The organism is Granulicatella sp., from assembly GCF_057274575.1.
Genome location: NZ_DBHISP010000005.1, coordinates 1 through 115,343, shown reverse-complemented (window position 1 = coordinate 115,343; position 115,343 = coordinate 1). Strand labels below are relative to the sequence as shown.

The window sequence follows — 115,343 nt, the reverse complement described above, 5'->3', positions numbered from 1 at the left end:
ATAGATATCAGCTTATTTTACCACTAAATGATGTTTTAGGGCAAATGTCAACACATTGGGCGCCGTTCTTTGAAACTTTCTGAGAACAGGCGTACAATAAAAGTAGAAATTCAGAAAGAAGGAATGAACATGAAATTAGTATTTGTTCGACATGGAGAAAGTGAATGGAACGCCCTCAATTTATTTACCGGTTGGAGCGATGTGGAGTTAACTCCTAAAGGGGTAGAAGAAGCTCATCACGCAGGAGAAATGCTGCGTTCATTAGGCATCCAATTCGATCATGTCTATTTATCAGTATTAAAAAGAGCTATCCACACAGGACACATCGTCTTGTCTGAATTAAATCAAGACTATTTACCAGAAACAAAGAGCTGGCGATTAAACGAACGCCACTATGGAGCCTTACAAGGACTCAATAAACAAGAAACACGCGAAAAATATGGTGACGAACAAGTGTTGCTTTGGAGACGTTCATACGATGTGATGCCTCCGCTACTTAGCGAGGAAGAAGCAGCCAAACAAGCCAAAGACCCGCGCTACAAACATCTACAAGTGAAGGATCTTCCTCAAGGGGAAACATTGAAAACAACCTTGGACCGCGTGCTTCCAATTTGGCAAGATGAAATTGCGGTGGATTTACTCGACGGTAAGAACGTGCTCGTTGTAGCGCACGGAAACTCTCTTCGTAGTCTAGTGAAATACTTGCTCAACTTAAGCGAAGAAGAAATCTTGAAATTTGAAATCCCAACTGCAACACCGCTTGTATTTGACCTCGACGAAAAACTACAAGTGAAAGACTATCATTTTATTAAATAAGGAGAATGCCAATGAAGTGGGAGAAGAAACACACTTTAGAAGAAACCGTTGAATGGAGGGGCCTAGCGGAGAGCGACATGCAGCCGTTCAAAGCGTATGTAAATGAAAAAACACCAGGAATTTGCGGAACCTACGCGGCAGCTTCGTTGACAGTTCTCATGGCCAAACGCGAAGGTGTCGTGACACAATCGATGGACGAGCTATTAGAGAGCATGGAGGCGTCGATTGAATACGCACTTCCATATCGCGGAACTTTCTACTGGGACGTGCAACGCGGACTCAATCAGGAGTGGAAGAAATACGGATATAAAACACACTTTAATTTATTTAGTGAAAAGGTCACACCAGGCCTTCTTGAAGACGGAGTGCCTGTTGTCGTAGGAACCACTACAGCTCTTGGTAGTCCGTATAAAAACCACTGGCTTGTCGTGTACCAATACGCCTTCGATTCAACGGGCAAACTTTGGTACAAGGCATACGATAACCACGGCTCAATCACTACGATTATCCCAGCCGTCCAAACTCTATGCGCCCTCTGGCTTGAAAAGCTCTAGTCACAGCACCTTAAGAATCAACTAGAAAGCATCCAGCTTACAAACTGAAAAACAGAATTAAACTACTAGCACAGTAACAAGGAGCGAAGAGTCCGTTATTTGTCACATGATTCTATCAGAGCATTTTTAAACTCTGACTCAAAAATTGATCAGCACTAAAAAATGATTACGAAGAAGCCTGCGGATTTAGATAGAGCTTTTAATTAAGCAAAGTTAATATGAAATAGACCCAGTAGCTGATTGAATTAAGCTTCATCACTCGTGATTTGCTTAATTCTAATCAGCCTTGCGAGGGTAAGACTACGAAGCAAAAAGGACTCACACTGTGAGTCCTTTTTTAGCTTCTGTCTTACTCCCAAGGCTTTGCAGTAATCATTTTTTTCTGTGCCTAAACTAATTCTATGAGCAGGGTTTAAGACAAAAGCAAAAGCGCTCTGATAGAATGAGTGTGACAAAATAACGGAGGATGAGCGTATGAAGGAATTTGATTTAATCTCTATCGGTGGCGGTAGTGGCGGTATTGCCACAGCAAACCGTGCAGCAATGCATGGTGCCCGTGTAGCCGTAGTAGAAGGAAACTTACTTGGAGGAACCTGTGTAAATATCGGCTGTGTTCCTAAGAAAATTATGTGGTATGGAGCGCAAATTGCAGAAGCGATTCACGCATATGGTCCAGACTATGGATTTACTGCAGAAAATGTCACTTTTGAATTTGCGACATTAAAGAAAAACCGTGAAGCGTATATTGACCGTTCACGAAATTCTTTTAATGGGACTTTTGAACGCAACAACGTAACGGTAATTAAAGGGTACGCGCGCTTTGTCGATGCCCACACGATTGAAGTGAATGGGGAAGAGTACCGTGCCAACCATATCGTAATTGCGACAGGGGCAAAACCTGCCATTCCAAACGTGGAAGGAAAAGAACTTGGGGGCACTTCTGACGATGTATTTGCTTGGGACGTGTTGCCACAATCCGTAGCCATCTTAGGCGCTGGATATATTGCCGTAGAACTTGCTGGTGTTTTACATGCTCTAGGCGTGAAGGCAGACCTATTTGTTCGCCGCGATCGTCCTTTACGTAACTTCGACCATTCGATTATTGAAGTACTCGTTGCGGAAATGGAAAAATCAGGACCAACCTTGCACACAAACAAAGTGCCACAAAAATTGGTTCAACTTGAAGATGGTAGTGTGGAAATTCATTTCGAAGATGGAACAACTTTCGCTGCTGAAAAAGTGATTTGGGCAACAGGACGTTTTCCTCATACAGAAGGATTAAACCTTGAAGCTGCAGGAGTGGAATTAACAGAACGTGGATTTATCAAAGTGAATGAATTCCAAGAAACAACAGCCCAAGGTGTGTACGCACTGGGAGACGTTTCTGGTGAAAAAGAATTGACGCCAGTAGCGATTAAAGCAGGACGCACACTAGCAGAACGTTTATTTAACGGACAAACAAACGCGAAAATGGATTACTCAACAATTCCAACAGTCGTATTCTCACATCCAGCCATTGGAACAGTGGGGCTTACAGAAGAGGAAGCCATGAAAGAGTACGGTAAAGAAAACGTGAAGGCATACTTATCAACGTTTGCTGGAATGTATTCAGCCGTGACAAGCCATCGCCAACAAGCGCGCTTCAAACTCATCACAGCAGGAGCAGACGAAAAAGTAGTAGGCCTCCACGGGATTGGATATGGCGTTGACGAAATGATTCAAGGGTTTGCCGTAGCCATTAAAATGGGTGCAACCAAAGCCGACTTTGACGCAACCGTCGCGATTCATCCAACAGGAAGCGAAGAGTTTGTGACGATGCGTTAAGGATGTGAGGGAGAGTGGTCAGCTTTCGACCCTTTACCGAAATTAACGCAAGCGTCCGATAAGGACGTGCGGATAATTATCGGAAAGGAACGCGAAAGCTACGAGCCTGAACTCAACTACACAGGATGTGAGCAAAAGCGTTCAGCCAATATTCACAGTGTGAATGTTTGGTGACGGTGAGCTTACCTTCATCACTGCACAGAACATTTAGATATACAAGCACAAAAACACCCTAGATGGTCATCCATCTAGGGTGTTTCATTTTCTTTATGCGGCCGGCGGGACTTGAACCCGCACAGGTATACACCCACTGCCCCCTCAAGACAGCGCGTCTGCCATTCCGCCACGACCGCAGAACTATTTCAGTTTATCAAATGTTTGTTGAAATTTCAATCTAAAAGAATTAATTTTCCGTGACATTTTCCGCACGCATAGCGTTTTGTATTCATCTTACGCATTCTAGGGTAGTGGTGATGGCACGATGTACATTCGTAAATGAAGTTCGGCTCTCTCATTCGCTCGACAAATCGGCTTCCACCTACTGGAGCGAGCAGGCGTTTGAAGTCTTGATCACGGTGACGATAGCCGCCACCTGTTTGATGCAAGTGATAATGACAGAGTTCGTGTTTAATGACGCCAATCAAAGCTTCTAGCCCCAGTTCTTGTTCGACAAGGGGGTTAATCTCGATATTTCCCGTCTTCAGAAGATAACAACCACCGCTAGAACGCAGACGTTTGTTATAAGTGATTTTGTGCGTGAATTTTCGTTGAAAAAACGTGCGCGAAATCTCCTCGGTTAAGTTTTGTATTTCGTGTTCGTTCATAATTGCCTCCGACCTTAGTGTAACATTCTTTGCACCTTTAGAAAACAAGATAAACTTTGACCTTTCCGCACCAGACGGGTAAAATAGGAGGGTATAAGATTTTCAATCTGGAGGAAACTAAATGAAAATTGTTGTTGTCGGTGGGGGGAAAGTCGGCGAAGTCATTTGCCAAGAACTCTCAACGGAAGAAAATGACATTGTATTGATTGATAAAAATCAAGATTTAATTGATCGACTCTTAAACAAATTTGATATTATGGGAATTTGTGGAAATGGTGCTAGTTACGATATTCTTGTGGAAGCAGGAGTGGAAAACTGTGATATCTTTATTTCCGTAACGGAAATGGATGAAATTAATATTATTGCGTCAATCCTTGCGAAAAAAATTGGGGCGGAATATACAGTTGCACGTGTGCGTAATCCTGAGTATTCACAACAATTACAACTCATTCGTGAAAGTCTAGGAATTTCATTACTGATTAACCCTGAGCTTTCGACAGCTCGTGATATCGCGAATAACTTTAATTATCCTTCTGCATTAAGTGTGGAAAATTTTGTTGGAAATCGAGTGAGCTTACTGGAGCTAGAAATCAACGAAGGATCACGTCTTGCTGGATTAACCTTAAAAGAAGTGCGTAATCGTTTTGAATCCATCTTAATCTGTGTGATTCATCGTAACGAGCAAAGCTTTATTCCGGACGGAGATTCAACACTAGAAGCAGGAGATCATGTGTATATTACTGGAGCTTATCCTGACTTACGTAATTTCTTAAAATTAACAGGACAAGAAACGAAGAGTGTCTCTTCGGCCGTGATTGTTGGTGGTGGTCGTATCACCTATTATTTACTCAATATGTTGAAACAAACTAAAATCGATACGAAAGTGATTGAAGTGAATGAAGAACGCAGTGAAATTCTAAGCTATGCATTTCCACATACAACAGTAATTCATGCCGACGGAACTGATCACGATGTATTAGAGGAACAACGCATTACAGAATATGATGTGTTTGTATCAATGACAGGGATTGATGAGGAAAACTTAATCCTTTCTGCATATGCTAAACAACAAGGCGTTCAAAAGATTATTACGAAGATGAGTCGTCCAGCTCTTCTTAAAGTATTTAAAGGTTTTGACAGTCAATCAGTTGTGACTCCAAAACATATCGTGGCTAATGAAATTATTCAATTCGTTCGTTCACGTTCAAATACTCAAGGGTCAAATGTTGAAGCATTATACCGTTTAGCAGATAACCAAGTTGAAGCACTGCAATTCCGTGTTCAAAAGAATAGTGCGATTTGTGGCATTCCATTATCAGAACTCAAAACAAAATCAAATCTCTTGATTGCGTTTATTGTTCGTGGACAACAACTAATCTATCCAGCCGGAAATGATACCATTGAACCATTTGATAAGGTAATCGTCGTGACAACGGAAAAAGACTTTGACGACATTAACGACATTTTGGAATAGAGGTGTCGCAATGAATATAAAAACAGTTCGCTATTTTGTGGGAAAAATGCTTCAAGTTGAAGCAGCACTTTTAGCTTTACCACTGATTGTTAGCTTTATTTATCAAGAGTCACACACTCAAAAACTTGCTTATGCTGGTACGATTTTGATGTTGCTCGTAATTGGCTCTCTCTTAAGCTTTAAAAAACCGGAGCCGCTTAAAATTATGGCGCGAGACGGGGTTGTTACCGTTGCACTGAGTTGGATTTTACTCTCTTTCTTTGGAGGATTACCCTTTGTCTTTACGGGTGAAATTCCAAATGTGGTAGATGCCTTCTTTGAAACAGCAAGTGGATTAACAACAACGGGATCAAGTATTATTCCAGATCTTTCTGTATTAGCGCATTCTTCATTATTTTGGAGAAGTTTCACTCACTTAGTCGGTGGGATGGGGGTACTGGTTTTTGCACTTGCGATTCTGCCCAGTCATGGTTCCGAATCTGTACAATTAATGCGTGCGGAAGTCCCTGGACCTGTGTTTGGGAAACTTGTTTCTAAATTAGCGCATACTGCACAAATCTTATATATGATTTATTTAGCAATGACTGCCGTACTAGTGATTATTCTAGTCGTCTTCCAAGTACCACTCTTTGATGCTTTGCTTCTAGCGTTTGGTACAGCTGGAACAGGTGGTTTTGGGGTTAACAATGCTGGATTTAGTATTTACGCCAATCCAGCAGCTGTGGAATGGATTATCGGAGTAGGGATGATGCTCTTTGGAATCAACTTTAACTTGTACTACTTTGTCCTTTTAGGCGCTGTTAAAGATGTGATTAAAGACGAAGAAATGCGTACGTATGTCGGAATCGTTCTCAGCTTTACGATGATTATTTTTATCGTATTGACGATTACTCAAACGGCTTTAGGAGTTCCGATTCGTAGCGTCTTCTTTACGGTATCGTCGATTATTACGACAACCGGATATTCAACGGTCGACTTTGGACTCTGGGGCTTGTTCCCACATGTGCTCCTTCTACTTCTAATGTTTATTGGAGGATGCGCAGGATCAACAGCAGGAGGGATTAAAGTTTCTCGTATTATCGTGTACTTCAAGAGTGCGATTGCCGAATTAAAACGTATGGGGCAACCACGCCGGGTCTTTGTACCAACGATGAATGGAAAACCAATTGACAATAAGATGGAGAAGAGTATTGCGAACTACTTAATCGTGTATGTGTTGTTCTTCCTCGTATTGTTACTCTGTGTGTCATTTGAAGCAGGCGATTTTACAACAGCCTTCTCAAGTGTGGCCGCAACCTTTAACAACATCGGGCCAGGGCTTGGTCAAGTTGGGCCTACAAGCAACTTCTCGATGTATTCGGATTTCAATACATTTGTCCTTTCAATTGGGATGATTGCAGGACGTTTGGAAATTTATCCAATCATTATGCTTTTCTCACCAACAACTATGAAGGCATTTACTCGAAGACGTTAACAAATTCTTAAACAAATAGATAAAGAACTTTAAGGAAAGAGCACTCTTTTCTTAAAGTTCTTTTTGTATACTAGAGTTGTAACGAGTGAGTTACGATTTTGAATAAAGGAGGTTCATTCATGAAGAAATGGGTGAAAGGAACCGCAATTGTCCTTGCATTGATGGGATTATCCATGAAAAGTGCATATGCCATTGATACAACCAGCATTAATGAAAAATGGGGAAAACCAACCGTTGTTTATGGCGGAGGATTAAATGAATCACAAATTAAACAGACATCAGAGTTATTAGGAATTAAAGATCCGAATACTGTTAGAACTGAAAAAGCAACTGGGCAAGATATGATTAAATATCTAGGAAGTGGAGATGGAAACACTTCTGTTATGATCTCTTCAGTGATGGTTCAAAAGAAAGATAAAGGGACTGGAGTTAAGGTTCGTATTAAGACTCCTGAAAACATCACCCTAGTGACAGCTGAGCAATATGCCAATGCGGCCATCACTGCTGGGGTAACTGATGCGGAAATTGAAGTAGCAGCAGTATCAAAGGTAACTGGAGAGTCCGCTTTAACAGGTGTATATAAAGCCTTCGAAGCAAACGGGGTTCAGCTGGACGCCAAACGTACTGAAGTAGCTCAACAGGAATTAGAAGTGACGAATAAAATCGCGCAAGAAAATGCAAACCAAAAAGGATTCGATTCCTCAAAACTCGATAAAGCGATGATTGAAATCAAAAAAGAACTTGCGGAACTCAAACAAAAGCAAGGACAACTAGCTACAAAAGAAGATATCGAACGTATTATTAACGAGGCCTTGAAGAACAACTCATTGCAAAATGTGATTTCCCAAGACCAAATTAATGCATTAGTCGCTTTTGCGCAAAACTACCAAAACACAAGTGCGATTGATTCCAAACAAGTATTAGAGCAATTAAATAGCTTGTCAAAATCAGTCGGCGAAAAGATTAACAGCTTAGTCGAACAAGCCAAAAACGAAGGATGGTTGGACAAAATTGCCCAATTTTTCACTTCCATCTTTGAAAGTATTAAAAATCTATTCAATCAGCAATAGGAAAGTTCGATTGAATATTTAATAAACAAAAAGCAGTCGTACAAGAACCAACTAAGAACAGCTGTAAGTTCTTAGAATCCCCCTCTTTAGGTTCTTGGAAGGCTGTTTTTTTGCTTTTCTTCCATATCACCATAAGTTCTTCACAATAAAAGAATAAATTAATGTTATAATTTTTTAAGAAGATAGGGCATGTAAAAAGGAGAATAGTGCAATGAAAGAATGGATAAAAAAGTATACCGTGTATATTGTTATTGCCATGATGTATTATTTCATTCCGTTATATTTAGTCAAAGATACAGGAAGTGGCATCTTTCTACTATTGATGGTCATCCCTATAATTGTATTCCTTATTTCACTAGTCTTCGCTAAAAAGAACGGATTTAGATGGTATTTTTCTGTTATCGTTGGATTATTGTGGTTTCCGAATGTGTTTATTTTAAATGACTCTGCCAGTAGTTATACAATGGTTTATGGAGCCATTAGTTTTATTGGCCAATTGATTGGAAATCTTCTTAGAAAATATAGAAAGTCCATTTAGTTTCTAATCATGAAAAAGAGTTAAAATCAACAAATAACCCTGACCAGAGATGGTCAGGGTTTTCTGTTTTTATTTTAGAATAAGATAAGATGCAACAACCCTATTTTATACTTTTTTGGAGGGTATTAATATTTTTAGAAGATAATATGAAATATTATGTTGACTGTTATTTTTAGAATGTGTAAAATTTACATATGCTATTAAAAGAGAAGTTTCTTTCAGAAAAGCAAAAATAGTGGAGGGTATGTAAATTGAGAAGTACAAATAAAAAGAAGAAATTTAATATGTTTAGTGTTCTATTGAATGTGGTATTAATAGCTATTATAGCTATTGGAGTGCTGTTTTTCTTACCTAAACAACAAAAATCAGAAATCAAATCTTCAATTAATATCGAAAGTATTGAAAAAGTGAATGAAGTTGTATTTTTGAATGCAGGAGTTAATGAAATTATTACTGAAACAAAAACAACCCAAGTTTTTGGGTTTGATGTGCCGTTCTCTAGAAAAACAGCATTAGTGATTTTAAATTATACAGCTAAATTTGGAATTAAAAGTAGTGTAAAGGTTGAACAAATAGCTGAAAAAGAATATAAGGTTATCGTTCCAAAATTTGAAGTAATTGGTGTTGAACTTTCAAAAGATAATCCTTACAATTTGTATGATAATCATGGAGAGTTGTTAAGTGGAACTACAGAAGATGTTGATACTGGTAAATTGGTCACTAACCAACTTTCTAGTGATAAACAAGCAGAGTATTTAGATAAATTTAAGAGTGCAATTAAAGAATCTGCAATCAATTATTATAAAACAATATTTGCTTCAATGGATTCTGAAGTAAAAGTAACTATAGAATTTACAGAATAATTCTTTCAAAAAGAATAGTAGAAACAAAAAAACCTGACCGTCGCTGGTCAGGGTTTTTTGTTTCTATTTTAGAATAAGATTAAGAGTAAGCTGATGGTGATAATCAGTTGTATCACTAAACCAAGTAGGGATAAGTAAATTGGATCGATGGTTGATTCTGTTGTGTTCTTAAACATCGATGACGTAAAGGTCACGATGTAGAGTAGGAAATGTGCAAAGAATACAATGACGATTCCAACGAATAACCATACAGGGCTAATGAAGGTCATGACTGTCGCAACGGCAAGTAGAACAATGGCTAAAACGTTCATTCCTTCGTATTGTGTCAACCAGTAGTTAAACACGTGTTGACGTTTTTGGAAGACGTGTTTCAATCCATAAGAAACTGTTGGGAACCCAAGGTAGAACACCGCGTAGAAGAGGATGAAACGAATGAACATCCAAATGTAGTTTGGTGTACTTGTTAAACTTGGTAAGATTGAAATGTCTGCAAAGATTTGGTATTGACCAATAATCGAATGAATTAAGTGTGTTGAGACAAATGCGGACATCACTGTTGCCAAAATAATTAAGGCATATCCATATGAACGGCTATATTGACGTTTACGTGAATAGTGGTTTGTCGGTTGTGCCAAACGTTCTCCAAAGAACGTGAAGAAGCGTTTAAATTTATTCCAAGCTCCTGCATAGGCGAAGCGGTTATTCTTCACACGGTTTTCTTGTGAGCTACGGTTATCTTCTTCAGGAATAGTTGTTTCTACTTTCGTTGTAAACGAAGCAGTAGGTTCGTTATTTTCATCTAATAAGTCTGTTTGAACTCCATCATTTGGCTCAATGGCAGTAGGAGCAGAAAGTTCATCTTGAACGGTACCACAATAAGGGCAGAGTTTTTCTTTTTCGTCAATCATTTCATGACAGAATGGACATTGTTTCATGAAGTTTCCTCTTTCCGTATGTATTACTAAATTTCATTGCTATTGTATCATAATTTTACTATAAAAAAAGACTAGGAACTCCTAGTCTTAGCGTGGCATCTTTTCAGATGAGTAGGTCGTGTTCACATCACGAACTACAAACAGCTACATCCGGTAGTGTGCCTAGGCACTCCTGTTCCACATAACTCGCAGTCTCTAATGTACTGCGTGTCGCCTCATCGCATAAAATACATTATAGCAGAGGGTGTGTGGAATGTCATGTATGAACTATTTTTCGCGGATTACTTCGATTTTGTAGCCATCTAAGTCTTTCACGAAATAGTAGTTTGCAGGATGTCCTGGTAAACCTTTTAAGTCTGTAACGTCGTAGCCTTTAGCAACGTGTTCAGCGTGAAGTCCTTCTAAGTCTTTAGCGCTGATTGCGATATGACCATATCCGTCGCCGATTTCGTATGGTCCGTGACCGTAGTTATATGTTAATTCTAATTCATAGTCATCTCCTTCAAAAGCGAGATAAGCGATTGTGAATTTATGTTCTGGGAAGTCTTTTCTTCTTGTTTCTTTAAAACCGAATGCTTCTTCGTAGAAACGAATGCTTTCTTCTAGATTTTCAACACGGACACAAGTATGCAACATTTTTGACATGGTGTGACCTCCTTTATTTATTTTATTTAAGACTAACAAACTCGAATGATAAATACAAGTTTTCAAGACTGTTTCTGTTTAAAAGACAAATGTATATAAATAGTGGAAAATCATTGCGTTCCATTCATTAATTTGGTAGTCTAGGTACATTGAAAAATAAGGAAGTGTCATATGAAAGTAATCAAATTTGGTGGAAGCTCTTTAGCCAATGCCACTCAATTAAGAAAGGTCTTTAATATTGTAAAATCCGATTCAAGTCGTAAAATTGTGGTTGTTTCAGCACCAGGAAAACGTACCTCGGATGATGAAAAAGTAACAGACCTTCTCATCCAATTAGCAACTTCTCATATTGAAGGAAATTATGATGAAGAAGTATTAAAAAAAATCTTAGTCCGTTATAAAGAAATCTGCGATGAATTAGAATTAAAACCAGAAGTGTTTGAACTCGTTCGAATTCATTTTAAAAACTTAAAAGAAAGAAACGACCTATCCTCTGAATATTTAATGGATGCTTATAAAGCAAGCGGAGAAGACTTAAATGCTCGTCTTATCGCTTCTTACTTTAACCAAGAAGGTTTTGCTGCTAAATACGTTGGGCCTCGGGAAGCCAAACTTTGGGTGAGCGATACTCCAGGGGAAGCTCGCGTTTTAGAAGAAAGCTATCATGAATTAGAGTACTTACAACTAACAAATGAAGTGATTGTTTTCCCAGGATTCTATGGGGTAACAAAAGAAGGGAAAATCGTAACGTTCTCTCGTGGAGGATCAGATATTACAGGATCTATTTTAGCCAATGCCGTGAACGCTGAAGAATACGAAAACTTTACAGACGTAGATGCCATTTATGTAGCAAGTCCAAAAATTGTTCATAAACCACTCCCTATCGATGTATTATCTTATACAGAAATGCGTGAGTTATCATACGCTGGTTTTTCAGTATTCCATACAGAAGCACTTCTTCCTTCTATCAAAAAAGGAATCCCGGTACATGTATGTAATACCAACAATCCTGAAGCAAGTGGAACCTACATTATGAAAGGGAAGGTGACTTCTCCAAATGTTATTTCCGGTATTGCAAGCTCACCAGGTTTCGTAAGTATTTACGTGAAGAAATACTTAATGAACCATGAGATTGGTTTCCTTCGTAAAGTATTGACGATTTTTGAAGAAGAAGGCATTTCCATTGAACATATTCCAACGGGAATTGATGATGCGACAATTATCATTCGTGGGGAAGATGCTACCGATGAGCAATTAGAGTCTATTGTAGAGCGATTCTATGCTGAATTAGATGTAGACGAAGCAAGCTTTACACGTGGACTTTGCTTGATTATGTTAGTAGGGGAAGGGATGGTCAACATGGTCGGTACTACTGCTCGTGTGGCTTCAACTCTTGCTCGTACTCAAATCAATATTGAATTATATAACCAAGGGGTATCTGAGGTTTCGATGATGTTTGGTATTTTGGACCAATATGAAAAAAAAGCCATCCGTGCGCTATATGATGAATTTTTCGGTGAAGAAAAAGAATATCAAGTGGTGGAATAATTTTTCCTCTCCATATTAAAATGAAACATTAACGGTTGTAATTAATCAATAGGAAGAGTAGAATATCGAATATATTCTGCTCTTTTTATTTTGAGCGCAGTATTATTGTTTAGAATAGGAGGGACGAAGATGATTCGTTTCTTATTGAAAGATTCCATTCCAAAAAGGATTGCAGCAAGTTTTGCCATTGTGATTTTGGTGGGATCATTACTACTTAATTTGCCGATTTCGCAAATAGCGACCTCACAGGCCACGTATTTTGACCATTTATTTACTACCGTATCGATGGTGTGTGTAACGGGTCTATTTACGCAACCAGTAGCTGAAACGTATAATGTTTTTGGCCAGATTATTTGTATGATTCTGATGCAAATAGGAGGCTTAGGGTTGATGAGTATCATAGCTTTTTTCCTTTATGATTCTGGCAAGAAGATGTCCTTAGTCGATAAATTAGCCCTGCAAGATAGTTTGAACCGAGAAGATGGTCAGGATTTCAAAAAATATTTAGCAACGATTTTTAAATATACTTTCGTTATTGAATTGATTGCAGCAGTTATTCTATCTTTTCGTTTCGTTCCTGAACTAGGAATCGGAAAGGGAATCTTCACAGCATTTTTCTTAGCCATCTCCGCTTTTTGTAATGCGGGATTTGATAATTTAGGTTCAAATAGTCTGATTAACTATGCAACGGATCCACTATTGAATTTAGTCATTGCAGCTCTTATTATTCTTGGTGGGATAGGTTTTTCAGTTTGGTTTGATTTCAAAAACAGTTATTTATCTATGCGAGAATCTACAAAGAGCAAAAAGAAAAAATCATTCTGCCGACGATTGCATTATCATACGAAGATAGTTCTTTGGCTAACTGGGATTATTCTCTTAAGTGGAACGGTTTTAACCATGTTGACGGAATGGAATAACCCAAATACGATAGGTAATCTATCATTTTTAGATAAATTGCTTGTCAGCTTCTTTCAAACAGTGACGATGAGAACGGCAGGATTTGCTTCGATTGATTACACAACAGCGCATCCAACTAGCCTTCTTTTATATTCTATTCAAATGCTAATTGGAGGTTCTCCTGGTGGGACTGCCGGTGGGGTGAAGACGACAACTTTCTTAGTTGTTCTCTTGTTTATTCGCTCAGAAGTATATGACGAGCGTATGATTCAATTTAGAAATCATCGTATTTCTCAAGAATTGGCGAGAAAAGCTTTAACGATTTTTATCGTATTTACTACATTAATTCTAACGAGTGTATTCTTACTCAGCTTAACGGATCCAGATGTTCCATTGTTATATACTTTATTTGAAACTATTTCAGCGGTATGTACAGTAGGAGTAACAGCGAATTTAACACCGACGCTATCTTTTCTAGGAAAAATTGTGATTATGTTGTTGATGTTTATTGGGCGTATCGGACCATTAACGGTTCTGTTAAGTTTTTCAAACAGAAAGAAAAAAACACTCGACATGAAGTATGCAAAAGCACCATTAATAATTGGATAGAAAGTAGGAATTATGATGAGAAAAACAGTTGGTATTTTAGGATTAGGCGTATTCGGGATGACCATTGCTAAACAACTAAGTGACTATGATTGCGACATTATTGCTGTGGACCGTGATGAAATTAACGTCAATCGTATTGAATCGCTGGTCACAAAAGCAGTGATTGCTGATGTTACAGATGAAGATGTTTTAAAAGAAATTGGAATCGGCGACTGCGATACAGTTGTGGTTGCTACAGGTTCGAGTTTAGAAGCGAGTATTTTAGCAGTAATGCACTGCAGTCGACTTGGTGTTCCTGAAATTATTGCCAAAGCAAAAAGCCGTACAACAACAGAAATCTTAACGAAGATGGGTGCGCAACGTGTGGTAAACCCAGAAAAGGAAACAGGAATTCGTCTCGTAAAGAACATTCTTCACCATAAACTAGCTGAGGTGATTGCTCTCGATGGCAATATCTCGCTTGTGGAATTTTATCCGCCAAAATCATGGGTTGGAAAACAACTAAGCGATTTAGACTTACGTAAAGATTATGATTTGAACTTAATTGGATATCGTGAAGGAAAGGATGAATCGTTGAATACAAAAGTGTTTGCAGAATTTCTCATTCGTGAGGATGTCATTCTTGTAGCGATTATCGGAACGGATAGTTTAGACAAAGCCACTTTCCTTGAAGACTAATTAACGAGATCAGGTGAATCAAAAGCGATTCATTTGGTCTCTTTTTCTTTAAAAATGGATTCAAACCCTTTCCAAAGCATCCATTTCATAGTACACTATGACTATCAACTTTTTAGAAAGTAGGGATGACAATGGCCAATAAAAAACCATTAAGACGTGAAGACGTTCCTGTAGAATTGACATGGGACCTTTCCGCAATTTACGAATCAAACGAAGGATTTGAAAAGGATTTAGAATTTGTAAAATCACAAATTCCAGCAGTAGCCGCTGCAAAAGATACAGCACTAAAAGACGGGGAATCATTATTAGCGTTCTTAAATCTTTTAAACGTAGTGGATGATAAGATTGAAACAGCTTATGTTTACTCACATTTAAAAGCAGACCAAGATACTTCAAATAACGAAAATCAAGTCTTAAACCAACGTGCGTTCTCTACATATATTGATTTTTCAGGCGCTTCTGCATGGTTTAGTCCAGCAATCTTAGCATTATCCGATGAAGAGTTCGAAGAATATTTCAAACAAGAACCAGGACTAGAAGACTTCCGTGTATTATTAGAAACAGCGCGTATTAAAAAAGGTCACGTGCTTTCAGATAAAGAAGAAGCTTTACTATCAAAAGCAAGTGAAGTGTTCCAAGGCGCAAGCAAAACGTTCAATTTATTAAATAATGCTGACATCAAGTTTGACGAAATCACAACTGAAGATGGTGAAAAAGTTGAATTGACAAACGGAAACTACTCAGTATATATCGAATCTAAAAATCAAGCTGTTCGTAAGGAAGCATTCGAAACATTATACAAACCATACATCAACTTAAAAAATACATTCGCAAGCACACTTGGTACCGAAGTGAAAGGTCATAACTTCAGCGCTCTAGTCCATAACTATGATTCAGCTCGCCAAGCAGCACTTGCTTCAAACCAAGTTCCAGAAGAAGTGTACGATGCTTTAGTAGAAGTGGTAAACGAAAAATTACCATTACTACACCGTTATATTGCATTACAACAAAAAGCATTAGGCTTAGATGAATTGCATATGTATGACTTATATGTAACAATTACAGGTGATGCTCCAATTAAATATAATTACGAAGAAGCAGCAAAAGCAAGTCGTGAAGCCTTACTACCACTTGGAGAAGAATATGCTGAAATCATGAAAAAAGCTTATGCTGATCGTTGGATTGACGTTGCTGAAAACATCGGTAAACGTAGTGGTGGATACTCAAGTGGGGCATACTCAACAGCACCATACATCTTGTTGAACTGGCATGATGAATTATCAAACTTCTTCACATTAGTTCATGAGTTAGGACATAGTGCTCACAGCTACTTCACTCGTAATACTCAACCAAAACAATACGGAGATTACTCAATCTTCTTAGCAGAAATTGCTTCTACAACAAACGAAAATATCTTAACAGATTACTTGTTGAAGAAACATACAGATAAAGAAGCGCAAAAATATATCTTAAACAACTATTTACACCGCTTCAAATCAACCATTTTCCGTCAAACACAATTTGCGGAATTTGAACATCAAATCCACTTAATGGATCAACAAGGTCAACCATTAACGCAAGAATCTCTTGCAAAAGTATATGGAGAAATCAACGCTAAATACTATGCGAATGTCATCCAAGATGAACAAATTGCATACGAATGGGCTCGTATTCCTCATTTCTACATGAATTACTATGTATTCCAATATGCAACTGGTATGGCTGCAGCAACTGCTTTATCAGATAAAATTTTACATGGGACTCCTGAAGATTTAGAAGCTTACTTAAACTACTTACGTGCAGGACGTAGTGATGCTCCTATTGAAGTCATGAAGAAAGCTGGAGTAGATATGACGAAGAAAGATTACTTATATGATGCATTTGATGTATTTGAAAAACGTCTATCTCAATTAGAAGCTTTAATGAGTGAATAATCTCAAAAATTAATTGGTTCTAAAACACAAAAAGGTTCGTAAGAAATTTTCTTACGAACCTTTTTTGTTTTAAAAGAAATAATGGGAAGCTAATAATTTTTTATAAAAAAAGCCCAACTAGAAACCCTAGTTGGCAGATAATTAATAGCGATTTAAATTCATATTGACCACTTTATCAAATTTTTGAGGTTCATTTGTATGTGTTCCTACTAATTTTTTTGTAGAGTGATACCCTGGTAAAGGATCACCATTACAAATTTCAGAAATAGTTTCAGCTGTAATGCTACTAGCTAAGAGTAATCCATAAGGTTGATTAGAGTTATCAAAAATAACAAGGGAAGGTGTATGTGTAACATTCATCTCTTGCGCAATTTGAAGATCTCGATCATAGGCTTTTTTTACAGCGGAGCTAGATTTATCCTCGTAAAACATCTTTTTATCAATTTCAACTTTATTTAATATTTCTTCTAACAAGTCATCATTATATGCTCGTTTATGTTGATGAATTTGTTGTTGTAATTCAATCAAAAATTGATGTCCAAGACGTTTTCCTTGTAAAAGTGCAGCTTTATAAGAGAGGGCTGCATCATAAATCTTCATGTATATATCATTTCGTAAATCTAAATCCGTTACAGGTAATTTTTGGTTTTTCATATATTGATTAACGGTCTGTAAATTATGAAATGTTAAAAAGTGATAATGCACTTTAAATTCAGAATTACGTACAAATTTTAGTAATTCATTTTCACAGCGATAACAGTATGTTCCCAAGGGATTCACGAATAAAAATAATTCGAAAATCTTTTCGTGTGAAGTGTTTTTTGATAGATTTTTTGTTTCGTAGGTACTCAAAATCCGACACCTCTGTTCCTCTAACTTTATTTTTGTAACTTTATTGTAACATAGTTCCTAAAAAATTCAGAATAAAATGCGGTTTTCTCTCTTAGGAGGAGATACTTGAAAGGGCGCGTTTAATTTTACTTTCTGCTTGTTCTCGTTGAATCTGATACTTTTGAAGAATCTGCAAAAAGACTTCTTCCCCCAATGAGAGATTCTGAACTTCCATTTCCATTTCATAGTCCACTTTTCCGTTATAGTAACTTTCATCTAGAACAAGCCATTCGTTATTAGATAAGGGACCTTCAAATCGATGAGTGGTTAATAGAGAAATTTGTTTGACTTTTTCGATAAAGACTCCGTTACTTTCTAATGCTTCTTTTATGGATAAAGGAAGTGAAAATTGCTTTTGTTCATTGTATTTAAGAAGCATTTCAACAGGCATTTCATGAGTGAATTCCAATACTTCTAGACTTGATTGAGGAATTTTTAAAGTGATTTCTCCAACGGTTTTTCCCTCAACAATTCGAATACGGAGTGCCATTTTATGAGATTGGAGGATTCCATCCCAATCATAATAACTATTGGTTTGGGTAATCTCTTTAGTTAAGAGGGACTTAAAATTCTCTAGAAGCGAATGATATTGGCTCTTGGTCAGTAAATTTTTAAATTCTCTTTCTACTTGTAACAATCATATTCCTCCTTCAGCATTCTATTATATCTCAAAATAATGGATAATTGAAAAAAATCGCATTAATTAGTCAAGCTTTTACATAAAATATGGTATGATAGAGAACGGAAATGAAAAAAAGTAGGTGGAAATATGGAAAAGTTGGAAACGCCGCTTGTAGAAGATTGGGAAGCCTTTCTAGCTCCGTATTATCAAGCAATTGAAGAATTAAAAATTAAATTAAAAGGGATACGTCGTCAGTATCGTCAAGAAGGAAGACATGCTCCGATTGAATTTATCACAGGTCGTGTGAAGACGCCAGAGAGTATTCTAGAAAAGATGCAAGTTCGTAATATTCCTAGAGAAGAATTTCTCGAAGGCGTACAAGATATTGCTGGACTTCGTATTATGTGTCAATTCGTTGATGATATTTACGAAGTTGTTCGTCTAATTCGTCAAAGAAACGACTTTGAAATCGTGATTGAACGAGATTACATTCAAAATAAAAAAGCGAGTGGATATCGTTCTTACCACCTTGTGTTGGAGTATCCTGTTCAACGAATTGAAGGGGAAACGAAGATATTAGTAGAAATTCAAATTCGTACACTAGCAATGAATTTTTGGGCGACGATTGAGCACTCTTTAAACTATAAATATAAAGGAGAATTCCCTGAAGCGATTCATGAACGATTAGAACGTGCAGCGGAAGCGGCCTTTTTACTCGATGAGGAAATGTCTGAAATCAGAGAGGAAATTCAGGAAGCTCAGTATATTTTTGCAATATGTAAGGAAAATCAAAGAAAAAGAAAGAAACGGAGGTAGGTCATGAAAGTCGGTTTATATGGAAATCAATCAGAAAAAACGAAAGAAGTCATGAATGCCTTTAATCATCTTTGCCAACAAGGGGAATTTACTAGAGATGATGAACATCCGGATATTGTGATTACAGTTGGTGGGGACGGAACTCTTTTAGGAGCTTTTCATCATTATCGCAATCAATTAGATCAGATCCGATTTGTTGGGATTCATACTGGGCACCTCGGATTTTATACGGATTGGCGCAATTATGAAGTGGATGAATTAATTGAGTCATTAAAGAAGGACGAAGGGGAGCGAGTCAGCTATCCTTTGCTCGACGTTACTGTGAAGTTAAAAAATGGTGAAACTGCTCATTATTCAGCTTTAAATGAAGCCACTTTACGTAAAGTAAACGGTACGTTATTTTGCCAAGTTTTTATAAATGGTGATTTGTTTGAAAACTTCCGTGGAGATGGTCTTTGCATTGCGACACCAACCGGATCAACCGGCCTCAGCAAGTCTCTAGGGGGAGCAGTCGTGCATCCACGTGCTGAAGTAATGCAAATGACAGAGATGGCGTCTATTAATAATCGAGTTTATCGTACTCTCAGCTCACCAATGATTTTCGCCAAAGATAATGTGTTGACTGTACGTCCTGAAAGTGAAGAAGGAATGGTCATGGCGATTGATCATTTAACTTATGATGGTAATGAGATAGAAGAGATTCAATTAAAAATTAGCAAGGAACGGATTTCATTTGCGGCTTACCGCCACACTCCATTCTGGGACCGAGTAGAAGATGCATTTATTGGTTCTCGTGAAGTGAATTGTAATGGAAGTGAGGAAGTCCGTTGATTTTAACGTGGAATTACCCATACGAGTATCCGATGATGATGCGTTCTTTTCTGCAAGAAGTAGGCATTTCAAGAACGTTTTTAGCACATGTCAAATTGCACGGAGAATTACTTGTCAATGGCCGTCATGAGATTGTTTTGAAAACACTGCGTCCTGGGGATGTCCTCACAATGGTGATACCGCCGTCTGGAGAACATGAAACGGTCATTCCAAGTGAAGTTCCGATAGACATTTTGTATGAAGACGAATATTTACTCATTATCAATAAGCCTGTCGGAACGGCTTCGATTCCGTCTAAGTTACATCCAGACCATTCAATGGCGAATCGCGTTAAAGGATACTATAAGAGACGTGGGTATGCGGATCAAATTACCCATGTGGTGACGCGACTTGACCGAGATACAACAGGAGTTATGATGTTTGCCAAACACCGCGTTGTACATGCGTGGATGGATCAAGCGTTGCGAGAAAAAACAATTCAAAAAAAATACTTAGCATTAGTACATGACACTTCAACTCTAGAAGCGCATGGATTTATCAATGCACCTATTGGTCGTCATGAAGGCTCTATTATTAATCGTTGTGTATCAGAAGATGGAAAACCTTCCTTAACCGAATATTGGAAGAGGGAAACACTTGTTGAAGCAGAACTTGTTGAAATTTTATTACACACTGGTCGTACGCATCAGATTCGTGTTCATTTCTCGTGGCTTGGGGCTCCGCTTGTGGGGGATGATTTATATGGTGGGGTTAAAGACGAACTTTTAGACCGACAAGCTTTGCATTGTCACTCACTTACTTTTATTCATCCGATGACAAAAAAAGAACTGATAATAGAAGCTCCACTCCCTAAAGATATGAGTCAGTGGATTGAAGCGCATAAGAAGTAAAGAGAGGAGAATCACCATTGAACGAAATTGTTTATGAATTTGAAGATATTTTAGAACAAATTCAACATACTTTAGCAACAGAAGATAAACAGCAATTCAGAGAAATCTTCTTTGAAAACCATACTTACGACCAGGCACAGCTTTACTTGAGTTTGACCTTAGAAGAGAGAAAGCTGGCTTACCAATATTTAACTCCTGAAGAGATGGCAATGGTGTTCGAACTACTAGAAGAAGACGTAGAAGACGTGGAAGAGTATTTAAATGAAATGGACGAAGCCTATGCCTCACGAATGCTTGCGGAAATGTATTCTGATAATGCGGTAGACGTGTTAAAGCAAGTAGGGGAAGAAAATGTCCGTACATACTTACGCTTGATGCCACATAAAACGGCAAGTGAACTCCGTCAATTATTGAACTACGAAGATGAAACAGCAGGTGCGATGATGACGACGGAATTTATCGCCGTGCATGAATCTGATACATTAAAAACAGCGATGGCGACGGTTAAACGATTTGCTGAAGATGCTGAAACTATCTACTATGTGTATGTTACTGACGATGAGAATCATTTAACCGGGATTCTTACATTGAAAGACTTAATCGTGAAACCTGATGAAAAGCTCGTCAAAGATATCATGATAGACCGTGTCGTAACGGTGCATGTAAATGATGCGCAAGAAGAAGTAGCACAAACGATTAAAGACTACGATTTCCTTGCTATTCCGGTTGTTGATGATACGAATACGCTAGTCGGGATAATCACAGTCGATGATGCCCTAGACGTTATCGAAGAAGAAGCGACTAGTGACTATTCAGGTCTGGCTGGGGTAAACGTTGATGAAGCACACCAAGGCGTGTGGGCAGGCATTGTCAATCGCTTGCCAGGGATTATGACTCTTCTCATTATGGGAACAGTGACAGCATTCCTGTTCAGACATTATGAGCCGCTGATTCAACAAGCAAGTATCTTTGCAATCTTTATTACATTAATTACTGGTACTGCTGGTAATACAGGGACACAATCTCTTGCAGTTGCGATTCGTAAGATTGGGCTTCATGAGGAAGAGCAGTCTTTTTGGAAAGTCCTCGTGCAAGAAGGGACGACAGGTCTAGGAATCGGATTGATTTCTGGGGTAGTTGTGTTTGGAATTGTGAGTCTATGGCAAGGGAATATTGTACTTGGTGGCATTATCGGTTTTGCGATGTTTGCTTCGATTTTCGTTGCTGCATTAACAGGGACTTGTATTCCGTTCTTATTAGATAAATTTAACTTTGATCCTTCCATTGCCAGTGGACCATTCATTACCACTGTTAACGATTTAACAACTGTATTTGTTTATTTCACGATTGTAAGTCAATTTATCTCGGTGTATTTAGTAAAATAGAAGATGATATAGCATATAAACAATATCGTTTATATGCTATAATTTCATTCTGAAATTAAATAGGCTGACTACCTATCTCTGGCGTGGAAAGTTAGAATATGTAACTGAAAAAAAGAGAATCCTATGTATTCGAAAGCTTTATTAGATGAAATCATTCATCTTTTTACATGAATGAATAAAATTAAATTTTTTAGAAATATTGCTCCCAAATTAACATCTTCTGAAACAAATGTAAGAAAAAAGGATATCCCTGGGGATATCCTTTTGTTTTGTTGAAGTTCCGTTAAAGAATAGGTAGTAGTTGAGCTCGAAAAAGCAGAAGTTCAAGCATCTCGAGTTTAGTCCGCGTAGTCTTTCAGACCGCTTATGGCTAAACTATGAATCTTTAGCTAATATTCTCACTGCCAATGTTAGCTAGACGACTTTTCTCACATCCTATAATTTAAAGTAATCTTGCAAATATTTCGCTAAACCATTTTGATCATTGGTGAATGGAGTAATGGCATTTGCCACATTCTTTAATTCGTTGATTCCATTTTGCATAGCAACACCATGTCCTGCGTATTGAATCATTTCCATATCATTGTCCTCATCACCAAAGGCCAGAATATCCTTTTGATGAATATCATAATAACGAGAAAGATGTTCTACGGCCTTTGCTTTATGGATGCCGCTTGTAATCACCTCTAGACAAGGGTAACTTCCACCCCAAGTTCTAACTTCAATACCATTATTGTAACGATGTAAAATTTTCTTCTTGATTTCAGATTGTAATTCTAAGTCAGAGAATAACGCTACCGCTGTAGGTTTTTCTTTTAATTTAGTTGTTGGATGAATCAATAATGGTTTCTGGTCTTTTGGATAATATGGACAATCGGGCAGCTCTGTAATATTTGAATACATCAATTCAGTTCCTTCAACCATCAAATAATCCACTGGTAGAGTCTTGTTAAAAGCAACTAAGTCTAAAACAAGTTCAGTATCCAATGTGATATGATAGCGTCCATCCCATTCTGGCTTGCTTGGAATATGACAGAGGGCACCATTGAAATTTACAATAGGACCTCCAAGATTCAATTGGTTGTATATTTCTTTTGAGCTACGATAAGGACGACCGGTAACAATAGCAACTTTATGACCTAGTTTTTGAACGGCATGAAGAGTGTCAATCGTTTCTTGTGTTAGTTCAGAATTTGCGTTTAAAGTAGTTCCATCTAAATCGATGGCAATTAATTTTTGATTCATAAATACTCCTTTCAAATAGGGTTATATAAATTGGAAACTTGAGGTTAAAGTTTCATTTTAGTACAATATCTGTATAAGTGTACCATATTTTCAATAAAATAAGAAGAAAGAGGAAGTTATGATTCAAATTGATTATCGTGAAGTAAATGGAATTCCATACGCTGAAGTGGTGGATGCATCCTTAAAAGACCAAGTTCTTCCAATCGTTGTGTTCTATCATGGTTGGACCGGTAGTAAAGACCGTGTTGTAACCATTGGAGTTGAACTCGCTAAGCGCGGTATTCGTGCGATTTTACCAGACCAACTCTTACACGGAGACCGTGGTGTGCGTCTGATTGACGGTGAAATCTGGGAAATTGTGGCTAATAATATTAAAGAACTTTCTATTATAAAAGAAGAAATGAGACAACGCGGGCTCTTAGACGAAGCGAAGTTTGGGGTGTCTGGTTTAAGTATGGGTGGTATTTCAACCTATGCTTTGTTCAATCAATATTCAGATATTACAGCAGCAGCGAGTTTAATGGGAAATGCGGATCCTGCTCGTTTTGCTAAATGGACAATTTCATCGGTTTGGATGACAGGAGCAACGCAGGAGCAATGTGAAGCATTAGAAGCAGAAATTGAAAAGAACAAAGCCTTCTTAGATGCAATGGCGCTTGCAAAACATCCAGAACATATTAATAATCGTCCATTATTCTTATGGCATGGAACAGCGGATGATAAAGTGCCGTATGAATTAAATAAAGAATTTTTTGAAACGATTAAAGATGAAGCATACGCGAAAAATGTAGAATGGCACGAAACACCAGGTGAAGGGCATCGTGTACCACACCAAGTGTTTGAAGCCGTTGCAGACTTTTTCCAAAAAGTATTTCAATAGGAGAGAAGAAGATGACAGAAGAAAATAAAAATGCTGCAGAAGCAATGCAAGAGAAGATTTTAGAAGCGTTGGAGACAGTGATTGACCCAGAGCTTGGAATTGATATCGTCAATCTTGGACTTATTTACCGTGTGGATTTAAATGAAGAAGGACATTGCCAAGTGGATATGACATTGACAACGATGGGATGTCCACTAGCAGATATTATTACAGATGAGATTCATCGCGCATTAGCAGAGATTGAAGAAGTGAAGACAATCGATGTGAAATTGGTTTGGTATCCAGCATGGAGCCCAGATAGAATGTCACGCTATGCAAGAATTGCGTTAGGTATTCGATAAGACAAAATCCCCACGGATGTGGGGATTTTTTGTGCAAAGTGAAGTCAATTTTGACATTATAAAAAGTATACATTTTCTTGCTAAAAATAATAAAAATGTGATTTATCTTTGAATTTTAATGTGATATACTGAATATATTCTAAAGACGAGGAGATAAGTTATGGGTATTAGAGAATTTTTCAGAGCAAAAACGGTAGCAGAATATTTAGAAGCAAGAAAAGATCCTGAAAAAATGAAGGAATTATCTGACAGAACTTGGAAAGATATAGCAAAGAACACAGTTAATGGTCCTAAAGAGTACAAGGAAGAATTAAAACGAAAAGAAATGGCTAATAATGCAGTAAAATGTCCTGTTTGTGGAACTATAAATGTTGAATTTTTACAACAAGATAAAAAATCTTTTTCAGCTGGGAAAGCGATTGCTGGTGCTGCTCTGACAGGTGGTATTGGAACTTTGGCTGGTTTTGCAGGTAAGAAAGGAAAGTTACAATGGCATTGTAAAGAATGCGGTTCTCTTTTTGAGACAAAGAAGAAATAATTAGAACGGTTCGGACTGAATATAATTGAAAAGATTAGGTGATTAATTACTACCTAATCTTTTTTTGTTGTAACTTTTTAGCTCAAAATTGAAAAAGACTCAGCGCATGGAGAGTCTTGTTGCTTTTGGAAAGTGTATTGTTATCAGGGTTATATAGAGTCACGTAGTTGAACTCGGGCTCACAGGACTGACGTCCACTTCCCGTAGTATCCGCACGACTTGTGCCAAGTCCTTTGCGTTACTCCGGTCCAGTGATTCAGTCCTGAGCGTTCGCCCTCGTATCCTGTTTTATTCTTCCCCAGGTCGCATTGGTCTCTTGTACTTACTTTTTGATTCTTGTCGGATGATGGTATGTGGGGATTTGCGTCCCGCATTTGAGTTTCGAAAGAGCATTTGCATTTTTTCATCGTCGAAGAGTTCAAGGTTTTGATCGACGAAGTGACTCGCATCAGCTTTCCAATCCGAATGGTAGTAATTAAATAATTCGGCCATAGCGACAGTTTTGTCGGTGGCGCTCCCTTTAAATTCAGGGTCTGTTACATCTGTTAAGTATTGTTGCATTTTTGCAATTCTATTTTTATCAAAATCTGCCATAAGATTCGCCTCTTTTCAGTCTTATTTTAGCATAGATGCTATTTTCTTAAAAGAAATTTTTTTAAACCTCTGTTCATTTTAAGAGGAATGTTTTATACTATGACTTGCTAAATTTTGAAGAGGAGGGTGTCTCATGGCTAAAGATATGACGAGTGGGAAACCACTAAAATTGATTTGGAATTTTACAATCCCGCTATTAATTGGAAACATATTCCAACAATTATACAATATGGCGGATACCTTTATCGTAGGTCGTACCATTGGTGTGCATGCGTTAGCTGCGGTTGGATCTACTGGAAGTATTGTCTTTTTAATCATTGGGTTTGCGACAGGGTTAACGGCTGGTCTTGCGATTCCATTAGCGCAACGGTTTGGTGCCAAAGATTATAAGGGCGTTAAACATAGCTTTTATGTTTCTATTTTAATTTCGATTGCTGTGGCGATTGTATTAACCGCATTGAGTATGATTTTCTGTCGACAGATTCTAGAAATCATGCAGACACCATCCGAGATTATTGATGGAGCTTATGATTATTTAATCGTCATATTTGGCGGTATTTTCTCCTCAATGGCTTATAATTTACTATCGAATATTTTCCGATCAATTGGAGATGCGAAAACTCCTTTATATTTTCTAGTAATGGCGTGTGTGATGAATATTATTTTGGATATCGTCTTTATTGCTGTTTTTGGAATGGGAGTTGAAGGGGCAGGTTATGCAACGGTTTTCTCGCAAATCTTCTCAGCAGTGGCCTGCATTGTTTATATTTGGAAGAAAATTCCAGTATTGCGCTTAACGAAGGAAGATCTTGTTGCGACGAAACGAAATATAAGGGAACATTGTCGTATTTCATTCCCGATGGCTTTCCAAGCTTCGATTATTGCCATCGGAACGATTATGGTTCAAATTGCATTGAATCAGTTAGGACCGACTTCGGTTGCGGCACACACAGCAGCACAAAAGATTGACCAGTTAGCGATTCTTCCCATGATGTCGTTTGGAGTCACGATGGCCACCTATTCAGCACAAAACTTTGGTGCAAAGAAATACGATCGTATTTGGCTTGGTGTGCGTGAATGTATCAAATTATCATTGACATTTGCCATTGCGGTAGGGATTATTTTAAATCTATTTAGTCCGATTCTTATTCGTGCCTTCGTAGGAGAGGGACATGAGGATGTTGTAGAATTAGGAAGACTATTCTTCCTTACGAATGGAACAACGTATAGTTTCCTTTCATTACTCTTTATTTATCGCTATACCTTACAAGGGGTTGGAAAAACATTCACACCGACCTTGGCTGGAATTATGGAACTCATTATGCGTTCTGTAGCAGCAATGATTCTTTCAAATATATACGGATTCGTTGGAGCAACAGTTGCTAATCCAATGGCATGGTTTGGTTCAATGGTCCCACTTATGATTGCGTATTATATCTTTAAAAATAAGATTCAAAATGGAGCAGAGCAGTAGTATCAAGCTACTGTTCTTTTTTTGCTTCAAATTATGGTATAATAAAACGAATATGCATATAGCGTGGTGACTTCATGAAAACAGATATTAAAATTGCACAGGAAAACCAAATGCAACCCATCACAGTGATTGCGGAAAAGCTTCATTTAACTACTGATGAAATAGAACCATATGGAAAATACAAAGCAAAGATTGATAAGACTGATATTCATAACCAAGAGAATTTTGGGAAACTGATTTTAGTGACATCGATGAACCCGACTCCTGCTGGAGAGGGAAAGTCTACAGTAACAGTTGGGCTTGGGGACGCACTTACGGCTATTGGAAAGAAAACAGCCATTGCACTTCGTGAACCATCTCTAGGACCAACTCTTGGACTCAAAGGGGGAGCTACAGGTGGCGGTTATGCGCAAGTTGTTCCCATGGAAGAAATCAATTTGCATTTCACAGGTGATATGCATGCCCTAACGACAGCAACAAACCTGTTATCTGCCATCATCGATAATCATATTCATCAAGGAAATGAATTAGAAATCGATCCTAGCCGCATTGTTTGGAAGCGGGCCTTGGACTTAAATGACCGAGCGTTGCGAGAAACTAAAATCGGACTGGGAGGTCCAGTAAATGGAACACCGCGTAAAGACGGTTTTGATATTACGGTCGCAACCGAAATGATGGCGGTACTTTGCCTGGCGAGTGATTTAAGTGACTTGCAACGACGCGTTTCAAATATTCTCGTGGCGTATACAAAATCAGGAGAACCTGTTACCGTGTTTGATTTAGGTGCGGAGGGAGCAATTACTGCATTACTCAAAGAGGCGATGAAGCCTAACCTTGTGCAGACATTGGAACATACACCGGCCATTGTTCATGGGGGGCCATTTGCTAATATCGCACACGGCTGTAATAGTGTGGTGGCGACGAGAATGGCATTGACACTTGCAGATTATGTAGTGACCGAAGCGGGGTTCGGGGCTGACCTTGGTGCGCAGAAATTCCTCGATATTAAAGTTCCTGTTCTTGGAAAAAATCCAGATGCAGTTGTACTTGTAGCGACCATTCGTTCGACGAAAATGCATGGTGGTGTTTCGCTCGATGAACTCGCAATTGGTGAAAATCTCGAGGCGATTCGTGAAGGTTTCAAAAATGTACGAAAACATATCGAAAACTTACAAGCTTATGGTTTACCAATCGTTGTAGCCTTAAATGAATTTTTAACAGATACAAAAGATGAACAAGCCCTCTTTATGGAATTATGCCATGAGATGGGTGTGGATTGTGTTCTTACGAGTGTGTGGGAACATGGAAGTCAAGGCGGGTTGGCGCTAGCAGAGAAAGTGGTCCATTTATGTGATACGGAATTGACTTTCCAAGCAACGTATGATATGAATGCGACGATTCGTGAAAAAGTTGAAACGATTGCCAAGAACATTTATGGTGCTACAAATATTCATTATTCAGACGAAGCACTTACACAATTGAAGGAATTCGAAAAACAGGGATGGAACCATCTGAATGTGTGTATTGCCAAAACGCCATACTCATTCTCAGATAATGCGAAATTAAAAGGACGACCAACAGATTTCGATATTACGATTCGTTATTTCGTCCCTAAACTCGGTGCTGGATTTATTGTAGCGTTAACGGGAACAGTTTTAACAATGCCGGGACTTCCTAAAATTCCAGCAGCACTTGTAATTAGTGTTGATGACAATGGGAAAATTCAAGGGTTATATTAAGAGACTTGAAAGGAGTTTGCATGAAAGATTTTAGAGTCGATCATTTGAAAAAATCTTATGGTGCGAAATCATTATTAGAAGATGTCTCCTTTATTATTAACGAAGGAGAACACGTTGGTTTAATTGGTCAAAATGGGACTGGGAAGAGTACATTATTATCCATTCTTGCAGGAGTTGATTTTGCAGAATCGGGCGATATTACAACGTCTAACGATTTCAGAATTGGATACTTATCTCAGCAACCAGAATTAGATGACGAAGATGCGATTTTCGAAGCTTTATATAAAGGTGACCATCCAACGTTAAAAGTCGTTCATGACTTTGAAGAAGTGGTGGAACAATTACGAGAAAATCCAACGTCGGAAAGTATTGCGAAACGATACAGCATCTTAGAGCAAAAGATGAATGAAATCGATGGATGGCAAGTGGAAGTTCAAATTAAAACCATTCTTCAGAAAATGGGATTAACGGATATCCAAAAGAAAGTCGGGACATTATCAGGTGGTCAAAAGAAACGTGTTGGACTTGCGAAGGTATTAATGGAAGAACCAGATTTACTATTGCTCGATGAACCAACGAACCACTTAGACTTAGAAGCCATCGAATGGCTAGAAGGGTATTTAGCCAATTATAAAGGCGCGATGATGCTTGTGACTCATGACCGTTACTTCCTAGAACGTGCGGTAACGCATATGTTTGAACTCGTGAATGGTAGAATCGAGTTGTACGAAGGAAATTACGAGTCGTACTTGGAGCAACGAAGCCAACGAGAACAAATCGCAACACGTATGTCGCAGAAACAAAAACGATTATACCAGAGCGAATTAGAATGGATGCGCCAAGGTGCAAAAGCTCGTACGACAAAACAACAAGCGCGCATTCAGCGATTTGAAGCATTAGAAAAAGATGTTAAACAGACAACAAGTCAAGAAAAATTAGTAATGGATTTTGACCAAACGAGAATTGGCAACCGGGTCTTCCAATTCAATCAGACTTCTCTTTCTATTAACGGACAGGATATTGTTAAAAACCTTGACTGGATTATTCAAAGCCAGGCCCGAATTGGGATTGCTGGTGTAAATGGAGTTGGGAAATCAACCTTTCTGAATGCGATAGCTGGGCAAATTCCATTTGACAGTGGTCAGTTTGTTGTGGGGGAGACTGTTCGTATTGCCTACTACAAGCAACAAGATGAAGATATCCCAATGGATAAACAATTGATTCAGTACTTACGTGAGGAAGCAGAAGAAATTAAACGTGCAAATGGAGAAGTGGCATCCATTTCTGAATTGCTGGAGACTTTTTTGTTTCCAAGACATTTGCATGGAGCATATATTCACACACTATCCGGAGGAGAAAGAAGAAGGCTTTATTTACTCCGTTTATTAATGACAAAGCCGAATGTTTTATTGCTGGATGAGCCAACAAACGATTTAGATATCGATACATTAACCGTATTAGAAGATTTTCTTCAATCATTTAATGGAGCAGTTCTCATTGTGTCTCACGATCGTTATTTCTTAGATAAAACGGTGGAACAATTATTTGTTATCCGAGGAGAAGGTCAAACGGAATTGTTCTATGGGGCTATGAGTGATTATTTAGAACAAGAAAAGAGTTTATCGAAAGTAGTTGTTGAAACTCCAAAAGTGGAAAAAAGTAAAGAGGAGACTACTAAGCTAACTCCAGCCAAGAAAATGACGTATCAAGAGAAGAAAGAATGGGAAACCATTGAGACGACGATACAAGAGTTAGAAGAAAAAATGGAATCTTTACAAAGTGAAATGAATGCCAATGCGCAAGATTTTGCAAAATTACAAGCATTACAAGAAGAACTCGATAAAACAGAAGAAGCAGCTGCAAACGCCTATGAACGTTGGGAATATTTAGCAGAATTAGCTGGGAACTAATAGAAAGGAACAGACATGACGAAGCAGTATAAAGAGTTATTAACAAAAATTTTAGAAGAGGGTACGACAAAAACAGATCGTACTGGAACAGGAACGAAGAGTATTTTTGGGTATCAAATGCGTTTTGATCTTCAAAAAGGATTTCCGCTTTTAACGACTAAAAAAGTTCCTTTTGGATTAATTAAGAGCGAGTTATTATGGTTTTTACACGGAGATACAAATATCAAGTATTTATTAGAACATAATAATCATATTTGGGATGAATGGGCTTTTGAACGCTATGTTTCTTCGTCAAAATATACAGGTCCAGATATGACGGATTTTGGTCGTCGTTGCTTGCAAGATGAGGCGTTTAATGAAGTTTATCAAGAAGTGAAAAAAGACTTCTGTGAGAGAATTTTAACGGATGATGCGTTTGCGGCGGAGTTCGGAGAATTAGGGAATATTTATGGTTCGCAGTGGCGTCATTGGAAAACTTCAAAAGGAGAAACCATTGACCAAATCGAAGACTTACTCAACTTGTTGAAGAATTCTCCAGATTCACGTCGGATGATTGTTTCTGCTTGGAATCCAGAAGATGTTCCAAGTATGGCTCTTCCACCATGCCACACGATGTTCCAATTTTATGTTGCGGATGGGAAATTAAGTTGCCAATTATATCAACGTAGTGCTGACGTGTTCCTCGGAGTACCGTTCAACATCGCCAGCTATGCCTTACTAACACATTTGATTGCTAATGAAGTAGGATTAGAAGTGGGTGAATTTGTCCATACTTTAGGAGATGCACACATTTACTTAAATCATATGGAACAAGTAGAAACACAATTATCGCGCAAAGAGATGGCCTTACCTACACTAGTTTTAAAACATCCTGAAAAATCAATGTTTGATATTGATGTTCCAGATGTAGTGGTAGAAGGATATCAATCACATCCAACTATTAAAGCACCTATTGCTGTTTAATGCAGGAGGAAAAGTATGCTAATTTATATTTGGGCACAAGATGAGAATGGTCTAGTCGGAAAAGATGGGACACTTCCATGGCGTTTGCCGAATGATTTGAAGTTCTTTAAAGAAGTCACGATGGGGCAAACCATATTAATGGGTCGAAAGACTTTTGAAGGAATGGGCAGTCGCTTACTTCCGGGGCGACAAACCATCATCCTAACCACTAGCTCGGATTATATTGTTCCTGGTGCAGAAGTCGTTACAAATGTTGAGGAGATTGTTGAAGACAGTCGACATGAGGATATTTATGTTTGTGGTGGAGCACAAGTTTATAACCTGTTAAAAAATCATGTGGAGCTTCTCTATTGTACGAGAATTCATTCTAGTTTTGAGGGAGATACTTATTTTCCAACAGAATTTCCTTGGCACGATTTTATTAAAGTAAAATCGTTAGAAGGGGAAATGGACGAAAAAAATCTCTATCCTCACACCTTTGAAATTTATGAACGAAAAGAGGGTTCTTATGACCACTTGGCATGATGTGATTGGGGAAGAAAAAGAAAAAGAATACTTTAAAAAGGTTCGTTTGTTTGAAAGAGAGGAACGAAGTCGATATCAGGTTTTTCCAAAAGCGGAAAATGTATTTAAGGCGCTTGAACTCACACCATTTGATCAAGTGAAAGTGGTTATCTTAGGTCAAGACCCTTATCACGGAGAACATCAAGCGCATGGACTTAGTTTTTCAGTACAACAAGGCGTGGCACTTCCCCCTTCCTTGCAAAACATCTATAAGGAAATGGAAGATGATTTAGGAATTCCGGTAGCAAAGACTGGAGAGTTAACCTCTTGGGCAAAGCAAGGGGTGCTCCTCCTCAACACCGTTTTAACAGTCCGAGCACATGAAGCGAATAGTCATCGTGGAATGGGATGGGAAACTTTTACGGATGCAGTGATTTCATCGTTAAATAAAAGTGATCACCCAATCGTATTTCTTTTATGGGGGAAACCAGCGCAATCCAAAGAAAAATTGATTACAAATGCGAAACACTTGATTTTAAAGTCACCGCATCCAAGCCCACTTTCGGCGTATCGAGGCTTCTTTGGAAGTAAACCATTTAGTAAAATTAATGATTTTCTAATAGCCACAAATCAAGAACCGATTGATTGGAGAGTTGAGTAAAAGACGGTATGAATGTCAAATTCTACAGACGTCAATGAACATAATGTTAGCATAAATATGATATTAAGTTAAGAGCTATAGAAAATTGCATCCTCAATAAGATAGGAGTAAAATAAAAGTAGGAAAAGAATAAATGGATGGAGGGATTTTCAATGGAAAAACTGATGTCTTGCTTCTATAAATTAGTTGCGATTGTGACCATCCTCTATTTAATGATTACAATCTACTTAATGAGTTTAGGAGATTCTTTAATCACTCTTGAAGGATGGTATGTCATTATCCTAAGTAGTTTTATTCTTGTGATTGTTTTTGGCCTAGAATATGCACGCAGAAGGTTCCCAGATAGTTTGTTTGAATTAATGTTAAATACGATCGGAATGCTTTGTATAGGCTGGTTGATGTTCGTTGTCCGTGCTTTTGGGGTTACTGTCAACAATCATGCAAGTAGTCTCCATCTGGATAGTTTATTTCAACAAATCATTTCGGGATTTGAATGGAGTCGCTTAGTACTATTTATTTTAAGTATTACTTTTGTGATTGGAAATGGGATTCGCTATTTAAAACAGTCTAATCTAATAACGCATTCATAATCTTCTTAAAACGGGACGTGAGAACGTTCCGTTTTTACTTTTTTTGAAAAGGTTGCTATAATAAGAACAAATGTTCGTTTACAGGTGGAGGTATTGATGCGAAAAATATTACATGTGGACATGGATGCTTTTTTTGCTTCTGTTGAACAAAGAGAGCACCCAGAGTGGAGAGGGAAACCAGTCATTGTTGGAGGAAAACCAAATGAAAGAGGAGTCGTCTCAACTTGTTCATACGAAGCACGAGCTTTTGGTGTTCGATCTGCGATGCCTACAGCAAAAGCCATGAAACTATGTCCAAAAGCGATTCTTACTCCAGGAAACTATTCCTTGTACAAAGAGATATCCTCTCAAGTTCGTGAAGTGTTTAAATCTTTTACGAATATGATAGAACCACTTTCGATTGATGAAGCTTATTTAGACGTAACCAATAATAGTAGAGGGATTGCTTCTGCCACTTTAGTAGCACACTTAATTCAAAAGGAAGTATATGAAAAGACTGGACTCACTTGTTCTGTGGGAGTGTCTTTTAATAAGTTTTTGGCTAAAATGGCCTCAGGTTATCAAAAGCCTTCTGGAATTACAGTGATTACACCTGAAAACGCACAAGAATTTATTCGGACTATTCCAATTGGGGATTTTTATGGGGTTGGAAAAGTGAGTGCCGAAAAGCTTAGAAGAGCAGGAATTCAAACAGGAGAAGACTTGCTTCAATTATCGAAAGCAGAATTAGAAAGTAGATTTGGAAATTTAGGACCTAGGTTATATGCACAGGTAAGAGGAATCTCGAATGATCAATTGACTTTGTATCGAGAAAGAAAATCCATTGGTTCAGAAAGAACTCTTATCAAGGATACGACAGACCATGGTATTTTGAGTAAGTTTTTAGAAAAGTTTTCTCTTGAAATAGCAAGCATGTTACAGAAAAGAGCATTAGCATCTCGTACGATTTCCTTAAAATTAAGAGATTCTAATTTTAATACAACAAGTAAAAGTGTTACATTACGGGACTATTTTAATAAAAAAGAAGAAATTTTTCAGCTTGCATTGCAACTATTTGAAGAAATGATGGATGAAAAGCCAATTCGTTTGATTGGGCTAAGTGTTTCGCATTTAGAAAAGACAGATAAAATTTATAAACAATTAAAACTGTTTTAATAAATTAGTACAGTTCTAAAAGTGAAACTAGTACAGTTTGCAAGTGAAAACTGTAGGTACATTTGCTGAAAATAGATGAAAACAGATAAAGAGTTGAACAAATCGGAATAAAAAAAGACTTTATAAAGCGTAACAAAATAGAACTTTATTCACAAAGTTAACAGAAACGCTCTATAAAGTCTTCTTTGCTTGCATAATTCACAAAAGTTTGTTAAATTATTATACGATAGCAGAGGGAATAGTACAGTTTTAACTACCTGTTTTGTCTGTGAAGCACAATTTCTTATAGAAAAGGGGAAAAAGAAGTATGGCAACGAAGAAAAAATTCAATCTCGATGCACTTTTCACACCAAATAACACGAACTTTGAAATGGTTCAAGTGTTAGACGCAGAAGGAAAAGTTGTAAATCCTGACTTAGTACCAGATTTATCTGACGACGAATTAGTTGAATTAATGACAGATATGGTATGGTCTCGTATTTTACACGAACGTTCAACTGCATTAAACCGTCAAGGACGTTTAGGTTTCTATGCTCCAACAGCTGGACAAGAAGCTTCACAATTAGCTTCAATTAAAGCTATTGAAAAAGAAGACGTTCTTTTACCAGGTTACCGTGATGTACCACAATTAGTAAAACACGGTTTACCATTATCACAAGCATTCTTATGGTCTCGTGGACATGTTGCAGGTAACATGTACCCAGAATCATTAAAAGCTTTACCACCACAAATCATCATCGGCGCACAATATGTACAAGCTGCTGGTGTTGCTTTAGGTCTTAAAAAACGTGGTAAGAAAAACGTTGCAGTAACTTATACGGGTGATGGAGGATCTTCACAAGGGGACTTCTATGAAGGAATTAACTACGCTGGTGCATATAAAGCTCCTGCAGTATTCTTTATTCAAAACAACGGTTGGGCTATTTCAACTCCTCGTGAGTTACAAACAGCTGCTCCAACATTAGCTCAAAAAGCTGTTGCTGCTGGTATTCCTGGTATCCAAGTAGATGGTATGGACCCATTAGCAGTTTACGCTGTAACTAAAAAAGCTCGTGAATACGCAGTTGCTGGAAACGGTCCTGTGTTAATCGAAACAATCTGCTTCCGTTACGGTCCTCATACATTATCAGGTGACGACCCAACTCGTTACCAACCAGAAGGAATTCAAGATGAATGGGCTAAGAAAGATCCATTAATTCGTTTCCGTAACTACCTAACAGCTAAAGGCTTATGGTCAGAAGAAAAAGAAAACGAAGTAATTGAAGCAACTAAAGAAGAAATCAAAGAAGCGATTAAAGAGGCTGACAAACAACCTAAACAAAAAGTTTCATTCTTCTTAGAAACAATGTTTGAAGAACCAACAAACGTTATTAAAGAACAAATCGAACACTTTAAAGCAAAGGAGAATAAATAATTATGGCACAAATGACAATGATTCAAGCCATCACAGACGCATTGGCTGTTGAATTAAAACGTGATGAAAATGTCCTAATTTTCGGGGAAGACGTTGGTAAAAACGGTGGGGTTTTCCGTGCGACTCAAGGGCTTCAAGATGAATTCGGTGAAGACCGCGTATTCAATACTCCTTTAGCAGAATCTGGTATCGGTGGTTTAGCAATCGGTTTAGCATTAGAAGGTTACCGTCCAGTTCCTGAAATCCAATTCTTCGGATTCGTATTCGAAGTAATGGATAGCGTGGTAGCTCAAGCAGCTCGTACACGTTACCGTATGGGTGGAACTCGTCAAATGCCTATCGTATTCCGTTCACCAATGGGTGGAGGGGTACATACTCCAGAATTACACTCAGATAACTTAGAAGGTTTAGTAGCTCAATCACCAGGTTTGAAAGTGGTTATCCCTTCAAACCCATACGATGCAAAAGGCTTATTAATCTCAGCTATTCGTGACAACGACCCAGTTGTTTACTTAGAGCACATGAAATTATACCGTTCATTCCGTGAAGAAGTTCCAGAAGGAGAATACACAGTTCCTTTAGGAGTAGCTGCTGTAACTCGTGAAGGTAAAGACGTATCTGTAATCACTTACGGTGCAATGGTTCGTGAAGCAGTTAAAGCTGCTGAGAACTTAGAAAAAGAAGGAATCTCAGTAGAAGTTATCGACTTACGTACTGTTTCTCCATTAGACTTAGACACAATCTTGGCATCAGTTGAAAAAACTGGTCGCGTAGTTGTTGTTCAAGAAGCACAACGTCAAGCTGGTATCGGCGCAATGGTTATGTCTGAAATTGCTGAACGCGCAATCTTAAACTTAGAAGCTCCAATCGGACGTGTTGCAGCTCCAGATACAATCTTCCCATTTGGTCAAGCAGAAAACGACTGGTTACCAAATGCTAGCGATATTGAAGCTAAAGTTCGCGAAACAGTGAACTTCTAATTCAACAAATTTCATTCTAAAGAGCCTCTCGAATGAGTGTGCTCTTTAGAGTTTTATAAAAATAAGAAGGGATGTACAAGCATGGCTTTCCAATTTAAAATGCCTGATATCGGTGAAGGTATCGCAGAAGGCGAAATCGTAAAAATCGACATTAAAGTCGGAGATACAATTCAAGAAGATGATATTTTATTCGAAGTACAAAACGACAAATCTGTAGAAGAAATTCCTTCTCCAGTAAGTGGTAAAGTATTAGAAGTTAAAGTTCAAGAAGGTACAGTAGCACGCGTAGGCGACATCATCGTAGTTATCGACGATGGTTCTGGCCCAGCAGAAGCATCTGCACCAGCAGCGGCTCCAGCATCAGCACCTGCACCAGCTGCACCTGCAGCATCAAGCACTTTCCAATTCAAATTACCTGACATCGGTGAAGGAATTGCAGAAGGTGAAATCGTAAAAATCGACATCAAAGTAGGCGACAAGATTGCTGAAGATGACATTTTATTCGAAGTACAAAACGATAAATCAGTAGAATCTATTCCTTCTCCAGTAGCTGGAACTGTTACAGCAGTTTTAGTTTCTGAAGGAACAGTAGCTCGCGTTGGTGATGTAATCGTTGAAATCGCAACAGAAGGCGGTTCTCACGCACCTGCAGCAGCGGCTCCAGCGGCACCTGCAGCAGCACCAGCACCAGCAGCACCTGCAGCTCCAACAGGAGTTCCAGCGGCAAGCAACCCTGGTAAATTAGTATTAGCAATGCCTTCAGTTCGTCAATATGCACGTGAAAAAGGTGTTGATATTACAGCAGTAGTTCCAACTGGTAAAGGCGGACGCATTACTCGTGAAGACATCGATAACTTCGGTGGCGCACCAGTAGCAGCACCTGCAGCTCCAGCAGCAGTAGAAGCTCCAGCAGCATCTGCACCAGCAGCGCCTGCAGCTACATCATCTGCACCAGCAGCGCCTGCAGCTCCAGCTAAACCATTCGTTGGATCAGCAGAACGTGAAGAACGCGTTAAATTAACTCCAATGCGTAAAGCAATTTCTAAAGCAATGGTTAACAGCAAACATACTGCACCACACGTTACATTACATGACCAAGTTGAAGTTTCTAAACTTTGGGATCATCGTAAGAAATTCAAAGATGTTGCAGCTGCACAAGGTACTAAATTAACATTCTTACCTTACGTTGTTAAAGCTTTAGCTGTAGCAATGAAGAAATTCCCAGTATTGAATGCTTCTATCGACGATGCATCTCAAGAAATTGTTTACAAAAACTACATCAACATCGGTATCGCTACAGATACAGATTTAGGTTTATTCGTTCCAAATATCAAAGATGCGAATGCTAAGAGCATGTTCGCTATCGCAGATGAAATTAACGCATTAGCTGCAAAAGCTCATGAAGGTAAATTAACTGCAGGCGATATGGGACAAGGAACAATTACAATTTCTAACATCGGTTCAGTAGGTGGCGGCTGGTTCACTCCAGTTATCAACTACCCTGAAGTTGCGATTTTAGGTGTTGGTACAATCGTTCGCGAACCAGTTATCAACGAAAACGATGAAATCGTAATCGGACGTAACATGAAATTATCATTAAGCTTTGACCACCGTATCGTGGATGGAGCAACTGCTCAAAAAGCTATGAACGAATTGAAACGTCTATTGAATGATCCAGAATTATTATTAATGGAAGCTTAATTCATTAAACTGTTGGAACGGCGTAGACATTGGTTTACGTCGGTTCCTTATTTGAAAACTTTTAAGAGGTGAAAAAAATGGTAGTAGGCGATTTCGCTATTGAACTAGATACAGTCGTAATCGGTGCCGGCCCTGGTGGATATGTTGCAGCTATTCGTGCAGCTCAAGAAGGTCAAAAAGTTGCGATTATCGAGAAAGAATATTTTGGTGGTGTCTGCTTAAACGTTGGATGTATTCCATCTAAAGCGTTAATTTCAGCTGGACATCATTACCAAGAAGCACAACACTCAGAAGTATTTGGTGTGACTGCTAAAGAAGTTGTTTTAGACTTCGCTAAAACTCAAGAATGGAAAGATAACCAAGTTGTTAAGAAATTAACTGCTGGTGTTGAGTACTTATTAAAGAAAAACAAAGTTGAAATTATTAAAGGGGAAGCGTTCTTAGTCGATGACCATACTTTACGTGTTGTGACTGAAGACAGCGCTCAAACTTATTCTTTCAACCATGCTATCGTAGCTACAGGTAGCCGTCCAATCGAAATCAAAGGTTTCAAATTTGGCGGACGCGTTATCGATTCAACTGGTGGTTTAGCACTTAAAGAAGTTCCTAAAAAATTAGTTGTTATCGGTGGTGGGGTTATCGGTTCAGAACTAGGTTCAGCATATGCTAATTTAGGTTCACAAGTAACAATCCTTGAAGGTGCTCCTAGCATCCTTTCAATGTTCGACAAAGACATGGTTAAACTTGTTGAAGACGACATGGCTAAAAAAGGCGTTACTATCGTAACAAATGCAATGGCTAAAGAAGCTGTTGACAATGGTGATAGCGTAACTGTTAAGTATACAGTTGACGGTAAAGAAGAAGCTGTTGAAGCTGACTACGTAATGGTTGCTGTAGGTCGCCGTCCTAACACTGACGAAATTGGTTTAGAAGTTGCTGGTGTTGAAATGACTGACCGTGGTTTAGTGAAAGTTGACAACCAAGGACGTACAAACGTTAAATCAATCTTCGCAATCGGCGATATCGTTCCTGGACCAGCTCTTGCTCACAAAGCAAGCTACGAAGGAAAAATCGCTGCAGAAGCAATCTCAGGTAAAGCAGTGGCTGTTGACTACCGTGCAATGCCTTCTGTTGCCTTCACTGATCCAGAACTTGCTTCAGTTGGTTACACTCAACAACAAGCTAAAGATGCTGGTTTACAAGTAAAAGCTTCTAAATTCCCATTATCAGGAAATGGTCGTGCATTATCATTGAACGCTACTGAAGGTTTCGTTCGTTTAATCACTACTAAAGAAGATAACGTAATCGTTGGTGCACAAGTTGCCGGCGTGAATGCTTCAGATATTATCGCTGAATTAGGTTTAGCAGTTGAAGCTGGAATGAATGCGGAAGATATCGCATTAACAATCCACTCACATCCATCATTATCAGAAGTAGTTATGGATACAGCTGAATTAGCATTAGGTATGCCAATTCACGTTTGATTTTCATAGAATGAACGTAAGAGGACTCGAATTTTCGGGTCCTTTTTTGTTGCTGTTACAGGGAAATCGAATCAAATAGATTCTCAAAACCGAACAATCATAAAAATTGATTTCGAAATATTTGCTTTTCTTCTTAGTAAAGCTTGATTGGAGTAGGGGTTATCGCTTATAATGAAGCGTATAAGACCGAATGAAGGAAAAGTTTCATCCTCCTCCATTCATCAAACCTTTATGTAAACGAAGGGGGATGTTTCATGTCAGAGGACAAGAAATTTAAAGATTCCTACGTGCTTTGTATCGGTGGAATGAACGTAGACAAGAAAGTTCAATTGCTCGAAAATCTCGTGCTCGAAACAAGTAATCCTGTGGTCTCTTCTCTTAGTGCAGGTGGTGTTGCCAGAAACATTGCTGAAAATTTAGGACGACTAGGGCTTCCTGTTAAGATGTTATCGGTAGCAGGCGATGATGAAAGTTTTACTTGGCTTGAAAAAGAGACGGAAGGCATTATCGATTTTTCACTTGTAGACCGCTTAAAAGGAAAAACAACGTCGAATTATACAGCGATTTTGGACCTTCAAGGAGATATGTGTCTGGCTTTAGCCGATATGTCCATTTGTGACGAAATGACGACTGACTGGCTTATTTTGCATGAAGAAGCGGTGAAACAAGCATCTCTAGTGATTGCGGATTTGAATCTTCCGCAAGAAACATTACAAGCGCTCATAGAGCTAACTAGTCTTGAGAAGATTCCACTGGCCATTATTCCAGTGAGTGGCCCAAAGATGAAACGAATCCCAGATAATTTACAAGGAGTGACCTGGATTGTCGTTAATGCGGATGAGTCCCAAACTAGGTACGGAGAACATACGCTAGCAGAATTAGCTGCTTTATGGCAAAAAGATGGCGTGGAAAATATTGTGATTACTAAAGGAACGAAATGTGGTGTCTTTGCAGATGCTACAGGAGTCGTAAAGACTTTTACACCTATAAAAGCAGAGCAAGTCTGTGACGTGACAGGAGCAGGAGATTCATTTTCTTCTGGAGTGCTCTATGGAGCTCTTAAGGGGGCAAGCTTGGAAGAGTCGATTGGATATGGATTAACGAATTCGTACTATACAGTCCAAGCCATTGAAACCGTTCGAAAAGACTTAAACACTAAGTCATTTGAAAAAGAATATCAACAATTAAAGGAAAGAGGTTTATCATGAATCCATTACTATCAATCAGCAAGGAAGTACAACACGCATTAGACAACAACCTACCAGTCGTAGCGTTGGAATCAACAATCATTTCACACGGAATGCCATATCCACAAAACGTTGAAATGGCTAAAACGGTAGAACAAATTATCCGCGACAATGGCGCTGTTCCGGCAACAATCGCTATCATGGATGGTAAATACAAAATCGGTTTAGAAGAAGCTGACTTAGAACGTCTTGCCAAAGAAAAACCAGTTGCAAAAGTATCTCGCCGTGATTTAGCAGAAGTGTTTGCTAAAGGTGTTTTAGGAGCAACTACAGTAGCGACAACAATGATTGGTGCGCACTTAGCTGGAATTAAAGTATTCGTAACTGGTGGTATCGGTGGGGTTCACCGTGGCGTTGAAGAAACAATGGATATCTCAGCTGACTTAGATGAATTAGGACAAACTCCAGTCACAGTTGTCTGCGCTGGTGCAAAAGCGATTCTTGATTTACCACGTACTCTTGAATATTTAGAAACAAAAGGAGTTCCTGTTGTAGGCTATCAAACAGACTACTTACCAGCATTCTACACTCGTACATCTGAGTATAAATTAAACAGCCGTGTAGACTCAGCAAAAGAAGTGGCAGAAATGATTCGTTACTCTGAATTACTAGGCCTTAAAGGTGGTATCTTAGTCACAAACCCAATCCCAGCTGAACATGAAATTCCACACGAAAAAATTGATGCAATTATCGATCAAGCGGTTCGTGAAGCGGACGAAAAAGGTGTTCACGGAAAAGACAGCACACCATTCTTATTAGCGAAAATCGTTGAGTTAACAGGCGGGGAAAGCTTGAAGACAAATATCCAGCTTGTTTACAATAACGCGAAACTTGGTGCGCAAATCGCAAAAGAATACCAAGAAGGAAAATAATCAAAGCTTTTATGGATTACGATGAATCCTTGCGGATTTATTTGTAGTTGCTGTGACAAGGCACCGGTTCGAGCCGATGTCTCTCACCTTCAAAGCCTCAAAGAGGGCGTAGGGATTCAAAATCCTACGCCCTCTTATTCGTTTTGATGCACTTCCTGTCACTGCAACTTCAAAATCCGCGGATTCTTTGTAATCCATAAATGAATGATTTTCTTTTGGGATTTGTGCTCAAGGAAAAGGGACCGCTGCTTCTCGAATTAGAGAGTGCAGCGACTTAGTTTAGAAGAGTGCTTTAAACAAATTAAAATGAAAAGCAGTGATGAAGTTAGAGCGGTTTTGTCTAATATTCGAGGAATCAACCTATTTAGTAAATTCTGGAAGAGTTATGTGAAACGATATACGGCATAAAGAATATGATAACGGAGAATGTGATGGATTCATTGTCGTAGTAATGGGAAAGTACATTAAATGCGAATTAGCAGGAGTTAGAAATGTTTTTCTTACTCCTGCTTTGAGGCTTTAAAGGCGAAAGGCAAACGGCTTGAGCCGGTACCCCATTACAACGACCATGATAAAAATCCGCAAAGATTCGAAGTTATCATCTTCATCACTAATTTTTTTGTTTCATAAATGGAAACTCTTGCAGAAAAAGTGTATACTAAATGGGTATGATTGTGAGGTGGCGAGATGGCCAATTATAGTTATCCAATTGATTTGGAATGGTCGCATGGAGAGATGAATAAAGTCATCAAACTTTGGAATGCGGTCGAAGAGGCTTACGAAAAAGGGATTCAAGTAGAAGCTTTTAAAAAAGCGTACCAAGAATTTAAAACGGTAGTCCGTAGTATCGGTGAAGAGAAAAGACTCGGTCGTGAATTCGAGGAATCATCTGGATATAGCCTTTATCGTGTGGTCCAAGCAAGTAAAAACGCAACAAAAATTATTCGTATGGAAGGATTGAAAAAATAATGGATTTATTAGCAACACACCTATTAGTAAATGACTGGATTATGGAGGCTGGACAAAAAATCCGTCACAGCTTTGGTGAACCATTAAAAGTAGATACAAAAACAAGCCGTAACGACTTAGTAACAAACGTGGATAAAGAAATCGAACAATTCTTTATCGCTAAAATTCGCGAACAATTCCCAACACATAAAATCATGGGAGAAGAAGGTTTCGGTGACGAATTAACTTCAATGGACGGTTACGTTTGGTTAATCGACCCAATCGATGGCACTTTAAACTTCGTGAAACGTCAAGAAGACTTCGGTATTATGATTGCTTTATATAAAGATGGCGTAGGTCTTTTAGGATACATTTACGATGTCATGCGTGATCGCTTCGTATACGGTATTAAAGATTATGGTGCATATTGCAATGGCCGTCGTCTTTCAACTCCTGAAATCAATAGCATTGGCGACAGTTCCATTAACGTGAATGGATTTATGTTATTAGAAGCGACTGAAAAAGAAGCAGAAATGATCCGTAAAGCAATGGTTACTCGTACTTACGGTGCTTCTTCAATCGAGCATATCCAAGTGATTTTAGGAAAATCTGTAGCGTATGTTTCTACATTACTTGCTCCTTGGGATATCGCACCAGGAATGGTGATTGCTAAAGAATTAGGATTACACTACAGTACAGTGGACGGAAAAGAAGTTGACTTCTTGGTTCCTAACAAAAAGACAACAGGGGTGATCTGTTCTAAAAATATTGCTGACGAAATTATCGCAGCATTTAAATAAAAATGAGTGGAGAGGCGTAAGATTTTACGCCTCTTTCTTTTAAAGGAGAACGTATGAATATTGCAGTTTATTGTGCGGCAAGCCAAAGTAATTGCCTTGAATTTGATAAGAAAACGGAAGAACTAGGAAAGTGGATGGCAAAAAATCACCACACGCTTGTCTATGGTGGTGGAAATACTGGACTAATGGGAGTGGTTGCGACTGCCGTGATAAAGGAAGGCGGCAAAGTCATTGGCGTGATGCCGCAGTTCTTTGTAGACCGTGAAATTGCAAAACAAGATATCACGAAGCTTCATATTGTCGATACGATGTCCCAGCGTAAAAATCAGATGATCGCACTCAGTGAAGTGTACATTGCGCTTCCAGGAGGGCCAGGAACTCTCGAAGAAATTGCAGAGGTGGTTTCTTGGGTGAGAGTAGGCCAAACAAAGGGCATTTGTATCTTCTATAATATGGAAGGGTACTATGACCATTTAGAAGCCTTTTTCGATAAAATGGTGGAGACAAACTTGCTGAGTACAGAAGACAGAAGTCAAATTCATTTTGCGAAAACTTTGGCGGAAATTGAAGCAATTATTGGTCTTTTATAAGTTTAAATTTGCGAGTGTATTTACTTAAAAGCCGATTTTATATTTTGTATAATTTACTTAGTGAATAAAAAGTAAAGTTGTTATACATAGCTAAATAGAAAGGGGAATGAGTTAATGTTGAAGTCGTTTAGTAAAGTCTACCAGTATATTTCTTTTATCTGTTTATTGATTCAATTTCTATTTGCAATCTATTTCTATAATCAAGGTGGTGTATTTTTTCAAGAAGGAGTACAAATACTCTTTCTATCCTTAAATGGACTGTTGGTGATTGGAATAGTAGAACGAAGTAAAGAAAGATATGAGTTGCAAAATGGAGTAAGAGAAGCTTTAATCCTTCTTTTACTATTTTATCAAATCAATGCCAGTCATATTATGATTGTGGATGCATTTGTGGATAGTACCCTTCCACTTTTCATACAAGGAGCTTTTGGAATTTGTGGTCAACTAGTTCTTTTGATGATGGGGTGGAGTATTCTTCAACTATTGGTTCAGTTGGGTAGAATGTTCCGTGTAAAAGTGTGACAACATAATAAATCGAATGTAGTTCTATTTTTGGAGTGGATAACAAGCCGGAATTATAAAAGTTCTGGGGGGAGTTCCACTCCGTTTTTTTGTTAGCGTAATAACCCTAATTTTGCTATAATAAAGGATATGAGTTTAAGGGAGGGCAACGAATGGAATTAGAAAAAACAACGCAAATGAACTTGCTTGTAGAGTTCTATGGTAGCCTTTTAACCGATAAACAACTCGAATATATGGAGCTCTATTATGGGGATGATTATTCGCTTGGTGAAATCGCCGAAGAATTTGACGTGAGCCGTCAAGCAGTATATGATAATATCCGCCGCTCGGCAAAGTTATTAGAAAACTACGAAGAGAAACTACATCTGGTCGCTGATTTCTATAAACGCCAAGAGCACTATGATGAATTAGAAAAAGAGATTCAAAGGAACTATCCTGAGGCAACACAGATTGCTTCAATCGTTTCAAAATTACAAGAGATGAATAAATAAACTCAAGGAGTGAAATTATGGCATTCGAAGGATTATCAGATCGCCTGCAAAATGCGATGACTTCCGTTTCTCGAAAAGGAAAAATTACGGAAGCTGACTTAAAACAAATGATGCGTGAAGTGCGTCTCGCGCTTTTAGAAGCCGATGTTAACTTCAAAGTTGTAAAAGACTTCGTGCGTAAAGTGAACGAACGTGCTTTAGGGGCCAATGTGCTTGAAGCATTATCACCAGCACAACAAGTCGTTAAAATCGTTAACGAAGAATTAACAGAATTAATGGGGGGCGAACAAGCGCCGTTCCGTTTCGAAGCGAAACCGCCAACGGTAGTGATGATGGTCGGTCTTCAAGGGGCAGGTAAAACAACGACTGCTGGGAAACTCGCTTCTTTCATGGCAAAACATGAAAAGAAACGTCCATTACTAGTTGCTGCCGACGTGTATCGTCCAGCCGCGATTGACCAATTACAAACATTAGGGAAACAATTAAACTTCCCAGTGTTCTCACTTGGAAATCAAGTAAGCCCAGTGGAAATCGCCAAACAAGCGATTGAAAAGGCGAAAATTGATGGTCGCGACTTAGTGATTATCGATACGGCCGGTCGTTTGCATATTGACGAAACCTTGATGGAAGAATTACAAAACATCAAGGCAGTCGCAAATCCAAGCGAAATTTTACTTGTTGTCGACTCAATGACAGGGCAAGATGCTGTAAACGTGGCTCAAACGTTCAACGAACGTCTGGACATTTCAGGGGTTATCCTTACAAAGCTTGATGGGGACACTCGTGGTGGTGCGGCTCTATCTATCCGTTCTGTTACAGGAAAACCAATTAAATTTACAGGTCGTGGGGAAAAATTAGAAGACTTCGAAATCTTCTACCCAGAACGTATGGCTTCTCGTATTCTTGGTATGGGAGATATGATGACCCTTATCGAGAAGGCGCAACAAGACTTCGATGAAGCAAAAGCGCAAGAGATGGCGGATAAAATTAAAGCCAACACTTTTGACTTTAATGACTTTATCGACCAATTAGACCAAGTGAATAAGATGGGACCACTTGAGGATATCTTGAAGATGATTCCAGGGTTAAATAAAATGGCTGGTCTAAACGACTTAAAAGTGGATCCAAAAGATACAGCTCGTATGAAAGCGATCGTCTTATCAATGACTCCACAAGAGCGTGAAAATCCAGATATCTTATCACAAGCTCGTCGTAAACGTATTGCGGCAGGTTCAGCTCGTCCATTAGCAGAAGTGAACCGTTTAATCAAACAGTTCAACGAGTCTAAGAAGATGATGAACCAAATGTCCAACGGGAATATGAAAGGCCTAGAAGGCATGATGAACCAAATGGGCATGGGCGGACGTGGAAACAAACTCGCTCAAATCGGTATGCAACAATACGCACGCCGTCAAAAACAAAATAAATTGAAAAAATTAAAGAAAAAACGTTAGGAAACAGCGTTATAAAATAATTTAAACCGCAACATCTTACTCTCGAGTAAGGTTGCGGTTTTTTTATGGCAATCATAACGCAAAGAAAGGAGAACTCAATGGGAAACCAAACAAAAACATGGCATGTCATTCCAGCAGTAGTCGCAACGGCGATTATGAGCTTTTGTGGCGTGTTGATTGAAACCGCAATGAACGTTACCTTCCCGACACTGATGACAGAATTCAATACGGATTCTTCAGGGATTCAATGGGTAACAACTGGATACTTACTAGCCATTGCGATTGTCGTGCCAATTACGGCTTATTTAACACGAAATTACACGATCCGCCAACTCTTCTTGGCAGCAAACCTTTTATTTATTGGTGGGGTCTTAATTGACTGTATTTCACCAAACTTAGTAATTTTATTACTCGGACGCTTTATGCAAGGGATTGGAACAGGGATTGCACTTCCGCTAATGTTCCATATTGTATTATCTAAAGTACCGCTGCATCAACATGGAACTGTCATTGGGATTGGATCGATGACAACCGCACTAGCTCCACCTATTGGCCCAACATTTGGTGGGGTTGTCTCAAGTGCATTTGGATGGCGTGCGATTTTCTACGCATTGATTCCATTTTTAGTATTCTCGTTAGTGATGGGACTTTGGGCGATTCCAACAGAAGACTCACCGAAGAAACAACCCTTTAACTTAATGGCGTTTGTGACATTAGGGATTGGACTTGCAAGCCTGCTTATGGCGATAGAACATTTATCAGTCATCTACCTAGGAGTAGTAGTCGTAGCTTTTGCGGCATTCTTCTACTTTAACCGAGAAAATGCACTCTTGTCGTTCAAACCGTTCAAGTTTGCGACTTTCAATGCAACATTATATATCGTTTTGGCTTTCCAAGGAATCGTACTAGGATTATCCTTTATTTATCCAAACTTTATTCAATTAGCGTGGGGAGAAACAGCTACGGTGGCAGGGATCTTTATGTTCCCTGGTGCGGCAATGGTGGCTATTCTTTCAGCTTTGTCAGGTCGTTGGTATGATAAATCAGGTCCGTTGAAACCAATTTTAACAGGTTTAGTGTTTGCGGTTGTTGGAGGAGTATTCATTAGTCTATTCTTCCCGCATTTAACCATCTATCCTTTATTAGCGCTAAATGTTATTTTTATGACGGGAATTGGTTTTGTAATGGGAAGTAATGTAACCTATTCATTAGCGCAACTAAATTCTGATATTCAAGCAGATGGGAATAGTATCGTGAATACTTTGCAACAGTTCACTGGTGCGATTTCAACAACGATTATTGCTCGAATTTTTAGCTCATTTGATTCGAACTTAGTAACAGCAGGACAAACAAGTATTATTTTTGTAACGACACTTGCAGTCATTGCGCTTATTGTCTTCTTGTGGATTTATCCGCAAACACAAAAGAAAAACTAAAGTAGTTAGGCAATCCTTTTCCGGTGGGAGAAGGGTTGTCTTTTTTAGAACGTATCATATGAAATAGGAAGAAGACTATAGTACAATAGATTGACGTGTGAAAGGAGAAAAATATGTATTTAATAAAGAAATTATCGTGGTTTTTTAAATTAGAGTGGAAACGATACACGATTGGCATTATCGCATTGTCGTTAGTCAGTGTATTCAATCTTATTCCGCCAAGAGTGATTGGGGAAGTCGTCGATTCCATCGACCTCAAGACGCTCACAATATCGTCTTTACTATGGAACTTACTGTTATTGCTCCTTTCAGCAGTAGCCATGTACGGACTCCGTTTTGTATGGCGTCTTTTTATCTTCGGGACTGCGAACTCGTTAGGTCAGAGACTGAGAAATCAATTATACGAACACTTTACAAGTATGTCTCCGAGCTTTTATCAAAAGTACCGTTCTGGAGACTTAATGGCGCATGCGACCAATGACGTGTATGCGGTGGTCATGACTGCAGGTGGAGGCGTGATGTCGGCTGTCGATGCCTCCATTACAGCATTAGTGACTTTAGCAACGATGTTCTTTGTTTTGGATTGGCGAGTGACACTCGTTGCGATTATTCCATTGCCACTACTTGCAATTGCGACAAACTTTGTGGTTCGTGCAGAACATCAGAGTTTTAAGGAATCACAAGAAGCCTTTTCATTATTGAATAACCATGTGAACGAGAGTGTTTCCGGGATTAAAGTGACGAAATCTTTTGGCTATGGTGAAAAGGAAACCGCATCGTTTTGGAAAACGAACCAAGATGCATGGGAGAAGAATAACCACGCTGCCAAATATAATAATCTATTCGATCCAATCGTTTTGATTTTCGTTGGACTTAGCTACTTAATTAGCCTCGGTTATGGCGGTTATTTAATCCAGCGCGGTGAATTCACGGTTGGGGAAATGATTACCTTTATGACGTATTTAGATATGCTAGTGTGGCCGCTTCAAGCCATTGGGTGGCTCTTAAATATCGGTCAACGTGCAAGTATCTCGTATCGTCGTATTGAAACATTAATGGAAGAAACAAGTGAAGTTGAAGAAGCTCCAAACGCACTTCCAATTAAAGAAGTGAGTACGATTGATGTCGATATTCACAACTTCCGATACGAAGATGTGCCAACTTTAGAAGATGTGGCATTTAGTCTTCATCAAGGGCAAACGCTGGGGATTGTGGGCCCAACAGGTTCTGGAAAATCAACCCTCTTAAAATTATTCCTTCGTCAATATGATGCAGGAAAAGAAGAGATTTTGATTAATGGACGTTCTATTCAAGACTATCGTATTAAAGACTTGCGTGCGCTGATGGGGTACGTGCCGCAAGAACAGATTTTATTTGCAATGTCGATTAAAGACAATATTCGTTTTGGAAATCCAACGCTTTCTGACGAAGCCGTTATCGAAGCTACTAAAATCTGCGGACTGTATGACGATATTATAGCGATGCCGGAAGGGTTCGATACGTTAATTGGAGAGAAGGGTGTGCTTTTATCAGGCGGTCAAAAGCAACGACTATCAATGGCACGCGCGCTTGTAGTGAATCCTGAAATCTTAATGCTCGATGATTCGTTATCAGCTGTTGATGCAAAAACAGAGCATTTAATTTTAGAAAACTTGAAAAGTGAACGCAGCGACAAAACAACGATGATTACAGCGCACCGTCTATCAGCGATTGTGCATGCGGACCTAATCATCGTGCTCAAAGATGGACGGATTGTTGAAAAAGGAACGCATGAAGAAGTAATGGCGCTTGGTGGTTGGTATGCCAAAACTTACGACCGTCAACAGCTTGAAGCGACACTTGAAGAAGGGGGTAGTGTAGTTGAACATGAAGACCTTTAATCGACTCATCGCCTACTTATGGCGGTATAAGAAGTCGAGTACGATTGCGATTTTATTTATCCTCTTATCCAGTGTGACTGCAACAGTGATTCCGTTGATGGCTCGTTATTATATCGATACGTATATTGAAAAGGGCACATGGAATGAAGGGTACTGGTTACTTATTGTTTACTACTCACTATTCTTACTGCGCGTTTTATTAACATATATTGGGACCTACGCCTTTAGCTATGTATCCAATAGTGTCATAAGAGATTTACGTCAAGAGGCCTTTACTAACATGCAAAAACTCAATATGACGTATTTCGATACAACACCAGCAGGGGCTATCGTGTCGCGTTTAACAAACGATACACAGGCAGTTAGTGATATGTTTAGTTCGATTTTCTCAACGTTTCTAAGTACCTTATTTATTGTCGTGGCCACATTATCTGCGATGTTAAGTATGAATGTAGGACTTACGATTTTAATGGTTCTCTTTATTCCGGTCATGTTTGCATCCGTTAAAATTTATAACCATTTATCTCACAGCGTGATTCGTAAGACGCGTGAGAAGCTTAGCGAGATTAATGTGAAGCTAGCAGAAAGTATTGATGGCATGAAGATGATTCAGGCATTCAACCAAGAAGAACGTTTAAGAAGGGAATTCGAACAAATTAACGAGGAACATGTGCAATTCTCGAATCGTTCGATTAATGTGAATAGTCTGTTCCTTCGTCCAGCGATGTCGCTATTAAAGCTTGTTGCCTATGCGGTCATTATTTTATACTTTGGCCTTACTTGGGAAGTGGCTGGAGTGACAGCAGGGGTGATGTACGCCTTTATTCAATTCTCGAATCAGTTGTTTAATCCATTAATTGATGTAACACAAAACTTCTCGATTATTCAAACATCGATGATTGCAGCAACACGTGTCTTTGAAGTCATCGATAATACGGATTACGAACCTAATCAGCTTGGGAAGGTTACTGAGATTAAAGATGGGAAGATTGAATTTAAAAACGTCACTTTCTCTTATGACGGGAAACGAAATGTACTAAAGAATATTAACTTTGTGGTGAATCCAGGAGAGACGGTTGCCTTTGTCGGTTCAACCGGGTCAGGGAAATCTTCTATCATGAATCTCTTCTTACGATTCTATGATTTTAAAGAAGGGGAAATCTTGATTGATGAACTTCCAATTCAACACTATTCAAAAGAAATCCTTCGTGATAAAATCGGACTCGTACTTCAAGATCCATTCTTGTTCCATGGAACGGTTGCTTCCAATATTCGCATGTACCAAGACATCACAGACGAAGAAGTGAAGCAGGCAAGCGAATTTGTCGATGCGCATCATTTTATCGAGCAACTGCCACAAGGGTATGATAATAAAGTTTCTGAAAAGGGATCAACGTTCTCAAGCGGAGAGCGTCAATTAATCGCCTTTGCAAGAACGATTGCGGCAAATCCCAAAATTCTGATTCTGGATGAAGCGACTGCAAATATTGATTCACAAACCGAAGAAGTCATTCAAACATCTCTCAAGAAAATGAGAAACGGGCGAACTACTTTAGCGATTGCGCACCGATTATCGACGATTCAAGATGCTAACCAAATCTTTGTTCTCGATAAAGGAGAAATCGTCGAGAGCGGAACGCATACAGAGCTTCTAGAAAAAGAAGGGCTCTATTATAAGATGTATCAACTCCAAGCAGGGATGATGCAAGAATAAATAATCGAAGAAGACATAGCGAAAGAGAATCGCTATGTCTTTTTTTTGCGAGTGTAACATTTTTGTTACGTAACATAATTGTTACATCCTAAGTTGGAAAAGTTCAGTTGTATCAAAAATGATACATATCATTTTTGATACAAAAGCAGTCGAAAAATATGAGGTGTGTCATTTGTGATACGGTTCATGCTTGAACCATCTTGCATGAAAAAAGACCTTTGAGAAATTTCTCAAGGGTCTTTAATCGTTATTTTCGTTGTTGTTTTCCAGCGTTTCTTCCACCTGGTTTATTTTGGCGCTTTGCAAAAGTTTCTTGTTGCGTTGCATTTTGTACTGGTTTGCTTGATGTTTTACGCTCTGGTAAAACTACATTATCATGATTTAACTCTTCGTCAATTTGAGCTTTAATTTTTGGACGTAAGTATGTGTTTTGAATCCAAGATTGTAAGATTTGAATTAAAGCGGAAGCGAAGAAGTAAATACCAACCCCTGCTGGTGATTGGAAAGTCATCATAAACATCATTACTGGTAAAATATAGTTCATAGAACGACTTTGTTTCTTTGTTTCTTCATCCATTCCCATTTGACTTACGAGAGATTGAATGTAGTATAGAGCAGCGGTAGCAATTGCTAGTGGAACAAATTCTTTTCCAAGGGCAATTCCCATGAAGTCACTGCTTGAAATCTCGTTAGATAGCAAGATTGCATTATATAATCCGCTCCAAATTGGTAGTGTAATTAAGAGTGGAAGACATCCAGAACCAAGTCCGCCCATTAAAGAGACGTTATTTAGTTTGTATAACTCCATTTGTTCTTGTTGAATTTCTAGTTTTTCTTGAGGAGTCGCTGCTTGTTCTGCACGAGCAGTAATTTCTGCAATATATGGTTTCAAAACTGCCATCTTTTCTTGTTGGACAAGCATTGATTTCATTTGATGGAATTGTGTTGGCATTAATACCACACGGACTAGAACTGAAACGATAACAATCGCAATTGCGTAGTTCCCATTAAACATAGAAGCAATTTGATTTAATAACCATTGTGTTGGGACGACTAGATACTCATAGAGCCATCCAACGGGTTGATGATCTGCATTATATTGCACGGTACATCCCGCTAATAGTAGTGGAAGAACAGTTGCAACGAAAAGCAGTTGAGTCTTTTTAGTAAGTTTCATAATCACTTTCCTTTTCATTTAATAACATGACTTATTTTACACGGGTTTCGTTGAAATAGCAATGTTCTTTATATAATTTCAAATTTTGTAAAAAGAGGTGCATCCAACAAGGAGCATTCTTCGTATCGGTCGACGCGTCCGTATGGAGAAGTGGATGCTTTTACACGTTCGATAAAGCGACTGACAGCGTTTGGCTCGCCTTGAGCTACGGCTAAGACAGAACCATCCATTTTATTTTGGACCGTTCCAGTAATATCTAGTTGAATAGCGAGTTGCTGTGTGAAGAAACGGAAGCCAACACCTTGAACTCGTCCCCAGACGCGAATTTGTCGAGTAATCATAGAAATACCTCCTTAAATGATGATTCATTTGTCATCTCTATGAAACAAGATTACCATGATTTCCTAAAATTTGGTATACTAAGATACGAGGTGAAAACATGTTTAAAGTGATTGAAACAGCTGGTCATGATGAACCATGGTGGTTTTTTGAAGACTGGGAAAAGATGATTGTTTCGACAGAAGAATTTGATGAGATTGAAGAGGCTCTTTGTGCCTATCAGGCTCTCTATCAAAAATTTGAAAAAAGCTATCCAGAAAAACGTGAGAAAGGATCTTGTTCTGTTGCATTCTGGAATTGTAACGAAACAGATTATTGTGTTCCTTGTGAATGTGATATTCAAATTTTCCATGGCATTATGATTGTTGATGACAAAAATCAATTAGTAGACTTGAAAGGAGAAGAACGTGGCTAAACAAACAAAGAAAAAAACGTCGAGAAGTAAAAATTCTCAAAACGCAAATCCCTTACTATCTATAGAAGCGTTAGCGGTATTTTTGATTGTCTATTGTCTATTAGCTATATTTCAACTAGGATTCTTGGGCAAATTTTTTGCAAACGTCATTCGTTTCTTTATAGGAGATTTATTTGTGTTCGGAGGAGTTTGTGGAATTCTTGCCGGATTTGGAATGCTCTTTAGAGGACGAATGCCTAAAATTATTTGGAGATGGACTGTGGCAGCAGTTTGCTCAAGTATTGCCTTACTCCTATTTGTCTCGGTAATGACCTATAGTAGTTTTACGAGTTCGGGATCTCCTTTATTTCAAGAGATGATGAACCGATTTATGGTTGATTTTACATCCAATACGATTTCTCAAAATCTTGGGGGAGGCTTCATTGGAACACTTCTATATGCAGGAACTTATTTCCTTGTATCTCAATGGGGAACTTATTTATTAGTATTCTTACTTCTAGTGTGCAGTGCCTTACTTATTTTTGATATTCATTTAAGTGATGTTATGAATTTTGTTCGAACTCACGTATCGAATCTTTCTCAAAAAATTGCTGAGAAAAAAGCAGAAAAAGAAGCCAAACAAAAAGCACTTGAAGAAGAGGATTTATTTACTCCAAATTCAGAAATCCATCCGGGTGATTCTTTACCAGTAGAAGAACCAAATAAGGAAGAACGAAAAGAACATTCCTTATTAAACCGAATGAAAAATGTATTCTTTGACGATTATGAAGATGAATCAATGGTAGAAGGAGAGATGGAATTTAATGAACCTGTATATGGTGAACCGGTAGTCACTCAAAGTCCAGTTTCTCCGGTAACACCAGTAGCTTCAAGTCCATCGCCAATCGCTTCAAAACATCAAGAAAACTCTATCCAAGAGGAAGTAGAATTTGAGGATGATGGGGAAGATATTGGAGACTTAGCAATGGGTAGTGAGGAAAATGATGAAGATTATCAATTACCTCCAGTGACCCTACTGAATCCTGTTCAACAATCGGATCAATCAAACGAACGGACGATTGTGGAACGCAACATGCGTATTTTAGAAAGAACGTTTGCTAGTTTCGGGGTGGATGCTAAAGTTATGCCGAATCCAATGCTAGGACCAGCCGTTACAAAATACGAAATTCAACCAGCAATCGGTGTGAAGGTAAGTAAGATTGTAAACTTGAGTGATGATATTGCACTCGCACTTGCTGCTAAAGATATTCGTATCGAAGCGCCAATCCCAGGGAAGCCTTATGTAGGGATTGAAGTTCCAAATAGCCAAACAAGTTTTGTATCCTTTAGCGATGTCATTCAATCAGCGATTCAATCTCCAAAACCTTTAGATGTACCATTAGGAAGAGATATCTCTGGGAATGTTCGCCTTTGTGATATTACTAAAATGCCACATATGTTAATTGCTGGTTCAACAGGTTCTGGTAAATCCGTATGTATTAATGGCATTATCACAAGTATTTTAATGAAGGCAAAGCCACATGAAGTGAAACTGATGATGATTGATCCAAAGATGGTAGAGTTGAATGTGTATAATGGCATTCCACATCTATTAACTCCGGTTGTAACGAATCCTCGTAAAGCAGCTCAAGCTTTACAAAAAGTAGTAGCTGAGATGGAAAAACGTTACGAATTATTCGCTTCAATGGGAATGCGTAATATCGATGGGTATAACGCTCATGTCGAACAATATAACCGCGAAACAGGCGAAAATAATCCAACACTTCCTTATATCGTCGTGATTGTAGATGAATTGGCGGACTTAATGATGGTTGCAAGTAATGAAGTAGAAGATGCGATTATTCGTCTTGCGCAAATGGCCCGTGCTGCCGGAATTCATATGATTCTTGCAACACAACGTCCATCTGTTGACGTTATTACAGGGATTATTAAAGCTAATGTTCCTTCTCGTATTGCCTTTGCGGTATCTAGCGGTACAGACTCTCGTACGATTATCGATGCCAATGGTGCTGAGAAACTTCTAGGTCGTGGGGATATGCTTTATATGCCAATGGGTGAAAATAAACCAATTCGTGTACAAGGTGCATTCTTAACGGATGAAGAAGTAGAACGTATCGTTGATTTCGTGAAGAATCAGCAAGAAGTTGAATATGACGAAGCGATGATGCCTTCAGAAAATACATCTACTGGCAGTGGTAGTGAACCAGAAGACGAATTATTCTACGAAGTCATCGAATTATTAAAAGAACAAGAAACAATTAGTACCTCATATTTACAAAGACGATTCCGTATCGGATTCAACCGTGCAGCGCGTATGATTGATGAATTAGAAGCGCGTGGCTATGTTGGACCTGCAGATGGAAGCAAAGGAAGAAAAGTAAATGTTCATGTTTTCAGTGAAAACGATGCTTCCGAAATGACTGAAACAAACACTTAGAAATGTAAAACACGAACATTTCTCTATAAAATCACCTCCAATAGAAAGATTTATCTTGATTTTCATTTTATTTATGATAGAATGACTGTAGTAAATCATTTATTGGAGGTTTTTTATTGTGAAAATTAAGAAGAGTTTTGCTTTATTCGCTTTATCTATTGGTGCAAGTGCTGTATTAGCAGCATGTGGTGGTTCTTCTACTAACTCATCTTCATCATCGACCGCTTCAAATTCAGGATCAAATGATACTTTTAAAGCTGTAATGGTTTCAGATACTGGTGGAGTTGATGACAAATCTTTCAACCAAGGTGCTTGGGAAGGTCTGTTAGAATGGGGTAAAAACAATGGTGGTAAGACAAAAGGCAATGGCGTAGATTACATTCTTTCGAAGTCAGAATCTGATTACACAACTAACCTCAATACTGCAGTGTTAAATGATTATAATATTATTTTTGCAATTGGATTTAAATTACAAAAGGCTGTTGAAGAAGCTGCAAAAGCAAATCCAGAAGCACACTTTGCGATTATCGATAGTGTTGTAGAACAACCAAACGTAGCTTCCATTAACTATAGAGACAACGAAGCTGCGTTCCTAGCTGGAGTTGCTGCTGGTTTAACAACAAAAACAAATAAAGTAGCTTTCATCGGTGGAATGCACGGACCAGCTCTTGACAAATTCGAAGCGGGATTCAAAGCAGGTGTTAAGGCTGTAAACCCAAATGCAACTGTTGAAATTCAATATGCTGAATCTTTCTCTGATGCAGCAAAAGCTAAATCTTTAGCAGAAGCTATGTATGCTTCTGGTTTTGACGTAATCTATGCGGCAGCTGGTGGTGCTGGTTTAGGTGTGTTTGCAGCAGCTAAATCTATTGTAGAAACAAATCCAGATCGTAAAATTTGGGTAATTGGAGTAGACCAAGACCAACAAGCAGAAGGTAAAATCAATGATTCTCGTAATGTAACATTAACTTCAACTTTAAAAGGTGTTAAACAAGCATTAATGAAATTTACGGATGATGCTGCTAAAGGAAACTATCATGGTGGAGAACAAGTGGTATACGGATTATCAGATGGTGGTGTTGGGTTAACAGATGGTCAATTAACAGAAGAGGTTAAGGCAAAAGTTGCTGAGTACAAGAAAGCAATTATCGACGGAAAACAAGAAGTTCCTGCGAAACCTTAATAAAATCAAACGATTAAAATGAGAGGAGTAGGAGTTGAAGAGAATGAATGTTTCTTCACTCCTACTTTTTTATACATAGATCATTTATGAGGTGAGAAAAGTGGTACAAGATACATTTGTGATTGAAATGAAAGGAATCACGAAGAAGTTTGGGGATTTTGTTGCGAATAACCAAATTGATTTAACGTTAAAGAAAGGTGAAATCCATGCGTTGTTAGGAGAAAATGGGGCAGGAAAATCTACTTTAATGAATATTCTTTCTGGTTTATTAGAACCAACAGAGGGAGAAATTAAAGTCAATGGTGTTCCAACGAAAATTGATTCACCAAATACTGCGAACCGTTTAAAAATTGGGATGGTTCACCAACACTTTATGCTTGTTAAGAAATTTTCAGTTATTGAGAATATTATTCTGGGGAAAGAACAAACTAAATTTGGATTTATCAATAAAAATGTTGTTAAGGAAGAAATTCTAACGTTGTCTAAAAAGTATCACTTGGCAGTGGATCCAGATGCTAAAATAGAAGACATCTCTGTTGGGATGGAACAAAGAGTAGAGATACTTAAAACTCTTTATCGTGGAGCAGATATTTTAATCTTCGATGAACCAACAGCTGTATTAACGCCACAAGAAATTGAAGAATTGATTTTAATCATGAAGCAATTAACAAAAGAAGGGAAATCGATTTTCTTAATTACTCATAAAATTAAAGAGATTCAAGCTGTGGCTGATCGTTGTACGGTTATTCGACGTGGAAATGTCATTGGGACCGTAGAAATGGGAACTGTTTCAAATCAGGAACTAGCAGATATGATGGTTGGTCGTTCAGTTTCCTTTAAAACGGAAAAAGAAGCATCAAAGCCAACGACCAATGCACTGGTAATTAAAAATTTAGTTGTAAAGGATAGTCGTGGAATTAATGCGGTAAATGGTCTGGATTTAACAGTTCGCCATGGTGAAGTAGTTGGTATTGCTGGGGTGGATGGAAATGGTCAAACAGAATTCATTCAAGCTCTTGCAGGTTTAAGAAAAATTGAAGAGGGTTTAATTGAATTAAACGGAAAAGATTTAACACATCTGCCAACAAGACAAAGAACTGAAACGGGGCTGGGTCATATTCCAGAAGACCGTCATAAACATGGGCTTGTATTGCAAATGGGCTTAGATGAGAACATTGGAATTCAAACTTATTATAAAGAGCCTCTCTCAAAAAATGGATTTCTCAATAAAAAAGCATTTGTCGATTTAGCAGAACGATTAATTGAAGAATTTGATGTTCGTACACCAAGTCCTACTATTTCGGCTGGGTCCCTTTCAGGAGGAAATCAGCAAAAAGCGATTATTGCTCGTGAAATTGAGCGTGATCCAAGTCTATTAATTGCAGCACAACCAACTAGAGGATTGGATGTTGGCGCGATTGAATATATCCATAAACGCCTTATTGAACAAAGAAATAAAGGGAAAGCAGTTTTGCTAATGAGCTTTGAACTAGATGAAATTTTAAACGTGGCGGACCGAATTGCCGTTATGTATGAAGGCAGAATTGTGGATGTGTTAGACACTAAGGAAACAAATGAAACAGAATTAGGATTATTAATGGCTGGTTCTACAAGAGAACAAGTAAGAGCCATGAAACAGGAGGAGTTATAAAATGAAAGGTACGAGTTATAAAAAAGTGATTATTCCTGTCCTTTCAGTTGTTTTAGGGCTATTAGTGGGAGCCATTATTATGGCAGTATTTGGATTTGATCCCGTTAAAGGATATTCAGCTCTTTTAAAAGGTTCTCTTGGAAAACCATTTTATATTGGTGAAACTTTAAGACAAGCTACACCACTCATTCTTGTTGCATTAGGTTTTGCATTTGCGAGTTATGCAGGGTTCTTTAATATCGGGGTTGCTGGTCAAGCATTGATGGGGTGGTTTGCTTCTGTTACAACAGGACTTCTTTTCCCAGATTTACCTAAAATCGTATTACTTCCTTTATGTATTCTTGTAGGGATGGTTGCAGGTGCTGTATGGGCAGGGATTGCGGGTTATTTAAAAGCTTACTTCAATACGAGTGAAGTTATCGTGACGATTATGTTGAATTATACGGCATTGCATATTGTGAATTATGTGATCCGTGAAGTTCTAACAGAAAAAGCAGAAATTACTGCATCCGTTCCAGAAGCCGCTAGCTTAAAAATGTCTTTCTTATATCAATTAACGAGCAAATCTACCTTACATGGTGGAATCTTCATTGCAATAGCTGCTGTGTTTGTTGTCTGGCTTTTAATGAATAAGACAACGACCGGATTTGAATTGAAAACAGTAGGGCTAAATAAACACGCGGCCGAGTATTCCGGTATGAGCGCAAAGAAAACCATTATTCTAGCGATGCTAATCTCTGGTGGTCTTGCAGGTCTTGGAGGAGTTATGGAAGGGTTAGGAACTTTCCAACATGCTTTTGCTTCTGAAAGCTTACCAAGTATTGGATGGGATGGAATGGCGGTAGCGCTACTAGGTCTAAGTAATCCATTTGGAATCTTATTCTCTTCATTAGTATTTGCAATTTTACGGATTGGTGGAATTTCTATGCCGCTACTTGCAAAAATTCCAACGGAGGTTGTTTCAATTATAGTTGCCTTTATTATTTTCTTCGTTGGGGCGAACTATTTAATGCAAGTGATTGTCGATAAATTTCCAAGTTTTGGGAAAAGAAAGGGGTAAATAGATATGGATTTAGTCACACTATTACAAGTAATTGTCGGAAATATGCTTATCTATTCAACGCCTCTTATTTTAACTGGACTTGGTGGTGTATTTTCTGAAAGAAGTGGGATTGTTAATATTGGTCTTGAAGGAACGATGGTTATAGGTGCTTTTGCATCTGCAGTTTTCAACCTAGCATTTGCACCACAATTGGGCGCATGGACACCTTGGGTAGCGCTCCTTGTTGCGGCACTTGCTGGAGCATGCTATTCGGTGATTCACGCTGTAGCTACTGTTTACTTACGTGCAGATCATATTATTTCAGGAACGGTGTTAAACTTACTTGCACCCGCTTTAACCGTATTTTTATGCAGACTTTTGTATAACGAACTCGGACAAACGGAGATTATTACGAACTACTTTGGGAAGACGACAATCCCAGTTCTTAGTTCGATTCCTATCATCGGTCAAATCTTCTTTACAGACACTTTCCTTTTAGCATATTTAGCAATTGGGTTAGCCTTTATTTGTTCGATGATTTTAAATAAAACAAAATTTGGATTACGTCTACGTTCGGTTGGGGAACATCCTCAAGCAGCTGATACATTAGGAATTAATGTTTATCATATGCGTTTTGCAGGAGTATTAATCTCAGGGTTCTTAGCAGGGATTGGAGGAGCTATTGTTGCTCAATCGATTACACTGAACTTCTCTGCGACAACCATTGCGGGTCAAGGGTTTATTGCAATGGCAGCGATGATCTTTGGTAAATGGAATTCTGTGAGTGTGATGTTATCCGCTTTACTCTTTGGTCTTGCTCAAAGTTTAGGGGTTATCGGAAACTACATTCCAGTTATTAAAGATATTCCTTCAGTAGGCTTGACGATTGCTCCATATTTGATTACTATTATTGTATTGGTAGGATTCATTGGTAAATCTGAAGGGCCAGCTGCGAACGGAAAAAACTACGTTAAATCAAAATAATAATGAAACTGCTTTTAATTTGGAGTTGAATCTTGTTAAAAGCAGTTTTTTAATGAGAAGGGGTTATAAATGAAAAGACTAGTCACTTTAATGATTGCTATCCTTGCAATGGTAGCTATTTTATTTGGAGTAAAAAATATTATTCAAAACAAAGAGGCAAAAGAAGAATTGAGTTCTTCTTCAGAACAACAACAATTGTTCCTATTTAACTGGGGGAATTATATCGACCCAGAATTAATCAAAGAATTTGAAGCAGAAACTGGAATTCAAGTGGTATATGAAACATTTGATTCCAATGATGCGATGGAAGCTAAATTGAAACAAGGTGGAACTAGATACGATCTAGTTTTTCCAAGTGAATCAAGTATTACCAAATTAGTAAATCAAAATTTACTTCAAAAATTAGACCATTCAAAGATTAAAGGACTAGAAAATATTTCTTCTTTCTTATTAAATAGTCCCGTTGATCAAGGAAATCAATACACGATTCCTTATTTCTGGGGAACGGTTGGGATTATGGTGAATACGAAGTACATCGATCCCGAAAGTATCCAATCATGGGGAGATTTATGGAAAGAAGAGTTTAAAAACAAACTTCTTGTATTGGATGGAAATCGTGAAGCATTAGGGATGGCTCTCCAATCCTTGGGCTATTCATTAAATTCAAAGGATGAAACTGAATTAAAAGCAGCTGAGGAAAAATTAAAACAATTAAAACCAAATGTTCGCGCAGTTCTCAATGAAGAAATTAAAACCATGATGAAACTTGAAGAAGCTCCGATTGGGATGGGTTATTCAGGAGATGCAGCTGCAGTAGCTGAAGAGAATAAAAACGTCCAATATATTTTACCAAAAGATGGAAGTGCTGTTTGGACAGATAATTTTGCAATTGCCCACACAGCAGTGAATATTGAAGGGGCATATGCCTTTATTAACTTTATGTTACGTCCAGAAAATGCTGCTAAAAATGCTGAATTTGTTGGGTACGCAACTCCAAATGAAAAAGCCAAAGAGTTGATGGCCCCAGAAGTAACTTCAGATGAGACGTTCTATCCGTCAGAAGAAGTTATCCAATCTTTGGAACATTATGAGTTCTTAGGAAATGAATGGATAACAAAATACAATGAAGCCTTTTTAGATTTCAAGATGGAGTTATAGTATGCACTATTATTTAAAAAGTAAGAATATCTTTATTGGCGATACAAATGAAGCAGTACCTGCGACTTTAGAAATCAAAGATGGCGTGATTGTGAACCGATTGGATTACAATACTACTCTAGTAGGGGAAGTTATCGATGTAGGGGATCAATTAGTGACTCCAGGTTTTATAGATGCGCATGTTCATTTATATTTGTCTGCCTTAATCCATTTAGGGAAAATGAAAGCTGTGGGGGGAGCCTCTATTGATGAAGTGGTCACACAAGCGGAATCCATTCCTGAATATAATGGTTGGAAGATTGGAATTGGTTGGTATGCAAGTGATTTTGGACAGCAAATTTTGCCAACGAAAGAAGACCTTGATAAAGCTTCAAAGACAATTCCTATTTGTTTAATTGCAGGGGATGCTCATACGATTTGGTTTAATTCAAAGGCGCTAGAAATACTCGAATTAACACCAGAAGCTATTCCACAAATCATTGGTGGAGAAGCAGTTTTAAGAAACGGCAAGCTTACAGGAGTATTTCTTGAAGCAAAAGCCATCTATTATTTATCAAAAGTATTATCTGTTTATAAAAACGATGAAGAACAGGCATTAAAGAATTATATGTCATACTTAAACCAAATGGGTGTGACGGCAGTTGGGGACGTAGCCTTAACGGGGGAGAGTCCTGATGATATTGTATATCCTGAGCTTTACGCAAAAGTGGAAAAAGAGGCCACAGTACGTGTAAGCTTCTTCCCAGCGATGCGCGAGGCAGTAGAACAAAACCGTGAACTGTACAAAAAATACCGTTCCAAAATGCTTCAAATGGGTGGTGTAAAGCAATTTTATGATGGAGTGACAAGTTCGCATACCGCTTATTTAAAAGAACCGTATCCGATGCCATTTTTTGAAGGAGACGTCGGTGGGCCACTCTTAACAGAAGAAAAGATGGAACGCCTAACGCTTCTTGCCAATAAAGAAGGATGGCCTATGAGAATTCATACGGTAGGCGATAAAGCCATTGCTTTAACGCTTCAAAATTTTAAAAAGGCACAAGAAGAAACTCCATTTGACGCACCATATAAGTTCAATACGATTGAGCATTTAGAAGTGATGGATCCTATAGACCTTCCATTAACGGCTCAATCTTCCCTCATTGTTTCTGTTCAACCAAGTCATTTATTAGTCGGATATGAAACTTTAGATGAAGAAGTTGGAGCAGAGCGAGCGCGTCATATGTTCCCTTTCAAATCCTTCTTAGAAGAAGGTGCGACGCTTGGTTTTGGGACGGATACGCCAGTGGTATTAAATGTGACTCCTTTTGAAACTATGTTTAATGCAGTAGCCCGTCAAACTAAAAAACAGATACCGAAACCATGTTTAATGCCAGAACAACGTATTTCTATTGTTGAAGCATTAAAGGCGCATACCAGTGGTGCCGCTAAAGCATTAAGTCGATTAGATATCGGAACGTTGGAAGTAGGCAATTTGGCCGATTTTGTCGTTTTAGATAGAAATATTGTTGCAAGACATCCACAAGACTTATTAAAAGTGGAAGTAGTAGCAACCTATGTAAACGGAAAATGTGTTTTCAAAAAGTAGTTCATAAGCTAGATAGAGCCTTCTATCTAGCTTTTTTCATATATTTGCAGCTGAATAGTTTTCTTTCAAAATTGTTGTTTTTATGAAAATGAAAAAATTAAAATCCCTTTGTTATCATAATGTAAGCACTAATAAATTTGAAGATAGTTTGAATTTCAAAATAAATTACAAAAAAATAGTTTGACAGTCAAAGTAAAAAATAATATACTTTGAACATCAAATGATTTGATATTCAAACAAAAGGAGAAAATCTTTTATGGAACCAACTCTAGAGACCATAAACGGGTACTTGGTGGACGTCTTTAACCAAATGCTCGACATTGAAGAATCTTCGCTGGCGCAAAGCCAATTTAATGATTTATCCATTAAAGAGATGCATGCCATTGAAGCGATTGGAATGTATAGCGAACATACGACAACGGAAGTCGCTAATAAATTGAATGTTACTGTTGGGACGCTAACAGTTGCAGTAAATGCATTAGTCAAAAAAGGCTACGTGGTTCGTTTGAAGAGCGAAGCCGATCGAAGAATTGTAATTTTAGGTCTGACCAAGAAAGGTCGCTTACTTTATCGTCTTCATCGTAAATTTCATGAAAAATTAGTTTTAAAAACAATTGAAGGAATGAACGCTGAAGAAATGGCAGTTCTTGTGAAGGGACTTCATAATTTATATGATTTCTTACACGAGGCTGTACTAGCAAATCAAGAAGGGAAGTAGACATTGTGGGGGTTCAAGTGATAGCGACAAGTTCCTATCTCCCAACGTCCGTGATCACAAATGATGACTGGGCGAAACGAGTAGATACTTCTGATGAATGGATCGTAAAGAGAACAGGAATCAAAACCCGATATTGGGCAAAAGAACAGACAACAAGTGATTTAGCGACAATAGCCGCAAAACGCTTAGTTGAAAAGAGTCAGATTAATCCTGAATCTATTGAATTTATCATTGTAGCAACGATGACACCTGATGCAGCAAGTCCTTCTTGCGCGTCTCTTGTACAAGGAGCTATCGGAGCAACGAATGCTTTTGCATTCGATGTGAGTGCAGCTTGTAGTGGTTTTGTATATGCATTGTCTACTGGACTAAAGATGTTAGAACACGGACAAAGAAAATACGGAATCGTTATCGGAGCAGAAACGATGCTTAGTTCACTCGATTGGGACGATCGATCGACAGCAATTCTCTTTGGAGATGGTGCTGGAGCTGTTCTTTTACAAAAAGATGAAGAGCCATTTTTTTTGGCGGAAACATTACAAAATGATGGACAGAAATCTGAGGCATTAGTCGCTGGAAAAAGAATGACAAATCAAACAGTTTCAACCATGACAATGGATGGTCGAGGCGTTTATGAATTAGTCAGCAAAACTGTTCCAGTCAATATCCAAGATACTTTACAAAAGTCTGGATATACTGCTGACGATATTGATTTGTACTTGTTACATCAAGCAAATCGTCGTTTAGTCGAACAAGTGGCTAAAAAATTAAAACAACCGATCGAAAAATTCCCAATGAATATCGATCATGTTGGAAACACTTCGGCTGCAAGTATTCCGATTTTATTTAATGAACTCGTAGAAAATGGAACATTAAAAATCGGAGAACATAAAAAAATTCTTCTATCAGGTTTTGGCGGTGGCCTTGCCTGGGGAAGCATCACAATCACATTATAATTTTTAAAATATTGGAGGAAAACACAATGACATTTGAAAAAATTCAAGCAATTATCGTAGATCAATTAGGTAAAGAGGAAGAAGAAGTACAATTAACTACTCGTCTTAAAGATGAATTAGACGCAGATAGCTTAGATTTATTCCAAATCATCAACGATATCGAAGATGAATTCGATGTGAAAATCGATACTGAAGAAGGTCTAGAAACGGTTCAAGACTTAGTGAACTACGTGGATAAACAATTAGCTGAAAAATAATCACAAAAAAGGATGGTAACACATGAAATCAAGAATCTGCGAAATGATTGGAATTGAATATCCGATTATCCAAGGAGGAATGGCATGGGTTGCAAATCCTGCGCTTGCAAGTGCTGTGTCTAATGCTGGCGGTCTAGGAATCGTTGCATGCGGACATGCTCCTGGCGAAGTCGTTAAAGGATTTATTGAAGAAATGAATCGTTTAACAGATAAACCTTATGGTGTAAATATTATGCTATTAAGTCCATTTGTTGATGAAGTAGTGGATGTTGTCTGTCAGGCTGGCGTTAAAGTGGTTTGTACTGGTGCTGGTAGTCCTGGCAAATACATGGCGAAGTTTAAAGAAGCTGGTATCACAGTTATTCCAGTAGTTGCTTCGGTTGCTTTAGCAAAAAGAATGGAAAAAGAAGGAGCAGACGCTATTGTAGTAGAAGGAATGGAAGCTGGTGGACACATTGGTAAGTCCACAACTATGGCTCTATTACCTCAAGTAGTAGATGCAGTGAGTGTACCAGTGATTGGTGCAGGTGGTATCGGAGATGGTCGTGGAATGGCAGCTGCTTTAATGTTAGGTGCTGATGCGGTTCAACTAGGAACAAGATTTTTGGTTTCTACTGAGTGTACTGCACATGACAACTTTAAAGCTTCTGTTTTAAAGGCGAAAGATATCGATACTGTTATTACTGGACAAATTACAGGTCACCCAGTTCGAGTTTTACGTAATAAATTAACGAAGATTTATCTTCAAGCGGAAAAAGAGGAAACTAGTAAAGAAAATCCGGATTTTGAACGTTTAGAAGAGATCGGACGTGGTGCTTTACGTAGAATCGTAGTGGAAGGAGATACTCAAATGGGATCAATGATGGCTGGACAAATTGCTGGTTTAATCTCAAAAGAACAAAGCTGTTCAGAGATTATTCAAGAATTGATGGCCGAATCTCATGAAGTCATCCAGAAAGAACTTGCACGTTTTTAATTAAATGAAAAAAGGGAATGGTGAAATATGCTTATTTAGCATATTTCCACCATTTTTTTTACAGCGCAATAGGAGGAAACTCATGAAAATCGCATTTTTATTCCCGGGTCAAGGAAGTCAAAAAGCACAAATGGGCTTAGAAATTGCTGAGCACTTCGAGGTGGCTAAAGCTGTTTTTGAAGAAGCAAGTAACATTCTACCCTATCGTGTGACGGACATTATTTCAGAAGAGCCTGCTACACGTATCAACCAAACTGAATATACGCAACCGTTGTTATTAACGGTTTCTCATGCGTTAACAAGCGTCTTAGAACAAGAAGGAATCACACCGGATGTGACGGCTGGTTTATCTCTTGGTGAATATTCAGCGCTTGTGGAAGCAGGAGTCCTTGATTTTAAGGATGTTTTAAAATTAGTCGCTAAACGCGGTCAATATATGCAAGAAGCGGTTGTGGAAGGTGAAGGGAAAATGGTAGCCGTTTTAGGCCTTGAAGACAATGTCATTGAAGACATTTGCCGTGAAGTTTCTACTCCTGAATCCCTTGTTGTTCCGTCAAACTACAACACACCAGGGCAATTAGTGATTGGTGGTCATGCAGATGCAGTTGATATTGCAAGCGAAAAATGTTTAGAAGCTGGCGCTAAAAGAGCTGTGCCACTAGTAGTATCTGGCCCTTTCCATACACCATTAATGAAAGAAGCGAAAGTTCGTTTTGCTCCTGAGATGGAAGTGGCAGAGTTACACGAAAGTAAATGCCCTGTATTAAGCAATACGCTTGGCACACCACATGAAGGCGTACCTTCAAAAGACGTTCTCTGTGATCAAATTACGAATGCCGTAAAATGGAAACAAAATGTAGAGTGGATGCTTCAAGATGGCGTAGAGGTCTTTATTGAAGTAGGTCCTGGAAAAACATTGACGCAAATGGTGAAACAAATTGCTAAAGCAAAAGGTGCTTCTGTTCAATTATTCCAAACAGATAGCCTTAAAGCAATGTCAGAAACCATTGAAAAAGTAAAGGAACTGAAAGGATAACGAAATGAAATTTAAAGATAAAACAGTTGTTGTAACAGGTAGCCGTCGTGGGATTGGTCTTGGAATCGCATTAGAATTTGCCAAACTTGGTGCTAATGTTGTTTTAAACGGTACTCGTGAAATTGATGTAGAAACACTTGCTCAATTTGATGCTTATCCTGGTGAAGTGATGACATTTGTTGGAGACGTTTCGAAATTCGACGTAGCTGAAAGCTTTATTAACGAAGTAAAAGAGCGTTTTGGACGCATCGACGTGTTAGTCAATAACGCTGGAATTACGCGTGATGGTTTATTAATGCGTATAAGTGAATCTGATTTTGACGATGTAATGAACATCAACTTAAAAGGATACTTCAATATGATTCGTTTTGCGACTCCAGTTTTCGTAAAACAAAAATCAGGAAGTATTATTAACATTACAAGTATCGTTGGGGTTACTGGAAATGCAGGTCAAGCAAACTATGCTGCAAGTAAAGCCGGAATCATTGGTTTAACAAAATCTGTTGCTAAAGAAATTGGTTCTCGTGGGATTACAGTAAATGCTATTGCTCCTGGATACATCGATACAGATATGACACAAGCATTACCTGAAAAGATTCGTAATGAGTGGGAAAAACAAATCCCAGTACGTCGTTTTGGTACAGTAGAAGACATTGCTGAAGCATGTGTGTTCTTAGCGGAAACAAAATACGTTACAGGACAAGTGTTAAACGTTAACGGCGGATTATACATGTAATCTCTTAAAGGAGGAAAACAATGAATCGAGTAGTAATTACAGGAATGGGAGCCATCACTCCTTTAGGAAATGATGTAGCTAGCTTCTGGGAAGGCCTTAAAGAAGGCAAGAACGGAATTGCTCCAATTACAAAATTTGATAAAAAAGATTTAGATGTTTATGTGGCTGCTGAAGTGAAAGACTTCGATGCTACAAAATACATGGATCGTAAAGAAGCAAAACGAATGGATTTATTCTGTCAATACGGACTTGCAGCAGCAATGCAAGCGGTAGAAGATAGTGGGATTACTCCAGAAAATACAGACTACAACCGTTTTGGTGTTATGGTGGGTTCTGGTATCGGTGGGTTAACCGTAATGGAAAGCCAAATCATCAAAATGCATGACAAAGGTCCAACTCGTGTAGCTCCATTATTTGTTCCAATGGCTATCGGTAATATGGTCGCAGGGAACATCTCAATGAAGATTGGTGCACGTGGTGTATGTACGTCATTAGTAACTGCTTGTGCAACAGGAACTCATGCCATCGGGGAAGCGTTCCGTAACATTAAACATGGTTACTCCGATGTTATTTTAGCCGGTGGTGCGGAAGGTTCTATTTGTGAAATCGGAATTGCAGGTTTTGCGGCTTTAACAGCTCTTTCAAGCAGCGAAAATCCAAATGCAGCTTCATTGCCATTTGACAAAAAGCGTGGCGGATTTGTAATGGGTGAAGGAGCAGGGGTTCTTGTTCTTGAAAGCCTAGAACACGCACAAAAACGTGGTGCTAAAATTTATGCAGAAGTCGTTGGATATGGTGCAACAGGAGATGCTTATCATATGACAGCTCCAAATCCTGACGGAAGCGGTGCTGGTAAAGCCATCTTACAAGCCATCGAGGAAGCAGGAGTAACTCCAAGCGAAGTGGACTATGTGAATGCTCACGGAACAGGTACTCCAGCAAACGATTCTGCTGAAACAACTTCAATTTGTTATGCATTAAAAGAAGCAGCGGATAAGGTTCATGTGTCTAGTACAAAATCAATGACTGGTCACTTATTAGGAGCTGCAGGAGCAATTGAAGCAATTGCTTGTGTGAAAGCTGTTGAGGAAGATTTTATTCCACCAACGATTAATGTTACAGAGCAAGATGAAGCTTGTGATTTAGATGTAACTCCAAATGTTGGTATCGCAACGAAAGTAGAAGTAGCGATCAGTAATTCACTTGGTTTCGGAGGACATAATGCCGTTATCTGTGTGAAGAAATGGAAGGATTAATACATGAATGTAGAAGAAATTAAAGAACTAATGGCTTTGTTCAATGAATCAAACATGACGGAGTTTCATTTATCAAACGAAGAGTTCGAAGTGCAATTTAGTAAACGTGAGGAATACCCTCAAGTCGTTTCTAATGCTGTTGCACCTGTTGCAAATGTGGCTAGTCCAGTGGAAGCAGCACCAGTGAGTGTCTCTTCTTCTGCTGAAACTCAAGAAGCACCACAAGTCGCAACCGACGCCAAATACATTACAAGTCCAATCGTTGGGGTGGTTTACTTACAATCTTCACCAGATGCAGATCCATTTGTACAAGTGGGTAAACAAATCACTTCAAACGACACTGTATGTATTGTCGAAGCAATGAAAATCATGAATGAAATTAAGAGCGACTTCAACGGTGAAGTGGTGGAAGTCCTTGTAGAAAACGGCCAAATGGTTGATTTTGGACAAAAATTATTTGCGATTCGCTAAACCCAATTTTAGGAGGAAATAAAGATGAACATTATGACAGTAACTGACGTAGCTGAGTTAATTCCTAACCGTTACCCAATTTTATATATTGACCGTGTTGATGAATTAGTACCAGGTGAACACGTTGTGGCACGTAAAAACGTGACATTTAACGAAAGCTTTTTCCAAGGACATTTCCCTGGTGAACCTGTAATGCCTGGTGTGTTAATCGTTGAAGCATTAGCACAAGCTGGATCAATTCCATTATTAAAATTAGATTCTTTTAAAGGAAAAACTGCTTACTTAGGCGGATTAAACAATGTTAAATTCCGTCAAAAAGTAACTCCAGGAGATGTGTTAACACTTCAAGTGGATATCGTAAAATTAAAAGAATATGCTGGAATCGGTAAAGGCGTTGCTTATGTCGATGGTAAGAAAGTTGCAGAAGCTGAATTAACCTTTATTATTGGACGTTAAGCCTATGTTTAATAGAGTACTAATCGCAAATCGTGGAGAGATTGCTTGCCGCATTATTCGAGCTTGTCGTGAGTTAGGGATTGAATCGGTAGCAGTCTATTCCCAAGCGGATAAAGAAGCTCTTCATGTACAATTAGCAGACCACGCTGTCTGTATTGGCCCAGCTGCTTCAAAAGATTCTTACTTAAACGTAGAAAATATTTTAAGTGCGGCTGTGACTACTGGCGCACAAGCAATCCATCCAGGATTTGGATTTTTATCTGAAAATGCGAAATTTGCTAAAATGTGTGCCGAATGTCAAATAACTTTCATCGGACCTTCTAGTGAAGTTATTTCTCAAATGGGAGATAAAGCAGAAGCACGTAAACAGATGATTGCTGCAAATGTTCCAGTTATACCAGGAAGCGATGATGTAGTGCCAACTATAGAAGAAGGAATTGAACTGGCTAAGCGAATTGGATTCCCTCTGTTAATCAAAGCTGTCGCAGGTGGTGGAGGAAAAGGAATCCGTCGTGTGGAGTCTGTTGAAGAATTTGAACATCAATTTGTCACAGCTCGACAAGAAGCCTTACAAGCCTTTGGAAATTCAGATGTGTACATGGAAAGAATCATTTATCCTGCAAAACATATTGAAATACAAATCCTAGCGGATCAACATGGAAATGTAGTCCATCTTGGAGAGCGTGATTGCTCACTTCAAAGAAAAAATCAAAAAATCATTGAAGAAGCTCCAAGCCCTTCTCTTTCTTCTCAACTTAGAAGAGATATGGGAGAGGCAGCTGTCAGAGCTGCTAAGGCAGTAGGGTATCAAAATGCAGGGACCATCGAGTTTCTTGTAGATGAGGACAAACACTTCTATTTCATGGAAATGAATACCCGAATTCAAGTGGAACATCCTATTACAGAAATGATTACGAATGTGGATTTAGTCCAACAGCAAATCAAAATTGCTTCTGGAGAAGAGCTTCCATTTACACAAGAAGATATTACTTTTCAAGGACATGCCATTGAGTGTCGTTTAAATGCTGAAAATCCATTTGAAGGGTTCCGTCCTTCTCCAGGGAAGGTAACGTTCCTTCATCAACCTGTTGGTGGAATGGGCGTTCGTATTGAATCTGCTCTATACACTGGCTATCAAATTCCACCTTTCTATGATTCGATGTTAACGAAGTTGATTGCACATGGCAAGACACGTGAAGAAGCGATTCTAAGAATGAAACGCATGTTATTTGAATTAGTAGTAGAAGGTGTAGATACCAACCAGGAATTTGTGGAAGATTTACTAGATTCTTCAGCATTCAAACGCGGTGATTATACAACCGCTTATGTTGAATCGGAATTTTTGAAACATTGGAATCAGCCTAAAGAGAATTAGAATGATTTAGTAAAGGAGTGATTAGATGGGTCTGTTTAAAAGACGATCGTATATCACCATCAATCGTATAAAAGTAGACTTGTCTGAGCAGTCTGAGTTACCTACTGTACCAGATGGAAAATGGATTAAATGTCCTGGTTGTGGTAAGACCGTCTACAAAGAAGATTTAGGAGCGCTTAAAGTTTGTCCAAATTGTGATGGACATTTTAGAATTAGTGCTGCAGAACGTTTAGCAATTACAGTTGACAGATTCGAAGAACTTTTTGAAGATGAAAAACCAAAAGTGAATGTGGCCTTCCCAGGGTACGAAGCGAAATTAGAAAAAGCAGCAAAGGTTGCTAAAGAAAATGAAGCTGTTACTGTTGGGATTGCTACCATCGGAGAAGAGAGCTTCATTTGCTGTGTCATGAATTCATTTTTCATGATGGGTTCAATGGGACAAGTTGTCGGTGAAAAAATCACCAAGGCTTTTCAGGAAGGAATCAAACGCCAATTGCCAGTAGTTATTTTTACTGCTTCTGGGGGAGCTCGAATGCAAGAAGGAATTTTTTCTCTGATGCAAATGGCTAAAATTTCTGGGGCGGTTGAAGAACATCACCAAGCAGGATTATTTTATTTAACCGTATTAACGGATCCGACAACTGGTGGTGTAACAGCAAGCTTCGCGATGCAAGGAGACATTATACTTGCTGAACCTAAAGCCATCGTTGGATTTGCAGGGAAGAGAGTTATTGAACAAACAATGAATCAACAACTTCCTGATGATTTCCAAACTGCAGAAACCGTGGTAGAGCAAGGGTTTATTGATTCAGTTGTTCATCGTAAAAAAATAAAAAAAACGATTCATAAACTTCTTGTACTTCATAGAAAGGAGTCAAATGCATGAAACCAATGAAAATTGTGTCGTTGGCCCGTGATGTGAAACGTCCAACGACAAAAGAATGGATTAAAGCTGTATTTGACGATTTCATTGAATTATATGGAGATCGTTATTATGCCGATGATAAGGCTTTAGTAGGTGGGATTGCTACTTTAAATGGAACTCCTGTTACCGTTATTGGAATGGAAAAAGGACATACTCTTCAAGAAAATCTTAAAACGAATTTTGGTCAAGTGCATCCTGAAGGGTATAGGAAAAGTGCACGATTGATGAAACAAGCTGAAAAATTTAATCGACCAGTTGTTACCTTTATCAATACTGCGGGTGCTTTCTGTGGGGCTACTGCGGAGGAACGTGGAATTGGAGAGGCCATTGCGGATAATCTCCGTATTATGAGTCATCTCAAAGTTCCTATTATCGCCATCCTTTGTGGAGAAGGTGGAAGTGGTGGAGCCTTAGGATTAGCAGTCGCTAATGAAGTTTGGATGATGGAGTACGCAATGTATTCTATTCTTTCCCCTGAAGGATTTGCATCTATTTTGTGGAAAGATGGATCAAAAGCTGCTCAAGCTGCTGAACTCATGAAATTTACTTGTCATGATTTATTAGAACAAAAAATCGTTGACCGAGTGATTTTTGAGAAGAAAAAATCTAATGAACAAATTGCATCAGAATTACGTGAGCAATTAAAAGTGCAATTAGATTTTTGGATGAAGAAATCGAAAGAGGAGATTGTATCTCGTCGATTAGAACGATTTAATCAGTATTAAAAATGAGTAAAATCAAGGAGCCTGACTTTGTTGTTAGGCTCTTTTTTGTTATACTAAAGTTACCATTTTCATTGGAGGGATCGTTTATGACACGTTTAGAAAAAGTAAGAAATTCCATGAAAGAACAAGAAATTGATGGATTCATTGTTTATAGTCCATACAATTTACGTTATTTAGCCAACTTTACTGGAACAACTGGGTTTGCATTAATCACATTAACAGATGCTTATTTTGTTACCGACGCTCGTTACACACAACAAGCTCAACAACAAGCAAAAGGATTTCATGTGATTGAACACAAAACAGGTTGGGTTCCAGCGTTTGAAAAAATCATTCGCGAAAATGATTTAAAATTTGTTGGATTTGAAGCAGACCATGTTTCAGTTTCTCAATTAGAAATTTTTGAAGATGCATTTGATACAGCATTAATTCCAACACAAAACATTGTCGAAAAAATTCGTGAAGTGAAAGACGCTGGAGAAATCCAAACGATTCGTGAAGCTTGTCGTATTTCAGATGCAGCATTTTTACACATTTTAGATTTCATCAAACCAGGTGTGACTGAAATCCAAGTGGCAAATGAATTAGATTTCTATATGCGTGGATTAGGTGCGACAGGAGTTTCATTTGATACAATCGTTGCAAGTGGGGTTCGTTCTTCAATGCCTCACGGAGTTGCGAGTGCGAAAGTGATTGAAACTGGAGACTTAGTAACACTAGACTTTGGTTGCTACTACAATGGTTATGTGTCAGATATGACAAGAACAATCGCAGTTGGTGAACCCATCGACAAATTAAAAGAAATTCACGATGTTGTCTTGCAAGCTCAATTAAAAGTAAGCGAAGCAGCTGGTCCTGGTAAAACAGGGGTTGAATTAGATAAAATCGCTCGTGATTATATTGCAAGTCGTGGATACGGAGAATACTTCACTCACTCAACAGGACATGGTATCGGTCTTGAAATCCATGAAGCACCAAATGTTTCTCGCATTGCAACACAAGCATTTGTACCAGGAAATGTGATTACAAATGAACCAGGAATTTATCTTCCAGGTGTGGGTGGTGTACGTATTGAAGATGACATTATTATCAATCAAACTGGCAGCGAAGTCATTCAACAAGTTCCTTGTGAATTAATCATCCTTTAAAATGGACTGTAGTTGTTAGAATACCTGTTTCATGGTAAACTAAATGAGACTGAGAAAATCTTTTAAAGAGTAATTTTCTAGTAAAAAAGGAGGTTACAAAATGGAACAAATGAAGAAATATTCTAAAGATAAAGAACTAGGAGCGATTGAAATTGCGCCTGAAGTAATTGAAAGTATTGCAGGGATTGTTGCTGCACAAGTAAAAGGATTTTATCCTGTTCCTGGTTTATTAAATACCATTTTTGGCGGGAAAGAACTATCTAAAGGGGCATATTTAACAGAGGAAAATGGTGCCTTTGTGATCGATATTTACGGAAACGTAGACTATGGGGTTTCAATTCCTAAAACAGCATTATTATTACAAAACAAAATTAAAGAACAATTGCTTTTCAGTTGTGAACTTGTTATTTCACAAGTAAATGTTCATGTTCATGATATTTTACCGGTTAAGCAAGAAGAAACTGAATTATTTGAATTGGGGGATGAATAGTGAGTCGAAAACCATTAAAAAGACGAGCACTACGTGTATTGGCAATTCAAGCATTTTATCAATTAGATATGACTCCTGAAATGCACATTGTGGATGCGCTCAGTCTTGCGTTGGAATGCTCAGAAGATTCACCTTATTCTAGCGATGCAATTACGGAAGAAGATTTATTAAACGAAGTTCCGGAAATTACTTACAGCATAGCATTAGTAAGAGGAGTACAAAATAATCTCGAAAAGATTGATAGATTAATTGAAAAACACTCTAAGAGATGGAAATTAAATCGTATTGTACGTTTAGACTTGATCATCATGCGAGTAGCAATCTTTGAGATGACTTCTCCAGAATTAGAAGTTCCACAAACTGTAGCGTTAAACGAAGCAATTGAAATTGCCAAAACTTACAGTGATGAAAAATCAGCGAAATTTATTAATGGTATCTTATCAAACTTTGTAAATGGGTAAGATTCTAAGAGGAGAGTCTGAAGCAAACGTTTCAGACTCTTTTTTAAAACAGGATGCGAGAAAAGGCGCTTATAGGCGATGACGGTTCGCAGGTTGGCCGTAAGCGGTCTAGAAGACCGTGCGGACTAACCTCGAAAGGCTTGAGCCTATGCCTTTTCGAGCTCAACTTCAGGATACGAGGGCGAACGCTCAGGGACTGAATCACTGGACTGATATGCCGCAAAGGACTCGGAACGAGTCGTGCGGCCATATCAGGAAGTGGACGTCAGTCCTGTGAGCCCGAGTTCAACTACAAAGAATGTGAGCAATCGCGATCAGAAATGGAACGTTGGAAAATCCTTCACAGTGCGAAGGATTTGGGTGTGGGCATTGCAGATAGTATTTAAATGTTTATTTATAAGACATTTCAATATGAATTATTTGCAGTTTTACTTCAACTTAGAAAGCCAATAAACCACTGCGTTTAAGTCAGAGCACAATCCTTTGGATACACCCCTAAAAATTAACATATATGTTAATTCACACATTTGTTAATTTCACCATACATATTTTGTTTTTATCAAGTTTACATGATTAATTAGAAAAAGGAGACTTCTATGACGCAAATTCTAGATGGGAAAGCATTAGCTGGAAAAATAAGAGAAGAACTAAAACAGGAAGTACAACAGCTTTCTAGTAGTGGAGTGACCCCTTCGCTAACGGTTATTCTTGTTGGAGAAGACCCAGCTAGCCAAGTATACGTGCGCAATAAAGAACGCGCTGCTACTGAAGTAGGCATTCATTCAAACGTGATTCGCCTCAGTGAAGAAACGACACAAGAAGAGTTATTAGAATACGTGAATATACTCAACCATGATGTTAGCGTTCATGGGATTTTGGTGCAATTACCCTTGCCAAAACATATCGATACAGATGCAGTCTTAGAAGCAATCGTTCCTGAAAAAGACGTCGACGGTTTTCACCCAGTAAACTTAGGAAAGTTACTTCAAAAAGATGAATCGATTGTCCCATGTACTCCACAAGGAATTATGGAATTCTTCAAAGAATACAATATTGACCTTATTGGAAAAGAGATGGTTATCATTGGTCAAAGTACAATTGTGGGACGGCCAATGGCACTTTTAGGATTGAATCATGGAGCAACAGTTACGGTTTGTCATAGCCGTACAAAAGATTTAGCCAAAGTTGCAAAACGCGCTGACATTCTCATTAGTGCAGTAGGGAAAGCAGAACTTATTACAAAAGACTTCGTAAAAGAAGGAGCCGTTGTGATTGATGTTGGGATTAACCGTAATGAAACTGGAAAACTCTGCGGAGATGTTGATTTTGAAGAAGTGGCGCCACTCACAAGTGCTATTACACCAGTACCTGGCGGAGTTGGTCCAATGACCATTGCGATGTTACTAGCCCAAACCGTAAAAAATGCAAAAAGTAAGAAGGAGTAGGACATGGAACAAGAATACTTAACCGTCACCGCGTTGACGAAGTATATTAAAACTAAATTTGACCGTGATCCGCACTTAGACCGTGTTTATTTGACGGGAGAAATTTCAAACTTTAATAAAAATAGTGTGCATAAGTATTTCAACTTGAAGGATGAAAATGCCATTATCGCTGCGACCATGTTCCAAGGCGCTTATAAGAAAATTCAATTCCAACCTGAAGAAGGAATGAAAGTTCTTGTGATTGGTCGTGTTACGGTCTATGAGAAATCTGGTAAATACCAAATGATTATCGAGCACATGGAACCAGATGGTGTAGGGGCTCTTTATCAAGCCTATGAACAGTTGAAGAAAAAATTAACTGAAGAAGGAGTTTTTTCTGGACCGAAGAAACCAATTCCTGTATTTCCAAAGAAAATTGCGATTTTAACGAGTGATACAGGTGCCGTTATTAGAGATATTCAAACAACAGTTGCTCGCCGTTTTCCAATCGCACAGCTCGTGTTATATCCAACCGTGGTACAAGGAGTACACGCGGTTCCAAGCATTCTTAAAAACTTAGACTTAGTAGAACAATCGGATGCAGATGTGGTTATCATTGGTCGTGGTGGAGGTTCCATCGAAGATTTATGGGCATTTAACGAAGAACCGGTTGTAAGACGTGTCGCTTCATTTTCCCGCCCAATCATTTCAAGTGTGGGGCATGAAACAGATACGACCTTGACAGACTTTGCAGCTGACCAACGTGCAGCAACACCGACTGCCGCAGCAGAGCTTGCAACGCCGGTACTCAATGATATCCATTTAACACTTGGAAACTTGACTGGTCGCTTACAAACAACGATGCTCAATCAGTTGAATACTCGAAAAGAGTTATTAAGTAAGCTAGAGAAGTCTGGTATTTTTGTAAAACCAGAGCGGATGTATGAAGTCTATTCACAGCAAGTGGATCAATTGCGATTGAAGTTGTTACAAGGAATGCAACAAAAACTCCACCTGGCAAGACAACAATCGATGCAAATTACGCACCGTCTGCAATTAGTGTCTCCAGAACAATTATTAATTCAACAAAAGCAAAAACTCGAATGGTTGCAAAAGCAATTACTTGATAGCAATCAAAACTACTTGCAGGATAAGCAAATTAGGTTCCAACAATTAGTAGAGAAATTAGATTTACTCAGCCCATTAAAAATCATGACACGTGGATATGGTATTGTGTTTAAAAATGGAACAATCGTAAATTCGGTAGAACAAATTGAAAACAATGAAGAAATAGAGATTCGTTTAAGTGATGGTCTTGTAAATGCGACCGTTAATGAAAAGAACAAGGAGAGTTTATAATGGCGAAGAAAACATTAAAATTTGAAGAAGCAATGTCTGCATTAGAACAAATCGTTAGACAATTGGAAAGTGGAAATGTTCCACTTGATGAAGCATTAGATAAATTTAAAGAAGGAATGGAACTTAGTCAATTTTGTAATGAAACATTAACAAAAGCAGAAGAAACTGTTCGAGCAATGATTACAGTGAATGCAGAAGGAAAAGAGGCATAGTCCTATGGTTAAGGCTGTCATTCAACAACTTCAACAAGACGTAGCCAATCACTTAACAAAGCTTATTGAAGAAAGACCAACAGAAGCTCGCTTGAAAGAAGCCATGCTTTATGCGGTACAGTCGGGTGGGAAACGTATTAGACCTCTCTTAACGCTTGCAGTTGGTTTTGCTGGAACGGCGAGCAATGAAGCAGTGTTAGACTTAGCATGTGCTCTAGAGGTGATTCATACGTATTCCCTTATTCACGATGACTTACCTGGAATGGACGATGATGATTTACGTCGCGGTCGTCCAACCGTGCATAAGGCGTTTGATGAAGCCACTGCGATTTTAGCAGGCGATGCATTACTGACATTAGCATTCGAAGTGGCTTCAAATACTAACTTAGATGCGAGTCAGTTAGTAGAAGCCGTGAAGATTTTATCGAGTGCTTCTGGTATGAGCGGCATGATTTCTGGCCAAATGAAAGATATTGCTAGTGAAGAAGTGACGATTACTCTCGAACAAATGAAAGAAATCCATCGTGAGAAAACAGGCGAGTTACTACTAGCGGCTGTTCGTCTTGGGAATCTTTTTGTCGATGATGCGAAGATGAAAGAAGCTTTTGTTTCTTATGCAACACACTTTGGCCTAGCATTCCAAATTCAAAACGACTTACAAGATGTATGTTGGACAAGTAAACAAACTGGGAAAGAAACAGGTAAGGATTCAGAATTAAGTAAAAATACGTATCCGAGTCTCTTAGGAGTAGAAGGCGCAAAAGAAGCCCTTTCAACTGAAATTGCCTTTTGTAAGAGTGCTTTGGATGAAGTAGATGATACTTTAGAGAACGAACAAACAAAGGCTCTTCTCATTGAGTTTTTAACGTATTTAGAAATATAGGAGTAAAAAATGGAAAAAGAACGTGTGGATATTCTGATCGTCCAACAAGGGTTGACGGATTCTAGAGAAAAAGCAAAACGTCTTGTTATGGCAGGACAGATTGTGGATGCAGTGAATCATAACCGATACGATAAACCAGGGGAAAAAATTCCTGTGACGAGTTCATTGATGATTAAAGGCGAACCATTAAAATATGTCTCTCGTGGCGGCTTGAAATTAGAAAAAGCCTTAAAAGAATTTGATGTCAGTGTCGATGGAAAGATTTTATTAGACATCGGGGCTTCTACGGGTGGTTTTACAGATGCGGCCTTACAAAATGGCGCCAAACAAAGTTATGCGCTCGATGTGGGGTATAACCAATTAGATTATAAACTTCGCCAAGATGAACGTGTCGTTGTTATGGAACGTATGAATTTTCGTTTCGCAACTCCAGATGATTTCACAAAAGGGCAACCGGATGTAGCATCCATCGACGTGTCGTTTATCTCGTTGAAACTGATTTTACCGCCATTAAAACCGATTCTAAAAGAAGGCGGAGACGTGCTTGTATTGATTAAACCACAATTCGAAGCAGGTCGTGAACGTATCGGGAAAAAAGGAATTGTTAGCGATCCAAAAGTCCATGAGGATGTATTAGTGGATATTTTAAGCTTCAGTGAACAAATCGGATTTACTGTCGAAAAAGTAACGTATTCACCAATCACTGGTGGAAGTGGAAATATTGAATTTTTAGCGCATTTAAAAAATACAACACCAAGTGAGGTTCATTCGTTTGAAGAACTCTCGCGTCAGACGGTTAAAGAAGCGCAACGATTAAAAAAGTAAAGGGTGACGAACTTGATTCAAGAGATTTATATTAAGAATTTTGCCATTATCGAAGAAGTTCAGTGTACGTTTGAAAAAGGGATGACGGTTTTAACTGGGGAAACGGGCGCTGGGAAATCGATTATTATTGATGCGGTGGGCCTATTAATTGGTGAACGTGCATCGCTTGAAATGATTCGTTATGGTGAAGAAAAATCCTTGATTCAAGGGGTATTCCGAATTGAGGATCCAGCTGTTGTTGAAAAGCTGCAAGAATTCGGGGTTGAAGTCGTTGAAGATGAATTAATGATTCAACGTGAATTATTGCAAAATGGAAAATCAAACTGTCGTATTAATGGACAGTTAGCTACAGTATCGGTCCTCAAACAAATCGGACCTTACTTAATCGATATCCATGGCCAAAATGAGCACTTCTTATTATTAAATGAAGAGAAACATTTAGGGCTTTTAGATGAATTCGCACACCATCAAATGGGCCCATTGGTGTTGGAGTACGATGAAATTTATTCAAAAGTCGTAGCAGCTAAACAAGAACTAAGAGCCCTACAGACAGCAGAAAAAGAAGACGCACAACGTGTGGATCTATTGAAATTTCAGCTTCAAGAAATCGAAGAAGCCAATATTTATGTGGGTGAAGAAGAGCAGTTAAGCGAAGAAAAAGAATACTTCACGCACTTCCAAAAAATCCAAACCGCACTTCAAACAGCTCTTGCTGCCCTTGAAGGGGAAGAATATTCAAGCGTTGATGCCATCGGTGAAGCGACACGTGAAGTGGAAAGCTTGGAGTCCATTTCAACAAACTTTAAGGCACTTTCTACTCAAATGAGCGAGGCTTACTATCAACTGCAAGATGCTGCAAGTGCGATTCGTCATGAAATCGAAAATGCAGAATTTGATGAAGAACGCCTTGCTTTTATTGAAGAGCGTCTTGATGTTTACTATCAATTAAAACGTAAATATGGGGATGATGCAGAAGAAATTCTGGCCTTCCAAGATAAAGCAAGAGACGCTTTGAATAAGATTGAAAATAAAGAGGCTTTAATCGCTGAAACTGAAAAAGTGTTGAAGCAGGCCACTCTTGAAGCATTTGAGATTTCCAAGAAGATTTCAAGTATTCGTCGTGAAGTGGCTAAACGCTTAGAAGCAGATATTGTGAGCGAATTACACGGTCTCTACATGGAGAATGCGCAATTTGCCATTCAATTTGAAACTTCAGATAGCTTACTCGAAACCGGGATTGATATCGTTGAGTTTTACATTTCGACGAATAAAGGGGAACCGTTGAAGCCTCTTAGCAAGATTGTCTCAGGTGGGGAGTTATCTCGTATTACCTTAGCGATGAAATCTATCTTCACAAAAGAACAACTTGTTGGAACGATTATTTTTGACGAAGTGGATACAGGTGTCAGCGGACGTGTGGCGCAGGCGATTGCTTCGAAGATGCACTATATTTCAGAATACGCTCAAGTCTTGAGTATTACGCATTTACCACAAGTGGCAAGTATGTCGGATACGCATATTCATATTGAGAAAGTTGAAGAAGGTGAACGTACGCATACGATTCTGAAAGTGATGGATACAGAAGAACGCACAGAAGAAATAGCACGTATGCTCTCAGGTACGACGATTACAGCATTAACACTTGAAAATGCAAAAGAATTATTACAAATTTCAAACGCGATTAAACAAGAAAATGATACACGAGCAGAAGGTGAACGCAAATGACAAAAATCTTTGCACATAGAGGAAGTAAAGGGACTCATCCAGAAAACACACTCGCATCTTTTAGAGAAGCGGTACGTGTCGGTAGTGACGGTATTGAACTCGATGTCCATTTAACAAAGGATGGACAGTTAGTCGTGATTCACGATGAAACGGTTGACCGTACAACCAATAGTACTGGTGAAATCAGAAACTTAACGCTAGTAGAAATTAAAGCAATGGATGCAGGAAGTTGGTTTAAGAACGATTTTGCTGGTGAGAAGATTCCAACACTGGAAGAAGTCCTTCATTTATTAAAAGAATTGAACTTTAACGGACAATTAAATATCGAGCTAAAAACAGATATTATTCAATATGAAGGTCTAGTTGAGAAATGTCTTGCACTGCAAGGTACCCAGACTTGGCCGTTTTCAATCGTCTATTCTAGCTTTAATCCATATACACTTGTAGAACTCAAAAAAATGAATTCAGATCAAGAAATTGGACTTCTGTTTGAGTCAGTCGAGTGGGCGAATAAAGGGGATGCTATGCTTGAAAAAGAATCGTATCATCCTGATTTGAAGTTGCTTGATTGGACGATTGAATGGAATACGAATCAGTTGCCTTTACGTGTATGGACAGTGAATGAAGATGCAGACATCAACCGTTGCTTTGAACTAAACATTGAAGCCATTTTTACGGATTATCCGCAAAAGGCGTTGCAATTAAAGGAGAATTATGAGCGATAAGCTACCAAAAATTATGATTATCGTGGGTCCAACTGCGGTAGGAAAAACAGCTCTCAGTATCGAACTTGCAAAACACTTCAATGGCGAAATCATTAATGGAGACTCGCTTCAAGTGTATAAGGGGCTTGATATTGGGACAGCAAAAGTTACCGAGGAAGAAAAAGAAGGCGTTCCTCACCACCTGCTAGATATTTGTGAGTGGGATGAACTTTTTACTGCAAGTGACTTTAAAGAGAAGGCAGAAGCAGCTATTAAAGAGATTACGAGTCGTGGGAAGCTACCGATTATCGTTGGTGGAACAGGACTCTATATTGAAGGACTCTTATATGGATTCCATTATAGCGGCGAAGGCTCGAATAATCCGGATTATCGTTTACTAAAAGAAAAAGAGCTAGAAGAAAAAGGTTCTGAAGTTCTTTGGAATGAATTAAATGCAGTAGATCCAGAAGCCGCTGCGAAGATTTCGGTGAATAATCCTAGACGCGTGATTCGTGCGCTAGAAGTCATTCATGCAACAGGTAAGAAGTTTTCCAGCTTAAAAATTCAAAAGACGCCGCACTATGATGCGTTTGTGATTGGATTAAATACAGACCGAGCGCTTCTTTATGAGCGCATTAATTTGCGTGTAGAACTGATGTCCCAGGCTGGCCTGGAAGAAGAGGCTAGAGATTTATACGAAAAATCAAAAGGCTTAGATATCCAATCGATTAGTGGGATTGGATATAAGGAATGGATTCCGTATTTTGAAGGAGAGCAGTCGCGTGAGGGGATTATTGCGACCATTCAACAGAATTCAAGACGATACGCAAAACGTCAATTAACGTGGTTTAGAAACCGTCTCCCACAAATTCGTTGGGTGAATTTATTAGAGCATCCAGCAGATAAAGAAGAACTACTAGAAGAACTATCAGCTTTTGTAGAGGAGGGATAGAATGGAACAAAGAGAACGCGTATTAATCGTAAGCGTACAAACGACGCAAACGGATGAGGATTTTGCATATGCGAACCAAGAGCTTGCGCAGTTAGTCGATACAGCGATGGGGGAAGTTGTTGCTACTGTGACTCAAAAACGGGAGTCGATTAGCGGACGTACGCTTGTTGGAAAAGGAAAAGTGGAAGAAATCAGTCATCTAGTCGATGAACTAGAAGTGGATCTTGTTGTATTTTATCAATCGCTCACAGGGTCGATGGTGAAAAATCTCAATGAAACGATTAATTGTCGTATTATTGACCGTGTGCAATTGATTCTCGATATTTTTGCAATGCGTGCTCGTTCTAAAGAAGGGAAACTTCAAGTACAGCTCGCGCAATTAAACTACTTGCTCCCTCGTCTTTCAGGACAACGTGAAGGTTTATCTCGTCAAGGTGGGGGAATCGGTACTCGTGGTCCTGGGGAAACTCGCTTAGAAACAGATAGACGTTATATTCGTAAGCAAATACAAGACATTGAGGAACAGTTAGAACAAATCAAGAAACACCGTGAACGTTCACGTGAGAAAAGAAAGAGTTCAAACGGGTTCCAGATTGGATTAATCGGATATACGAACGCTGGAAAGTCAACGATTTTAAATCAATTAACACAGGCAGGCGCATATCAAATGGATCAATTGTTTGCGACATTGGATCCATTAACCAGACAGGTGGACTTGTTCCCAAACTTTGAAGTGACTTTAACGGATACGGTAGGATTTATCCAAGAACTGCCAACTACATTGATTCATGCTTTTGAATCGACGCTTGAAGAAAGTGCAGATGTCGATTTATTAGTGCATGTGGTGGATGCGTCAAATTCCCAGTTCTCCCTACATGAAAAGACGGTTACGGATTTAGTGAACGATTTGGAAATGCAAGAAATTCCGATGGTAACAGTCTATAATAAGACAGATTTGATTGAAGGTGAATTTCAACCGAATCTTTATCCTTCTATTCAAATATCTGCAGTCAATGATGCGGATATTGAACGGTTAAAAGAATTTTTAAAAGAACAAGTCAAAACACAAATGACATACTATGAAGAATGGTTAGAAGTGACGGAGACGAAAGAGTTAAATCAGCTTCAACAACGTACCCTCGTAGAATCATTAAATTATGACGAAGAAAAAAATCAATATTGTGTCAAAGGCTATCGTAAATAATATTCATAAAGCGGCTTGAACCTATTAATCAAGCCGTTTTATTGTGGAGTACATTTGTAATCCAACCCTAAAACTCGTATAATGTTAAAGATAAGGATTTTTTCAGGAGGCCATCATGAAGGAGATACAAACACTCTCAAAAATTTTAAAAGAGAAGTTCGATATTTCATTTAAGAACGAGGCATTGCTTATGGAAGCGATGACTCACTCTTCGTATGCCAATGAGCATAAAGAGATGAAGGGAATCTATAACGAGCGTATTGAGTTTCTAGGAGATGCTGTTTTAGAATTAACAATTTCTGATTGGCTCTTTCGACAATTTCCTCACTTCCAAGAAGGACAATTAACGAAACTACGAGCTCAAATCGTTTGCGAGGATAGCTTATCTGTGCTTGCGAAGGAATGTTTTTTGAATGAGTATTTGCTGCTTGGAAAAGGAGAAACGCTGAGCGGTGGACGTGAGAAGCCAGCTATTCTATGTGACGTATTCGAGGCCTTTATCGGCGCTCTTTATCTTGATAAAGGAGTGAACGAGGTTCAACGTTTTCTTAATCTAGTCGTTATTCCTAAAATTAAGAATGGACGATATGAACTAATTACTGATTTCAAAACAGATTTACAAGAATACTTGCAACAAAATGGTCCGGTACACATCCGTTATGAATTAGTTAAAGAAGAAGGGCCTTCGCACGATAAAATTTTTACTGTTCAATTAATTGTGGATGGAAAAAAATACAAGACTGCGAGCGGCAAGACGAAGAAAGCAGCCGAGCAAATGGCCGCAAAATTGACTATGGAAGAACTAGCAAAGAGTTCGCTTTCATAGAAAGAAAGGATTAAAGCATGCAATTAGAAAAAATTGAAATGTCGGGATTTAAATCATTTGCCGATAAGACAACAATTGAATTCGACAAAGGCGTGACTGCGGTTGTAGGACCTAATGGTAGTGGAAAGTCCAATCTTTCTGAAGCGATTAAGTGGGTTCTTGGGGAACAATCGGCTAAGAGTTTACGTGGAAAACGGATGGATGATGTCATTTTCGCAGGTTCTCAAACTAGAAAACCAGTGAATATTGCTGAAGTTAATCTATATATCAACAACGAAGACAAAGTGTTGGCAACCGATCAAACACAAGTTGTGTTAACGCGTCGTTTGAATCGTAATGGGACAAGTGATTTCTTAATTAACAAGAAACCAGTACGTTTAAAAGACATTACGGACTTAATGATGGACTCAGGTTTAGGGAAAGACTCGTTTGCTTTGATTTCTCAAGGGAAGGTTGAGCAAATTTTTAATGAAAAGCCTGAAGAACGTCGAATGATTATCGAAGAAGCGGCTGGAGTATTAAAATACAAAGACCGTAAAAATCAAGCGCAACGTAAATTGAATCAAACACAAGACCACTTGAATCGTGTAGAAGATATTCTTCACGAAATTGAAGGTCAATTAGCACCACTGGAAGAGCAACGTGAAAAGGCGATTGCTTACGTTTCTAAGAAAGAACAGCTAGAAGATGTGGAAACCGCTCTTTTAGCAGTCGAAATCGAAACGTTGAATGCTCAGTGGAAAGTAGCCCTTCAGGAAGTAGAGCAACTGCAAGAGCAATTAGCGCAAACAGAAGCAACTTTAGAAAGTCTTCAATTGGACATCGAGGAAAATCAAGTAAAACTTGAAGCCCGTAATGAAGAACTTGATGCAAAGCAAGAAGAATACGTAGAATTAATCCAAAAAGTCGAACAATTGGATGGTCAACGTAAAGTCTTTGAACAACGTCGTCAATTTGCGGAACGTAGTGATGAAGAAAATCAAGAAGCACTAGCTGCTGCTCTTCGTGAGTTAGAAGAAGTGGAAGAAAAATTAGCTTTTCTTGAAAAGAATCAAGTAGAACGTAAGGTTGAATTAAAGAACGTAGAAGAGGCTTGGAGCCAATTAGTCCAAGAATTAGACCAATTAAGTCAAAGTAACGAGGAAAGCGTTAAAGAGCTTCAAAATCGTTATATTGAGCAATTACAAGAAATCTCACGCTTACTCAACCAAGAGAAGAACCTTGAGAAGTCTATGGAAGTAAACCAAAACACTCAAGAGAAAATGACAGAACGTTTTGATTCCTTTGATGAAGAACACAGAGCTTTAGAAGAAAAAGCAAATCAATTCGTTGAAAAAATTGAAGAACTCACAAAAGAAAAAGCAAGTTCTGAAAAACAGATTCTAGCTCTAAAAGAAAAATTATCAAAAATCAATGAGCAACACTCTATTCTTTCTAATGAAGGGATAGAAAAGGAACGTCATCTTCAACAATTACAAGCAACCGTTCGAAGCTTGAAACAAGTATCTGAAGATTATGCTGGTTACTATCAAGGCGTTCGTGAAGTTCTAAAGCATAAATCGGATTTACCAGGTGTTGTCAATTCCGTAGCAGAACTTATTCGTGTGGATGAGAAATTAACGACAGCCATCGATATCGCGCTAGGAGCGACGAGCCAACATATCGTTGTAACAGACGAGAAGGCTGCTGCCAAAGCGATTACGTATTTGAAAACGAATCGTCTAGGACGTGCAACATTCTTACCATTATCGATTATTAAAGAAAAACAAGTACCTGACGCAGTTATGAATCAAGCTAAAAAAGTGGACGGCTTTATTGGTATCGCAAGTCAACTTGTGTCAACAGAACAAAAATATGCTTCTATTATCAAAAACTTACTTGGAACAACTCTTGTGACGACCAACTTACAAGTATCGCAATTATTAGCAAAACAACTTGGTTATCGCTATCGTATTGTGTCACTTGAAGGGGATGTCGTAAACGCGGGCGGTTCGATGACGGGGGGAGCTTCTAAGAACTCTGGACAACAATCTCTTGTACGTCGTAATAGCCAATTAGAAACTGTTACGAAGCAATTTGAAGAAGCAAAGACTGAATATGAAAAATTGTCAGCACAGTTCCAAAAAGTGACAGCTGAAAAGAACAAGCTAGAAGAAGAGTATCGCGAATTAAATGCGAGTCATACTCAATTGGAACAAACCCTCAACCAACTAGAATTCCAATCAAGATTTGCGCTTGAAGAAGTTCAAAAACACGAACGTATTCAACAAGCAAACCAATTTGAAATGGATGAACTCATTGAAGCATATGAGCAATTGGAAGAACAATACGTTGAAAACCATGAGAAATTAGTGGCTCTTCAAAAAGCAAATGCATCCTTGAAAAAAGAATTGGATTACCTTCAATTATCGAATGAAGATAAAACTCAACAAATTCAAGAAAAACAAAAAGAATTGCAAGAACTTGGTACAAATCGTGCTCGTGTACAAGAGCAATTTAACCAAGAAAAACGTGAAATTCATCAAACGAAACTTCAAAAAACTCGTTTAGAAGATCAAATTGAATTATTACATTCTAAGAAATCGGAACAGTCTCGTAACCAAGAGGAAGATGAGGCAATTTACGCTAAAATCCAAGAAGAATTTGACGCGTTAAAAGGCGAAGTCGATGAATTAGATGCATTGATTAAAGAGTTACGTGATGAGCGTGCAGTTCTTGAAATTCATGTAAAACAATCAGAAGCATCCCGCACTCAAGCGCAACATCAATTACAAGATCAGTTGAAGAATCAGACTCGTTTAGAAACAAAAGCGAATCGTTTTGAAATTTCGATTGACCAAAAATTGACGTACTTGAGCGAAGAATACGAGTTAACGTTTGAAGCAGCGATTGCAAAAACAACACTTGATATGTCGATTGAAGAAGCTTCGAAACTCGTTCGTAGCCTAAAACAACAAATCGAACAAATGGGTGCTGTAAACTTGTTAGCGATTGAAGAGTTTGAAGCAGTGCAAGAACGTTTCACATTCTTAACAGCACAACAACAAGATTTACTAGAAGCAAAACAAACCCTGGAAGAAACGATTACAGAAATGGACGAGGAAGTAACCACTCGCTTTAAGACAACATTTGATGCGGTAAGTACTCAATTTGAGCGCACATTCCCACGCTTATTTGGTGGTGGACGTGCAACTCTTGAGTTGACAGATCCGGATAACTTATTGGAAACAGGAATTGAGATTATTGCTCAACCACCCGGCAAGAAACTGCAATCACTCAGCTTACTTTCTGGGGGAGAACGTGCCTTTACGGCAATTGCATTACTATTTGCAATCTTAGAAGTGAAGCCAGTTCCGTTCTGCTTACTCGATGAGGTTGAAGCAGCACTGGATGAGGCAAACGTAGCGCGTTACGGTCGTTACTTAAAAGAGTTTACAAATCGTACGCAATTCATCGTGATTACGCACCGTCGTGGTACGATGGAAGAGGCAGATGTATTGTATGGAGTAACGATGCAAGAATCTGGGGTCTCAAAACTTGCTTCTGTTAAGTTTGAAGACTTTGACGAAACAGAAGACGTGAAATAAGAGTAAGAGGTAGCCCATACGCGCTGCCTCTTTTTTTATAATACGAATGGTTTATTTTATGGTATACTATAAGAGATACGTTCACTGTGCGTATAATGAAAGCAGAAGTGCTTAAAGGAGTTTTATAGTTGATTAAATTAATTGCACTAGATTTAGATGGAACATTATTAACTGGTGAAAAAAAGATAACTGAAGAAAATAAAAAAGCTATTAAATTAGCCAAAAAAAATGGGATTAAAGTAGTTCTTTGTACAGGTCGACCAATTGTAAGTATTGTTCACTTACTTGAAGAATTAGACCTGATGGGAGATGATGATTACGCCATTAACTTCAATGGTGGTTTGATTCAAAAAACAAAATATGGAGAAATCGTCTATGAAACAGGACACACTGTAGAAGATATGAAGTATTGTCATGAAGAAGTAACCAAAGTAGGGCTTCCGTTAGTCATGGTTGATACGGTGAGAGCTTATGAGCCAACGCCTCCAGAAGGACGTCCGTCAATTTATAATACATTACCGCATCCAATTACGTTTGAACAAAAGAATCCAGAAGATTTCGAAGAGGGACATATCTTTAATAAAGCTGTTCTTTGTATCGCTCAAGACATCTTGGATGAAGGAATTGCAAAATTACCACAAGAATTCTTCAAACGCTTCAACTGTATGAAATCAAGAACATTTTTATTAGAAGTTGTTCCAAAACATGTTTCAAAAGGAAATGGCTTAAAGATGTTAGGAGATATTCTAGGAATCTCACTGGATGAAATGGCAGCATGTGGTGATGAGGAAAATGACTTACCAATGTTAACAGTTGTCGGTTATCCAATAGCCATGGGCAATGGCTCAAAAGAAGTCAAAGATGTAGCAAAATATGTAACATCAACGAATGAGGACTCAGGTGTTGCTAAGGCTATTTATCATATTATAGAAATGAATAAACAAGCGTAAAGTGAGGGGAAAATATGGGATTATTTGATCGAATTAAACGTGCCTTTACTGGTGAAGACGAAGTCATTAAACATGAGGAAAAGAAAGAATCAATTGTAATTGAAAAATATGACAAAGGGATGGAAAAAACGCGTCGCAGTTTCTCAGAACGATTGAATGAATTTCTTGCAGACTTCAGAGAAATCGATGAAGATTTCTTTGAAGATTTAGAAGAGACTTTTATTTCTTCAGACGTAGGTTTTGAGATGACTTTGGCGATTACGGACGCCTTAAGAGATGAAGTTCGTTTAAAAAATGCTACAACTTCTGGCCAAGTCAAAGAAGTCATCATTGAGAAGATGGTCGACATTTACGAAAAAGGGGAAGACAACTTATCTGCATTGAAGAAAGCAGAAGGTCGTCCAACTGTGTTAATGTTTGTCGGCGTGAATGGGGTTGGTAAAACAACAACTATCGGTAAAATCGCTTGGAGATTAAAACAAGAAGGCAATAAAGTGTTGCTAGCTGCAGGAGATACATTCCGTGCAGGTGCAATTCAACAATTGGAAGTATGGGGCGAACGAGTTGGCGTTCCTGTTGTATCAGGGCGTGAAGGAGGAGATCCATCCTCTGTTGTATTTGATGCGATTAAAAAAGCGAAGGAAGAAAACTTTGATTATTTATTAATCGATACAGCGGGTCGTCTTCAAAATAAAGTGAATTTAATGAAAGAGTTAGAAAAGATGAATCGTATCATCTCCCGTGAAATTGAAACGGGAGCAGATGAGACTTTATTAGTTTTAGATGCGACAACTGGACAAAACGCTCTTGTGCAAGCAAAACAATTCGGAGAGACAATCAACATTACAGGACTAATCTTAACGAAATTAGACGGAACTGCAAAAGGTGGAGTGATCCTTTCTATTCGTCATGAATTAAATATTCCTGTTAAATTCATTGGATTAGGTGAACAGATGGATGACTTGCAACCATTTGAACCAGAACAATTTATTTACGGATTAGTAAAAGATATGCTATAATACGTTTATATTAAATTGAAATGAGGCGAAATAATGGAAAATAATCATTATGGTGTTCAATCTAGTATTGAAGGAAGAAATCAGTTTTTCATGAAAGTCTACGGATGGATGTTTGGAGGAATTGCAATTTCTGCTGTTGTTGCTTATTTATTTAGCACGACTCCGGCATTATTCAGTCTATTTTATAATTTCATGGTAACAACACATGGATATGGAATGTGGGGAATTTTCTTATTGCAATTAGTTCTTGTATTTTTAATGCGACCTAATTACGAGAACCTAGGAAATCCTATTCGCTATATGGTCATGTATTGCTTGTATGCAGCACTAACAGGGTTAACATTCTTTACATTAACTTTTGTATATGATTTAGGAAGTATTGTTCAAGCATTTGCTTCTACATGTGCTTTGTTCGTAGGGCTATCTGTTGTAGGATTTACAACAAAAAAAGACCTAACTGGATGGGGTCAACAAGCATTGGGCGCTTTAATAGGTCTAATTCTTGCAAGTCTTCTTAACTTATTCTTCTTCCGTAGCTCTATGGTAGAGTGGATTATGTCAGGTATTTCTTTAATCATCTTTATCATATTAACAATTTATGATACACAAAAACTAAAAAGAATGTATGATTACTTCGAAGGACAATCAGCACTTGAAGGAATTGCCATTCTAGGTGCTTTAGAATTATATCTTGACTTTATCAATATCTTCTTAGATATCCTTCGTTTATTCGGAAGTGGAAAAGATTAATTCGTTGAAATAGGTCTGGGTTTATCCCAGGCTTATTTTTTTGTAAAAATATTTTTATTAGGAAAGAAATAATTACATGCATTATAGTAGAAAATCATGTATACTACCTACGTACGCATTAACGATATAGGAGGAAATTTATGTTTGAGTTAAATGCATTCGATTATGAGGATATTCAATTAGTCCCAAATAAATGTATTGTAAATAGTCGTTCGGAGTGTGATACTACAGTAAAATTAGGGAAGTTCACTTTTAAACTTCCAGTAGTTCCTGCTAATATGCAAACAATTATTGATGAATCTGTAGCAGAGTTTTTAGCGAAGAATGGTTATTTTTATATTATGCATCGTTTTGATGAGCAAAGTCGCTTGCCATTTGTAAAACGAATGAAAGAGAATGGTTTAATATCATCTATTAGTGTGGGTGTAAAACCGCAAGAGTATGATTTCATTCTAGAATTAAAAGAAAAAAACTTAGTTCCTGACTATATCACAATAGATATCGCCCATGGTCATTCAAATTCTGTGATTGATATGATTGGTCATATAAAAAAACATTTACCAGAAACTTTTGTAATTGCTGGAAATGTAGGAACGCCAGAAGCCGTTCGTGAACTTGAGAATGCTGGGGCAGATGCAACAAAAGTAGGGATTGGACCTGGAAAAGTATGTATTACAAAAATTAAAACAGGATTTGGTACTGGTGGATGGCAATTAGCGGCTCTACGTTGGTGCTCTAAAGCTGCTCGTAAGCCTCTCATTGCAGATGGTGGAATTCGTACGCATGGTGACATTGCTAAATCTATTCGTTTTGGTGCCACAATGGTTATGATTGGTTCACTTTTTGCAGGACATGAAGAGTCTCCAGGTAAGACTGTTGAAATGGATGGTCAATTATTCAAGGAATACTTTGGAAGTGCTTCTGAGTACCAAAAAGGGGAACGTAAAAATGTGGAAGGGAAAAAAATTGTCGTTCCATATAAGGGATTGCTTCAAGATACTTTAATTGAAATGCAACAAGATTTGCAATCATCAATTTCATATGCAGGCGGAAAAGATATTGAAGCCATTCGTAAAGTGGATTATGTGATTGTAAAAAACTCTATTTTTAATGGGGATTCTATTTAAACAGATTGTTAAGCAGAAAGAGAAATCTTTCTGCTTTTTTAATTTGATATTTATTCTTGGAAAATTGTTTGTTATACTAATCTAAAGAACTCCATAAAAGGAGGAAAAATTATGTGGTTATTTAATCGTAAGAGTCAAAGGAAAGATGAATTCGAATTTGAAGAGACACTTGATAGTGAAACTGTCGAAGTGGATAGTGATTCCGATGAAGATTGTTATCTCCAAATTTCGGAAATTATCACTGACGATAATCAAAGCGTAAAAGAATTATTAGAAAATTATTTTGAGGATCCTAGACTTTTGTTGGAAGAGTTCCAAGAAGATTGTGATGAGTGGAATGATGATTTTAATGTTACTAAAGAGGAATTATTGGACGATTATTGGTTCATTCTACTCCATATTTTAGAAAAAGAATCTTATGCAAAAAGAATATACTGGAGAGATAATGTTGACACAGTCATAAAAAAACTCAAACAGTTAAAACAGTTAAAAGAGATTTCCTTTGATGAACGATTAAGTAATTGTACCCATCTATCTTTAGCAGAATTTTTTGAGTGTATTTCAAAAGAATTCCAAAAATTAGGAGTTATTATTGGAACTTTCGAATTAGATGATGAAAATGTATTAGCATTTTCGATAGTAGATAGACGCATTGAAAGATTCAACAGATTAATGAATAGAGTGGAAAAATTTTGGAAGCAAATTTCGTAACGATTACAAAATTGTTATGATTTTGCTTTTTCTATTTGAAAACTGGAGAGAATCTTATTAGAATAAAATGTGTTGTAAGGAGAATAGTGATGAATAAACGAACTTTAAAGTTTCTACTTGGAGTGCTGAGTTGTATTTTTGTATTAATTAGTTTAGCGCCGATTTCAGCGCAGGAGACGACGAACGAATCGGTTTCGCAAACTACTGTTGTAGAAGAAACAGTTGAAGTAGCAACAACGGTCACTCTGGAAAATAAAGAAGAAATGACTCAGCAAAAATCAACAGAACTTTCTATTGAAGATGAGATTTTCGATATCACTCAAAGATATGGTTATGATGTTAGTGAGTATTATCGACCAGAAAGTGCCATTTTAGTCGATGCTGAAACTGGTCAAATTTTATACGGTGACCATATTGATAAACTATGGGATCCTGCTAGTACTACTAAACTGATGACAGCATATTTAGTATATGAAGCTATTAAGGCTGGGAAAATTACATTAGATACGAAAATTACAGCGACAGAATTAGACAGGGCTATTTCTACAATTGATGATATTAGTAATAATCAAATTAGAGCAGGTATTGAATATCCAGTTAGAGATTTATTATATTTAATGATGTATCCTTCCTCAAATGTAGCTACTGTGATGCTTTCGCACGCTATCAGTCAATCAAATGAAGAATATATTAAAATGATGAACGATAAAGCAAAAGAACTTGGTATGACGAATTCTAAGTTCTATAATCCAAGTGGAGCAGTAGTATCTGCGTTCCGTGGATTATATACAGTGGAAGGTGTTCCGGATGAATATAATCAAACGACTGCTAGAGATTTAGCAACTTTATCTTATTATTTCTTAAAAAATTTCCCTGAATTTCTTGAAATTACCAGAGAGCCAGCAGTGACAACAATGGAAGGAACGGTAGTAGAAGAAACATTCTACACATTAAACCAATTAGCAAGCGGTATGAATCAAGGGTATTTCCATGTTGATGGTTTTAAAACTGGATCTTCTCCAAACGCAGCCTTGAACCATGTTATTACAGCCAAAGAAAAGGGCAGACGAGTAATCGAAGTGTTAATGGGAGTAGGGAGTTGGAGTGATTATAATACTAGCGTGTATTATAGAGCTCAATTTGGGAATGCTATTTTAGAAAAAGCATTTACGGAATATCGTGAAGAAACAGTTTTAAAAGCTGGTGTTCATGAAATTGATGGTCAGAAAATAAAAGTAGAAAAAGATATTAAAGCTATTACCAAAGGCGATTCAAAACCAACCTATAAGTTAGTTGGCGATGAAATTATCGTTGAAAATACTTTTCCAACTTTAACAAAAGCGATTAAAAGTAATGTTCATAAGGTTACTAAAGTAGTAGAAGAAACAACAACTGAAGAAGCTATAACTACGTCTGAAGCTAATAATGAAGGTATATTGTCTTTTAATGATGAGGATACAAGCACTTTTGTTGGATGGCTACGAGGCTTAAGTAAAAACCCATTATTACTTGCTGGCCTTTTATTGGCTTTAAGTGTATTTATTAGTGGGATTGTGATTGCAACTGTTCAAGTATTCAAAAAAGATTATTAAAACAAGAAACCCCTGAGAAGAGAAATTCTCAGGGGGATTTGTTTATTTAAAGAATGCCCAGAACCAATCGATGATGAATCTTAATCCGATGGTATAAGCAGCTAATGTAAACGGCTTAAAGACTAGAATAATAATAATGAACTTTTTATAAGTCATCTTTGTTAAACCAGCTAACATACATAAAAAGTCATCCGGAGAAACTGGGAAGAACATCATAAAAGCAAAAAAGTAGTCAAACCATTTTCCTTTATCTAGCCAATTAATATAACGATTATAAGTATTTTCACTTACCATTGATTTTACGAATTGTTGACCGTATTGACGTGCAAGGTAGAATGCGATAATTGAACCGATAATAATACCGATGTAATTGTAGACATTCCCGATAATATTTCCATAAATATAAACTCCAGCAATACTTGTTAGAGCGCCAGGTATAATTGGAACAACTGTTTGTAAGATTTGGAGAAAGATAAAAATTGGTGGCCCCCAAATTCCAGCCTGTAACATATATGCAGATAAAGTCTCTTCAGAAGTGAATAAGCCTTTTTGCCAAGCCCAAACAATGAATACGACTGTCGCAATTGCTCCTAAAATAGAAGCGATATTCATTACCTTCTGAGCGGTAGGTGAGAGTGGCTTTCCTTGTTTAATTTCGTTGGTTGTCATTGTTGCTCCTTTATGATTTTAAATTTCTTTCTGTTGCAACTTTATCATAAAATTGTTGCCACTGAAGAAGAATACTCTCTTTTGAGTAAAATTGTTCGCCACGTTTTGAGCCTTCACATGCCATAGCATAGTACTCAGGATCTTCTTTAAGTTTAGTTAATTGTTCTTTAAACGTTTGTTGACTTGTCCCTTTTAAATAGTAGTCAAATAATATTGGCTTGTACTCAGGTAAGTCACGTAATAGAAGAGGAATATTAGCATTCATGGACTCTAAAATAGTCATAGGGAATAATTCTTCAAAAGAAAGTTGTAACATGACATCAGCCATATTAAAAAATTTATTCATTTGGTCTCTTTCAACCAATCCTAGAAAATGAACATTATCAGGAAGATCATCCATATGTTCCATAATTTCTTTTCGTCCCTCAGAAATTCCTTTAAAAGCAAAGTCTCCAGCCCAAACGAACTGTATTTCAGGCATTTTTTCAGCTAAATCGATAAATTCTAGAACACCTTTTCTCATTTGCAATTGGCCTGCTGACACAACAGTGAACTGATCAGGATTTAGTCCAAATTTCTTTCTTAATTCACCTTTAGATTGATCAGTGATTTTATAAAAGGTATCACGAGATACAAAGTTTGGAATATAGGTAACTTTCGAACGATCAACTCCATATCGTTCGAGGTCGTCAATAAAACGTGGATTCACAGTTACTAAATAATCGGCTTGTTTATAAAAAGATAAAACATATTTATAGAACAATTCTTTTATTGGTTTTGGAAGAGAAATACTCTTTTCAAGCGTTTCAGGTAAGAAATGGACTGATGCTATTGTTGGTTGCTTCTTATTGTTTAAGAATGACTTAAACAGAAAGTCTGGATTAATTGTATGAATATGATTAATATCAGCAATCTTTAATTGGTTTACAACTACTTTGTATCCTTTAAGACCTTCAGTCACTAAATTAATTTGTTCCTCTGTTGCAGACATCACTCCTTGACCTTTGACGCTGTCTGCACGAGTTAGCATATTTATTGTAAGCATATTGACTCCTTAAAAGTATATTTCCAACCCATTTTACCATGAATTAAAGTATTTGGAAAACAGCACCAATTAAATTAAGAAAAATTAATGTTTTTGCCTTATTGTTTGAATTTTTGTATACTAAAAAAGAAGAAAGAATCGAGGGTGTTTATGAAAAAAAGTAAAAAATCCAATAAAAAATCTAAAGAAGAAGAAATGACACTAGTAGATTGTTACTATATTCCTTCTATTATCGCGGAACAATTTCAGCTTTTAAGAGAGCATTGTGCGGTAGAAGTTGAAAAGGAACTATCATTATTGTTTTCAAAAGTAGTTCGCGAGTATCGAGAAGAGGTGGGGCAAGTAGTTGTTTCTTATGATGATAAAGGCAATAAGACTTGTGAAATCCCTCTAAGTCCTATTGAAGTTTCAAAATTGGAAAAAGAGATTTCAGCGGAAAGGTTAAATAAATATATCTTATCAAAGATTCATTGATAATAGAAAAGTAAGCTGGGCATTGTCCAGTTTATTTTGTTAGAAGTCTTAGAGTCAATTATTTTTAGTAAACATCATTTGATAAAGCATGAGGTGAAGAGAAATGGAAAATAGTATTCAAAATTTTACTTTTCAAAATCCAACAAAAATTTTATTTGGAAAAAAACGTATAGAGGAAATTGATAACGAAATACCTAAAGATGCAAAAGTCCTCATCTTATATGGTGGAGGATCAGTCAAAAAAAATGGAGCTTTTGACAGAGCAGTTTCGGCTCTTGGAGGGCGAGATTGGGATGAGTTTTCGGGAATAGAGGCAAATCCTACATTTGAAACGTTAATGAAGGCTGTCCATAAAGTAAGAGAAGGAGGTTTTACCTACTTACTTGCAATCGGAGGTGGTTCTGTCATTGATGGAACTAAATTTGTTTCAGCCGCTAGTCTATTTGATCAAGATCCTATTGATTTATTTGGGTGGGGAATTGGAAGAGGACTACCCGTTCAAGAGGTTGTACCATTTGGAACGATTTTAACCTTACCAGCAACTGGTTCTGAAATGAATTCTGGAGCAGTGATTAGTTTTGTTGAAAAAAATGCAAAAGTAAGTTTTAGAGGGCCAAAGACGTTTCCAGTTTTTTCAGTATTAGAGCCTGAACTAACCTATACATTACCTGAACGTCAATTAGTAAACGGACTCTTAGACTCATTCATCCATGTAATGGAGAATTATTTAACCTATCCAGTAGGAGGGATTCTTCAAGATCGTTATGCAGAAAGTATCCTTCAAACGTTGATTGAGATTGCTCCTCGTATTATTGATATAAATCATATTGATTATAACGATAGAGCTACTTTTATGTGGTGTGCCACTAATGCGTTAAATGGGACAATTAATTTAGGTGTTCCGACGGATTGGTCTTCTCATGCATTAGGTCATGAAATCACTTTAAATCATGGATTAGACCATGGAAGAACATTATCAATTGTATTGCCAGCGATGATGAAAGTTAGAAAAAACCAAAAATGGGATAAGTTAGTTCAATATGGGAAACGTGTTTGGGGACTTCATGGAGAAGACGATGAAATTGTTGAACAAGCTATTACAAATACAGAAATATTTTTCTCATCTCTAGGTGCTCCTACTCGATTTAGTGATGTAGGTTTAGGTGAAGAAGTAATCCCAGCATTAGTGGAAGGACTAAAACGTCATAAGAAGGTCGCTTTATCTGAACATGGGGATGTGACTCCTGAAGTTGCTTATGAGGTATATAAAACGGCTTTATAAATAGAATGTACTTTTTATTAGTCTTGAATGAAAGGAAGATTAAATGGCTAGTGAATTGATTGAAAGCAAACTTAAGAATCTTCCAGATTTACCGGGTTGCTATATTATGAGAAATAGTAACGATGAGATTATCTATATTGGGAAGGCCAAGAATTTAAAAAATCGTGTTCGTTCTTATTTCAGAGGTGCACATGATACGAAAACTGAAAAACTAGTTAGTGAAATCCACCATTTTGAGTATATTGTGACAAAGACAAATAAAGAATCTCTTTTACTCGAAATTAACCTGATAAAAAAATATCAACCGTACTACAATATTAAGTTGAAACAAGGGACGATGTATCCTTATTTAAAAATCACTTCAGAGAGGGATCCGCAATTAGTGATTTCTCACAAAGTTGAAAAAGATGGAGGAATTTATTTTGGGCCTTACCCTAATGTAACTGCTGCTACGTCTACCCAACAACTCATTCAAAAAATTTATCCATTAAGAAAATGTGGGAAGAATGAAACCAGAGCTTGTTTTTATTATCATTTAGGACAGTGCATCGGTTGTTGCGACCATGAAATTTCTGAGGAAGAGTACAAAACACAAATAAAAAAAATTCAACGCTTTTTAAATGGAGATGTAAAAGCCATTAAAGATGATTTGAATCAGAGAATGTTAGAGGCCTCTGAACGATTGGAATTCGAAAAAGCTATGGATTATCGTGATCAAATTCATTACATTGAAGCAACGGTTGAGAAGCAAAACATAATGAGTTCTGATTTCACGAATCGAGATGTATTTGCGTACTTTGTTGATCGAGGATGGATTTCAATTCAAGTATTTTTATTAAGACAATCAACGATTATTAAAAGGGAAGCAGCGATGTTTCCTATTTATGATCAAATTGAAGATGAAGTTCTATCCTTTATTATCCAGTTTTATGAAGATCAAAACCATATTTTACCTAAAGAAATTTTAGTTCCGGATGCTTTAGATATTGATTTACTATCCGAGACACTGGGTGTAAAAGCCGTATCCCCAAAAAGAGGATCTAAAAAAAGAATGCTAAACTTAGCGACTCAAAATAGTGAGATTTCTTTATTAGAGAAGTTTAGAAGAGAAGAGCAGAGTCAGTTAAAAACATTAGGTGCTTTAGATGAGTTATCACAAGCTCTTGGACTTGAAAAGTTGTCAGTGATTGAGTCTTTTGACCATTCAAATATTCAAGGTACGAATCCTGTTTCTGCTATGGTTGTTTTTCGAGATGGAAAACCCGATCGGAAACATTATCGAAAATTTAAGGTGAAGACGGTCCTTGGAAGCCATGAGTTCGCGACGACGCAAGAAGTGATTAGAAGACGTTATTCCAGATTGCTAAGAGAAAAATCTGCCCTTCCTGACTTAATCTTAATGGATGGTGGAAAAATTCAAATGAAAGCTGCTATGGAAGTTCTAGAAGATGAACTAGGCTTATCTATTCCGGTTTGTGGGATGGTTAAAAATGATAAACATAAAACAGCTTCTTTAATTTATGGAGAAAAATTTACTCCCATCGAACTGGATCGAAAAGGACAAGCCTTTCAATTGATTCAAAGAGTCCAAGAAGAGGTTCACCGATTTGCTATAACTTTTCATAGACAAGTTAGAAGCAAGAATACTTTTTCCTCGAAATTGGAGTTAATAGATGGAGTAGGACCGAAAATTAGAAAGAAACTTTTAAGTCATTTTAAGACTACTACCGCAATAAAAAATGCTAGTGTTGAGGAGTTACGGAAGATTGGAATCTCTGAAAAAGTTGCAAGCAATATAATAACAACGTTTCAGAATGAATAAATTATTAAGAGTAAAACTAAAAAATGAAACAGGTAAATTATCTGTTTCATTTTTTTGTTTTCTTTTCAAGACTTAATCTTTGTTTTTTTGGGATGGATGTGCTATCTTTTTGATTGTTGAAAAATAAATAAAAGGTGGTTAAACCAATGAAAAAATGGATGAAAGCTGGTTTCGTTGCTGTAGCTACATTATTAGCTGCATGCGGAGCAAACACAACAAAAACACAGGAAACAACTGTATCAGTTTCAGATGCGCAAGCAAACTGGGATAAAATTGTTGAATCTGGTGTCATTAAAGTATCAACAGCAGGTACTTTATATCCACAATCATTCCATAATGATAATAATGAACTAACTGGTTACGATGTGGAAATCATGAAGGAAGTTGCGAAGCGTTTAAACCTTAAAGTTGAATTTACGGAAATGGGTGTTGACGGAATGTTAACAGCTTTAGATAGTGGTATGACAGATATCGCCAACTATTCAATTGAAGAAGGTGCAAAAAACTTCGATGACTATTTGCACACTACACCTCATAAATACTCATTTACATCAATGGTTGTTCGTGGAAGCGATAATTCAGGCATCCATTCTTGGGCTGATGTAAAAGGTAAAAAAGCAGCAGGTGCAGCTAGTACAAACTACATGAAGATTGCTAAAAAACTTGGTGCTGAATTAGTTGTTTATGACAACGTAACTAATGATGTATATATGTCTGATTTAGTTAACGGACGTACAGATGTAATCATCAACGATTACTACTTACAATCAATCGCGGTCGCTTTTGCTAAAGATAAATACGACATTAAAATTAATGAAGGTGTTTACGCAAACCCTTATAGTTCAAGCTTCTCAATTTCATTAAATAACACTGTATTACGTGATAAGTTCAATGAAGCGATGGATGCAATGAAGAAAGATGGAACATTGAAAAAAATCTCTGAACAATTCTTCGCTGGTCAAGACGTAACAGAACCTAAAGAATTTAAAACAGAAAAAATCGATATTTCAGATGTAGACTAATATGTTAAATAAAATCATCGATATCAGTATTGCGATTAACAATTTTTGGTTTATTCTTAGTGGATTAGGATATACATTAGGAGTCGCATTAACAAGCTTTGTATTCGGAACGATTTTAGGATTTACTCTCGTATTAATGAGGCGCTCCAGATTTCGTTTTCTACGATGGGTTGCAACGTTTCATGTGTCCTTTATGCGTGGAACACCAACTCTTGTGTTTTTATTCTTACTATATTTTGGTTTACCATTCTTAAAAATAACATTACCAGCTTTAGTTTGTGCGCTTCTTTGTTTTAGTATTGCAAGTAGCGCGTATATTTCTGAAGTGTTGCGTTCGGCAATGGATGCAGTGGATAATGGCCAATGGGAAGCAGCGATGTCTCTTGGGATGAGTTATCGTCAAACTTTACAAAAAGTAATCGTTCCTCAAGCGTTTCGGATTGCAATACCACCATTAAGTAATGTGTTACTGGATATGATTAAAGGATCATCTCTTGTTGCGATGATTTCACTACCTGATATTTTCCAAAATGCGAAAATTGTAGGTGGTCGTGAACAAAACTATATGACGGTTTATATTTTAGTAGCAATTATTTACTGGATTATCTGTTTGCTTTTTGAACAAGGGCAACGATATTTAGAAAAGAAAATGGCACTTTAATAGAAAATAGTAAAGAGAACTGTGTAACAGCAGTTCTCTTTTTTATAGAAACGTTGAAACTATTTGAAGTATAGGAGTTTCTTCGTTAAAATGAATAGGACTCAAAAGAACAATGGTTATCGGAAAGGACACTTATGAATACAAAGACTATTTGGGAGCAACATGGCTTCCACACATTAACACCGATACAAGAAAAGACACAAGAACTGATTAAAGAGGGGACAGATATCGTAGCCATCTCACCAACAGGGACTGGGAAAACATTAGCGTATGTCGTTCCTATTTTGGAAAGAGTAAAAGCAGATAGGACACTCCAAGCTTTGATTGTGGCGCCTTCACAAGAATTAGCCCAACAAATTGGAACGGTGATTAGAGAATGGAAATCGTCAGAAATCCGTGTACAAGTTTTAGCGGGTGGAGCAAACGTTAAACGACAAGTAGAGAAGTTAAAAGAAAAACCAGAAATTGTTGTTGGAACACCTGGTCGACTATTAGAACTTTCAAAACTCCGTAAATTAAAGCTACATCAAGTAGAACTGCTTGTATTAGATGAGGCAGATTATTTACTTGATCCAGAGCAATTGAACAACACGAGAGAACTTGTGAAGAAGCTTCCTTCTGAAAGACAAGTGTTATGTTTCTCTGCGACCAAGAATAAAAATTTAGAAGAAGTGAATAAATGGATTAATATACAACCGACTTTTGTGGAAGTTTCAGAGGGAAACGCTGATCATGCGAATGTAATTCATGGATATATTGAATGTCCAACTAGAAAACGTGACGAAGTATTAAGAAAGTTAGCATTCTCAGAAAATGCAAAGCAAGCATTAGTTTTCGTTAATTCGATTGCAAACGCCGCGTTACTCGGAGAAAAGTTATCGTTTCATCAAGTCCCAGTTGCACTTTTATCAAGTGATGCTCATCAAACGGAACGTAAAAAAGCGATTGATTTATTTAAAAAAGGGCATATTCCGTTCTTACTTAGTACCGATGTAGCACAACGGGGACTGGATATTGAAGATTTACCACTTGTTATTCATTATGATCTTGCAGACTCAACGGATCAATATACACATCGTTCTGGACGTACAGGACGGATGGGGAAAGATGGTTTAGTTCTGAGTCTAGTGAACGACCGTGAACTAAGAGACTTGAAGAAAGTTGCAGGAAAACATAAACTGGTTCAGTTTGAATTTTATGCAGGACAATTAAAACCAGTCACACAACCGAAAAAGAAAGAAGTAAGTTCTAAGAAATCAACCCAGAAACGAAAGAAGGGGAATAAGAATGGAAATCATCGAGGATTTAAAAAGTCAAATTAGTTTCTTCGGATTTGAAATGACGGATGCTGATAGCTTAGTTGCTTTAGAAAAAGAAGAGCAAACCTTTGTACTCTTTTGGGCTAAAGATGGTTTCGTTCTGTTTGAAACTTCTAAAGAAGGTGTTTGGAGAGCAAATAGACCCATCGTTATCCCATCAAATCGTATTCAAAAAGTTTCTTTTGAGAGGAGGCTCTTAGGAAATCCGAAACTAATATTGCATTTTTTAGAGAAAGAGGAGACTTTCGTTGTACCGATGAAATGTAGATTTCATCAAAATCAAAAGACAGAAGTAAAAAAATTCATTAATACAATAGAAGGATTAAAAGGGTAGTTATATGGAAAGCATTAGTTCAACTAAGAACGAAAAAATTAAGGAGCTTGTCAAACTTCAGACTGCAAAAGGTCGTAAGAAAGCAGGGATGTATCTTCTTGAAGGGGAACACCTTGTTGAAGAAGCGATTAAAGAAAGAGCTCAGATTAAGTTGATAGTGGTTACCAGTAATCGTCTTGAAGACTATGAAAATCTGTTAGCTCAAACAGATGTACAGGTGCTAGTTGTATCACAAGACGTCTTCCATAAATTATCAATGACGGAGACGACTCAAGGGATTTTAGCAGTTGTTGAAATTGTTAAGCAGGAGATATTACCTCATAAAGGCCGCTTAATTGTGCTAGATGCGGTTCAAGATCCTGGTAATTTAGGAACGATTGTGAGAACAGCAGATGCTGCTGGATTTGATGCGGTTATTTTAGGAACAGGAACGGTTGATTTATATAACGACAAAGTTCTTCGTTCAATGCAAGGAAGTCATTTTCATATTCCAGTTTTCCAAGCGAACTTACAAGAATACTTGCTAATACTCAAAGAGAAGGGTGTTCAAGTGGCTGTTACAGCATTGCATCGAAACTCAAAGGATTATTCAGACTTACAAGGAGCAACAGATGTAGCTATCGTTGTTGGTAATGAAGGTCAAGGGGTCTCTAGGGATGTAATTGAACTAGCTGATGTCGTAGTGACGATTCCGATGTTTGGAAAAGCGGAATCACTGAACGTAGCAATTGCTTCAGCTTTATTAATGTATAAAACGAAGGAAACAAAGGAGTAACGAATGGATAATAGACCAAATCCAATGGGAAGAAAACGCCCCATTCTTGAAACAGTTAAAAATATGACTATTATTTTCTTTGCATTAAGTGCCATTGCAGCTTTATATAATTTTACCTTAGCAGCAAGAGTGCTGATCATGGCGGTGGTAATGTTGGTTATCTATACCTTTATGTTGTTTTCAAAAAAGCATAAACTAGAGGGTAAAGAAAAAGAAACCGAAGAGTCGGAATGAGGCTGTAAAATCGATTGACAGAATGTTCGTCTTTAGGTATAATAATTTAGTACTGTTTCAGTAGCTCAGCAGGATAGAGCATTCGCCTTCTAAGCGAACGGTCGGGGGTTCGAATCCCTCCTGAAACGCTAAATTGAAAGAGCATTATCAAATTTAGTTTGATAATGCTCTTTTTTTATTAGTAAAATGAAGATAAAAAAAGGATAGATTGTGAATAATCATGCCATATTGTGAAATGTTTCATTCTGTTTCAAAATTATAGTACAGCAAAACACACTGTTATAATACATCTTTCACAACTAAAACTGTCTTAAAATAGCTATTATAACAATACTTAACAAAATCTTTGTATTTTTTTACACTTTTGTATTGCACTTAGATTTAATTGTGTTATAATATTTGTGTAGATAGCTGTTATAAGTTTCACAACCAATTATCTAAGGAGGAAAAATATATGGAACAATGGAACGGTTTTAAAGGTAAAGTATGGAAAGAAGAAGTTAACGTCCGTGACTTTATCCAAGAAAACTACACACTTTATGAAGGAGACGACAGTTTCTTAGCTGGACCTACTGAAGCTACTAAAGCTTTATGGGCACAAGTTATGGACTTAAACAAGCAAGAACGTGAAGCTGGTGGTATTTTAGATTTAGACACTAAAGTAGTTTCAACAATTACTTCACACGGTCCTGGATACTTAAACAAAGACTTAGAAACAGTAGTTGGTTTCCAAACAGAAAAACCATTCAAACGTAGCTTACAACCATTCGGTGGTATTCGTATGAGTGAGCAATCAGCTGAAGCTTACGGATTCAAGATTGATGAAGAAATTTCTCGTATCTTCCGTGACTGGCGTAAAACTCACAACCAAGGTGTATTCGATGCTTACACTCCAGAAATGCGTGCAGCTCGTAAATCAGGTGTTATCACAGGTTTACCAGATGCTTACGGACGTGGACGTATCATCGGTGACTACCGTCGTGTAGCTTTATACGGGGTTGATCGTTTAATCGCAGAAAAACAAAAAGACTTCGCTAACATTGGCGATGGCACTATGTCTGATGATGTAATTCGTTTACGTGAAGAAGTTTCAGAACAATACCGTGCATTATTAGAATTAAAAGAATTAGGTAACATCTACGGATTCGATATTTCTAAACCAGCTTCAAATGCTCGCGAAGCTTTTCAATGGTTATACTTAGGATACTTAGCAGCTATTAAAGAACAAAATGGTGCGGCTATGTCTCTAGGACGTACTTCAACATTCTTAGATATCTATGTACAACGTGACTTAGAAAACGGAACATTAACAGAACAAGAAGCTCAAGAGCTTGTTGACCACTTCGTTATGAAATTACGTTTAGTTAAATTCGCTCGTACACCTGAATACAACGCATTATTCTCAGGAGACCCAACTTGGGTAACTGAATCTATTGCCGGTGTTGGTGAAGATGGACGTCCATTAGTAACTAAGAACAGTTTCCGTTTCTTACACACATTAGTAAACTTAGGACCAGCTCCAGAACCAAACTTAACAGTTCTATGGTCAACTCGTTTACCAGAAAACTTCAAATTGTTTGCAGCTAAAACTTCTATTAATACATCTGCAATCCAATATGAAAACGATGATGTAATGCGTCCAGAGTGGGGCGATGACTACGGAATTGCTTGCTGTGTATCTGCTATGCGTATCGGTAAACAAATGCAATTCTTCGGAGCTCGTGCTAACTTAGCGAAAACATTATTATATGCGATCAACGGTGGTATCGATGAAAAATCTAAAGCACAAGTTGGTCCTAAATATCAACCAATCACTTCAGAGTACTTAGACTACAACGAAGTAATGGAAAAATACAATGACATGATGGAATGGATCTGTGGTTTATACTTAAATACATTAAACATCATCCACTACATGCATGATAAATACAGCTACGAAAGAATTGAAATGGCATTACATGACACTGAAATTCTACGTACAATGGCAACTGGTATCGCTGGATTCTCAGTAGCGGTTGACTCATTATCAGCTATTAAATATGCGAAGGTTAAAACTATTCGTGATGAAGATGGCGTTGTTGTAGACTATGAAGTAGAAGGCGACTTCCCTAAATATGGTAACAACGATGATCGTGCTGACGAAATCGCAATTTGGTTATTGAAAGAATTCATGACTAAAGTTAAAAAACATAAAACTTACCGTAATGCTAAACATACAACTTCTATCCTTACAATTACTTCTAACGTAGTTTATGGTAAGAAGACAGGTAACACTCCTGATGGACGTCGTGCTGGCGAACCATTTGCACCAGGTGCTAACCCAATGCATGGTCGTGACACACACGGAGCATTAGCTTCATTATCATCAGTAGCAAAAGTACCTTACCAATATGCATTAGATGGTATCTCAAATACATTCTCAATCATTCCTAAAGCTTTAGGACGTGAATTAGATGTACAAGAAGAAAACTTAGTTTCTATGTTAGATGGTTACGCTTCAAAAGGTGGTCACCACTTAAACATCAACGTATTCAACCGTGATACATTATTAGATGCTATGGAACACCCAGAAGAATACCCACAATTAACAATTCGTGTATCTGGTTACGCAGTTAACTTCATTAAATTAACTCGTGAACAACAATTAGACGTAATCAACCGTACAATGCACGAAAGCATGTAATCTTAAGGTATGAGGTTTACTGTTCTGAAAATAGACCACTGGAGGAAAATTTAAGAGGATGCCAAGCATCCGACTAAATTTTTCGAAGTAGAAGTATTTCAAGGAGACCGAACCAGATTACACAAAGTGCGAGGATGACTCGCAACATTGCTGAAATTACGAAAACGGATGGGCAAAATCGTCCATCCGTTTTTTAATCGAAACAGCCCTAAAGGACACGAATTGTGATATACTAGAAGAGAAAAGATAGGAGGAATAATGATGAGTGAACCAGTAACTGGATATATCCATTCTACAGAAAGTTTTGGTTCTGTAGACGGACCAGGTATCCGTTTTGTAACCTTCATGCAAGGTTGTCGTATGCGTTGTGAGTTTTGTCACAACCCAGACACTTGGAATATTGGGGGCGGTCATCCGATTACTTCTCAAGAATTACTCGATCAAGCATTGCAATATCGTGCATTCTGGGGACGTAAAGGTGGCGTAACTGTCAGCGGAGGAGAGCCTTTATTGCAAATTGATTTCTTAATCGATTTCTTTAAGCGTTGTAAGAAAGCTGGAGTACACACAACATTAGATAGTTGTGGAATGCCATTCACGTATGACGAACCATTCTTTTCAAAATTCGAAGAGTTATTAGAATATACAGATCTTATTTTATTAGATATTAAGCATATTGATGATGACCAACATAAGAAATTAACAGGATGGACGAATAAAAATATTCTTCAACTAGCAGAGTATTTATCAGACAAAGGGCAACCCGTATGGATTCGCCATGTGTTAGTTCCAGAACGCTCAGACTATGATGAATATCTCATCCGATTAAGTGAATTTGTAAGTAAACTGAAAAATGTATTGAAGTTTGAGATTTTACCTTATCATAAACTGGGTGTATATAAATGGAAGAACTTAGGAATTCCATATAAATTGGATCATATTGAACCGCCAACTCAAGAACGTGTGGATAATGCTCGACGAATTTTAAGAACTGATGATTATAAAGGATTTTTAAACGCCTAATGAAAGAACTGTTATAGTGTAAAAGCTATAGCAGTTTTTTATGTTCAAATTTTATGTATAAGTGCATTTTTTGTTGGTTTTAATTGGTAATTATGTTAAAATTGTCAATGTAAATTTAAATAGAGAGAGGCCACAAAATGAGTAGATTATTAGTTTTCGGACATCAAAATCCAGATACTGATGCAATTACATCAGCAATTTCATATGCTTTCTTATTACGTCAATTAGGTGAGGATGCAGAAGCAGTTGCCTTAGGGACTCCTAATGAAGAAACACAATATGCATTAAATTATTTCAAGAAAGAAGCTCCTCGAGTTATTGGGGATATTTCACAAGAGACAAACCGTGTTGCTTTAGTGGATCATAACGAAGTACAACAAAGCGCAACTGGCGTAGAAAAAGTAGAAGTTGAATTTGTAGTGGATCATCACCGTATTGCAAATTTCCAAACAGCAAATCCTTTATTTTATCGTGCAGAACCTGTTGGATGTACGAATACCATTTTGTACAAAATGTATAAAGAATATGGGGTTGAAGTTCCTAAAGATATTGCTGGATTAATGGTATCTGCAATTGTTTCGGATACTTTATTATTCAAATCTCCAACATGTACTCAACAAGATATTGAAGCAGCAACCGATTTGGCAAACATTGCTGAGATTGATGTTAATGTCTATGGTCTAGAAATGTTAAAAGCCGGAACAAATCTTGGTGACAAATCTGAAGCGGAGTTAATTGACTTAGATGCTAAATCATTCCCAATGGGGGGAGCGAATTTACGTATTGCTCAAGTAAATGTTGTAGACCCTGAAGAACTATTAGCTCGTAGAGAGGCCTTAGAAGAAAGTATGAGAGCTGCAAATTCAGAAAATGGATATGATACTTTTGTTTTTGTAATTACAAATATCTTAACAAGCGTTTCAACAGTTTTAGTTGTAGGAGATTATAAAGACAAAGTTGCCCAAGCGTTCAACTCAAGCTATACAGATGGATTACTTACATTACCAGGAGTTGTTTCTCGTAAAAAACAAGTAGTACCACCATTAACTGTTGCTTTTGAAGGATAAAATTTTGAGTGGGTGAGGAACAATTTTATTCCTCCCCATTTTTTTGTAAAGGAAATAAATCATGCGTAATTTGATACAATTTATGAAAGATTTTGTTGTTCCACAGTCAAAAAAAGAGTGGACGATTTCTTTAATTTCGATTACAGTTCGAAATTTAACCGTAATGAAAAAATTTTATACACAAATAATGGGTCTTTCTGTTTTGCAGGAATTTGATAATGAAGTTTTGATTGGTCATGGAAGAGGGAGTATCCCACTTTTTAAACTAGTCCAAGGAAATGGTGACTCTGATTCATTTTTAACAACTTATTCTATAGGTTTTCGTTTGGCAAAATCTTCTCAAATTGGTGAATTGATTAATCATTTTATTATGGAAGAACAAACGATTATAGGTTCAGGATTCGATGGTTATACAACTAATTTTTATATTATGGATCCAGAGGGAAATCGATTGAAATTTATGGTTGTTGAAGATAATCCTTCTCAGGAAGTTGATCAATATCTAGAAGGAAATGAAATGAAACGTTCGTTGCACGAATTTATTGATGGTATTGATGAAGCTTCAGAAGAATTTCCCGTAAGTGCAAAAATTACTCAACTTCATTATAATGTGATGGACGTAGAAGCAACAACTGAGTTTTTAATAAACAACTTCTCGTTTAAAACAACATATGATTATGTAACGAAACGAAAAAACTTTAAAGTGAATCGTGATGGATATTCAATAGCAATAAATTCCTGGAATGAAACGAATAAGAAAAGTAAGAGTATTTATGGGCTTTCAACGATTGAATGGCGAGTTCCTAATATGAAGGAGCTAGAAAATCTTGTTCTCTATTTAGAAATGAATCAAGTTTCTTTTCATTATTATGATGCCTATTTAAAAGTTCCTACGAGAGATGGAATTGAATATTGTTTCAAAGTAGGTGAGCATTCATGAAGTTACTTGAAAAATACTCTTATCGTAAATACCGTAAAAACAAACTATTTCGTCACTTTATTTCATTGATTGCCGTTATTATTTCGGGATTTTTACAAGCATTCACATTAAAAGTATTTATCCAACCGTCAAATTTACTTTCTAGTGGATTTCTAGGTATTTCTATTTTAATGAATCAAATTGCTAGTCTATTTGGTACTGAATTATCTATATCAATTTTGTTAATACTATTCAATATTCCAGTTGCTATTTTGTGTTATAAAGGAATAAGTGCTCGTTTTACATTTTATTCTATTTTACAAGTTTTTATAGGGAGTTTTTTTATACGAATTTTAGATTTTAAACCTATTTTTGTTGACGATTTAATGTTAAACGTTATTTTTGGAGGAGTTTTAAATGGGTTGTATGTTTCACTAGCACTAAAGGGAAATGCTTCTACGGGGGGAATGGATTTTATAGCTTTATATGCATCCAATAAAAGGGGAAAAACAATTTGGCAGGAAGTTTTCTTTTTTAACACTATACTACTAGTGATATTTGGAGCGTTGTTTGGTTGGAAAAATGCAGGATATTCTATCATCTTTCAATATATATCTACAAAGACAATTAGTACATTCCATCAGCGGTACCATAGGGTAACGCTTCAAATTACAACAAGGTATGGAGAAGATGTAATGCAAGCTTATATTAAAAATATTAGACATGGTATATCTTGTGTGGAAGCTATTGGTGGATTTAGTCAGGAAAAAATGTATTTATTACATACGGTTCTTTCCTCCTATGAATTAAGAGATGCGGTTGAAGTAATTAGGGAAGCAGATTCACGTGCGATTATAAACCAAATTAGTACTGAAAATTTTTATGGAAGATTTTATAGAGAGCCTGAATAAGGAGGAGATTACACTGAAAAGATTTTTAGATAAAGACATTTTTAAATCATTATTTCTTGTTACGTTAGGATGTTTTATATTTTCATATACTATTAATGCAATAGTAATAGCAAACCATTTTGGAGAAGGCGGTATTACTGGTGTTACTTTGTTTTTATTTTATACAATGAATATTGATCCATCACTGTCGAGTTTAGTTTTAAATGTTTTTTTGTTAATGGTTGGATATCGATATTTAGAGAAAAAAACAATGTTTTATACTGTTTTAGCAGTGTTTGAGTTATCCTTTTTTATAAAATTTACTCAAGAATGGCCTGGCTTTATACCGGAAAATTTAGTTGTTGCAGGAATTGCTGCAGGAGTATTTTTTGGTGTATCGCTTGGACTCGTAATTTTAGGGAAAGGGACAACAGCTGGTACTGATATTATTGCAATGATGATGAATAAATATTTAGGTTGGAATGTTTCTTCATCCTTACTTATTATTGATTTTTTTATTGTTACTCCTCTGGCATTAGTAATAGGTCTTGAAAAGGCAGTTTTAACATTAATGATGCTATTTATTGCAAGTAAAGTAATCAATTTTGTTTTAGAAGGCTTTAACCCAAGAAAAGCGATTATTATTATTTCTGACCAATTCGAAAGCATTGGAAGAAAAATTCAAAAAGAATTGGATAGAGGAATTACGGTTTTAAATGGACATGGTTTCTATTCAAAACAGCAAAGACAGGTTTTATATGTTGTAATCAATCGTCAACAGTTAATGCCGATTCAAAGAATTATTCATGAAATTGACTCTGAAGCATTTGTTATCATTTCTGACGTAAATCAAGTTATAGGTGAAGGTTTTACATTCTATTTTGATGATAGTGGAAATAAATTAATACATTAGAAGAAGGTTGAATTATGAATTTTAAAAGAATATTAATATTATTTTTAGGATTATTATTCAGTGAAAATGCAGTTTTTGCTCAAAATACAGATATAACAACAAATAACAAATATTCGACATCAGTTTTAGAAAAAAATGAAACTGTTCCTGTAAACAAAGAAGCAGTAGGCGAATCCGCTCAAAAAGAAACTACACAACTTCCTCATGATAAAGAATCAGTTACTTTAAAAAAATCAGGGTGGTTTTTAGAAAGTGATGGTTCATGGTATTTTTATACCGAAAATAACGAATTATTAACTTCAAGTTGGAAAGATAATTATTATTTAGAATCAGATGGAAAAATGGCCAAAAATAAATGGGTAGATAATCATAACTATTACGTTGATTCATCTGGACTCTGGGTACCGGGTAAAAAACAAAAATCTGGTTGGAATAAAGAAAATGGATATTGGTATTTTTACGAAAATGGAGAAGAAATAGCTCGTAATAAATGGATTGACCATCATTATGTTTTAGATGACGGTAAAATGGCTGAGGATAAATGGGTAGATGATTTTAATTACTATGTAGATAGTATGGGGGTGTGGGTTCCTGGAAAGATAAAAGAATATTGGGTAAAATTGGATGCAACTTTCTTTTATTATGAAAACGGAAAACCTGTAAAGAATGCTTGGAGAGGAGATTACTATCTTCAAGAAGATGGATCAATGGCTACTTCTAAATGGGTAGATAACGGGAATTACTACGTCGATTCATTTGGAAAATGGGATAGAAATCATGTAAAAAAACAAGGATGGTTATATGAAGATAATCAATGGTATTTTTACGAAAAAAATGAGCAAAAAGCGTTTTCTAAATGGATTGATCATTATTATGTCTTAACTGATGGAAAAATGGCAAAAAATCAATGGGTCGATCATAATAATTATTTTGTAGACGAATCAGGTAAGTGGGTTCCAGGAAAAATAAAGGAATATTGGGTACAGTTAGATGGAATTTGGTATTACTACGAGAATAGCAGACCTGTTACGAATGTATGGAGGGGAGACTATTATCTAGAATCTGACGGAAAGATGGCAATCAATAAATGGGTGGAGAATTACCATTATTTCGTTGGTGAAAATGGTAAGTGGATTCAAGAAAGAAAGTTGAAAAAAGATTGGGTTCAAGAAAATGGGAAATGGTATTTTTACGAACCTGTTGAAAAAAGGGTAAAAAACGCTTGGCGTGGTGATTATTATCTTGGCGAAACTGGTGAAATGCTTGTTAACCAATGGATTGATAATGATAAATACTATGTTGATGAAAGTGGCCGTTGGATTCCAGAAGCAGCAAAAGGTAAAGAAGGATGGATTAAGAACGATGCTGGAGATTGGCAATATTTTTTTAATGGTATTCCTATAAAAAGTAAATGGATTGATCATTATTATTTGTTAGCTGATGGGAAAATGGCTATAAATCAATGGGTTGACAATTATAAATACTATGTTGATTTAAATGGAGTATGGATTCCTGACCCAAGTACAGTGGGAAATCAAAAAGAATTATTGTTAGAGTTAGCTCGAGGTTATATTGGTGTAGAGCAATTTGATGATCGTCATCAGTATATGGTTAATCAATATAATTCTGGCCCTAGAAGTTATAGTGGATATCGTGTTCACACTTGGGATGATTGGTGTGATATATTTGTTTCATCTATGTTTCAAATGACTGGTATTATCGATTTAATTGGTAAAGAAGCTTATGTTCCATATCATATTAGATTATTAAAACAAAGAGGAATATGGATCGGAAAAGCTACACCTCAACCAGGCGATATTGTAACGTTTGATTGGAACGTCGATGGAATAGCTGATCATATCGCGATTATAGAGAAAGTAGAAGATGATAAGATTATAACAATTGAAGGAAATACAAGTTACGAAAAAGATTCAGATGAATCAAAAGTTCTTCGGAAATCTCATAAATTAACTGAAAATTATATTGTTGGATATGCTCGACCTCAATATAGATAAAAAAACTAGCCATAAGGCTAGTTTTTTATCTATTTTATTAAGAGCAGAGTATATTTGATATTAGTGAAAAAAAAGACTTGTTATGTTATTATAAATTAAATCAATAAAATGATTAAATTTATATAAAGGAGGTAGCTT

The 115,343-nt window shown here is 37.6% G+C and carries 109 protein-coding genes and 2 tRNA genes; 99 read left to right on the top strand and 12 right to left on the bottom strand.

The genetic code is table 11. From position 1 onward, the window contains the following. Positions 1 to 129: 129 nt before the first annotated feature. The 3 genes from gpmA (at position 130) to gorA (ending at position 3,194) form a co-directional block, all read left to right on the top strand. Entirely contained in the window at positions 130 to 816 is a 687-nt protein-coding gene (gpmA, locus tag ACO5V7_RS04210; RefSeq protein WP_485485173.1) for a 2,3-diphosphoglycerate-dependent phosphoglycerate mutase, read from the top strand. 11 nt (positions 817 to 827) lie between these two features. Beyond that, complete coding sequence (locus ACO5V7_RS04205) at positions 828 to 1,370, top strand: dihydrolipoamide dehydrogenase (RefSeq protein ID WP_485485172.1); 543 nt, start codon at positions 828 to 830, stop codon at positions 1,368 to 1,370. A gap of 474 nt (positions 1,371 to 1,844) precedes the next feature. Next, positions 1,845 to 3,194 (top strand): glutathione-disulfide reductase, encoded by a 1,350-nt coding sequence (gene gorA, locus ACO5V7_RS04200; protein ID WP_485485171.1) that lies wholly within the window; start codon positions 1,845 to 1,847, stop codon positions 3,192 to 3,194. A 270-nt stretch (positions 3,195 to 3,464) separates the two neighbouring features. Here the strand turns inward: gorA and ACO5V7_RS04195 are convergent. Further along, a tRNA-Leu gene (locus ACO5V7_RS04195) sits at positions 3,465 to 3,547 on the bottom strand. Positions 3,548 to 3,583: 36 nt separating this feature from the next. After that, on the bottom strand, positions 3,584 to 4,018 hold the full coding sequence (locus ACO5V7_RS04190) for a SprT family protein (protein ID WP_485485170.1): 435 nt from the start codon (positions 4,016 to 4,018) through the stop codon (positions 3,584 to 3,586). A 121-nt stretch (positions 4,019 to 4,139) separates the two neighbouring features. On the opposite strand from ACO5V7_RS04190, the gene trkA reads away from it, so the two are divergent. From trkA to ACO5V7_RS04165, 5 genes are all read left to right on the top strand, one after another. Then, positions 4,140 to 5,492 carry a Trk system potassium transporter TrkA gene (trkA, locus tag ACO5V7_RS04185; RefSeq protein ID WP_485485169.1) on the top strand — a complete coding sequence of 451 codons (1,353 nt, stop codon included), beginning with the start codon at positions 4,140 to 4,142 and terminating at the stop codon, positions 5,490 to 5,492. Positions 5,493 to 5,502: 10 nt separating this feature from the next. After that, positions 5,503 to 6,966 carry a TrkH family potassium uptake protein gene (locus tag ACO5V7_RS04180; protein WP_485485168.1) on the top strand — a complete coding sequence of 488 codons (1,464 nt, stop codon included), beginning with the start codon at positions 5,503 to 5,505 and terminating at the stop codon, positions 6,964 to 6,966. A gap of 119 nt (positions 6,967 to 7,085) precedes the next feature. Further along, positions 7,086 to 8,036, top strand: coding sequence for a DUF1002 domain-containing protein (locus ACO5V7_RS04175; protein WP_485485167.1), 951 nt, complete (start codon positions 7,086 to 7,088; stop codon positions 8,034 to 8,036). Positions 8,037 to 8,247: 211 nt separating this feature from the next. After that, complete coding sequence (locus ACO5V7_RS04170; RefSeq protein WP_485485166.1) at positions 8,248 to 8,574, top strand: hypothetical protein; 327 nt, start codon at positions 8,248 to 8,250, stop codon at positions 8,572 to 8,574. A gap of 251 nt (positions 8,575 to 8,825) precedes the next feature. Next, entirely contained in the window at positions 8,826 to 9,437 is a 612-nt protein-coding gene (locus ACO5V7_RS04165; protein ID WP_298646237.1) for a DUF4230 domain-containing protein, read from the top strand. A 68-nt stretch (positions 9,438 to 9,505) separates the two neighbouring features. On the opposite strand, the gene ACO5V7_RS04160 is transcribed toward ACO5V7_RS04165, so the two are convergent. Both ACO5V7_RS04160 and gloA read right to left on the bottom strand, forming a co-directional pair. Then, positions 9,506 to 10,372, bottom strand: coding sequence for a zinc ribbon domain-containing protein (locus ACO5V7_RS04160; RefSeq protein ID WP_298646239.1), 867 nt, complete (start codon positions 10,370 to 10,372; stop codon positions 9,506 to 9,508). 267 nt (positions 10,373 to 10,639) lie between these two features. Continuing rightward, positions 10,640 to 11,017, bottom strand: coding sequence for a lactoylglutathione lyase (gloA, locus tag ACO5V7_RS04155; RefSeq protein ID WP_070444179.1), 378 nt, complete (start codon positions 11,015 to 11,017; stop codon positions 10,640 to 10,642). Between the two features lie 171 nt (positions 11,018 to 11,188). Here gloA and ACO5V7_RS04150 point away from each other — a divergent pair, with 171 nt between their 5' ends. From ACO5V7_RS04150 to pepF, 4 genes are all read left to right on the top strand, one after another. Beyond that, positions 11,189 to 12,565, top strand: coding sequence for an aspartate kinase (locus ACO5V7_RS04150; protein WP_485485165.1), 1,377 nt, complete (start codon positions 11,189 to 11,191; stop codon positions 12,563 to 12,565). 129 nt (positions 12,566 to 12,694) lie between these two features. After that, the gene (locus ACO5V7_RS04145; RefSeq protein ID WP_485485164.1) at positions 12,695 to 14,074 is read left to right on the top strand and encodes a TrkH family potassium uptake protein; all 1,380 of its coding nucleotides are present in this window, start codon (positions 12,695 to 12,697) and stop codon (positions 14,072 to 14,074) included. Between the two features lie 12 nt (positions 14,075 to 14,086). Beyond that, complete coding sequence (locus ACO5V7_RS04140) at positions 14,087 to 14,752, top strand: potassium channel family protein (RefSeq protein ID WP_049554663.1); 666 nt, start codon at positions 14,087 to 14,089, stop codon at positions 14,750 to 14,752. 131 nt (positions 14,753 to 14,883) lie between these two features. Further along, positions 14,884 to 16,686 carry an oligoendopeptidase F gene (gene pepF / locus ACO5V7_RS04135; RefSeq protein ID WP_485485163.1) on the top strand — a complete coding sequence of 601 codons (1,803 nt, stop codon included), beginning with the start codon at positions 14,884 to 14,886 and terminating at the stop codon, positions 16,684 to 16,686. 141 nt (positions 16,687 to 16,827) lie between these two features. Here the strand turns inward: pepF and ACO5V7_RS04130 are convergent, their stop codons facing one another. Both ACO5V7_RS04130 and ACO5V7_RS04125 read right to left on the bottom strand, forming a co-directional pair. Further along, on the bottom strand, positions 16,828 to 17,466 hold the full coding sequence (locus ACO5V7_RS04130) for a DsbA family protein (RefSeq protein WP_485485176.1): 639 nt from the start codon (positions 17,464 to 17,466) through the stop codon (positions 16,828 to 16,830). Between the two features lie 163 nt (positions 17,467 to 17,629). Continuing rightward, the gene (locus ACO5V7_RS04125) at positions 17,630 to 18,214 is read right to left on the bottom strand and encodes a CYTH domain-containing protein (RefSeq protein WP_485485162.1); all 585 of its coding nucleotides are present in this window, start codon (positions 18,212 to 18,214) and stop codon (positions 17,630 to 17,632) included. A 132-nt stretch (positions 18,215 to 18,346) separates the two neighbouring features. On the opposite strand from ACO5V7_RS04125, the gene yjbM reads away from it, so the two are divergent. The 4 genes from yjbM to mgtE are packed head-to-tail and all read left to right on the top strand — an operon-like array spanning position 18,347 to position 22,121. After that, the gene (gene yjbM / locus ACO5V7_RS04120; RefSeq protein ID WP_005605192.1) at positions 18,347 to 19,015 is read left to right on the top strand and encodes a GTP diphosphokinase; all 669 of its coding nucleotides are present in this window, start codon (positions 18,347 to 18,349) and stop codon (positions 19,013 to 19,015) included. A 3-nt stretch (positions 19,016 to 19,018) separates the two neighbouring features. Next, a complete protein-coding gene (locus ACO5V7_RS04115) occupies positions 19,019 to 19,846 on the top strand; it encodes an NAD kinase (protein ID WP_485485161.1) in 828 nt (275 codons plus the stop codon). After that, the gene (locus ACO5V7_RS04110) at positions 19,843 to 20,736 is read left to right on the top strand and encodes an RluA family pseudouridine synthase (RefSeq protein ID WP_485485160.1); all 894 of its coding nucleotides are present in this window, start codon (positions 19,843 to 19,845) and stop codon (positions 20,734 to 20,736) included. Before ACO5V7_RS04115 ends, ACO5V7_RS04110 begins: the two co-directional genes overlap by 4 nt. Positions 20,737 to 20,753: 17 nt before the next feature. Continuing rightward, complete coding sequence (gene mgtE / locus ACO5V7_RS04105; RefSeq protein WP_485485159.1) at positions 20,754 to 22,121, top strand: magnesium transporter; 1,368 nt, start codon at positions 20,754 to 20,756, stop codon at positions 22,119 to 22,121. Between the two features lie 435 nt (positions 22,122 to 22,556). Here mgtE and ACO5V7_RS04100 read toward each other — a convergent pair whose 3' ends face one another. Further along, the gene (locus ACO5V7_RS04100; RefSeq protein ID WP_485485158.1) at positions 22,557 to 23,366 is read right to left on the bottom strand and encodes a Cof-type HAD-IIB family hydrolase; all 810 of its coding nucleotides are present in this window, start codon (positions 23,364 to 23,366) and stop codon (positions 22,557 to 22,559) included. Positions 23,367 to 23,484: 118 nt separating this feature from the next. On the opposite strand from ACO5V7_RS04100, the gene ACO5V7_RS04095 reads away from it, so the two are divergent. The 3 genes from ACO5V7_RS04095 (at position 23,485) to ACO5V7_RS04085 (ending at position 25,125) form a co-directional block, all read left to right on the top strand. Next, a complete protein-coding gene (locus ACO5V7_RS04095; protein WP_485485157.1) occupies positions 23,485 to 24,246 on the top strand; it encodes a prolyl oligopeptidase family serine peptidase in 762 nt (253 codons plus the stop codon). 11 nt (positions 24,247 to 24,257) lie between these two features. Next, on the top strand, positions 24,258 to 24,587 hold the full coding sequence (locus tag ACO5V7_RS04090) for a metal-sulfur cluster assembly factor (RefSeq protein ID WP_298646273.1): 330 nt from the start codon (positions 24,258 to 24,260) through the stop codon (positions 24,585 to 24,587). Between the two features lie 160 nt (positions 24,588 to 24,747). Continuing rightward, positions 24,748 to 25,125, top strand: a complete 378-nt coding sequence (locus ACO5V7_RS04085; protein WP_485485156.1) for a hypothetical protein — start codon at positions 24,748 to 24,750, stop codon at positions 25,123 to 25,125. Positions 25,126 to 25,413: 288 nt separating this feature from the next. Here the strand turns inward: ACO5V7_RS04085 and ACO5V7_RS04080 are convergent, their stop codons facing one another. Further along, positions 25,414 to 25,719: a dTDP-glucose 4,6-dehydratase gene (locus ACO5V7_RS04080; protein WP_298647273.1), complete on the bottom strand. Its 306-nt coding sequence runs from the start codon at positions 25,717 to 25,719 to the stop codon at positions 25,414 to 25,416. A 133-nt stretch (positions 25,720 to 25,852) separates the two neighbouring features. On the opposite strand from ACO5V7_RS04080, the gene ACO5V7_RS04075 reads away from it, so the two are divergent. The 23 genes from ACO5V7_RS04075 to ACO5V7_RS03965 all read left to right on the top strand — a co-directional run bounded on the left by ACO5V7_RS04075 (position 25,853) and on the right by ACO5V7_RS03965 (position 52,248). Then, positions 25,853 to 27,193 carry an MATE family efflux transporter gene (locus tag ACO5V7_RS04075; RefSeq protein ID WP_485485155.1) on the top strand — a complete coding sequence of 447 codons (1,341 nt, stop codon included), beginning with the start codon at positions 25,853 to 25,855 and terminating at the stop codon, positions 27,191 to 27,193. Positions 27,194 to 27,267: 74 nt separating this feature from the next. Continuing rightward, a complete protein-coding gene (locus ACO5V7_RS04070) occupies positions 27,268 to 28,932 on the top strand; it encodes a formate--tetrahydrofolate ligase (protein ID WP_485485154.1) in 1,665 nt (554 codons plus the stop codon). 20 nt (positions 28,933 to 28,952) lie between these two features. Then, the gene (locus ACO5V7_RS04065; RefSeq protein ID WP_485485153.1) at positions 28,953 to 30,842 is read left to right on the top strand and encodes an ABC-F family ATP-binding cassette domain-containing protein; all 1,890 of its coding nucleotides are present in this window, start codon (positions 28,953 to 28,955) and stop codon (positions 30,840 to 30,842) included. 15 nt (positions 30,843 to 30,857) lie between these two features. Then, the gene (locus tag ACO5V7_RS04060) at positions 30,858 to 31,805 is read left to right on the top strand and encodes a thymidylate synthase (RefSeq protein ID WP_485485152.1); all 948 of its coding nucleotides are present in this window, start codon (positions 30,858 to 30,860) and stop codon (positions 31,803 to 31,805) included. 15 nt (positions 31,806 to 31,820) lie between these two features. Beyond that, the gene (locus ACO5V7_RS04055) at positions 31,821 to 32,330 is read left to right on the top strand and encodes a dihydrofolate reductase (RefSeq protein WP_485485151.1); all 510 of its coding nucleotides are present in this window, start codon (positions 31,821 to 31,823) and stop codon (positions 32,328 to 32,330) included. Beyond that, on the top strand, positions 32,314 to 32,970 hold the full coding sequence (gene ung / locus ACO5V7_RS04050; protein ID WP_485485150.1) for a uracil-DNA glycosylase: 657 nt from the start codon (positions 32,314 to 32,316) through the stop codon (positions 32,968 to 32,970). Before ACO5V7_RS04055 ends, ung begins: the two co-directional genes overlap by 17 nt. 152 nt (positions 32,971 to 33,122) lie before the next feature. Next, positions 33,123 to 33,560: a hypothetical protein gene (locus ACO5V7_RS04045; protein ID WP_485485149.1), complete on the top strand. Its 438-nt coding sequence runs from the start codon at positions 33,123 to 33,125 to the stop codon at positions 33,558 to 33,560. A 96-nt stretch (positions 33,561 to 33,656) separates the two neighbouring features. Next, the gene (gene dinB, locus ACO5V7_RS04040) at positions 33,657 to 34,715 is read left to right on the top strand and encodes a DNA polymerase IV (protein WP_485485148.1); all 1,059 of its coding nucleotides are present in this window, start codon (positions 33,657 to 33,659) and stop codon (positions 34,713 to 34,715) included. A gap of 307 nt (positions 34,716 to 35,022) precedes the next feature. Next, positions 35,023 to 36,129: a pyruvate dehydrogenase (acetyl-transferring) E1 component subunit alpha gene (gene pdhA, locus ACO5V7_RS04035; RefSeq protein WP_298647253.1), complete on the top strand. Its 1,107-nt coding sequence runs from the start codon at positions 35,023 to 35,025 to the stop codon at positions 36,127 to 36,129. 2 nt (positions 36,130 to 36,131) lie between these two features. Further along, positions 36,132 to 37,109 carry an alpha-ketoacid dehydrogenase subunit beta gene (locus ACO5V7_RS04030; protein WP_048709580.1) on the top strand — a complete coding sequence of 326 codons (978 nt, stop codon included), beginning with the start codon at positions 36,132 to 36,134 and terminating at the stop codon, positions 37,107 to 37,109. A gap of 81 nt (positions 37,110 to 37,190) precedes the next feature. Then, a complete protein-coding gene (locus tag ACO5V7_RS04025) occupies positions 37,191 to 38,810 on the top strand; it encodes a 2-oxo acid dehydrogenase subunit E2 (RefSeq protein ID WP_485485147.1) in 1,620 nt (539 codons plus the stop codon). A gap of 77 nt (positions 38,811 to 38,887) precedes the next feature. After that, positions 38,888 to 40,294 carry a dihydrolipoyl dehydrogenase gene (gene lpdA / locus ACO5V7_RS04020; RefSeq protein WP_298647243.1) on the top strand — a complete coding sequence of 469 codons (1,407 nt, stop codon included), beginning with the start codon at positions 38,888 to 38,890 and terminating at the stop codon, positions 40,292 to 40,294. Between the two features lie 254 nt (positions 40,295 to 40,548). Further along, positions 40,549 to 41,502 (top strand): carbohydrate kinase family protein, encoded by a 954-nt coding sequence (locus ACO5V7_RS04015; protein WP_485485146.1) that lies wholly within the window; start codon positions 40,549 to 40,551, stop codon positions 41,500 to 41,502. After that, positions 41,499 to 42,413 (top strand): pseudouridine-5'-phosphate glycosidase, encoded by a 915-nt coding sequence (locus tag ACO5V7_RS04010; RefSeq protein ID WP_048712441.1) that lies wholly within the window; start codon positions 41,499 to 41,501, stop codon positions 42,411 to 42,413. Before ACO5V7_RS04015 ends, ACO5V7_RS04010 begins: the two co-directional genes overlap by 4 nt. Before the next feature lie 687 nt (positions 42,414 to 43,100). Continuing rightward, a complete protein-coding gene (locus ACO5V7_RS04005; protein ID WP_485485145.1) occupies positions 43,101 to 43,382 on the top strand; it encodes a UPF0223 family protein in 282 nt (93 codons plus the stop codon). Further along, positions 43,382 to 44,161 carry an inositol monophosphatase family protein gene (locus ACO5V7_RS04000; protein WP_314046438.1) on the top strand — a complete coding sequence of 260 codons (780 nt, stop codon included), beginning with the start codon at positions 43,382 to 43,384 and terminating at the stop codon, positions 44,159 to 44,161. The genes ACO5V7_RS04005 and ACO5V7_RS04000 overlap by 1 nt, the downstream gene beginning before the upstream one ends. A gap of 53 nt (positions 44,162 to 44,214) precedes the next feature. Further along, positions 44,215 to 44,751: an LOG family protein gene (locus ACO5V7_RS03995; protein WP_485485144.1), complete on the top strand. Its 537-nt coding sequence runs from the start codon at positions 44,215 to 44,217 to the stop codon at positions 44,749 to 44,751. Between the two features lie 114 nt (positions 44,752 to 44,865). Then, a complete protein-coding gene (locus tag ACO5V7_RS03990; protein ID WP_485485143.1) occupies positions 44,866 to 45,273 on the top strand; it encodes a hypothetical protein in 408 nt (135 codons plus the stop codon). 152 nt (positions 45,274 to 45,425) lie between these two features. Further along, positions 45,426 to 45,764 carry a putative DNA-binding protein gene (locus tag ACO5V7_RS03985; protein WP_485485142.1) on the top strand — a complete coding sequence of 113 codons (339 nt, stop codon included), beginning with the start codon at positions 45,426 to 45,428 and terminating at the stop codon, positions 45,762 to 45,764. A 17-nt stretch (positions 45,765 to 45,781) separates the two neighbouring features. Next, a complete protein-coding gene (gene ffh / locus ACO5V7_RS03980) occupies positions 45,782 to 47,218 on the top strand; it encodes a signal recognition particle protein (RefSeq protein WP_485485141.1) in 1,437 nt (478 codons plus the stop codon). Positions 47,219 to 47,316: 98 nt separating this feature from the next. Then, positions 47,317 to 48,654, top strand: coding sequence for an MFS transporter (locus tag ACO5V7_RS03975; RefSeq protein ID WP_485485140.1), 1,338 nt, complete (start codon positions 47,317 to 47,319; stop codon positions 48,652 to 48,654). 113 nt (positions 48,655 to 48,767) lie between these two features. Further along, positions 48,768 to 50,534 (top strand): ABC transporter ATP-binding protein, encoded by a 1,767-nt coding sequence (locus ACO5V7_RS03970; RefSeq protein WP_485485139.1) that lies wholly within the window; start codon positions 48,768 to 48,770, stop codon positions 50,532 to 50,534. Continuing rightward, a complete protein-coding gene (locus ACO5V7_RS03965) occupies positions 50,521 to 52,248 on the top strand; it encodes an ABC transporter ATP-binding protein (protein ID WP_485485175.1) in 1,728 nt (575 codons plus the stop codon). Before ACO5V7_RS03970 ends, ACO5V7_RS03965 begins: the two co-directional genes overlap by 14 nt. A gap of 247 nt (positions 52,249 to 52,495) precedes the next feature. On the opposite strand, the gene yidC is transcribed toward ACO5V7_RS03965, so the two are convergent. Then, complete coding sequence (yidC, locus tag ACO5V7_RS03960) at positions 52,496 to 53,425, bottom strand: membrane protein insertase YidC (RefSeq protein ID WP_485485138.1); 930 nt, start codon at positions 53,423 to 53,425, stop codon at positions 52,496 to 52,498. Positions 53,426 to 53,493: 68 nt separating this feature from the next. Beyond that, positions 53,494 to 53,766 (bottom strand): acylphosphatase, encoded by a 273-nt coding sequence (locus ACO5V7_RS03955; RefSeq protein WP_485485137.1) that lies wholly within the window; start codon positions 53,764 to 53,766, stop codon positions 53,494 to 53,496. 98 nt (positions 53,767 to 53,864) lie between these two features. Here ACO5V7_RS03955 and ACO5V7_RS03950 point away from each other — a divergent pair, with 98 nt between their 5' ends. The 40 genes from ACO5V7_RS03950 (at position 53,865) to ACO5V7_RS03755 (ending at position 96,058) form a co-directional block, all read left to right on the top strand. Further along, entirely contained in the window at positions 53,865 to 54,179 is a 315-nt protein-coding gene (locus ACO5V7_RS03950) for a DUF1033 family protein (protein WP_485485136.1), read from the top strand. After that, positions 54,172 to 56,616, top strand: a complete 2,445-nt coding sequence (locus ACO5V7_RS03945; RefSeq protein ID WP_485485135.1) for a DNA translocase FtsK — start codon at positions 54,172 to 54,174, stop codon at positions 56,614 to 56,616. Before ACO5V7_RS03950 ends, ACO5V7_RS03945 begins: the two co-directional genes overlap by 8 nt. 124 nt (positions 56,617 to 56,740) lie before the next feature. Continuing rightward, positions 56,741 to 57,799 (top strand): BMP family lipoprotein, encoded by a 1,059-nt coding sequence (locus ACO5V7_RS03940; RefSeq protein WP_485485174.1) that lies wholly within the window; start codon positions 56,741 to 56,743, stop codon positions 57,797 to 57,799. A gap of 100 nt (positions 57,800 to 57,899) precedes the next feature. Next, positions 57,900 to 59,450, top strand: a complete 1,551-nt coding sequence (locus ACO5V7_RS03935; RefSeq protein WP_485485134.1) for an ABC transporter ATP-binding protein — start codon at positions 57,900 to 57,902, stop codon at positions 59,448 to 59,450. 1 nt (position 59,451) lies between these two features. Continuing rightward, on the top strand, positions 59,452 to 60,510 hold the full coding sequence (locus tag ACO5V7_RS03930) for an ABC transporter permease (RefSeq protein WP_485485133.1): 1,059 nt from the start codon (positions 59,452 to 59,454) through the stop codon (positions 60,508 to 60,510). Positions 60,511 to 60,516: 6 nt separating this feature from the next. Further along, on the top strand, positions 60,517 to 61,476 hold the full coding sequence (locus ACO5V7_RS03925) for an ABC transporter permease (RefSeq protein WP_298729481.1): 960 nt from the start codon (positions 60,517 to 60,519) through the stop codon (positions 61,474 to 61,476). 69 nt (positions 61,477 to 61,545) lie between these two features. Further along, complete coding sequence (locus ACO5V7_RS03920; protein ID WP_298729480.1) at positions 61,546 to 62,634, top strand: ABC transporter substrate-binding protein; 1,089 nt, start codon at positions 61,546 to 61,548, stop codon at positions 62,632 to 62,634. 1 nt (position 62,635) lies between these two features. Next, on the top strand, positions 62,636 to 64,222 hold the full coding sequence (locus ACO5V7_RS03915) for an amidohydrolase (RefSeq protein WP_485485132.1): 1,587 nt from the start codon (positions 62,636 to 62,638) through the stop codon (positions 64,220 to 64,222). Between the two features lie 256 nt (positions 64,223 to 64,478). Beyond that, positions 64,479 to 64,940, top strand: coding sequence for a MarR family winged helix-turn-helix transcriptional regulator (locus tag ACO5V7_RS03910; protein ID WP_070436654.1), 462 nt, complete (start codon positions 64,479 to 64,481; stop codon positions 64,938 to 64,940). 17 nt (positions 64,941 to 64,957) lie between these two features. After that, positions 64,958 to 65,896 (top strand): beta-ketoacyl-ACP synthase III, encoded by a 939-nt coding sequence (locus ACO5V7_RS03905; RefSeq protein WP_298729478.1) that lies wholly within the window; start codon positions 64,958 to 64,960, stop codon positions 65,894 to 65,896. A gap of 26 nt (positions 65,897 to 65,922) precedes the next feature. Then, positions 65,923 to 66,153 (top strand): acyl carrier protein, encoded by a 231-nt coding sequence (locus ACO5V7_RS03900; RefSeq protein ID WP_049554630.1) that lies wholly within the window; start codon positions 65,923 to 65,925, stop codon positions 66,151 to 66,153. A 22-nt stretch (positions 66,154 to 66,175) separates the two neighbouring features. After that, complete coding sequence (gene fabK / locus ACO5V7_RS03895; protein WP_039848752.1) at positions 66,176 to 67,129, top strand: enoyl-[acyl-carrier-protein] reductase FabK; 954 nt, start codon at positions 66,176 to 66,178, stop codon at positions 67,127 to 67,129. 82 nt (positions 67,130 to 67,211) lie between these two features. Further along, entirely contained in the window at positions 67,212 to 68,165 is a 954-nt protein-coding gene (fabD, locus tag ACO5V7_RS03890; RefSeq protein ID WP_485485131.1) for an ACP S-malonyltransferase, read from the top strand. A gap of 4 nt (positions 68,166 to 68,169) precedes the next feature. After that, positions 68,170 to 68,901, top strand: coding sequence for a 3-oxoacyl-[acyl-carrier-protein] reductase (gene fabG / locus ACO5V7_RS03885; protein ID WP_485485130.1), 732 nt, complete (start codon positions 68,170 to 68,172; stop codon positions 68,899 to 68,901). Positions 68,902 to 68,921: 20 nt separating this feature from the next. Beyond that, a complete protein-coding gene (fabF, locus tag ACO5V7_RS03880; protein ID WP_485485129.1) occupies positions 68,922 to 70,157 on the top strand; it encodes a beta-ketoacyl-ACP synthase II in 1,236 nt (411 codons plus the stop codon). 3 nt (positions 70,158 to 70,160) lie between these two features. Beyond that, positions 70,161 to 70,628: an acetyl-CoA carboxylase biotin carboxyl carrier protein gene (accB, locus tag ACO5V7_RS03875; RefSeq protein WP_070444069.1), complete on the top strand. Its 468-nt coding sequence runs from the start codon at positions 70,161 to 70,163 to the stop codon at positions 70,626 to 70,628. A 24-nt stretch (positions 70,629 to 70,652) separates the two neighbouring features. Next, entirely contained in the window at positions 70,653 to 71,084 is a 432-nt protein-coding gene (gene fabZ / locus ACO5V7_RS03870) for a 3-hydroxyacyl-ACP dehydratase FabZ (RefSeq protein WP_049554624.1), read from the top strand. Positions 71,085 to 71,088: 4 nt separating this feature from the next. After that, positions 71,089 to 72,459, top strand: a complete 1,371-nt coding sequence (locus ACO5V7_RS03865) for an acetyl-CoA carboxylase biotin carboxylase subunit (protein ID WP_485485128.1) — start codon at positions 71,089 to 71,091, stop codon at positions 72,457 to 72,459. Positions 72,460 to 72,484: 25 nt separating this feature from the next. Next, positions 72,485 to 73,345 (top strand): acetyl-CoA carboxylase, carboxyltransferase subunit beta, encoded by an 861-nt coding sequence (gene accD / locus ACO5V7_RS03860; protein ID WP_485485127.1) that lies wholly within the window; start codon positions 72,485 to 72,487, stop codon positions 73,343 to 73,345. Beyond that, on the top strand, positions 73,342 to 74,109 hold the full coding sequence (gene accA, locus ACO5V7_RS03855; protein WP_485485126.1) for an acetyl-CoA carboxylase carboxyl transferase subunit alpha: 768 nt from the start codon (positions 73,342 to 73,344) through the stop codon (positions 74,107 to 74,109). The genes accD and accA overlap by 4 nt, the downstream gene beginning before the upstream one ends. Before the next feature lie 86 nt (positions 74,110 to 74,195). After that, complete coding sequence (locus ACO5V7_RS03850; protein ID WP_485485125.1) at positions 74,196 to 75,257, top strand: M24 family metallopeptidase; 1,062 nt, start codon at positions 74,196 to 74,198, stop codon at positions 75,255 to 75,257. 100 nt (positions 75,258 to 75,357) lie between these two features. Next, positions 75,358 to 75,747: an Asp23/Gls24 family envelope stress response protein gene (locus ACO5V7_RS03845; RefSeq protein WP_298645789.1), complete on the top strand. Its 390-nt coding sequence runs from the start codon at positions 75,358 to 75,360 to the stop codon at positions 75,745 to 75,747. Beyond that, positions 75,747 to 76,208 carry a transcription antitermination factor NusB gene (gene nusB, locus ACO5V7_RS03840; protein WP_485485124.1) on the top strand — a complete coding sequence of 154 codons (462 nt, stop codon included), beginning with the start codon at positions 75,747 to 75,749 and terminating at the stop codon, positions 76,206 to 76,208. The genes ACO5V7_RS03845 and nusB overlap by 1 nt, the downstream gene beginning before the upstream one ends. Before the next feature lie 596 nt (positions 76,209 to 76,804). After that, positions 76,805 to 77,653, top strand: a complete 849-nt coding sequence (folD, locus tag ACO5V7_RS03835) for a bifunctional methylenetetrahydrofolate dehydrogenase/methenyltetrahydrofolate cyclohydrolase FolD (protein ID WP_485485123.1) — start codon at positions 76,805 to 76,807, stop codon at positions 77,651 to 77,653. 3 nt (positions 77,654 to 77,656) lie between these two features. Continuing rightward, entirely contained in the window at positions 77,657 to 78,991 is a 1,335-nt protein-coding gene (gene xseA / locus ACO5V7_RS03830; protein WP_485485122.1) for an exodeoxyribonuclease VII large subunit, read from the top strand. After that, a complete protein-coding gene (gene xseB / locus ACO5V7_RS03825; RefSeq protein WP_005605298.1) occupies positions 78,991 to 79,203 on the top strand; it encodes an exodeoxyribonuclease VII small subunit in 213 nt (70 codons plus the stop codon). Before xseA ends, xseB begins: the two co-directional genes overlap by 1 nt. A gap of 4 nt (positions 79,204 to 79,207) precedes the next feature. Continuing rightward, complete coding sequence (locus ACO5V7_RS03820; RefSeq protein WP_485485121.1) at positions 79,208 to 80,086, top strand: polyprenyl synthetase family protein; 879 nt, start codon at positions 79,208 to 79,210, stop codon at positions 80,084 to 80,086. A gap of 9 nt (positions 80,087 to 80,095) precedes the next feature. Next, positions 80,096 to 80,911 carry a TlyA family RNA methyltransferase gene (locus ACO5V7_RS03815; protein WP_485485120.1) on the top strand — a complete coding sequence of 272 codons (816 nt, stop codon included), beginning with the start codon at positions 80,096 to 80,098 and terminating at the stop codon, positions 80,909 to 80,911. 3 nt (positions 80,912 to 80,914) lie between these two features. Continuing rightward, a complete protein-coding gene (gene recN, locus ACO5V7_RS03810; protein WP_485485119.1) occupies positions 80,915 to 82,636 on the top strand; it encodes a DNA repair protein RecN in 1,722 nt (573 codons plus the stop codon). Next, a complete protein-coding gene (locus ACO5V7_RS03805) occupies positions 82,633 to 83,361 on the top strand; it encodes a glycerophosphodiester phosphodiesterase (protein WP_485485118.1) in 729 nt (242 codons plus the stop codon). Before recN ends, ACO5V7_RS03805 begins: the two co-directional genes overlap by 4 nt. Further along, positions 83,351 to 84,292 (top strand): tRNA (adenosine(37)-N6)-dimethylallyltransferase MiaA, encoded by a 942-nt coding sequence (gene miaA, locus ACO5V7_RS03800; RefSeq protein WP_485485117.1) that lies wholly within the window; start codon positions 83,351 to 83,353, stop codon positions 84,290 to 84,292. The genes ACO5V7_RS03805 and miaA overlap by 11 nt, the downstream gene beginning before the upstream one ends. A gap of 1 nt (position 84,293) precedes the next feature. After that, a complete protein-coding gene (gene hflX / locus ACO5V7_RS03795; protein ID WP_485485116.1) occupies positions 84,294 to 85,496 on the top strand; it encodes a GTPase HflX in 1,203 nt (400 codons plus the stop codon). A gap of 115 nt (positions 85,497 to 85,611) precedes the next feature. Next, positions 85,612 to 86,322 carry a ribonuclease III gene (gene rnc / locus ACO5V7_RS03790; protein ID WP_485485115.1) on the top strand — a complete coding sequence of 237 codons (711 nt, stop codon included), beginning with the start codon at positions 85,612 to 85,614 and terminating at the stop codon, positions 86,320 to 86,322. Between the two features lie 17 nt (positions 86,323 to 86,339). Continuing rightward, positions 86,340 to 89,909 (top strand): chromosome segregation protein SMC, encoded by a 3,570-nt coding sequence (smc, locus tag ACO5V7_RS03785; protein WP_485485114.1) that lies wholly within the window; start codon positions 86,340 to 86,342, stop codon positions 89,907 to 89,909. 128 nt (positions 89,910 to 90,037) lie between these two features. Next, complete coding sequence (locus tag ACO5V7_RS03780) at positions 90,038 to 90,859, top strand: Cof-type HAD-IIB family hydrolase (protein ID WP_485485113.1); 822 nt, start codon at positions 90,038 to 90,040, stop codon at positions 90,857 to 90,859. Positions 90,860 to 90,873: 14 nt separating this feature from the next. Beyond that, positions 90,874 to 91,878 (top strand): signal recognition particle-docking protein FtsY, encoded by a 1,005-nt coding sequence (ftsY, locus tag ACO5V7_RS03775; RefSeq protein ID WP_485485112.1) that lies wholly within the window; start codon positions 90,874 to 90,876, stop codon positions 91,876 to 91,878. A gap of 33 nt (positions 91,879 to 91,911) precedes the next feature. Further along, entirely contained in the window at positions 91,912 to 92,628 is a 717-nt protein-coding gene (locus ACO5V7_RS03770) for a Bax inhibitor-1/YccA family protein (RefSeq protein ID WP_485485111.1), read from the top strand. 140 nt (positions 92,629 to 92,768) lie between these two features. Further along, positions 92,769 to 93,755: a GMP reductase gene (gene guaC / locus ACO5V7_RS03765; protein ID WP_485485110.1), complete on the top strand. Its 987-nt coding sequence runs from the start codon at positions 92,769 to 92,771 to the stop codon at positions 93,753 to 93,755. A gap of 111 nt (positions 93,756 to 93,866) precedes the next feature. Continuing rightward, a complete protein-coding gene (locus ACO5V7_RS03760; protein WP_485485109.1) occupies positions 93,867 to 94,466 on the top strand; it encodes a DUF6630 family protein in 600 nt (199 codons plus the stop codon). An 89-nt stretch (positions 94,467 to 94,555) separates the two neighbouring features. Then, on the top strand, positions 94,556 to 96,058 hold the full coding sequence (locus ACO5V7_RS03755) for a serine hydrolase (protein WP_485485108.1): 1,503 nt from the start codon (positions 94,556 to 94,558) through the stop codon (positions 96,056 to 96,058). A gap of 42 nt (positions 96,059 to 96,100) precedes the next feature. On the opposite strand, the gene ACO5V7_RS03750 is transcribed toward ACO5V7_RS03755, so the two are convergent. Both ACO5V7_RS03750 and ACO5V7_RS03745 read right to left on the bottom strand, forming a co-directional pair. After that, the gene (locus ACO5V7_RS03750; protein WP_005605322.1) at positions 96,101 to 96,727 is read right to left on the bottom strand and encodes a TVP38/TMEM64 family protein; all 627 of its coding nucleotides are present in this window, start codon (positions 96,725 to 96,727) and stop codon (positions 96,101 to 96,103) included. Positions 96,728 to 96,737: 10 nt separating this feature from the next. Continuing rightward, positions 96,738 to 97,772 carry a glycosyltransferase family 4 protein gene (locus tag ACO5V7_RS03745; protein ID WP_485485107.1) on the bottom strand — a complete coding sequence of 345 codons (1,035 nt, stop codon included), beginning with the start codon at positions 97,770 to 97,772 and terminating at the stop codon, positions 96,738 to 96,740. Positions 97,773 to 97,922: 150 nt separating this feature from the next. Between ACO5V7_RS03745 and ACO5V7_RS03740 the strand changes: the two genes are divergently transcribed. The 17 genes from ACO5V7_RS03740 (at position 97,923) to ACO5V7_RS03660 (ending at position 115,205) form a co-directional block, all read left to right on the top strand. Continuing rightward, positions 97,923 to 98,246, top strand: a complete 324-nt coding sequence (locus ACO5V7_RS03740; RefSeq protein WP_485485106.1) for a hypothetical protein — start codon at positions 97,923 to 97,925, stop codon at positions 98,244 to 98,246. Between the two features lie 103 nt (positions 98,247 to 98,349). Then, entirely contained in the window at positions 98,350 to 99,528 is a 1,179-nt protein-coding gene (locus ACO5V7_RS03735; protein ID WP_485485105.1) for an iron-containing alcohol dehydrogenase, read from the top strand. 43 nt (positions 99,529 to 99,571) lie between these two features. Then, complete coding sequence (gene uvrC / locus ACO5V7_RS03730; protein WP_485485104.1) at positions 99,572 to 101,350, top strand: excinuclease ABC subunit UvrC; 1,779 nt, start codon at positions 99,572 to 99,574, stop codon at positions 101,348 to 101,350. Positions 101,351 to 101,496: 146 nt separating this feature from the next. Further along, positions 101,497 to 102,372 (top strand): transporter substrate-binding domain-containing protein, encoded by an 876-nt coding sequence (locus tag ACO5V7_RS03725; protein WP_314073208.1) that lies wholly within the window; start codon positions 101,497 to 101,499, stop codon positions 102,370 to 102,372. A 13-nt stretch (positions 102,373 to 102,385) separates the two neighbouring features. Further along, positions 102,386 to 103,033, top strand: coding sequence for an amino acid ABC transporter permease (locus ACO5V7_RS03720; RefSeq protein ID WP_314073251.1), 648 nt, complete (start codon positions 102,386 to 102,388; stop codon positions 103,031 to 103,033). A 134-nt stretch (positions 103,034 to 103,167) separates the two neighbouring features. Continuing rightward, positions 103,168 to 104,355 (top strand): DEAD/DEAH box helicase, encoded by a 1,188-nt coding sequence (locus ACO5V7_RS03715; RefSeq protein ID WP_485485103.1) that lies wholly within the window; start codon positions 103,168 to 103,170, stop codon positions 104,353 to 104,355. Next, positions 104,321 to 104,686, top strand: a complete 366-nt coding sequence (locus ACO5V7_RS03710; RefSeq protein ID WP_485485102.1) for a hypothetical protein — start codon at positions 104,321 to 104,323, stop codon at positions 104,684 to 104,686. Before ACO5V7_RS03715 ends, ACO5V7_RS03710 begins: the two co-directional genes overlap by 35 nt. A 4-nt stretch (positions 104,687 to 104,690) precedes the next feature. Then, positions 104,691 to 105,461 carry a TrmH family RNA methyltransferase gene (locus ACO5V7_RS03705; RefSeq protein ID WP_485485101.1) on the top strand — a complete coding sequence of 257 codons (771 nt, stop codon included), beginning with the start codon at positions 104,691 to 104,693 and terminating at the stop codon, positions 105,459 to 105,461. A gap of 3 nt (positions 105,462 to 105,464) precedes the next feature. Continuing rightward, positions 105,465 to 105,695, top strand: coding sequence for a hypothetical protein (locus ACO5V7_RS03700; RefSeq protein WP_298645714.1), 231 nt, complete (start codon positions 105,465 to 105,467; stop codon positions 105,693 to 105,695). Positions 105,696 to 105,749: 54 nt separating this feature from the next. Next, positions 105,750 to 105,823: transfer RNA gene (locus tag ACO5V7_RS03695), tRNA-Arg, on the top strand. 326 nt (positions 105,824 to 106,149) lie between these two features. Continuing rightward, positions 106,150 to 108,378, top strand: coding sequence for a formate C-acetyltransferase (pflB, locus tag ACO5V7_RS03690; protein WP_298645711.1), 2,229 nt, complete (start codon positions 106,150 to 106,152; stop codon positions 108,376 to 108,378). A 261-nt stretch (positions 108,379 to 108,639) separates the two neighbouring features. Further along, positions 108,640 to 109,401, top strand: coding sequence for a pyruvate formate-lyase-activating protein (gene pflA / locus ACO5V7_RS03685; RefSeq protein ID WP_485485100.1), 762 nt, complete (start codon positions 108,640 to 108,642; stop codon positions 109,399 to 109,401). Positions 109,402 to 109,538: 137 nt separating this feature from the next. Then, positions 109,539 to 110,468, top strand: a complete 930-nt coding sequence (locus ACO5V7_RS03680; RefSeq protein ID WP_485485099.1) for a manganese-dependent inorganic pyrophosphatase — start codon at positions 109,539 to 109,541, stop codon at positions 110,466 to 110,468. 61 nt (positions 110,469 to 110,529) lie between these two features. Then, a complete protein-coding gene (locus ACO5V7_RS03675; RefSeq protein WP_485485098.1) occupies positions 110,530 to 111,408 on the top strand; it encodes a VOC family protein in 879 nt (292 codons plus the stop codon). Beyond that, positions 111,405 to 112,298, top strand: coding sequence for a YitT family protein (locus tag ACO5V7_RS03670; RefSeq protein ID WP_485485097.1), 894 nt, complete (start codon positions 111,405 to 111,407; stop codon positions 112,296 to 112,298). The genes ACO5V7_RS03675 and ACO5V7_RS03670 overlap by 4 nt, the downstream gene beginning before the upstream one ends. Continuing rightward, positions 112,270 to 113,190 carry a YitT family protein gene (locus ACO5V7_RS03665; RefSeq protein WP_485485096.1) on the top strand — a complete coding sequence of 307 codons (921 nt, stop codon included), beginning with the start codon at positions 112,270 to 112,272 and terminating at the stop codon, positions 113,188 to 113,190. The genes ACO5V7_RS03670 and ACO5V7_RS03665 overlap by 29 nt, the downstream gene beginning before the upstream one ends. 14 nt (positions 113,191 to 113,204) lie before the next feature. Then, positions 113,205 to 115,205: a CHAP domain-containing protein gene (locus ACO5V7_RS03660; RefSeq protein ID WP_485485095.1), complete on the top strand. Its 2,001-nt coding sequence runs from the start codon at positions 113,205 to 113,207 to the stop codon at positions 115,203 to 115,205. The last annotated feature ends 138 nt before the right edge of the window (positions 115,206 to 115,343 follow it).

What these genes read in the sequence shown, in the direction of transcription:
- gpmA (WP_485485173.1), top strand. Translation starts at nt 130, where the DNA reads ATGAAATTAGTATTTGTTCGACATGGAGAAAGTGAATGGAACGCCCTC.
- ACO5V7_RS04205 (WP_485485172.1), top strand. Translation starts at nt 828, where the DNA reads ATGAAGTGGGAGAAGAAACACACTTTAGAAGAAACCGTTGAATGGAGG.
- gorA (WP_485485171.1), top strand. Translation starts at nt 1,845, where the DNA reads ATGAAGGAATTTGATTTAATCTCTATCGGTGGCGGTAGTGGCGGTATT.
- ACO5V7_RS04190 (WP_485485170.1), bottom strand. Translation starts at nt 4,018, where the DNA reads ATGAACGAACACGAAATACAAAACTTAACCGAGGAGATTTCGCGCACG.
- trkA (WP_485485169.1), top strand. Translation starts at nt 4,140, where the DNA reads ATGAAAATTGTTGTTGTCGGTGGGGGGAAAGTCGGCGAAGTCATTTGC.
- ACO5V7_RS04180 (WP_485485168.1), top strand. Translation starts at nt 5,503, where the DNA reads ATGAATATAAAAACAGTTCGCTATTTTGTGGGAAAAATGCTTCAAGTT.
- ACO5V7_RS04175 (WP_485485167.1), top strand. Translation starts at nt 7,086, where the DNA reads ATGAAGAAATGGGTGAAAGGAACCGCAATTGTCCTTGCATTGATGGGA.
- ACO5V7_RS04170 (WP_485485166.1), top strand. Translation starts at nt 8,248, where the DNA reads ATGAAAGAATGGATAAAAAAGTATACCGTGTATATTGTTATTGCCATG.
- ACO5V7_RS04160 (WP_298646239.1), bottom strand. Translation starts at nt 10,372, where the DNA reads ATGAAACAATGTCCATTCTGTCATGAAATGATTGACGAAAAAGAAAAA.
- gloA (WP_070444179.1), bottom strand. Translation starts at nt 11,017, where the DNA reads ATGTCAAAAATGTTGCATACTTGTGTCCGTGTTGAAAATCTAGAAGAA.
- ACO5V7_RS04150 (WP_485485165.1), top strand. Translation starts at nt 11,189, where the DNA reads ATGAAAGTAATCAAATTTGGTGGAAGCTCTTTAGCCAATGCCACTCAA.
- ACO5V7_RS04145 (WP_485485164.1), top strand. Translation starts at nt 12,695, where the DNA reads ATGATTCGTTTCTTATTGAAAGATTCCATTCCAAAAAGGATTGCAGCA.
- ACO5V7_RS04140 (WP_049554663.1), top strand. Translation starts at nt 14,087, where the DNA reads ATGATGAGAAAAACAGTTGGTATTTTAGGATTAGGCGTATTCGGGATG.
- pepF (WP_485485163.1), top strand. Translation starts at nt 14,884, where the DNA reads ATGGCCAATAAAAAACCATTAAGACGTGAAGACGTTCCTGTAGAATTG.
- yjbM (WP_005605192.1), top strand. Translation starts at nt 18,347, where the DNA reads ATGGAAAAGTTGGAAACGCCGCTTGTAGAAGATTGGGAAGCCTTTCTA.
- ACO5V7_RS04115 (WP_485485161.1), top strand. Translation starts at nt 19,019, where the DNA reads ATGAAAGTCGGTTTATATGGAAATCAATCAGAAAAAACGAAAGAAGTC.
- ACO5V7_RS04100 (WP_485485158.1), bottom strand. Translation starts at nt 23,366, where the DNA reads ATGAATCAAAAATTAATTGCCATCGATTTAGATGGAACTACTTTAAAC.
- ACO5V7_RS04095 (WP_485485157.1), top strand. Translation starts at nt 23,485, where the DNA reads ATGATTCAAATTGATTATCGTGAAGTAAATGGAATTCCATACGCTGAA.
- ACO5V7_RS04090 (WP_298646273.1), top strand. Translation starts at nt 24,258, where the DNA reads ATGACAGAAGAAAATAAAAATGCTGCAGAAGCAATGCAAGAGAAGATT.
- ACO5V7_RS04085 (WP_485485156.1), top strand. Translation starts at nt 24,748, where the DNA reads ATGGGTATTAGAGAATTTTTCAGAGCAAAAACGGTAGCAGAATATTTA.
- ACO5V7_RS04080 (WP_298647273.1), bottom strand. Translation starts at nt 25,719, where the DNA reads ATGGCAGATTTTGATAAAAATAGAATTGCAAAAATGCAACAATACTTA.
- ACO5V7_RS04075 (WP_485485155.1), top strand. Translation starts at nt 25,853, where the DNA reads ATGGCTAAAGATATGACGAGTGGGAAACCACTAAAATTGATTTGGAAT.
- ACO5V7_RS04070 (WP_485485154.1), top strand. Translation starts at nt 27,268, where the DNA reads ATGAAAACAGATATTAAAATTGCACAGGAAAACCAAATGCAACCCATC.
- ACO5V7_RS04065 (WP_485485153.1), top strand. Translation starts at nt 28,953, where the DNA reads ATGAAAGATTTTAGAGTCGATCATTTGAAAAAATCTTATGGTGCGAAA.
- ACO5V7_RS04060 (WP_485485152.1), top strand. Translation starts at nt 30,858, where the DNA reads ATGACGAAGCAGTATAAAGAGTTATTAACAAAAATTTTAGAAGAGGGT.
- ACO5V7_RS04055 (WP_485485151.1), top strand. Translation starts at nt 31,821, where the DNA reads ATGCTAATTTATATTTGGGCACAAGATGAGAATGGTCTAGTCGGAAAA.
- ung (WP_485485150.1), top strand. Translation starts at nt 32,314, where the DNA reads ATGACCACTTGGCATGATGTGATTGGGGAAGAAAAAGAAAAAGAATAC.
- ACO5V7_RS04045 (WP_485485149.1), top strand. Translation starts at nt 33,123, where the DNA reads ATGGAAAAACTGATGTCTTGCTTCTATAAATTAGTTGCGATTGTGACC.
- dinB (WP_485485148.1), top strand. Translation starts at nt 33,657, where the DNA reads ATGCGAAAAATATTACATGTGGACATGGATGCTTTTTTTGCTTCTGTT.
- pdhA (WP_298647253.1), top strand. Translation starts at nt 35,023, where the DNA reads ATGGCAACGAAGAAAAAATTCAATCTCGATGCACTTTTCACACCAAAT.
- ACO5V7_RS04030 (WP_048709580.1), top strand. Translation starts at nt 36,132, where the DNA reads ATGGCACAAATGACAATGATTCAAGCCATCACAGACGCATTGGCTGTT.
- ACO5V7_RS04025 (WP_485485147.1), top strand. Translation starts at nt 37,191, where the DNA reads ATGGCTTTCCAATTTAAAATGCCTGATATCGGTGAAGGTATCGCAGAA.
- lpdA (WP_298647243.1), top strand. Translation starts at nt 38,888, where the DNA reads ATGGTAGTAGGCGATTTCGCTATTGAACTAGATACAGTCGTAATCGGT.
- ACO5V7_RS04015 (WP_485485146.1), top strand. Translation starts at nt 40,549, where the DNA reads ATGTCAGAGGACAAGAAATTTAAAGATTCCTACGTGCTTTGTATCGGT.
- ACO5V7_RS04010 (WP_048712441.1), top strand. Translation starts at nt 41,499, where the DNA reads ATGAATCCATTACTATCAATCAGCAAGGAAGTACAACACGCATTAGAC.
- ACO5V7_RS04005 (WP_485485145.1), top strand. Translation starts at nt 43,101, where the DNA reads ATGGCCAATTATAGTTATCCAATTGATTTGGAATGGTCGCATGGAGAG.
- ACO5V7_RS04000 (WP_314046438.1), top strand. Translation starts at nt 43,382, where the DNA reads ATGGATTTATTAGCAACACACCTATTAGTAAATGACTGGATTATGGAG.
- ACO5V7_RS03995 (WP_485485144.1), top strand. Translation starts at nt 44,215, where the DNA reads ATGAATATTGCAGTTTATTGTGCGGCAAGCCAAAGTAATTGCCTTGAA.
- ACO5V7_RS03990 (WP_485485143.1), top strand. Translation starts at nt 44,866, where the DNA reads ATGTTGAAGTCGTTTAGTAAAGTCTACCAGTATATTTCTTTTATCTGT.
- ACO5V7_RS03985 (WP_485485142.1), top strand. Translation starts at nt 45,426, where the DNA reads ATGGAATTAGAAAAAACAACGCAAATGAACTTGCTTGTAGAGTTCTAT.
- ffh (WP_485485141.1), top strand. Translation starts at nt 45,782, where the DNA reads ATGGCATTCGAAGGATTATCAGATCGCCTGCAAAATGCGATGACTTCC.
- ACO5V7_RS03975 (WP_485485140.1), top strand. Translation starts at nt 47,317, where the DNA reads ATGGGAAACCAAACAAAAACATGGCATGTCATTCCAGCAGTAGTCGCA.
- ACO5V7_RS03970 (WP_485485139.1), top strand. Translation starts at nt 48,768, where the DNA reads ATGTATTTAATAAAGAAATTATCGTGGTTTTTTAAATTAGAGTGGAAA.
- ACO5V7_RS03965 (WP_485485175.1), top strand. Translation starts at nt 50,521, where the DNA reads ATGAAGACCTTTAATCGACTCATCGCCTACTTATGGCGGTATAAGAAG.
- yidC (WP_485485138.1), bottom strand. Translation starts at nt 53,425, where the DNA reads ATGAAACTTACTAAAAAGACTCAACTGCTTTTCGTTGCAACTGTTCTT.
- ACO5V7_RS03955 (WP_485485137.1), bottom strand. Translation starts at nt 53,766, where the DNA reads ATGATTACTCGACAAATTCGCGTCTGGGGACGAGTTCAAGGTGTTGGC.
- ACO5V7_RS03950 (WP_485485136.1), top strand. Translation starts at nt 53,865, where the DNA reads ATGTTTAAAGTGATTGAAACAGCTGGTCATGATGAACCATGGTGGTTT.
- ACO5V7_RS03930 (WP_485485133.1), top strand. Translation starts at nt 59,452, where the DNA reads ATGAAAGGTACGAGTTATAAAAAAGTGATTATTCCTGTCCTTTCAGTT.
- ACO5V7_RS03925 (WP_298729481.1), top strand. Translation starts at nt 60,517, where the DNA reads ATGGATTTAGTCACACTATTACAAGTAATTGTCGGAAATATGCTTATC.
- ACO5V7_RS03920 (WP_298729480.1), top strand. Translation starts at nt 61,546, where the DNA reads ATGAAAAGACTAGTCACTTTAATGATTGCTATCCTTGCAATGGTAGCT.
- ACO5V7_RS03915 (WP_485485132.1), top strand. Translation starts at nt 62,636, where the DNA reads ATGCACTATTATTTAAAAAGTAAGAATATCTTTATTGGCGATACAAAT.
- ACO5V7_RS03910 (WP_070436654.1), top strand. Translation starts at nt 64,479, where the DNA reads ATGGAACCAACTCTAGAGACCATAAACGGGTACTTGGTGGACGTCTTT.
- ACO5V7_RS03900 (WP_049554630.1), top strand. Translation starts at nt 65,923, where the DNA reads ATGACATTTGAAAAAATTCAAGCAATTATCGTAGATCAATTAGGTAAA.
- fabK (WP_039848752.1), top strand. Translation starts at nt 66,176, where the DNA reads ATGAAATCAAGAATCTGCGAAATGATTGGAATTGAATATCCGATTATC.
- fabD (WP_485485131.1), top strand. Translation starts at nt 67,212, where the DNA reads ATGAAAATCGCATTTTTATTCCCGGGTCAAGGAAGTCAAAAAGCACAA.
- fabG (WP_485485130.1), top strand. Translation starts at nt 68,170, where the DNA reads ATGAAATTTAAAGATAAAACAGTTGTTGTAACAGGTAGCCGTCGTGGG.
- fabF (WP_485485129.1), top strand. Translation starts at nt 68,922, where the DNA reads ATGAATCGAGTAGTAATTACAGGAATGGGAGCCATCACTCCTTTAGGA.
- accB (WP_070444069.1), top strand. Translation starts at nt 70,161, where the DNA reads ATGAATGTAGAAGAAATTAAAGAACTAATGGCTTTGTTCAATGAATCA.
- fabZ (WP_049554624.1), top strand. Translation starts at nt 70,653, where the DNA reads ATGAACATTATGACAGTAACTGACGTAGCTGAGTTAATTCCTAACCGT.
- ACO5V7_RS03865 (WP_485485128.1), top strand. Translation starts at nt 71,089, where the DNA reads ATGTTTAATAGAGTACTAATCGCAAATCGTGGAGAGATTGCTTGCCGC.
- accD (WP_485485127.1), top strand. Translation starts at nt 72,485, where the DNA reads ATGGGTCTGTTTAAAAGACGATCGTATATCACCATCAATCGTATAAAA.
- accA (WP_485485126.1), top strand. Translation starts at nt 73,342, where the DNA reads ATGAAACCAATGAAAATTGTGTCGTTGGCCCGTGATGTGAAACGTCCA.
- ACO5V7_RS03850 (WP_485485125.1), top strand. Translation starts at nt 74,196, where the DNA reads ATGACACGTTTAGAAAAAGTAAGAAATTCCATGAAAGAACAAGAAATT.
- ACO5V7_RS03845 (WP_298645789.1), top strand. Translation starts at nt 75,358, where the DNA reads ATGGAACAAATGAAGAAATATTCTAAAGATAAAGAACTAGGAGCGATT.
- folD (WP_485485123.1), top strand. Translation starts at nt 76,805, where the DNA reads ATGACGCAAATTCTAGATGGGAAAGCATTAGCTGGAAAAATAAGAGAA.
- xseA (WP_485485122.1), top strand. Translation starts at nt 77,657, where the DNA reads ATGGAACAAGAATACTTAACCGTCACCGCGTTGACGAAGTATATTAAA.
- xseB (WP_005605298.1), top strand. Translation starts at nt 78,991, where the DNA reads ATGGCGAAGAAAACATTAAAATTTGAAGAAGCAATGTCTGCATTAGAA.
- ACO5V7_RS03820 (WP_485485121.1), top strand. Translation starts at nt 79,208, where the DNA reads ATGGTTAAGGCTGTCATTCAACAACTTCAACAAGACGTAGCCAATCAC.
- ACO5V7_RS03815 (WP_485485120.1), top strand. Translation starts at nt 80,096, where the DNA reads ATGGAAAAAGAACGTGTGGATATTCTGATCGTCCAACAAGGGTTGACG.
- ACO5V7_RS03805 (WP_485485118.1), top strand. Translation starts at nt 82,633, where the DNA reads ATGACAAAAATCTTTGCACATAGAGGAAGTAAAGGGACTCATCCAGAA.
- miaA (WP_485485117.1), top strand. Translation starts at nt 83,351, where the DNA reads ATGAGCGATAAGCTACCAAAAATTATGATTATCGTGGGTCCAACTGCG.
- hflX (WP_485485116.1), top strand. Translation starts at nt 84,294, where the DNA reads ATGGAACAAAGAGAACGCGTATTAATCGTAAGCGTACAAACGACGCAA.
- rnc (WP_485485115.1), top strand. Translation starts at nt 85,612, where the DNA reads ATGAAGGAGATACAAACACTCTCAAAAATTTTAAAAGAGAAGTTCGAT.
- smc (WP_485485114.1), top strand. Translation starts at nt 86,340, where the DNA reads ATGCAATTAGAAAAAATTGAAATGTCGGGATTTAAATCATTTGCCGAT.
- ftsY (WP_485485112.1), top strand. Translation starts at nt 90,874, where the DNA reads ATGGGATTATTTGATCGAATTAAACGTGCCTTTACTGGTGAAGACGAA.
- ACO5V7_RS03770 (WP_485485111.1), top strand. Translation starts at nt 91,912, where the DNA reads ATGGAAAATAATCATTATGGTGTTCAATCTAGTATTGAAGGAAGAAAT.
- guaC (WP_485485110.1), top strand. Translation starts at nt 92,769, where the DNA reads ATGTTTGAGTTAAATGCATTCGATTATGAGGATATTCAATTAGTCCCA.
- ACO5V7_RS03760 (WP_485485109.1), top strand. Translation starts at nt 93,867, where the DNA reads ATGTGGTTATTTAATCGTAAGAGTCAAAGGAAAGATGAATTCGAATTT.
- ACO5V7_RS03755 (WP_485485108.1), top strand. Translation starts at nt 94,556, where the DNA reads ATGAATAAACGAACTTTAAAGTTTCTACTTGGAGTGCTGAGTTGTATT.
- ACO5V7_RS03750 (WP_005605322.1), bottom strand. Translation starts at nt 96,727, where the DNA reads ATGACAACCAACGAAATTAAACAAGGAAAGCCACTCTCACCTACCGCT.
- ACO5V7_RS03745 (WP_485485107.1), bottom strand. Translation starts at nt 97,772, where the DNA reads ATGCTTACAATAAATATGCTAACTCGTGCAGACAGCGTCAAAGGTCAA.
- ACO5V7_RS03740 (WP_485485106.1), top strand. Translation starts at nt 97,923, where the DNA reads ATGAAAAAAAGTAAAAAATCCAATAAAAAATCTAAAGAAGAAGAAATG.
- ACO5V7_RS03735 (WP_485485105.1), top strand. Translation starts at nt 98,350, where the DNA reads ATGGAAAATAGTATTCAAAATTTTACTTTTCAAAATCCAACAAAAATT.
- uvrC (WP_485485104.1), top strand. Translation starts at nt 99,572, where the DNA reads ATGGCTAGTGAATTGATTGAAAGCAAACTTAAGAATCTTCCAGATTTA.
- ACO5V7_RS03725 (WP_314073208.1), top strand. Translation starts at nt 101,497, where the DNA reads ATGAAAAAATGGATGAAAGCTGGTTTCGTTGCTGTAGCTACATTATTA.
- ACO5V7_RS03715 (WP_485485103.1), top strand. Translation starts at nt 103,168, where the DNA reads ATGAATACAAAGACTATTTGGGAGCAACATGGCTTCCACACATTAACA.
- ACO5V7_RS03710 (WP_485485102.1), top strand. Translation starts at nt 104,321, where the DNA reads ATGGAAATCATCGAGGATTTAAAAAGTCAAATTAGTTTCTTCGGATTT.
- ACO5V7_RS03705 (WP_485485101.1), top strand. Translation starts at nt 104,691, where the DNA reads ATGGAAAGCATTAGTTCAACTAAGAACGAAAAAATTAAGGAGCTTGTC.
- ACO5V7_RS03700 (WP_298645714.1), top strand. Translation starts at nt 105,465, where the DNA reads ATGGATAATAGACCAAATCCAATGGGAAGAAAACGCCCCATTCTTGAA.
- pflB (WP_298645711.1), top strand. Translation starts at nt 106,150, where the DNA reads ATGGAACAATGGAACGGTTTTAAAGGTAAAGTATGGAAAGAAGAAGTT.
- pflA (WP_485485100.1), top strand. Translation starts at nt 108,640, where the DNA reads ATGAGTGAACCAGTAACTGGATATATCCATTCTACAGAAAGTTTTGGT.
- ACO5V7_RS03680 (WP_485485099.1), top strand. Translation starts at nt 109,539, where the DNA reads ATGAGTAGATTATTAGTTTTCGGACATCAAAATCCAGATACTGATGCA.
- ACO5V7_RS03675 (WP_485485098.1), top strand. Translation starts at nt 110,530, where the DNA reads ATGCGTAATTTGATACAATTTATGAAAGATTTTGTTGTTCCACAGTCA.
- ACO5V7_RS03670 (WP_485485097.1), top strand. Translation starts at nt 111,405, where the DNA reads ATGAAGTTACTTGAAAAATACTCTTATCGTAAATACCGTAAAAACAAA.
- ACO5V7_RS03665 (WP_485485096.1), top strand. Translation starts at nt 112,270, where the DNA reads ATGGAAGATTTTATAGAGAGCCTGAATAAGGAGGAGATTACACTGAAA.
- ACO5V7_RS03660 (WP_485485095.1), top strand. Translation starts at nt 113,205, where the DNA reads ATGAATTTTAAAAGAATATTAATATTATTTTTAGGATTATTATTCAGT.